Genomic DNA, 99808 nt, shown 5'->3' on the forward strand with positions numbered 1-99808 from the left:
AGTGAAAATGCCACGCGTTGCGAATCCCTCTTGAACAGTTTGTTAGGCGACATTTCTACGTTTAACTTCTTTCTCATACGAAGATTCGTTGTATAACCAGATAGCCCAAAATGTGAAAAACATCCCGATCGTGTAAATTGAGTAATTAAGAGCATTATCCGATAAGAAAATCGTAATGCTTGCCGCATTAGAAGATGGGTAAAGGAAAGTAACATTAAAAATCATGTACAAAATGGCTGTGACGAAAGTGGTTCTAAAAAGCCAATTTAAACATCCTTTCTTTCGAGATTTTTGCCAATTATCAAATGCTTTACCATTCATTAATCCACTCCTTTTCTGTTAACTGAAGCTAGATTCACGCCAAGATACTACCCACTAGTCTATCGTTTGTCTCATGTCGCCTAACGCCGCATTAAGGTGTGAGCAACGCTTGCCTATACTTTGAGCGAAGCGAAAACGGCAAGCGTTGCGAATCACTCTTAAATGCTTTGTTAGCTATTTTCACACACTCCGTCATTACTCCAAACAATTCCTCTTGTATGGGTCAAAATAAATGTCCGATACTTATCTCCAAGATTATAACTTCTAACCAAAACTGAAATTTGGTCAATAATTGCCTTTCCTTTGTTATATCTACGTGTATATTCATTATCACACCAATCTGGAGATTGTATATCAACACCCAAGTCAGAAAACTCGCTCATTAACGCAAAAACTCTATCTTCAATTTCTGATTTTCTCATTTCAAATGAGTATTGCTCCTCCAAGGCTTTCACATGAGCTAGCTGTTTCTGGTACTGTTCTATAAGTGCATCGAGCTTCTTTTCTTTAGAAACCAACTCTGTTTGATTACCTTTGCTTGCGTCAGATAAAGAAGCTTTCAACTGAGATATTTGATTTTCTAGATCTGTTCTAGCGTTCTCCATTCTAATTTCTTTATGGAGAAGTTGATTTTCTTTGTCTTTAAGATCTAACAAAGACTTAGATTTTTCCTTTTCAAATTTCAGTTCAGCATTTTTTAAATCTAGCTGACGTGCAGATATTTCTTGTTTTTCGGTTTGTATTGATTTGTACTCAGACCAAATAAAAAGACTTGCTGCCGAAAATAATACCAAATACGTAACAAATGCAACTAAATGAGATTTAATTGCCTGATAAATTTCCTGAAAATTCAAAACTCGTTCCTATGTTAATTGAAATAGCTAACGCCGTGTTAAGGGGTGAGACAACGCTACCGCCGAAGCCAATATGACCGCCTTAATCACTTAAACTGATTTGAAGTGAAAGCGCCACGCGTTGACGAATCCCTCTTAAACACTTTGTTATGTTTTACCACAACTGACTCGCTCACATGGCAAAGAACTAAATTGCATAAAGAATTGTTTAACTTGCGTCACACGACGTTGTGGAATAATCCGACAAAAGCGATAAACACAAAGCATGTAATTCTCAGGAATTTGATTGAGGCAACTTTGACGGCTTTTAGCGAGTGATTGCATCCCTTTCAAAACAACGAAAAACAAAACCCAAATTGCCGAAAGCCCCGCTGCCGATTTGCTAATTGAAAAATAAAACCAAAGAGACTTTAAGCCAAACCGATTATCAACGCGCAAATGCAATTTCAAATTGAAGCAACCCACGAACTTTGAAGCATGATTATGCTTGATGGATTCATGAATTTGGACGGACAATATTTAATTGCTGAAACAACTCGAACTACTTACCAAAGAGACCAAAGAAATAAGCGCCAAGAAACCCATTATTTCTTATAAATCAAAGTGAAACATAACGCCGCATTAAGGTGTGAGCAACGCTACCACGAAACTTAACCATACCACCTTAAACACAGAACCCAACGATGACACAAAAAATGCCAAGCGTTGGGAATCACTCTTAAATGCTTTGTTAGGCATCTAGCTCGTAAATACGCTCACATTCAAAACGAACATACAAACCTTCTCGTAAATTGTCTAAAACAAGTCGCTTAATTGACCAACCAGAAGCCCGAACCTCTCTTGCTTCTTTACGAATGGAAGAACTTATTTCGTCATCATTTAAGCACGCTTCAATCCAATTGCTTGAATAGGAGTCTCGATCCAAAGCTAGCAATTCCAGCTCTTTTAACAGTATAGGATTTGCCGTAAATCTGAAATCAAATGATTTAGTGACTATTGGATTATCTGATGTTTCGATTGAACTTTTTATCGACTGATACTGATTTACAACAGAATCTTTTAAATCCTGTATATCACCTTTCACTTCACCAATTATATCCCGTCCCGCTTGATTAATTTCGTTTCCTATCGCAGTTTGCATGCTTCTTTGAGAGTTATCTTCATGATATTTATTAGCTACTGATGATGCTGCTGCCCCCGTCAACACTCCGATTAACAACTTTAAAATATCGGCTGTCCACGCTTGCTCTTTAAAAAGGTGGACTATTAATATAATACAAAAAAGCCCTGCCCCCGTAGCCAGTAAAACCGATGAACCTTTTAGTTTATGTAGCTCACTTGAATTAATTTTCAGCCATATAGCTAGAAAAATCACCAAGATAAATACTGCTACAAAGATCGCTGGAATATACTCCATACATTTCTCCTTGATGCCTAACGCCCGCTTAAGTGGTGAGCAACGCAATGCGATGTTTCCGCATACCACCTAAATCACTAAATTTACCGCAAACCACAAATGCCACGCGTTGCGAATCCGTCTTAAAGCGTTTGTTAGCCGTTTGCTCCGGCCTCTCGCGGCTTGCCGCCACCCCGCTCTAGAACCAAGCCACCGCACCAGATTTCGAAACGTCTGCTTGATTAAACAACCAAGAAACAGCAACCTGGCGATGAATTCAATTGCTGCATTGAAGGTTTAAACACTGGACACAAACCGCCAATGCCGCAGTGTGCGTTACCTGAAAAACCATCGGATTCACAAAACCTGTTTGATGACCAAACCCGATAATAACCACCGGCTATGAAAAGCAGATTTGGCTGTCCAAACCTCAGACTGAGTACATTCAATGGGCAAAGGCGGCTAACGCCCAATTAAGGTGTGAGGCACGTAATACCGATGCTGCCGCATACCACCTTAATCACTAAAACCGACGCATAGTAAAAATGCCACGCGTGCCGAATCACTCTTAAATTGTTTGTTAGGGCAATACTTGACACAAGCAGTTGATCTAATTAACTTACTATCCACGTTTCGGAATCGTTTTGAAATAGAAAACCTGAATGAAACATTGAACAATCTGACGAGCATAACACCCTATGACAAAGGTAAATTGTCTCGTGCGATTGATAGTTAATCAATGTTGTATCAGGAATCCAATAATGACGATTTTAAACCTAACGACATGCCTATTTGTAGCTATCGCAACACTAACAGTGTTCTTTTGCTTATACCTATTATTTATCGAACATTCTAAGTCAATCGTAGCTACGATATTTTCTGCGAAACTACTCAAAATCGCAGTTGATTTAGTTAAGTTAAATATTGGCTAATACTATTCATATAACAGGTATCGCGCCCCATACATAGCGATACCTTTTGCTTTGTTAGCTTCATTGCCCTAACGCCCTGTTAAGGGGTGAGCAACGCAATACCGAAGCCGCCGCATACCACCTTAATCACTAAAACCAACGCATAGTAAAAATGCCACGCGTTGCGAATACCTCTTGAACAGTTTGTTAGGGCGCAGAGCCTATTGATACACGCTGACTTCTATTAAGTTTTTATCAAGATCCAAAAAATAGACCGATTGGATTGCACCAACAGCTCCTGATTTTTCGACTGGACCCTCTATGATTTTGACATTTTCTTTGACTAAATGGTTTACCACTGATGTCAACGGCCAATCTGAAATTAAGCAAACATCACCTGAACCAACATTAGCTACATTTCGCGGTTCTTGGCCAGAAGCTGGAAGTTAATCTTTTGATTTCCGAACGTTACAGCCTTACGGCCATTGGCAAAAGTCACCTCTTCCATGCACAAAACCCGTTTATAAAAATCCACTGATTTTTCTATGTCGGAGACTGTGAGAATAATATGATCTATGTGATGAATCATCATTTTACTCCTTGCGCCCTAACGCCCAATTAAGGTGTGAACCACGCTACCATGACACTCAAATTGGATGCCGTAAACACTGAACTTAACCCAAACCAAAAATGCCAAGCGTGGTGAATCACTCTTAAATTGTTTGTTATATGCTTATTTTACTCGGACTCTTTCATACCATTGATCGAATTGATCGATGACTCGATTATGGTAGAAGGTCTTACTAATACTTTTGGGATTATCAGGGTCTAGTCGACGAAGTTTACAGTATCGTTCGCCTTCAGCTTTCAAAGTCCTCATTTGGTCGTGAAACACTTTATTTTGTTTAAAATTAGTATAACGAGCTTTCAGTATCTCTAACAATTCATGATAGTCATGAGGGTAGTTTTTCAAGGCATCTTCTTCTGAGAGCACTATTTCTGGCGCATCAGGGTCGTTTGTAACACGGACTTGTAAAGCTTCTTCATTAGTGGTCTTAACCAACTTAGTATGCAATTTCAGAGAAATTGCGTAGTTAGCATCTTTGTCGTGTTCATGTTCTTTCTCTACACCTTTGAGGTATTTTAGTAAGTTTGACTTAACTTCACTGTCTACGCTAAAACTCGTTACATCAGATAGATGGAAAAAAGACACTGGCATTAAGTAAAAATTATATCGACTGAAGTCGTGATTGAACCAATTCATGGCGAGAGTCATGAAGTTCTTTAAAGATGCTGTGCCTATTTCTTGAATACTAGTGCTTAATTCTAAATCCCCACACACGAAATGAACTGAGTCATCGCGAATGTTCATTAACAAGCGAATATTGTCACCAACTACTGAGGGAATAGAGCCGTTACTTAGCAAACGATTAAGAGCCGCACCTAATGAAATTGTTTTGGGGTTTCCGCTAGGAGATATGACCACTTCACCTTTTTTCATAATGTGGATTGCTTGTGGTAGATCACCACCATCCTTCACTAGTTTAGACTTGAGAAGTAATTCCCACGCATTGGTCATTAGAATCGAGAAAGCCTCTTCACGGTGCTGGAAGTTTGGCTTGTTGTATATTTCAATTGCGGAAATACAAGCTGAAATAGACTTTTCGAGCATAATTTGATGCAAAAGCTTATCTACTTCATCTTTTTGACTCTGATGCTGCCGGAAAGTCGTAGAATTGAAAGTGGTTATGATTTCAGTAACCTTAAAACCAGAGCCACTACTTTCTAAAAGTGTTGCCCACTTTTTTCTTAAATACGTTCTGACTGTGGATACACTCCAACCTGTAGCCTCAGCTAGTTCTTCTAACGAGAATTCATTTCCAGCTTTGAAACTTTCAAGGAAAAATGTGTATGCCTTATCGACTTGTAACCATTTCTTATTTGACATAAACCTACCTACTGACTTGCATATAACGCTTTCTATACGGCAATTTGCCTCCTTTCTGGCAAGCTACCGCCCTCTTTCTGATCAAAAGCGCTATGAATCGTAGCACCTATATACATGAAACAAATAGAAAAACAGTATGAATATGTGTGGTCGCGCGCGCAATTAGACGGCGCAATGCACGCTAATTACAAAAGAGCTGATAGATTGAAGGGGCTGTATAAATAAACAGGTAAATTTTATCATGAAAAGTCAGTTTTTACTTAGTGTAAAAGAGCACATGCTTACTCGTCATTATGCGAATAAAACCATCGAAAGTTATCTATTTTGGATAAAACGCTTTATCACTTTCCACCAGCTTGCCCACCCTTCAACACTAGCAGAAGATGATGTCGTTCAGTTCCTGAGTTACTTAGCGGTAAAAGAAAAAGTTGCGGTAAAAACGCAAGCTTTGGCACTGAACTCAATATCATTTTTATATCGTGATTATTTCAAAACTCCACTATCACTTGATATGAGATTTCAGAAATCTCTGACCGAAAAGAAACTTCCCGTTGTGTTAACTAGGGAGGAGATCCGACGATTCGTTCAACATATCGACCCGAGGTATAAACTCCATATTCAGTTGCTTTATGGCTCAGGGCTTCGAGTCATGGAGTGTTTGCGCTTAAGAGTTCAGGACATCGATTATGATTATGGCGCAGTTCGTGTTTGGCAAGGAAAAGGAGGTAAAAATCGTACCGTAACGTTAGCAAAAGAGTTACATGAGCCGCTTAAAGCTCAGATTAATTTAGCAAGAGATTACTATTTTAAAGATAGGCACATGCCTGGTTATGCGGGTGTATACATCTCAGAAGGCTTACGACGTAAGTACCCAAAAGCGGAGCTAGATTTTAACTGGCATTTTTTGTTTCCATCAACAAAGTTAAGTACAGATCGGGACACCGGAGAGCTCAGAAGGCATCATATCAATGAAAGTGCAATACAAAGAGCGGTAAAGCGCGCTGCAACGGATGCGTGTATCGAGAAAACAGTAACATGCCATACACTCAGGCACAGCTTTGCTACGCATTTATTGGAGTCTGGTGCAGACATTAGAACAGTACAAGAGCAGCTTGGTCACACCGATGTAAAAACCACCCAGATTTATACTCACGTTATCGAGCGCGGGGCTGGCGGCGTGTTGAGTCCATTATCCAGCCTTTAGAAAAACAAAGCCACCTCGAAAAGGTGGCTTGCTGTATAACTCGCTATTGACGAACACCGAGTTTCACATTGCCTTTTGAATCAAACCAAAGCGCTTGTGAACGGCGACGTCCAATCAATATTGGACCATCATCATAAAAGAGAAAGTTCTTCCAATGCTTTTTAAAAATCGACCACTTAGTTTCGATGACATTGTACTTCTCGTAGCAAAAGTAAACAGTCACATCGTCTTGCCAATCGATATGTGCTTCTACTTCCGCTGGCATGTCCGGATCATCCAACTCCCACGCAGCCATCCAATCAACGACTTCAGACCAGTTCGCCTCATTCATTGGCCAATCTTGGGAGCTAAGTCGATCCATATCAGGGCTTTGAGCACTAATATTTTCTTTCCAAAATTGTGCTGAACGAGCTTGGCTCATCGGCTTAATAAAAGCCAAATCTTCTTTTGGCACAGGCATCGACTGATGCGTAAAAATCCATTTTCTTTGGTATTCATCCAAAGGCAAATAAGACATTCAGTCTCCTTTATTACGATTTCAGCCAACCTTTCTCTGTGGCTTCTTCTATCAACTCTTTCGCTTTGTCCCATAAGGTAACAGAGCCAAATTCAATTCGTTTATTAATGGTAAGTGCTTGTTCACGAGAGACGCCATGCTCCTTCCAACTCTGACCATTATTATGGTAGTTCAAGAGCATTGGAATTAACCGATCGAGTGCTTTTGCATACTTAGCATCATCGGTCTGCGCGGCTTCAAATTCATGCCAAAGCGCCAATAATTCTTGCTCCTGATCGCTGGGTAACATACCAAACAAGCGTTCTGCCGCTCTAATTTCTTTTTCTGCCTGCTCTTGAGACGCGGCAGTATCATAAACAAAGGTATCCCCCGCGTCGATCTCTACTACGTCATGTATCAATAACATTTTCATCACTCGGCAAATATCAACAGGTGCATTTGCATGCTCTTCCATCAATATTGCCATCAGTGCGACATGCCAACTATGCTCACCACTATTTTCGAGACGCCCTTCAGCACTTTTAACTCGAGTTCGGCGCAAAATACTTTTGAGTTTATCGAGCTCGATTACAAGTGCTAATTGCTTTTCCAATCGCTCCATACTATCGCCCTTCTGGTTGCCAATTCGGATTAATAAGTGACGTTAGAACGTGGTCTTGCCATTCACCATTAATCAAAAGGTAATCTTTTGCATACCCTTCTCGATTGAACCCTACATGCTCTAGCACAGATTCACTACGTTTGTTGTGAGGCATGTACCCGGCTTGAATACGATGCAGTTTCTGAACGTTAAACATGTAGTCGCAAGCCATAGTTAATCCACGACGCATATAACCATGCCCTTGTGCTTTTTCAGCGAGAGAGTATCCGACGTTACAAGAATAAAAAGGGAAACGACTCAAATTACTAAAGGATATCGTACCTAGCATTTCACCCGAAGAGGCTCTGACCAAGAGGCAATAATACCCCAACCCCATTCGATGCAGCTCATTGAGCTTGATAAGCTTTTGCAACCAACCGTTCACTGAGAAAAAAGCCTCTTCACGTTTCGGCTCAAACGGTTTCAGGTATTCTCGGTTCGCTTGAAAATACTCGGCAATCATATCTGCGTCACCGATTTCAGCGGTACGCAGAAGCAAGTCACCGTCCAACTTATGAACGGCGATAGATGAGCTGTTATCTTCCATTACAAATGATTAATTCCGTCTTTTCGTTCAATTCGATTAATTCTTGCGGATACCGTAATCACGCAGTTTATTAGCGATTGAGGTATGCGATACATTTAAGCGCTTAGCAAGCTTGCGGCTTGATGGGAATGACTGATACAAACGCTCCAGAACCTGAGATTCATAGTCACGCATGATCTCATCCAATGAACCGTCGATGTTAAGCGTTGCACTACCAGCGCCGACTGATTGAGGCTGAGGTAAATTGAAGTGTTCCGCGTTTAGTATACCACCATCCATTTCTGTGAGCGCTCGAAGAACCATGTTATCGAGTTGGCGCATGTTTCCTGGCCACTGATAATTTGCAAGGGCATCAACTAGACCATCATCAAACTCTGGCTTATCAATCCCAAGCTGTTGAGCATGTTTCGCCACAAATAACTCAAGCAATGGCGCAACGTCATTTGAGCGCTTACGTAACGGAGGAATGCTGAGCGTAAGTACGTTGAGACGATAATACAAATCTTCACGGAACATTCCTGCCTCAGAAAGTTCGGCAAGGTTATGTTTTGTTGAAGCGATGATACGAACATCGACATGCATCTCATCTTCTGCACCGACACGACGGAAATTACCATCTTGTAGAAAACGTAACAGCTTGATTTGAAGATGCGAACTCATTTCACCGATTTCATCAAGAAATACTGTCCCGCCATTTGCTTGCTCAAAGATGCCTTTGTGACCTTGTTCATGATTAAATGAACCCGGCGCATGACCAAAAAGTTCGGTTTCTGCTACATCGTCAGGCATCGAAGCACAACTCAAAACTAAGAATGGCTTGCTCGCACGGCTAGAACGGCTGTGGCAAGCTTTAGCAAGCATTTCTTTACCGGTCCCTGTTTCGCCCTCAATTAACAGTGGCTGGTCAAGCACAGACAGCTTCTTAGCTTGGTTCATTAGCGCTTTATGACGGTTCGATATACCAACAAAGTGCTCAAAACCCAGAGGATTATGCAGTGGTAGCGCTTCTTCTATTCTTGCGACTTGCTGACTAGAGCGAATCGTCATCAGTGTACTAGCTAAGGTCGAGTTTTGCGCTTCGTCTCGGATATAAACTGGCATCAACTCAAGAACATAGTCCAAGCCATCAATCACAAGGTTTTCCCGCGTTCTGCCATTCACACCTTCAGACCAGCGAGAAAAACGAACACTTGGCAGCAAAGCTCCGATCTGCGTACCAATTACTTCTTGCTTGTGAAGACCAAGCAGTGAAAGTGCAGACATGTTTGCCATGTCTACGGCACCTTTAAGGTCGATGGCAAAAACCGGATCGGGCAAGTTATCAACTAGCGAGAGCAACTCCGTATTGTGGCGCTCCATCGGCATAAACTGGATTTTACGTACGTCTTTCACCCCCGGAATACGGCGGATTTCAGCCATCAGCTCACTAAACGTATCAAAATCAATATCTGGGCAATTCAAATAGATAATACCGCTAATATCGATTTCGATACCACGCAAGTCGATACTTTTAGACGCTAAAATATCGAGCAGTTCTCGGGTCAAGCCGAGTCGATCTTCACATAAGACTTCAAGACGCACTGAAAATATCCCAATTCACGACTGTCAGGAAAAGTTGACAGTAGTTTCTATCATGCTTGGAATGGCGTCAAGCAATCCTATCTATCAAAGTTGATATTCGTTACGGTTTCATCGTAATTGATGCAACTTTCGCCGCCACAGCCTTGCGTATGGTGCCCAATTTAACCTGACGGTCAGGATACCATGGTAGTGGACGCAATAAGGTCATCGCTTTCAAGCCCAAACGTGCCGTTAGAATACCAACACCTAGCCCCTGCCCCGCACGAGCGGAGACTTTGCCCGCAAGGTCCATCGACATCAAGTCCATACTGGCATCAATAGCTAGCTCACTGGCACCAGCCGCCGCCATATTGACAAATACCGCTTTTAGTAGCTTGATGCGAGAGGCGTAACCTAGCTCTACCCCATATACCTTGGAGAGGTTGTCGATCATTTTGAAATTTCGCCACGCCACCAGCAACATATCAGCGGCAGCCAGAGGGCTCACCGCTACTAGGGCCGCACACTCGGTTGCGTGCTGCGATACGATTTTCGTTGCCAATTTGTCTTGTTGGCTCACGACCATCGAGTCATACATATCAAGGATTTCAGCATCACTATGAGCAGGGTTAATGCTGTTCTGCCAACGATCAAAGCCCGGGTTCTCAGCCATCACACCACTTTGTTCTGCCACTGTTTCGCAAAAGGCTTTCCCTTTCCCCACACTCTCACTATTAACAAGTGCTTCGGCTTCTTCTTGAACACTAAAATGATTTCGTAGTTTGCGCAGTTTCCAAAGCTCTTTACCCATCGCCCCTAAACCAAGCGAAGCGATCGCAGCAATAAACCCCGTCCAGCTTAAAGCCAGCCAATCAGAAGTTTGAATTGCGGTTATAACCGAGTCCACCGCTTGCCAGCCAACCAAACCAGCAAAGGTGGCAAATGCGCCAGTCGCAAGCCCTTTTCTGCCCGGTTTTGGACGAATGACATGCTCGAGTTGCAATTCCTGTTCGGTCTCCTGGCGCTCTTCTTTAACTTCAACAGGTACGAATGTTTCTTTTTCGCCGAATGTTTGCTGCGCCGTCAACTCCGGTTGATTCGATTGCTGCTCTTTTTCCATTGCCTTTTCAGAGAAAACTTGTTTTTGCTTCAACTCACTCATTTCAATTTATCTCCAATCAGGTAATCCAGTGCTTTGTCTAAGCGTATATGCTTCACTGGCTCATCATTCGGTGAGGGCATTGGACGGAATGACGTAAAATCAAACCCGTTGTTTTGCCAATAAGCCGCATTTGGTAGCTTTTTCGGCACTTCTCCCGGAAACATCGTCATCGGCTCACCATCCAACGTCGTACCCTGTAACGCCGGAATCGTCTTATCTCCAGAAGAAATAAATCCCGTCGTGGTTGATTGGATAGAAGCGATACTCATGCAACTCATCTCGATATTCTCGTAGGCTGCGGTTTGCCACGCTGGATGCACCATTTGTTGTAGCAAAGACACCAAATTTGGGTGCTGATCGGGCGTGATATGATCCGCTTTTGTGGCAGCAAACAGCACTTTGTCGATTTTTGGTGAGAATAAACGGCGCAAAAAGCTACTACGACCATAACGGAAGCTATGCATGATCTGCTCTAGCGCTTGGCGCATGTCGTAAAACGCTTCATCGCCGGCATTGAGAGGCTGCAAGCAATCCACAAGTACAATCTGGCGATCGAAGGTCGCAAAGTGATGCTTATAAAACGCTTTCACTACTTTCTGTTGGTATTCCTGAAAACGCGCTTCGAGCATCGCCAAGTTGCTGCCCTTAAGCGCCTTGCTTTCCGGATCAGCACGACACGGGAAAAACTGTAGCACTGGCGCGCCTCCGAGCTCACCAGGTAATACGAAGCGGCCAGGCTGTACCCAATGAAGACCTGCGTCTTTACAGGTATGAAGGTACTCGGTGTATGTATGCGCAACTTTCTCGAGTAGTTTCTCGTTCACTTCAGCAGAAAGATCCACCTTTTCTAATTCAGACAGCCAAGCTTTGGCTAGATCGCCACGCTGGCCTTTAAGTGCATCAAACTGAGTTTGCGACCACGTCGCAAAGTCCATGTCCAATAACGGCAGGTCGAGCAACCACTCTCCTGGATAGTCGATAATATCAACATTTAAAATTGCGGTTTTACTCAACAGCTTTTTCGTGGTTTTATTTGGTTTGTACTTAAGCGCTAAGCGAATCTCACTCACATCCCGTGTTGGTACTGGCCATTGAGGTGGGGTCGCATGGATCTGGCTCATCGCTTCGTCGTAAGCAAAACGTGGCACCATCATATTCGCTTGAGGTTCACGCTTCGCTCCAATAAGACGCTTATCTCTGGCTGCAGTCAAAAGAGGCAAATTATCATGGGTAGCGGTATGGAGGAGCTGATTCACTAATGACGTGATGAATGCCGTCTTACCTGCACGAGAAAGTCCGGTGACGGCAATTCGAACATTGGAATCCATACCTCTGTTGATAAAGTCATTGACTTCTTTCTTTATTCTTTTCATTGCGCTTCTTTATCTTGCTCCGCTCTAAAACAACGTTATCAGCAACTTCGGGTATTAATCTATGAATACTTACCTTTCCATACTGAACTCTATGAGTCTAACTTTATATACCTTAATAAAAGATGAACAAAACATTCGCTTAAAGCAGGATGAAAAAAGAAAAGCCCCTGAGTGGTTCAGAGGCTTACTTAATCAACACTAAAGCATTAGTGACCCTATTTATGCTGATTACTGTGTTGAACAGAAACCTGCTTTCTTTGAGTCTAGTCGTCTTCGATTAATTTATAGATAACAAATAGAGCGATTTCTAAAATCAGCCATAATACACACGTGATGGTCACGTACTTCTCATCAAAGATGCTGATGCCGTGAAGGATCAAGTCGTAGCCAACAAAGCCACCTACCACTACAGCAAGAATAATTTGTAGAATCTGAATAAAACGAGGCATGCCGTCTCCTAATTATTGTTCGCATAACGTTTGATTGCTATGCCCTAAGGTTTATATCTACATTATATAGACAAAAAGTGCAGTTTTCGCTGCACTTTTGTCAAATGTTTGCTAGGTAAATCAGCACCTTGTCACATTCTCTCTACTGAGACAATGTAAGATTGCCTTTTGCCTTATGCTTCCATCTCTTGAATTTTCACTTTCCAAGTGTCTGGACCGATTTGGTGCGCGTTAACACCATTTGAGTCTACAGCCACTGTTACTGGCATATCTTCAACTTCAAATTCGTAAATCGCTTCCATACCTAAATCTTCAAATGCGACAACGCGAGCTTTCTTGATCGCTTTCGCAACCAAGTACGCAGCACCGCCGACAGCCATTAGGTAAACCGCTTTGTGATTCTTGATAGATTCAACCGTTGCAGGGCCACGCTCAGCTTTACCGATCATGCCCATGATGCCTGTTTTTTCTAGCATCATATCGGTGAATTTATCCATACGCGTTGATGTTGTTGGGCCAGCAGGACCAACGACTTCATCACCAACTGCATCGACAGGGCCTACGTAGTAAATGAACTTACCGTTTAGATCTACGCCTTCTGGTAGACCTTCGCCATTATCTAGCATGCCTTGAATACGTTTATGCGCAGCATCACGGCCAGTCAGAATTTTACCTGATAGAAGAACGGTTTCGCCTGTCTTCCACTCTTGTACTTCTTCTTTAGTAATCGTGTCTAAGTTTACGCGACGCGTGTTTTCTCCCGCTTCCCAAGTAATGTCTGGCCAATCTTCTAGTTTAGGTGGCGTGAGCTCTGCTGGGCCGCTGCCATCAAGCGTGAAGTGTACGTGACGAGTCGCCGCACAGTTCGGGATCAAACAAACAGGCTTAGAAGCCGCGTGCGTTGGCGCCGTTTTGATCTTAACGTCGACAACAGTTGTCAAACCACCAAGGCCTTGCGCGCCGATACCAAGTTTGTTCACGCGATTGAAGATATCAAGACGAAGCTCTTCTTCTGCGTTTTGTGGGCCACGGTCAATAAGCTCTTGAATATCGATGTGTTCCATTAGAGATTCTTTTGCCAATACCGCTGCTTTTTCAGCCGTACCGCCAATACCAATGCCAAGCATGCCAGGAGGACACCAGCCCGCGCCCATTGTTGGTAGCGTTTTCTCTACCCACTCAGCAATATCGTCAGATGGGTTTAGCATCACCATCTTAGTCTTGTTTTCACTACCGCCGCCCTTCGCTGCGATCTGAATTTCAACTTTATCGCCCGGAACCATGTTGATGTGTACGACAGCAGGCGTGTTGTCTTTGGTATTAATACGTTTACCGGCAGGATCCATAAGTACTGACGCACGCAACGGGTTGTCTGGGTTCGTATACGCTTGTCGAACACCTTCATCTACCATCTGCTGAACCGTCATGTCGGTTGAGTCCCATTGCACGCCCATACCGATGTTGACGAAACACGTCACGATACCAGTATCCTGACAAATTGGTCGGTGACCTTCTGCGGACATTCGGGAGTTAATTAGGATTTGAGCAATCGCGTCTTTAGCGGCTTGGCTCTCTTCGCGGTGATAGGCTTTTTCAAGAGCTTGAACAAAGTCTAGCGGGTGGTAGTAAGAAATATACTGTAGCGCATCAGCGACACTGCTGATCACATCCTGCTTGCGTATTACCGTCATTACATGCCTCGTTATAGTTATGCTTCCATTATTGGCTTGGCTTCAATCGTGTTTGTTGAGCTTATTGCTCTTTTGAGCTTCGTTTTTTATAAACAATTGTCGAACGGCTGATATCGACACACGAAACGCTGAAGTCGCCTACTTGTAAACCATCTCAAAACCCTATGAATAGAGGGAGTTTGGCTATACAGAGGAATATGATACTCTTGCTGCCCATGACATGCCATGCAGTGAACGATCTCTTTGTCACAAATTACACAAATGAACAACATGGACAATCAATTCATTGATTTTAAAGCGCTGGAATACGCACCAGAGTTTGCTCTTCACCTCTTTTCTCGCATTCAACACCAGCCTTGGGCGATGTTGCTGCGTTCTGCATCAGAAACGCATATCGATAGTCGCTTCGATGTGTTGGTTGCCAACCCAATTGCAACGTTAGAAACCACTGCCGAAAGCACACAAGTTGAAACGCCATCGAATGCCTATTCAACTCAAGATGACCCATTCGCGCTGCTTCATCAGTTGCAAGAACAGTGGCTTCCTCACGTTGAGTTAAATAAAGAATTGGATTTGCCTTTTGTCGGCGGTGCGCTCGGTTACTTCAGTTACGATTTAGGTCGCCGCGTAGAAACGATGCCAGAACTGGCCGAAAAGGATCTCAACACGCCCGATATGGCGGTAGGTCTGTATGAATGGGCCGTCGTTGTTGATCACAAGCTTAAAAAAGCCTGCCTAGTCGGTCAGAATATCGAGCAAGCTTGGCAATGGTTAGACGAGCAAGAAGCAGAGCAAAGCGTAGACTTCGCTCTGTCTGGTGATTGGCAGTCAAACATGACGAAAGAGAGCTACGCTACTCGCTTTGACAAGGTGCAAGAATACTTGTTGAGCGGTGACTGCTATCAGATCAATTTGGCGCAACGCTTTAACGCACCGTATCAAGGCTGTGAGTGGCAAGCGTATCTGAAATTGGAGTCCGCCAACCAAGCGCCATTTTCCGCTTTTATCCGTATGCCAGAGTCTTCGATTTTGAGTATCTCTCCAGAGCGCTTTTTAGAACTCAAAGATCGCGTCATTGAAACGAAACCAATCAAAGGTACTCGACCACGCAGCGAAGATCCAAGGCAAGATAACGCTAATGCCCATGACTTGCAGACAGCGGAAAAAGATCAGGCAGAAAACCTAATGATTGTCGATTTGCTGCGTAATGACATTGGTCGAGTTGCGTCACCGGGTAGCGTTCACGTGCCAAAGCTGTTTGAGATTGAAAGCTTCCCCGCAGTGCATCATTTGGTGAGCACCATTCGTGCGAATTTGGATGAGCAATACTCTCCTGCAGATTTGCTGCGAGCGTGTTTTCCAGGCGGTTCAATTACGGGTGCACCTAAAGTTCGCGCAATGCAGATCATTGAAGAATTAGAGCCACATCGACGCAGCGCGTATTGCGGCAGTATTGGCTACATTTCTCGCCATGGTCGTATGGATACCAGCATCACCATCCGCACTCTCGTAGCGGAGAATCACAAACTGTACGCTTGGGCTGGCGGCGGCGTCGTTGCAGATAGCGATTGCGCTTCTGAATATCAAGAAACGTTGGATAAGCTCTCAAAGATTTTGCCAGCGCTGCAATCGTAGGTTTCGTCAAATGGCAACGGTCTATGAATCCTGCTAACGAAAACAAGCAAAAACGCCTCCAGTACGGATAATGCCGCTCGTTTAACAGCGAGTGGGCATATTTCTGTATCTCGTCATCCTGTACAGCGATGAAGGAGCGTGATGTAGGCTTTTCTATCCGAGCACTTTATGGTCAAATTTGTTTCATTAGCCGCTCAGCATGCGCTATTAGATTCCTAGTCTCGCCAAGGCTCGCTGGAATGACACAAGAAACATCGTTAAGCGATCGGCATTATCCAGTGTGGAGCGTTTTTTGTGTGTTTTATTTACAGGTACTTTGGCTTTTAGCCGTTGGCTAACAAGAATCCGTTTTTTAAGAGGCAGCGTCTACTGCTCAAGCCACTTACACATGATCTGTTCAATATCGGTTGCGGTGTACGGCTTAGTGAGGATGTCGTCCATGCCTGAATCAATGCACTTTTGACGCTCTTCGATGGTAGTGCCAGCGGTTAATGCGATAATAGGATGAGTAAAGCCACGCTCTCTCAGATACATCGTCGCCTCATAACCATCCATTTCTGGCATTCGGCAGTCCATAAATATCAGTTCGTAATCTTTGTTTTTCACCGCTTCTAAAGCTTCTTTCCCATTGGCTTTTAAATCAGGTGTAATGTCGAGTTTTTTCAGCATTTGAGTAACTATCACTTGGTTCATTCTGATGTCATCAACCACCAATATTGAGCGTCCTGCCAAATCACTTCGCTCTATGGTAGCTAATTCCCCCTCTGCTGCGCCTGGGGCTTGCCCCTCCTTTAGAGGAATAGAGACTTTGAAGGTGGTACCTTTGCGTTCTTCACTTTCAAAGCTAATCTCGCCCTGCATCAAATCCACTAGATTTTTACAAATCGCAAGGCCCAAACCTGAGCCTTCAAAACTGCGCTTCGCCGAGCGATCTACTTGCACAAATGGGTCAAATAATGAGGGCTGTGCTTCTATCGGGATGCCAATACCCGTGTCTTCAACCTCAAAATGCGCAATACCGTTTATCCACTCCACTCGCAGCACCACCCCACCCAAATGAGTAAACTTAATAGCATTTCCCACCAAGTTGACCAAGATCTGTGTAATTCGCTCTAAGTCACCAACTAAAAACTCGGGAATACCGAGCTTTTTATCGATGGAGAAATGAATTCGCTTTTCTGCTGCTTTAGCTGAAAATACGCCCATGATGGCTTTTTCAAGCTCTTCCCAAGCAAAGACCTTATCGATGATTTCCATCATACCGGCATTCATCTTGCTGAAGTCGAGAAGATCGTTAATGATGACCCTCAACAAGTCTCCCGATTGAGTCAGGTTGTTTAGGTAATGGCGTTGCTCTTCACCTAACTGTGTTCGACTTAGTAGTTCAGCACTACCTAATACGCCATTAAGAGGTGTACGCAACTCGTGGTTAATCATGGCGACAAACTCTTTCGTCGCTTTTTCCGATTCCTCTGCCCGCTTTCGCAGCTCCACTTCTCGCTCTAAACTCAAATGACGGCCAATGACCCCATGAACCAAATCCGATACCAGCTCCATCTGTTTGGAAATAAAAGACTGATCGATTTGATCCAACTTAACAGAGAAGATCAACTCCCCTACTGTTTGCTTGTCAATGATGATAGGCAAATGCAAGTTCTCCCCTTGCCAATTGGGGACAGTCTTAATCGTCTTCTCATGGCGAAGCTGTAAATGACCAAAATGATGTCGGCGCAAAGAAGAAAGTTTTGTGGAATCAAGATGTAAGTAAGCCGCAGAAATGACTGAGTTCGAAGTGAGCTGCTCAATAAAACTAGCAATCATGGCTTCATCAAACGTGCTCGACAAAAAAGTTCGACCAAACTTAATCAGCGTCGCGTCAACTTTCTCTTCAAACTCAAACTTGCGTAAATCCTTTTTTGATTTCAACTCAAGCTTTTTCAAAGCAACACTTAGCTGTTGAGTAGATTCATAAAGTTCGAAGCTCTTCTGCTCCAATAACCGCTCAGCTGCTTTTCTTGATTCGATTTCTCGTTTGAGTTTCCTTTCTAGCGAGGAACTTCCTGTCATATCGTTCTTATTGTGCCTCTAACCAAAAGCGGACCTGGCTACCATCTTCTGACTGGTTTTGGTGTTTGATATGAATAACTTCACCAAAGTGCGATGCGCAGCCTTTTATTAGACCTAAACATACGTGAGACATGCACCGCGCACTCCGATAATCAAACACCATGTTTGATTGAGTCTCGCTGATAAAATCAAACTGAGGAGGATTAGCATCTGGGTAGAGCTTTTTGACCTCGACATGAATAAAATCTTCAACATGGCGAACAAATTGAAATGTCGTTTCACACTGCTGCAAACTGGCATGACTAGGAATCGAGCGAAGTAAATTCAAAAAAACGCACTCTCCAAATACTTCTTGCAGTTGTTCAGGCGGAATGCCAGATACTTTGCTGAGATTCACAATCAATTTAACCAAGTCTTTATGATCGTAACTGCCAACTGCCGTATAAATCCCTTCGTCATTAGAAAGGTCGAGCACTTGGTCTAACACATCGAGGCCAAACTTCTCTTCCACTAACTCCATGAACTCGGTGAAAATAATCCCTTTCATTAGTCAATACTTGCCCCATAGTGACGTCTTAAAATAAAGAATGGTTTATAACCTTATAAGTTTCAAATTATTATACCCAAGCAGAGTGAGACACACGACACAAAGCAGGGAAAGAACCAATGGACGTGCTTTGGTATTGCCGCACTAATACTTTAATACCGTACCAACGGCGATAGCACCACGCCTCTTGCGGCCATTGAGTATAATAAATAATGGTTAGGCACAATAAATAAGGATTTGGTTTGGTTATCGACAAAACTCAATTACTGCAAAACTTTCAATTTCGGCTTCCAACGGGTTACCACAAAGAGTCCCTCGCGCGACTGAAATGGATGAAAGGAAAATCACTGCGAGACGCAGCGGTCTTAATTGGTTTTGTAGAACGCCCGGAGGGGCTACAGGTCATTTTGACAAAGCGAGCAGCGCACTTGCGTCATCATCCGGGACAAATCAGTTTCCCCGGCGGTAAGTTTGAGCAGGAAGATCATCATCTAATCAATACGGCATTAAGAGAAACCAAAGAAGAGATCGGTATAGAAGATGAACATATTCATGTATTTGGCCAGCTTCCAACATTGCCTACGATTAGTCAGTTTAATGTGACACCGTTTTTGGCCTTTATTTCTCCTGAGTATAAAACGCATATTGACCCAAATGAGGTGGAGTCCGTTTTTGAAGTTCCTGCTAACCACATTCTGAACCCGAAAAAGCTGTACAGCACCAAGTTTGACCTAAAAAACAGCAGTCATCGTGTATTTGCTATCCCATATAGACAGCATTTCATCTGGGGCATGACCGCACAAATCATCGAATCAATGCAAAAACATATCATTTCACATTAAAAACTTCTGATATCGGTATTTTTATGGATGCGATCATCATGCGCATCAATATTAATAAAACGTTGCTTCATAAACATTCATTCACATTAGATTAATTTGCCGTTTTCACCGCAAACGCTTGCGGTGAAATAAATTTATACAAACAGCCCTATCGATAAGTTTTTCTAATTTTACTCATTAGCAGAAATCACGAGTAGCACATCATTTTCGTGATAAAAAGCAGGTTTTTGACATATCATTCAATAAGCGTAAGCAATAAATGATTTAGATCTAATTTTCCTAGTGTAAAATCTTGCAAAATTACTCCCGACTTATTTCCTGTTCCCAAAATGAGTAACTAAAAAATGAATACAACTACTTCTGCGGTTTCTACCGCACAATCGTCTAGTAAGTTTTCTTACAAAGACTTTACCTGGTGTCTGTCCCTTTTTGGTACGGCAGTAGGTGCCGGTGTACTATTCCTTCCTATTAAAGCAGGTGCAGGTGGCTTTTGGCCATTAGTAATCCTAGCCCTAATCGCAGCACCAATGACTTGGTTCGCACACAAATCTTTAGCTCGCTTCGTTCTTTCTGCGAAAAACCCAGAAGCGGACATCACTGACACAGTAGAAGAGCACTTTGGTAAGACTGGCGCAAACCTTATTACGTTCGCTTACTTCTTCGCTATCTACCCAATCGTACTTATCTACGGTGTTGGTATCACAAACACGGTTGACTCTTTCCTAGTTAACCAAATGGGTATGGAATCTATTCCTCGCTGGCTACTTTCCGGTGCACTTATCGCTGCAATGACAGCGGGCGTAGTGTTCGGTAAAGAGCTTATGCTGAAAGCAACTTCAGCGATGGTTTACCCTCTAGTGTTCATCCTACTAGCGCTGTCTGTGTACCTAATTCCTGGTTGGAACACTTCAATGATGGAAGTATCACCTGACTGGGGTGCAATGCCAGCTATCGTATGGCTAGCAATCCCTGTTATCGTGTTCTCTTTCAACCACAGCCCAATCATTTCTCAGTTCTCTAAAGAACAACGTCGTGTATACGGTGATGACGCAGTTAAGAAAACTGACGCTATCACTGGTGGTGCAGCGATGATGCTAATGGGCTTTGTAATGTTCTTCGTATTCTCTGTTGTGCTTTCTCTGTCTCCAGAGCAACTAGCAACAGCACAAGAGCAAAACATCTCTGTTCTTTCTTACCTAGCAAACGTTCATGAGTCTCCACTGATCTCTTACTTAGGTCCACTGGTTGCTTTCGCGGCTATCACTTCTAGCTACTTCGGCCACTTCCTAGGTGCGCATGAAGGTCTAGTTGGTCTAGTGAAATCTCGTTCAAAATCGCCAGTAAGCAAGATCGAGAAGATGTCTCTTATCTTCATCGTAATCACAACTTGGATCGTTGCTATCGTTAACCCAAGCATCCTAGGTATGATCGAAACAATGGGCGCACCGATGATTGCGGCAATCCTATTCTTGATGCCTATCTTCGCAATGCAAAAAGTTCCAGCGATGGCTAAGTACAAAACTTCAGCACCTGTGCAAATTTTCACAGCAATCTGTGGTCTTGCTGCCATTAGTTCTGTAATCTACGGCGCTCTTTAATCATCCCTGCCCTAGCACGGTATGATTAATCCAAAAATATAACGATAAAATTAAGCCTCCCAACTCCCCTTGGGAGGCTTTCTTCTGAGGTAATCGATATGATTAGTGTTTTTGATATCTATAAAATCGGTGTTGGACCTTCAAGCTCACACACTGTAGGCCCAATGAAAGCGGGTAAAGAGTTTATTGATGATCTTCGCGCAATGGGAAAACTGCGCGACATCACTAAAATCACCGTTGACGTTTATGGATCACTATCACTGACAGGGAAAGGTCACCACACAGATATTGCTATCATCATGGGTCTTGCAGGCAACACTCCTGAGAAAGTTGATATCGATTCTATCCCGGGCTTTATCGCTCGCGTAGAAGAAACTGAACGCCTTCCTGTTGGCATGCACTGTCACACAGTATCGTTCCCACGTGAAGGTGGAATGAACTTCCACAAAACAAACCTTGAGTTACACGAAAACGGCATGCAAATCCACGCTTGGATTGATGACGAAAAAGCGTACTCAAAAACTTACTACTCTATCGGCGGTGGTTTCATCGTTGATGAAGAAAACTTCGGTAAAGAAGTTGAGAATCCAGTAAAAGTTCCTTACCCGTTTACAACGGCAGAAGAGCTTGTAAAGCAATGTCATGAAAGCGGCCTGTCTATCAGTGCGCTAACCATGAAAAATGAACATGCGCTTCATTCTGACGAAGAAACTCGTACTTACTTCGCAAACATCTGGCGCACAATGCGCGAATGTATGGATCGCGGTATGAACGAAGAAGGCATTCTGCCTGGTCCACTACGCGTGCCTCGTCGCGCGGCAGCACTTCGTCAGCAACTGCTTACTTCTGAAAAAACAACGAACGATCCAATGTCTGTTGTTGACTGGGTAAACATGTTTGCTTTTGCAGTAAACGAAGAGAACGCAGCAGGTGGTCGTGTTGTAACTGCGCCGACTAACGGTGCATGTGGCATCATCCCTGCGGTACTGGCTTACTATGACAAGTTTATTCAAACCGTAACTGAGAAAGACTACATCCGTTACTTCGCAGCTTCTGGTGCAATTGGCGGCCTTTACAAGCGTAACGCGTCTATCTCTGGTGCAGAAGTTGGCTGTCAGGGCGAAGTTGGCGTGGCATGTTCTATGGCAGCAGCGGGCCTTGCTGAGCTTATGGGTGGTAGCCCAGAGCAAGTATGTATGGCGGCTGAAATTGCGATGGAGCACAACCTAGGTCTAACTTGTGACCCGGTTGCAGGTCAGGTTCAGGTTCCATGTATCGAGCGTAATGGTATTGCAGCTGTAAAAGCAATCAACTCAACTCGTATGGCACTGCGTCGTTCTTCTGCTCCTACTGTTTCTCTAGATAAAGTTATCGAAACCATGCTAGAGACAGGTAAAGACATGAACGCGAAATACCGTGAGACTTCTCAAGGCGGCCTAGCAGTAAAAGTTATCTGTTAATAAGCCTTGCTGAATATCGACGAAACCCGAGCCGCCGCTCGGGTTTTTTATACCTCATTAACTATGAATAATGGGTTGCTACGCCCAGCATAAAAAAACCTAAAACCTTGAATATATCCAATTATTATGGATATCCCCGTAAAAAATCACATCCCTCTCCTAGCTTTATTGATAACGTAGCCAAAAATTAAACTTGGAGCACACCAACACATGATTAGGTTTGAAATTGGAAACCAAATCTGCGTTTGCTTGTCCGAAAACGAAATATCTTTAGAGCTCAATCAATCACTCCACCACTCCATTCCTGTCAACCCAAATGAGTACGCCATTCTGTCAACCATCGCCAAATACGGCAGCTTAAATACGCCAATTAGCCAGCGATTGATAGAAAGCAAAATCACTCAACAATACAAAATGACACTGCCTGAAAATGGCTTTAAAAACGCGGTGGCCGCTCTAAGAAAGAAATTTCGCAAGCTCACGGAAGAACACGTAACCACAAAAAAAAATATTATCGAAAATATTCACCGGACCGGATACTTCATCCCTTTTACTATGCAAAACAACCATCAGAATGGCATCGACCATCAACACAAGATCAATCAATACACAACAAACAGCCTTGGCAAAGCCCTTCGTATTTGTCTGCGTAATAAAAAGATCTATTCAGATACGCTGTGGGTCGTGTTGATCACAGCGATCATTTTCTTTGCCATCTGTTATTACGCGATAAACAGCATTGTGAAACATAATTATCTGGATAACGCCTTCGAAATTGCAGAGAACCTTTCCCAAAAGAGCTGCTTTGCTGATGAAAGTGAATTGAAGTCGCTCTTTGATAATGTAAAGCTGGTCGAATCGAGCATGATGCTGGACCGTTTCAATATCCGGTGTTTAGTCACCCCCGAAACCGTTGTCCCTGTCAGCAAAAAAGCATTTGAAGAGTGGAGTAATAATAGCAATTATACGACCCAATCATTTGACTTGAATAACGCGACCGTTTTGGTTCGTGTCAAAAACATTAACTTATCCGACAACGTTGAAAATCATATTTCGCGTTTTTTTCTTTCCGGCATGAAGCTATCAACCAATACAGGGACCTCTTTAGAAATTGGTAACACCAATGAACGCTTTTTCAACTATCACGTGAAGAACAGCGGCTATAAAGAGGTGTATTACATCTCTGGACCGTTTCAAAGCATCATTTTATTAAGCTTGCTGTTTCTAATAATACTGCGTCATCGCTCCCTACAAGCCTTTATGGCTTATTTGTGTGCAATTCGACAATTTAAAATCAAACTGGAGCCGATTTATGACACTTCAGCGCAAAAGATTGTGCATTACGAAGCGCTCTCGCGGTTTAAGGTAAAAAATACGCAACGGTTTATTGAGACACTGATCCGAAATGGGCTGCTCCTTACTCATACCTTACTGGTGATAGAGTCCATCTATACTAAGCACAAAGCGTTGCCTATTCCTATCAGCATCAATATTTGTCCTTCTTTGCTGCGAGGACGCAACTTTTCAATCCTACACAGAGAACTATCTAACCGAGATTGTCGTTTGCTGACGATTGAAATCACGGAAAATGCATCTATGTACTATACCTCCGAGATTTATGGCAATGTCGCGAAACTAAAAGCACTGGATTGTAAAATCAGTATCGATGACTTTGGCACTGGCAACAACAACGTGTCGCTCATCAGTAAAATCAATCCAGATTATTTGAAAATAGATCGGGAATTTGTGATTGGTTTAAAGTCGGACGATAAGAAAGTGGAAACGTTGCGTCAGTTAATCGCCATGGGAAATACGTATCGCTGCACGGTCATTGTTGAAGGCGTAGAAACCGCCGATAGCGCTCACTTACTCACAACATTAGGTGCCTATATTCACCAAGGTTATTATTATCCTCTGCATTTCTAGCTTTTCTTAACCTCGTGAGTTACTTAAACTAGAGGGAATACTCTATTAAAGTTCGTGGCGGCATGAGGATATGCCGCCAATTTGTGGTTGAACCATGATTGCTATTAAACCCACCAAACTGAAAGATTTTTCGAGTTTGATGCAATTGGATGTGCAGGAAGAGCAGAAAGGATTTTCTACGCCGTTTGAAGTGGCTTATCCAAAACGCAATAAGTCTGAAGCGTTCTTTACGATTTACTCTGACGATCTATTAGTTGGCTATCTTGTTATCGATAAAGGCTTCTCCCAACATGCGCCCTTTGCCAAAAGGCACGAACTGGGGCTCAAGTACTTGATGGTTGATCAACGTTTCCAACGCCAAGGGGTTGGGAGTGAAGCGTTACGCAAACTGTTCGTTTACGCGTATACCATTGACCCTGAAAGCAACTCTCTTTGCGTCACTGTGCCACAGAGTCAGCAATACGCTATCAGTTTTCTTGATGCGTGTGGATTCATCAATACAGAGAAAACAACGTTTGGTGAGAACGAAAAAGAGTGGATTTTACGTTATCCACTGAGCTAGCAAGAAAAGTATTAAAAATTAGGGAATATCCAGATACAACAAAGGCAAGCTCATGGCTTGCCTTTGTCTTCAATGCTCAATAAAAAGTGACTTATTCACCTTTGTAAATACAACCGGCTGTGCACGTCTCTTTGATTTCAACTTTACTTAGCAACGGTAAACTTGGCTTAAGCTGTTGCCAAATCCATTTTGCTAGCACTTCGCTCGTCGGATTCTCCAAACCTTCAATGTCGTTCAGGTAATAATGGTCTAAACGATTGTAAATTGGTTTGAATGCCGCTTTGATTTCAGCGAAATCCACTACCCAACCAGTATGCGGGTCTACCTCACCTTCTACATAAAGACGAACTAAGAAAGAGTGTCCATGCAAACGACCACACTTATGGCCTTCAGGTACATGTGGCAAGTGATGTGCCGCTTCGAACATAAACTCTTTGTATATTTCTGACAAATGGGATGACAACTTCATAAACCTCTGTTTTATATAGACTTTTACAGCGATCAAATAGTGTGTACATGAACTCATATACACGCCTATATACACACTGTATTTTTTCGTGCTCCCCGATATACACACAAATCGGCGTGATTTAAGAAAGGGATCGGGCAAACACGAAACGATAATGTGGTCATTATCGTCGGCTAAGAGGCAATGCGCAAGTGAGTTAAACTGATATACACAACATCCGGCCACCAGCTATACACACACCAAAAAGCACAAAAAAAGGGGGCACTTTCGCGTTCCCCTTTAATCAATAAATTAGAATCATATCTATCAGAGATAGTGGCCGGATTGCCACGCAAAGCATATCTGTTACGACTCTTCTTTATTGCTATTGTTGATAAACTTGGCTGCTTCAAGCAGCTTGGCCGCCTTCATCACTGTTCGCTGAATAAACTCCTTCGCAGCTTCATCCAAAGCTTCACATTCCATAAGCGTAGCGACCACTCTAAGGTCATTTGACGTATATTTCATTTTTTTCTCCTTAAAAGCCGAGTGGTTTACTGTCAAATAATTTACCAAAGAATTAGCAAGTTCTAAATAATGAAAAACAAAAATAGATTGGCTACCGATATAAGTGAAATTACTTAACGAAATATGCGTCTAATTTCGCGAATTTCATAACAAATCGGAAACGCGCATAAGCTACCAGACCACTGTTTATATATCCAGTTATTTATAGCTATTTAGAGGTATTTTTTTATACATATTTGATAAAAAGCAAAAAGCCGCAATTTAGCGGCTTTTTATGGCATTTAGATGTTTCTTAGCGCTCTGAAACGGCATATTCTTCGAATTTCGGCTATTGCTGCGCTGGTGGAATCACCCTTGATTTTCTCATAGATACAGTCATCGGTTTGGGCTGCAATTTTGGCTTGAGCCTCTTCTATTTGACGCTCAATTTTGTCGCGATCAAGGTTAGTAACCAAATCACCATGAACACCCAACTCAACCTCGTAGAACTTGCAAACCTTATATTTTTCGATTTGCTCTTTTAGCTCCACCTCACGCATTGCACTATTAAAGCTAAGTTCCGACTTACCAAAGCCATGTATTTCAGCAACTTTGGCTCTGCCATATTCAAGCGCTTCTTCATCCGACAAACCATTATCAACACCTTGCGCAACATTGATTTTAAAGTCACGCGAGTACAGTTTGCTCTCCATCAAACTTGCATAATGATAATCATACGGGTTTCGTTGTTCCGTTACCGTCGGGCAGCGTGGTAGTTGCGCTGCGGTGGCGAACGACGCGCCACCAGCTAAACCCAAAATCATTGCTGTTAAAATGCTTTTACTAGCGATCATTTTAGATCTCTCCATACTTCTTTTCTAAGCACTCCATTAATGCTACCAACTCTGTTGCTCTTGCAGCAACTTCATATATTTTTGATTATAGTGCGCACCATTCTGTGATTTACTCGCCATTTTGAAATGTTGCTTCACCGAACGGCTTAAAACTTCGTTGGTGATCGGGTTTTGTCGGCCCCATTCCGAGCGGTTGAACTCACGGATATTGTTAATCACGCTTTTACGTCCATCATTGTCCTTAGTGCGTACCGCCAGCCAGTAAGCATTCATTAAGCTTTGACGACGGCGAGTAACTTGACGTTCGTAACCTTTCAATGCGCTGTTTGAGTCGTACTGCTGAACAAGTCGAGCCGGAGTAAAACCAAGCGCTTGTTGAGCATGTTCAAACAATGTCACATCATCAATGATAATTTCACCATTTCGGTTTGTGACAGTGCCACCTTCTGAAGCGTATCGCGCAGTTCTAAACACGTCCTTAATCCATTTTGGAGTCATGTATTCTACGCCGCGCAAATACTGGCCTTCTGTCATGTAGTCCAAACCACGCGCCCAAGATACAGCAATACCAAATGATGCACCTGCCGCCTGTTGAAGAATGTTTTCAGCAACACCAACGCTATCTTGTGCGTCTGATTCTTGTACCCAAAGGCGAAGCAAATCAATGTTGATTCGGCTTGAAACGCTAGGCATTGAACCGTAGTACAAGCCTTTCGCAATATCTTCACCGAACGTCTTAGCAAGTAGCGATTTTAGCTCTGTCTCTGCATCCCAAGGCTCATTGTCATCACCTGCCACTGCATAGGCCATATTAGCAATTGCCGCGATTGTAGCGACTGGTAGAGCGTTTAGACCGCCAATGGCAAACGTAACGGCAAATGTGCCAAGCAACTGCTTACGCGCTTCCTTTCTCACCTCTGGCGTTTCGCCCTTAATTGAATCAAAGAAACGGCTAAACAAGTAGTAAGTCATGTTTTGGCTGTACTGCTTGAACTGCAATGCTACCGCCGCAACGTCACCCTGCATGAATCGAGCGCGGTTACGGCTCGAATAGTCAAAGTGACTATCCCAAGTCGCTTTAGTTGCGTAATCAAGTGACTCTTGTTTGCTTAGTCCGTTCTTCTTCGCCATACGGTAAGCAGTGATAAAACAAACCTCACGGTTCATTACTTCGGCCCAATGGAAAGGCGCACCGATTAGTTGCTGTGCTTTCGCCCATTTACCCGTATAGTTTGACGACTCTTGCTCTGCCATACCTGTTAAGTCGGCCATTTGAGTTACGTCGATAGCACCAATTTTGATCGCGTGGCGTAACGCCTCTCTCTCTTCTTGGTTAAGTACGTCGCCCAAAATACCGTTGGTCATGTCCATATCACCACGCAAGCCAGCTTTTGATTTTTTAGCAACGAACGTCTTAGCAAATAGGCCCGATAGACTTGCCATTTCCGCCGCTGTTTCCTTAAAGCCAAAACGTGAGCCAATGTAAGGCAAAGCAATCTGCCAGTTTTGGGATAAGTTGATCATCGCTGACGCTGGTGAAATACCGATTTGCCAGAAGAACCCAAAACCAGTTAGCGCTTGCGCCCATTGTGCGCGTTGTGGGTTCATCATCCATTCGTGACGCTTAACCATTTCGTTATACAAGCGTGACGCCGAAACGTTATTGCTCTTATCCGTGGCAATCTTCAACTCTTCCATTAGATCAGTGAAGCGCTTCTCTGTTTCTAGTCGCGCTTGTTGGTTCGCTTGGCGAACACCCTGATCTGCTAGAACACGAGCCGCATCTTCTGAATAACCAGCCACACCTTTACGGTGAATGAATGATTTACGAATTGAACGATCAGGCATGGTTTGCAAATACATTTGGTAGATTTCATCAGTTAACTGATCTTTCACCTTGTCGTTAGTTTGCGCACCTGAGATCGCCTTAATAATATCGCTCACGAATGACGCGCTAGCACCATTTAGGCCGCGACTCTCTTGGATTTTTAGACCAAAGCGCACTTGTCCAACTTCTAAGTTCGCATTCTTATCATCCTGAACCTTGTAGCCAGCCGCCTGAAGCTTTTTAACGTCTTTCATCATGGCGTTTTCAGTCTCATACATTTGGAATACACGCTCACCGCTTGGGTCAACGGCATCGATCCAGTAGTTACCAAAACGCGCCAACGGAACATAGAAACCAAGGCGTGATTTTTCCATCATGTAACGATGGTAAGTGTTCTCACCTGCTCGTTTGTTACCAGCCATGGCAAGATCAGTAATGCGCTCTTCTAGCGCCTTATCCATTTCCTCGCGTTGACTAATGTAGTGATCGCGCACATCGGTAAAGACTTTTTGAGCATCTGGCGAAAGCTGTAGGAACTTCTCGCGTAATGCCTTGTGTTTAAGTCTTAGTTTCGGCTCGTTCTTAATCTCTCGCTCTAGCGCTTGGCGTTCTTGCCAAATTTCGGAACCGCGCTTAGTTTGCGAACCGCCGTACTCTTGGTAAAGCTTCGCTAGTGTTTTGAGTAGCGCTTTCTTCTCATCAGTTTGGTCAACATACTCTTTTGACGGGTCAACATCGGCCAACGTCGCATCGTGCAACAAACTAAAGGTAGCTTCGGCGTCTTGTGGCTTATCCTTACGGAACTTATTCAAGGCATCAGCTTGTTTGTGAACTTTCTCAATCAAGTCTGTTTTGCGTGTAGTAAATAAATCTTTGTTGTTTACATACGACTCAAGAATGTTGCCAACCTCACGGCTTACTCGTTTTCTACCTACTTCAGCCATTTGGCGTAGGTTTAACAACGCCCAACCACCATTTTTAAGCGCATCAAACTGCTTGCTAATAAATGGAACGTTGATCTTGCCAAGCATTTGCTTGTAGAAACTCTCATTCTTCGCTGCCAACGCATCAGCAATGCTCACAATTGGATCGCCTTGCTGCGCCAAATCCTCATCCATGCTTGAGATTGTTTGGCTAAAGCGCACAACGTTAGAAAGCGTGGTCATTCCGTTAGGTTTTCGAAGGTCGCTATCCACGTTGTTGATCATGTTGCGCACTTCGGAAAGCGTCATTTTCTCTGCACTCAAAATGCCAGAACGACGCAATGCACCAAGCACCCAAGACAACACTTTGTCTAAGATTCGTTGAGAAACGCTAGACTCTGTTTCTGCAATCTTAGCGATCACCTCTTCCGCTTTTACGTATTCCGGTGCGGTTCGATATGATTTATCAACCTCGGCAAAGATGCCTTTCAAAGAGTTAACGTTTCGTAGGCTGTTGACCTTCTTGGTTAACTGCGCTTGTTGAGCAACGTCTAGGTTTGCGTATAGGCCATTGTGAGCAATAAACTCATGGCGCAAAGTGCGGCGAACGTCAGCAACGTTTTCCAAGTTTTCTGCCACCAGCACAACACGGTTATCACCGGACAACCATGCGCCTTTAACAATCGCATTGGATTCAGTTTCAACCAGTTCATGCAGATCGGCCATAGTTGGCACAACCATTACATTCGCACCTTTCAAACCGTCGTATTGGTTAATCCAATCTAGAGCGGCTTGAGTAACCTTTTCAGGCGATAGGCTGGTGGAAGGCTTTTTGTTGACTTCGCTGGCCTTGCTGAAACGAATATCGTCGTACTGATCGTTCGCTGGTTTTTCAATGACAATAATCTTTGTTGCTACGTTCGTAGGGTTCAAGCTGTCCTTGAATGCGCCAGCGTCTAGGTTGATCTCTTCTGCACCAACTTCATCTAGGTAACGACGGAAGTTTTTATTTGTTGTGTTACCACGATTACCAGCCATTGAGCTAGTGATAGCAACCAACTTACCGCCATCTTTTAGCATCGTTAGCGCATGGTTGATGTGGTGAATATCTGCATCGTTACTAAATGGAGGATTCATAACAATGCGGTCATAGATTTCACCAGCGTTATATTCCAAGAAATCACCAGCAACAACGTTGTGCCCCTTCTCTTCAAGTAATTCGCTTAGAGTGAAAGCAAGTTCACCAACATCAAGATCTACGCCATTTAGAGCTGCAATTTGATCGGCAATGTGACCCATACCAGCACTTGGCTCTAGCACTTTCATACCTGGTTTAATATCGGCTAAATCAATGAGCTTTTTCACTTCTGCTTCAGGAGTTGGGAAGAAGTCATTAAACGCATTACGGTTACCGCGTACAGTTTCCTCAATCTTCTCTGTGAGTTTTTGTAGGCGTGTTTTTTCTTTCTGCGTTGACATTTTTCCGTTGTTCGCTTGCTCATATTCACGCAAGGCTTGGCGCAACGTGATATCGCCTTTAATACCCATGCGAATTAAGCGATCTTGCGACTTGAATAACTCGTTGATGTGCTCGACACGGTAAACAGTGTTTGATTTGCTACGCGCTAGCTGGCGCAATTTAGGAATAACTTTATCCCAACGCGCACCATTCAAGTTAACGCTCTCGTGCTCCTTCAAGCCTTTAATGTTTGCTCGAATAGATTTAGCCGTCATCTTGTAACCGTCTAGGTTTTCGATTTCTCGCGCAATGTATTCAAGTGACGCTGGCGTACTCTTCGGCGCTGGAAAACGAACGTAACGAGCAACCTGATTAAACTTAGTTTCTGGTTTTAAATGCCAGTTGCCTTGCTGATCTCGATACGCTAGTTTTTCTCGAACATCTTCAGGCATATCCCATTTAACACGGTTCATAACGCTTGTTAGTTCTTCAAGCTGGCTGATATCAGTCAAGTTGCCTAGCAGTAGGAACTCGCCAGATTCAACGCCATCGGCAATCTTACGCAAGATATTAGCTTGCGCCTCTTGCTTATCTGCTCGTGCCGCTGCGCTTGCTGCCATGGCTGCGCGACGAGAAGTATTAGTCAAACGCTGTGCGTTGTTTGACTCATCAGCTTTCGCCTGTAGTGATGCCGCTTTTTCGCGTAGAGCTTCAACTTGCTTCTCTTTTTTCGACTTCGTTTTCTCTTGATCGCGTTGTTTAACTCGTTCGCTTTGATCAACGTTCAAGCCGCCCATTACAGATAGGAAATCATCACGCGCTTGTTCAGATTTAAAGTCAAAACGAGCTGGCAAGTTTTTAGGTTTGTAAGCTCGTGCGTACCAACCGCCTAGCTGTTTCGCCTTGGCTCTCATATCGTTGAAAGTATCGCTATCAACTTCGCTAAACGCAGCGCCATAGCGTTGTTCACCTTTAGCTTCGTTGAGAACATCGACCTTGCTCAACTCGATAGTCCCGTCAGTTTCAACGGCCTTAACTTCAGCTTTTCGCTCTAGTTCGCGCTTTTCTTGCTCTGCTAGTTTGCTTAACTGATTTTCAGTGTATAGACGGTCAAACTCGGCTAGCTGCTGGTCATTGAAAGCATCAATAGTGCCGCCGTTAGCTCGTGCGTAGGCTTGGAAATCATCAAGTGTTTGAGGATTATCAAGAGCCTTTTTCTTGCGCTCGGCTTCCTGCTCACGCTCGATTGCTTGTTTTTTTCGTTTCTCAGCAAGCTTGTTGTAGTCAGCATCACTCATTTCAGAAAGAATGTTGCGCATAGCTGAAGGTGATTTAACCACAAACATTCCACCATCAGACTGAATAGCAGCAAACTGGTTGCCGATATCTTTAACCGCTCGCTTAACTAGATCGTCTTTACGCAAGCTTGTATCAATCCATTGGCCCATTTGAGCAAAGAAATTGCCGATAGCTGGCTTCGTGAATTGGCTAAATTCTTCCTCTAAAGCCGGAACATCATCAATGTAGTTATCGATCAGCTCAATTGCCTCTTCCTTGGTGTACTCGCCACTTTGAAGCGCGTTGATAGCTTTTAGATATTCACGCGCTCCACTTGGGCGAGAACGGCCTTTTTTAGCTTTAGACGCATCAGTTTCGTTGCTGGTGGCCTTGCTAGATTTTAGTTTGCTTCCTTTTGGTGGCGTTGGCTCTGGCTTGTCGTCACTCAGATAGCTTTTTGCCAAGTCGATTGCTTTTTGGCGATCTGATTGATATTGGCTAGTGATCCAATTGCTGAATGAATACAAGTCGTGCGTATCCGCGCCAGCTTCTTCCATTGCTTTAGATACTGCTTTCCAAGCTGGTTCTAACTCGTAGCTCTTGACGCGATAAGTCGGGTTTTCTGCGTACTTATCTGATACAGCTTGAAGAGTATCAATGAGCGAAGGCTCTTGCTTATCTGCTTTTGTATTGGTTTTGCGCTCTTCTAATTTGGCAATATCACCTTCTAGTCTATTGATTAGTAGGCGCATGGCTTCGCCGTTCTCACCATTAGCAATACGAGCTTTGTAGTGAGCGATCTCAGCTTGTTTGTAGTTGATTAGCGCATCCAGCTCTTCAACGGTTGGATTAGACAAATCTTTAAATGGAGGAACCTTGGCCGGAATCTCTGGAATTTCCACATCGGAATTCGTATCTTCACCAAAATCTAGGTTCAAATCTTCCCAAGAGTTGGCGTCTAGGTGGCCTTGGTTTTCGTTGATAAACTTATCCCAAACCGCTTCGTTACCGCCTTTCGCTCGGTACTCTTTCCAGACTTCACCAAGCTCGTTGTAAGCATCTTGTTCGGCTTTTTCTGCTGTTCTTAGTCGGCTTTGTGCTGCTTTAACTCGTGGATGAGCCATATCAACACCACTACGATCCGTAGAATGTTGCATTTCAACTTCATCTAAGTTCTCTTGAGCTGCTTCAACTTTCTTTTGAGCTGTCGAGATTTTAGAGAGTTTGCCCTTAGCTTTACGGCTGATTGTGGCCGGAATCGCTTTTAATTGTGTAGGTTTGTTCTCAGCTTTTTTCGCCGTAGAGTCGCGCTCTGACTTCACTCGTTCAGATAAGTGGCGATCAGCATAATCACGCAGATACTTATCAAACTCTTTATGCTGTGAAGAAGTTAGATCGGCACCCTTTTTAATTCCGTTTTCGTCTCGGAACTCCGCAATACGATGAGTGATCCAAGACATATAGCCAGCATTGCTATTGATAGCTTCAAGCTCTTCCGCTTCCAAAGTATCTAAGTACGCTTGATAACGTGGGTTATCTGCCTTACCTGTTTTTGCTTTAGCAAAGCGTTCTTTTGCAATTGTCTGATTTACGTCTTTAGCTTTCTCTGGAGTGGTAATGCCTCGACGCTCAGACTCAAGCTCTGAACGTAACCATTTAAGATCCTCAGTAGTGCCTTTGCCGTCTTTAATTTTGTTTAGACGACCTAAACGAGCGGTAGCGCGTTGGCGAGAAAGGTCACTGTCACTTGCTTGGTATGCCTTCTTAGCGTCGGAAATCTCGCGATCCAAACCTTCCAGCTCTTCATCACTAAGTAGTGCGTCATATCTTGATAAGCGAGTTTTCAGAACGTCACCAAAGCGGAGCAAATCACCTAGCTTGCCAGTAAAGTAAATCTTGCCTGCTGAATTGATATATTCCGCAGCATCTTGCAAAACATTCATTTGTTCAGGCGTAGGCATTTGACCGCGATCAAGGCGTTGCTCAACACTAGGCCAAATATCAACGGCTTTCGCTGTCTTTTCGCGTTCTTCGACTAAAAGTGATTGGTCAACAACACCTTTGCTTTGGGCTTTTTCTGCTTCGCTCTGAAGGTAAGATTCATTGCTTTTTACAATAAGGCTTACATATTTATCCGCTGCTTGATTAGCTTTTCCAATAGCATCCATCAAGCGCATATCGCTACCTTTGCCATAGTCAAAAGTAGTAACCGGTTCCTCTTGTTCCGCTAGTCGGATTTGTACCTGTTTAAGCTCTTTATCTTGAGTGACGTAAACCGATCTCTCGCCAATAGTTGCGTTCCACTTTTCGACTTTAGGCGTCAACGTTGTGGTATTACCGCTGCGCTTAACGTCCACTCCATCAATACCTTGACCTATTTTAAGGGTAGGTTTCTTGGCTTTTTTTCTATCAGCTTGAGCGTTTACTTCTTTGTCCAACCAGTTCAGATCATCTTTTGTACCCTTGCCTTCCAAGATGTTCTTGATGCGTTGTTCACGGTTAACTTTCTGACGGCCTTTGATTGCGACTTTAGCTTGAGCTTTACCAAGTTGACGGCCAAGTTCTGAACGTTTTGCAGCTTCACCAGATTGGTAAACATACTCGTCGCCAGTCTGTGGCAACTCTTCACTGTATGACTCAGCCTCTTGAGACTCGCGCTTATCAAATTTCTTTTGAATACGAGCATTGCGATTAGGTTGGCGCTGTTCGACCTCTTGGATTGATGCGGAAATAGGCTCTTGAGCAACTGTATAAGGCGCACGATAACGCTCCTGCTCTGTTTCTACAGGATTTAGGTCATATTCATTCGCTAGCTTGGTGAATCGCTCATCACGATTAACGTCTTTAGGATTAACGTCAGACCATCGATCAAACTCAACTTGTGGTGCGTCATAAACTCGTTGATTCTCGATACCCGTTGCTAACGGAGTAACGTCACGCTCACCGTTTGGTTGATGTCCACCAGCAAACGAGTTGGTTTGAGCTTGTTGTCTCATACCTTGAAGAACACGCGCCTGATTGCGTTGAAACTCTGGCGTTTCCTCAACGTTTGGTTGATAGCCATTGGTGCGAATGCCGCGATTCTCTAGTTGCTGTTGAGCATTGCGCTCTTGAGCTTGCTGATCACGCAGAAAACTCTCTTCATCAGTTGGGCGTAACTGATCGACTTGTTTTAGCTCGTCGGAGTTAATGACACGCTGCAAAGCGCTGATCGCTTGCTCTTGGCTTATGCTTCCGTCACGACGCGCTTTTGCAATCTGAAGCACTGCTGCTGGCGAGATTTCCATGGCGCGTTGCAAGCCTTGTTTAAAGTTTTCGTCTTGCGCTGCAATTTCATCGACAAAACCAAGCTCACCACGTTGAATTGATTGGCTCAATTCAAACTTATCTCGTTGAGCATCTTGAGAATGGTATAGCTCTGAATCTGCCATTACTTCGCCAGTTTCAGGATCAAACATTTCTGCTTGAGCAACTTCATTATCAACTGGTGATTTTTGTTTCTGTCCAATAACACTCAAGAACTCATTGTAAATTGAATTCATTGAACGCTGCGCCGCTTGACGTTCTTCAATGGATAGATCTGTATTAAGAGTTGCCAAGTAACGGCTCATGTCTTGACGCAATTGCTTCGCATAATCATTGCCTCGGTCTTGTTTTTCCCAAGTTTTGATTGCGCTGACAGCTTGCTGGCCGTCACGGATTAGATCGGCATGATTGTCTGAAGAGAACAGATTAACAGGCGCTTGCTCTTGCTGTTTTGCAGCTTCAGAAATTGGTTGTTGTGGTTGCGCTTGCTGTGGCTGTACTGGTTCCGGCTGTTGTGGCTCAACACTTTGTTGTGCTTCCGCTTGATCTTCCGTTGCGTGACGCTCTGCTGCTGGTGGCACTTTACCCATTGCAGCACCTAACGCTTGATGTGCTAAAGCCGTAGATTCGTTAGCATCAAAGCCCATAGAAAGAGCGCGGTTCTCAATCTTCGGTCTTAGAAGAGCCTCAATCTCTTGATCTGTTTTACCAACCGAGCGCAATTGCGAAATCACTTCTGGATTGATCGCTTGTTCAATCTTGCTTTCAAAGTTACGACGACGGTAACGACCAGCCACACCACTAGGCGCACCAAAACCACCACCGATCAAACCACCGACTAAACCAGACTCAAGCGCAGCCGCGCCAACGCCTTCGGAGTTGTCGCCTTCAACGTCCATCTTTTCGTTGGTATGAACGTTAGAGCGGTATTGTTCAACGCCACCTTGTACGGCCTCGGTGCCACCTTCAGCAAGTACACCTTTACCAATAGCACCTTTGATTGTTTTGCCTAAACTACCTTTTAGCAGTTTAACCATTGCCTGATCACCTACCGTTTCACCGATCAGGTTGACCATGCCTAGAGTAATGTCGGTTTTAATCGAATCTCCAACCTCTTGGGCCAATCGAGTACGAGCGTTGTTTAGCGCCTCTTCATCAGAGATATTCTTATCCGCTTCTTCGGCCACATAACGCTTGAACTGTGGAGAATCCATTAATTCGTGATAAGGAATGTTCTCGATTTCTCGTTGAACATTTAAGGCTTGACCACCGTTACCAGCCGCCAAGTTTAGAAGTGCGTTAGTACCGACATTGGCACCTTGGGACACCGCAGCGCTTCGACCTGCCATTGACGCTGCTTTACCTGCTGCACCTGCTGGCAACATGGTTACAGCCATACCACCAAGCACATTAGATGCTGTGCCTAACCATGTACGCCAATCTTTAGCACCTTCGCCAAAGCTCATATCATCATTGATGATATTTTTCGCCATGGCTTCGCGCATTTCAGGCGATAAGGTTTCGTATTGCTCATTAGCCCAATTCTCTAATGAACTTGCTGCCTTTTCTGCACCAACGAAATTCGCAGCACCAGCCAAAGTTTGCAAAGCGCCTTGTTGAGCCATATCAACAACGTCACCAAACGTTGATGTGTTTTGATTGCGTTCCCTTTCCTCAACTAGACGCATCGCCTCTCTGAAATCCATCGGTATCCCCTCTTATTCTGCATAGGAAATAGACAGGGGAAGTATAACCCCAACCGCACCGATTGGGGATTTTTGTTTACGTTCGATGAATTAACGATTAGCCAAACCTAATGCCATGTAGCGTGCGGCTGGTGGCGCATTTTTACGCTGCTCTTCTACTCGTTGAGCCTGAGTTTTTAAGTTATCTCTGGCGTTACTTGTTAGCTTATCGGCTGCGCTATAAAAGCCACTATAGTTAAGCCAATCCATTGCCTGTTGTTGTTCTTCAGGACTCAAGTTCGCTGCCTTAATTGCTGCAAGCTTTTCTTGATAAGTTCCATCAGAGTTTAGGATTTCCTCTCGTAAAGCCTCTAACTCGCCTTGATTTGACGGTTCACCTTCTGTCTGTCCGGCGGCCTTCTTCTCGCCATTGGTGAACTCTTGAGACTCGCTTATCAGCGTTTCATTAGATGGCTTTTTCTTGATGATATCTTTACTTTTAATCATCTCTTGAATAGCCTTATTTACCTGATCAGGCGTCGCGGCTGGGTTTTCCATTAGATAAGACTGAAGTTGCGCTTTGCTGCCCGCTTGGAACTCATAATCAGGATATGACTCAACAAACGCTTGCGCTCGTTTTCTTGCCATACTTTGCGCTTGTTCCTTGGTTAAGTATTGAGGATCATAACCTGTTAGTGGCAAATACATCATCGTATGACGCTCTAGTGCCTTCTCCCTTTCTCGATTCAAGCGATCAATTTCGGCCTGATAATCTTGTTCCTTATCGAACATATTGCGGTCAAGTTTGGCAATCTGTTCATCATACTTGCTATTAATTCCGTTTTGTTCAGATAGCTGTTGCTTCGCCAATTGAGCCATTGAAGAAGATGAACCACTAGAGCCTGAGCGACTAGAACGGCCTGAACGACCACCATATACAACATTGCCATTTTCATCGAAGTTCAGAGATCGACCTGTTTGAAGTTGACGCCAGTTGTTCAACTCTTCACGGTTCAAATGCTGACGAGTATCAATCATGGTTTTCATTCGGTTACTAAACTCCGACAATGGCACAACTAAGATATTGTCATCTGGCTTGCTTGTTCGGTTTTGAGTAACCGGAACTGTGACAGTTTTGCCATTATCAAGAGTTAGATCTTGCTCAATAACTGCCCCACCGCCTAGAGTGATTCGAACTGCCGAAACTTTTCTCTCAACTATTTGATGTTGCTTACCATCCTTATCCGTGTAGATCGTAGGTAAACCTTTTGCCTTGGTGATTTCAGGCATCAATGTTTCCACTGCATTGATCAACATTGGGTCATTTTCTGCTGGCATTTCACCTTGTGCCATTTTGTTGAACAAAGTCGCCGCCTCACCTAAAGCCTTGCCAGCATCACTACCAAGAATGTTGTTCACATCAAATTGAGGGTTTTTAGCTACATAATCTGCAAACTCCGGCGTCTCCATTAAGGAAAAATCGCCGCTGGCAATCGCCTTATCAATCGCTGGAAGGAAGATTGTTTGAAAACCTTCTTGGCGTTCCATAAGTGTTTTCTTATGGTTATATTCTTCCTGTTGCTGCTTAAATGTAAGCTCTGCTTGCGCCCACTGCTTTTCTTGTTGTTTTCGGCTTTTGGCTTGCCAATCTAGATCATCTTTACGCTGTAACTTTTGTTGTTCTCGATCTTCAAGCCCTTGCTGCCAACGAATATCTTCTCGCTGTTGCAAGATTTTCTTTCGTTCTCGGTCTTCGTTGTGCTCCTGTCTCCACAACTCACGATCTTGCTGGCGGTTGTGTAGGTCAATTAATCCTGCACCAACTCGAACGCCTTCATTAAAACTACCAATAACGTTTGCCATGAAAAAAACCTCTAAAAAAACGACGCAGCTAGACCACCAAGAACGGCACCAATTGCACCACCAGCAACAGTACCAACGACAGGTACAACACTACCAATTGTTGCACCTAGAGTTGCACCAGTACCGATACCTGACGCAATACCTTGCTTGTATTGCTGTTTAAGCTGCTCGTTCACTTGTTTGCGCTGTTGCTCTTGGTTAGAAAGATTTCTATAAGTATCAAGCGAACTTCTCACGTTATTTCGACCAATATCAATTAGACCGTATCCCATATTAACCCCCTAAACTCCACCAACTGAGTTAATTAAGTTTCTGCTTCCTGACGAAACACCCGTCATCAATCCGACTTGTAAATCGTTTATGGCTTGGCGAGTGTTGTTATTAGTTGAAGCTAGGGCAAGCGCGTTATTCATTTCCAAGTTTCGTTTTTGCTGATCAGTTCGAAGATCACCTAAACCATACTTTCTAGTTGCATTTGCAGCATTGATATTGGCTTGTTCTAAGTTCTTCGTGGCATTTGCGTTATTTCTATCTAACTGCTTATTTAACAAATTATCGGTCATAGCAAGATCGATAAGTTGATTCTCATATTGTTGGAAGCGCTTTAGATAATCTTCGTACTGCTTTCTCGTAAGATTCGCGTATATGTATTCAGGATTACCATAAGCGTTAACCATCATGTTTGAAAGATTATCGCTTTTAACACTGGCGGTTGGAGAGGTTGTGGCTGGCGCGGCTGAACTGCCAGTATTTGGATTGTAATAACCTAATTCACCCTCTTGAGGCATGATTATTTTCTCCTAACGTTTAACTTAAACCGTATGAACTAGCGCCGCCCATTGGCGCAAAGCCATCGTCTGATTTCATACTTTTGTAAGTATCTGGTTTGAAGTAATTACTTAATCCCTGTCCAGCGCTTGATAGCACCTCTTTGCCTGTATCGGTGCCAGTAAGTAAAGAGGCACCAGCGCCAGCAACCGCCGCCGGAATAGATACGGCGTTAGCTTCATCAATTGCAGCTTGGTTGGCCTTACGCGCTGACGCCGCCGCAATATCGTTAAGCCCTGCCGTGGCTTGAGTCGCCTGACCTCGCCCCATTGCAACTACGTTTTGAAGATTGCCAGTAAAACGCTCGGTTACGTTGTGTTGGCCTTGCGCAGTAGTTTGTACCTCGTTGGCATTGGAGCCTGAGATTATGTCGTTTGAAGCGCTAGACGCCTTACCTGAACTTGGATTAAAGCCAGATGCCGACAATTGTTTTTGAGTCTGATTGACAGCCGAACTCGTTGCACTATTCGACGTTGTATTGGCCGCTCCTGCTATTTTCTCGTAGTTTGCCTCGTCCCCCATCTTTTCGGTGATACGCATATATTCGTTTTCAATTGGAACAAACACCTCTTGATATCTATTCCACTCTTTAGCCGCCACCTCTGCTGCTGCAATCTGATCGGCAGTTGGTTTTGCTTTTTCTGGCCCTTTACCCATTGTTTACCAGCCTTTTCTCAAACCTGATTAAACCTTGCTCATTGTACCCTACTTTTTTAAATCCGTGAGCGCGCCAAAGCCTGTACACACCTGCTCTTCGAGCCAATGAAACAATCTTTTCTGCTCCCACATCTTTAGCAAGTTGATAGTACGCATTGATGTAATCTGATATGCCATGCCCGTTATCAGACCATCCAAAAACCACATACATAACTATCTCGTTATCTTCGTGCGTCACCTCCAAAACTGCGCCACAACGCTCACCAACAAACAAGTGTGCATCACCACTATCCAACTTACTGATCACCTCTTTCGGCAAATCCGGCAAATCATCACGACCAGCCACGTAAACAAGCTTTCTCACAAGCATGTAGATATAATTGTTGTGATCAACTTTAGCGAACCGCACTTTTTACCCCTGAACGATCTAGAGCACCTTAACAAAATGGCGCAATTCCAAAAGCACTAAACCTAAGCTTTGTAGGTGAGCACTAATCCAGATGAGTTCCACACATGCCAAGAATTGTTTTCGTGGTTTCTTGCGCGCAAACTAACCTTATAAGCCTTACCAGCCGGAAGACTATGCCGCCAGATCGGTGAGTTTTGAGCGCTCATACCACCAACATCTTGACTATGAACAACCTCATCATTAATTAAAAAATCAAACCATGCACCGAACGTAGTCACATACACACTCCCCCAAACAACCTCACGATCCCAAGTAGCCATTGGAATATTTACTGAGTAGAGCGTCTGAATTAGTCCTGTAGTACTTTCTGTCTTCATAACCGTGTACGGATAAGGTTTTATTACATCACCAACGATCTGATTAACATTGAGACGACCTTGAATATCGCAAGAATCAGTAATCGTAACGTTCCTTAGCACACCAGAAGTCGCGGTAATTTTCCCCGAAACATCAGCATCAACCATTTTTGCCACACCAGCCGCGCTCACATAGAACTTGCTGTTCGGGTCATTAATCGTTGACGCTCGTAACGTTACGTTTGCGATCACTGTATTTGCTTGCACGCTTGTTGCCACTACATCGCCAGCAACCAGATCTCTAATGTCTGCAACCTTGATTGATGCAGTGTCGATTGCGAGTACATATTTTGGCGGAGCTGTACCAACTTGACCGCCGTTAACCCAATCCTGATAGGCTGGGTTTTTGATAGTGCCAAAAACCGGAACGATGCTGTTGCTACCTGTACCACCAGTATTCTTGTCGTAAGCGACCTTAAACCCTGCGTTCTTAACAACAAATTCTGCGTTTGCTGTGCTCGTATCAGTGGAAGACTTGGCTATAAGAGCAACACTAGCCGTCATTCCACCTATGCTTGTTTTAACGCCCCACAACGCAGAATAGCCATCATCAAGATCGGCCAATGCTTCACTAATCTGTGTGACTGAAGATGAAACGCCGTTAACCGTTGCATTAACTTTTCCAATCTCGGTACTAATCGCCTGATTGGTTTGCGTCTTTGTGTAGTAGTTCTTGGATAGATTCGAGCTAACACCGTCAATTGATGATTGCAGCGTCAAAGCAGATTTAGCAATGGCCTGATCGGTTTGCGCTTCAGTGTAATAGTTGTTGGCTAAGTTACTCTCAACCTCTCCAATTTTTGAAGACAATGAATTGGTTGCAATATTGATCGCCTTTTCAGTATCAACCCACGTTTTATAGTTGGTTGATAGATTGCTCTCAACTCCTTCAATTGACGCTGACAACGACGTATTTAATTGAGAAATTGCTGACGTTAGCTTGGCGTTCGTCGCGTAGTTTTGCTCAATGCTTGAAATCGAATCGCCTAACTGAGTTTCGAGATCTAACTTGGCAGTAGATATAGCCTTATCAAGCTCAACTTGAGTCGCAAACTCTTGGCCTACCTGCGCAAGAATTGACTCCCCATTAGACTGAATTTCTGACTTAACAGACTCTCTTAATGCCGATAACGCGCTATCAACTTCAACCTTCGTTGCGTACTCTCGTTTGATCTGAGCAAGAATTGATGTCTCGTTTTCCTCGATCTGAGAAGTAACCGACTCTCTTAAAACCGCCATTGCCTTATCGGTTTCAACTGCTGTGTAGTAGTTGGTTTCAATCTCGGCCCTTAATGTCCGGTTCTCTTCTCTGCGAAATGCGCTTTCCTTATCAACGGTTACAGCGTTTTGCATAGCTGCTTCCGCTAATAATACGTCGATATTCTCAATAGTTTCTGCGTCTGGAATGGATGAAAAATCAATGCCTTCTAATGCCTCCGGTAAAGGAATTAGTTCGGGATGTTCTTCCATCTCCTTAATGATCAGGTCAAGGTAATATTGAGGGTCAACAACGCTCTTTGCATGAGTACCATTAATTGAGTTAATCGCTGAACGTTCGCCTTTTAGGTTTACGAACTTGATCCAATAGTAATAATCACCCGTAGGCTCAATCGGCAATGAGGCAACGCTAGACGGAGTTGTTTGCACCACAATAGCATTTGCAAATACGTTATCTCTTGCTTGATAAATTTCGGTGTAAGCATGGCCTTTATATGGCGCGGTATCCCACGAAAGCAATGCGATACCAAAGCCAGATTTAACCACTAAGTTTTGTGGTGTAGTTGGCGTCTGAACTTCCTCACCAACAATCGGATCACCACTACCGCCGTCCGAACTTGGGATATTAATTGTGCTCTGTAATTTACCGTTTCTGTAGTCAGCAAAACCGAGCTTTTTCATATCTTCCCAAAGGACGGCTTTTTTGCCGCCCTCGCCACGCATACCGATCAACTGTTCCAAGTTGTCGGCAACTGCATCCATTACAGCGTCACTTCCTTTCTTGTGGGGAATAGATTGGAATTTACCCTTTAGCTTTTTGCCGCCTTGTAATGTACGAACTGCCATTTATCCGTAAACCTCTGCCATACTAGAAGCAATGATCACCTCTTCTAATATTCCAGTGCCATAAACTTCAAATTGCCATGAGTTGCCCCTTGCTGGTGGAATGCGTATAGGTCGATTAGTTAACGTACCTATCTCGTAATCTTTGATGACGACTCCATCAACGATAATTTTCATTCCAACCAATGCCGGATCTTCCGCTCGGATATACAGCGTACTAAGTGTTGGATACATGGCGTAATACTCTTTAGAACGCCAAACATACGCTTTAGGTTGGCCCTTGTTCCATTCAGCCAATTTTGTTCCATCTTCGCTTCGAACATAAAGCGTACCTGTCACTAAGTCAGTAAATCCAAGGTTTGAACCTAGAGAATGGAACGTAATGCCACCCGTTTTAGGGTCGAATATGAACGACTTATCAAGCGCCTTTCCGTAAAAAGCCAAATACTTTCCATCGTAGTAGTAAGCTTCAATGGTTTCTGGCTCCAATGCTTCCCACTGCTTAGAGTCAATAATATCTTTGGTAATTAGCTCAACGTCTTGACCAGTGAACGCACAAAGGCCATGAGGAGACGCATAGATAATTAGGTTGTCGATATTTCTCATAGAGCGCTTGGAAACACACGCTTGCATAGACTCAAGCTTTCGCCCACTGATCGCATCACTGGTGATACCTTGGAACACCCAAGGGTAACCTTTCGTGCCAACCAATAGCATATTGCTCACTGATTCCATTGCTACGATTTCGTGCTCTGTTGTGAGCTGATAATCTACAGGCCATGCGTGAAGCAAATACGGCTCACTAAAACAAACAGTTCGGTCATAGCCACCAGCCATAATTCCGTTAGGCATTAGGGTTAAAAACCGTAGCTTTTTGTTAGGCATTTCGTATTTTTCACTTTCCAGCGGGAACCCAAGATCATCGGCTGACTTATCATCCACAAACGTATTTTGTGAAATCGGAATTTCCCCAACCAGATAGAAGTCAGAAACACCACCCTCTGTTGACGTTCTATAGATTCGACGTTTAGTGATATTGCCGGATAAAACACCTTCACTTTGAAATGTCAGCGTAACCGTACTCTCTGGGAACTTAATTTCAGCTTGATTGCTGATCGGAGATTGCGCCCCTTCCTCTTCTTGTTCGCTAACAAGCGTGTAGACATAAAAACGAGTTTCGTCGTCGGTTGCCTCGTCTTCTTCTGGTAGAGGATCAGGAGCATTTACTTTTGCTGTCACGCCATGCTCTGGCGCTGGCACTCCTAATGGATAAGAGTCAACGGGAAGATCACCAACACCATTAAATATCTGGTTATTGGTAACGCGAACTCCGGTATCACTTGTAAAATAAACACGGTTCCAAGGGTCACCAACAATTGGCGACACAACCACATCAACATCAGTTTTCCACTTGAACCACCAATCTAAAAACTTATAAACCGTTTTATGGCTTTCCGTTAAGCCTTCATTAGTGTCCTTCAAGCCAAGGTAAGGCTGAAGGTTTCCAACCGGAAACTGACAATCTACCGCTTTTGTAGCATATTCATTTGGTAGGAGTCTCGGCGTCTGTTTTGGCCGTTCTCCAAAGAAAGTAGCGACGTTAATTCTAGGCATTATTTACCTGCTCTCTCTTTGTAATCAGCAACGGCTTTCAAGCCAGCAACATCGGCCTGTAGAGCGCTTATATCTTGGCGAATATCTTTTACATCAGTGCCAATGTTTTGTTGAGTCGTCTCGATACTGTTCAAGCGATAATTCATCACATAGCCAGTCCCAACTATCGAAGCACACAACATCACAACGCCTAGTGGATTGTTGTTTAGTAACTTCTCTAACATCTTTCGCCCCTTTCAATTCGGGGCACTTTCGCACCCCGTCATAAACTGCAATGCTTGACCAATAATAACTCGGAATAAAAACACTTTCTCGATTGAAAACAAAAATCACCAATCGAGAACTTTAGATTTCTAAAAATTCGAATGGAGTTTGCATATCCCCTTCTGTCCAAGTGGCATATTGATTAAATAGCTTTTCCAATCGAATCGCATAAGCATCTTTAATTTGTTGGATTTGATTGTACGTCAGTCTTACAGGTTCATTATTTGCTGCAATCCAGACCGTCTCTTTATCCAGCATATTATTTCGCTCTGCATACCATAGCGTTTCATCCATGTTGTTCCGGTCAACTTGGCGAACTTGGAACTCATATCCATGAATAAAGATGTTTGATAGTTTTATTTCATCTCGCAAAGCTTGCGCCTTGTTCCGATGAAACTCCGCGATCACATTGTCAGGCTTTCTCTCGACAACTGGCGTCTTGGTAACAGTAAACTCTTCATCATTGACCAAATAATCGTATTCACCATTATGAGTGTAATAATTAGCGTCGTATGACACTTCAATTACTTCATAAACGGCGCGGCGATTTTGCATATCGATCACTGGCCGCGCTGGTGGCAACGTGGCAACTTCTTCACCATCTTCGCCAATAGTGATTTCAGGAACAAAGTTCTCTACATCCACCAGCCATTGAAGATATTGATCGTGGTTTACTTGAAAATCTTCCCAAGCAATTGCTCGTTCAAGCTCTGGCTTAACAAGTTGCTCCCAAGACTTACCCTCCCAGCGTCTTTGGTTTGCATCCTGATAAGTAATTTCTTCAGGCTTATTAAGAACGATAACCGTGTATTGCTCAGTTATAGGGGAAGTTTCCTCCCCCTCTGCGTAGCCAATCACTCGTTCTCGAACATCTTCAGCATAATAATGCCGGATATTCTCATCAATATCGGTTAGAGCTGTGTAGTCGGTATCAATGATCATAAATCCACCCCACTAACTTGAGAACCAGAACGAGCTTTGTTCTTTGTGTAGCCGTATGGAATTGCCAGCTCATGCGTACCATATAGACATAAATCACCATTGAGATTCTTATATGTCCCAACCTCACTTACGATTCGCAGTTTTCCATCATCACCCCATAAGTCCGACTGTGAACCATATACGACCAAGAAAGGATCTCCCGTTGGAGCTGTGATATACACAAAGCCTTTTCCGTTCTCTAACCACACATCCCCCCAAGACGCAGTAAAAGACTTAACGCAGCGAAGCAACTTATTACCCAAAGCATTTGTAATACTTGGATCGGTTAAATAAAACTGACCAGCAACACCATCAGTCGCAGTGTTAGTGGACGTAATTTTGGTTACATTCAACGACGAATAGCTACCAACCCAAATCAACTCATTGAATGATAGATTTAAATTGGCCTGTTGGTTGTTTGAACTCTGACTCCACAACACTTTGATTGCTGAATCATCATAAGCTGGTTCACCTAGTGCAATACATTCATGCGTTGGCGAGAAATCAGGGTTACTAGCAAAATATCCATCAAGCAACGTACATTTGTTCAGCTTCACTGTTTGGCTGTGTGGATGCTTCTGCGAGTAGCCACTAACAACTTTGTTTATAAAACTTTCCCGTAATAATCCACCACGAGTACGATCATTAAACATCGTTGCGTAAACATCACCGACGCCATTAGCGCCATTTAATATAGGCTTGATGTTTGCTGATTTAGTAAGTTTTGCGCTAGCAGTATAAGAATGTAATGCAACGCGAGTTGATGGGATTGCAGAACTGTTATCACGCGCATTTAATGATGAAGCGAACGTATAAGTTCCGGTTTGCCAAGCTGCGTCACCGTCGCTCCAATACATTCGCAGATCCTTATCCACCGCAACGTGAGTCATCGGAAATTTATTTGCCACCAATGTATTGTTTGGAACAACCGGAATCCAGCCACCAAGCCAACCATTTGCTAGTTCAGTTTTAGCCAAAATGCGCTCTGGCGAACCAAGCACATCAATCATATTGAAATTGCCCGATATCTCAAAAGACGCATAGTCACCAATAACACCACAAATAACATCCCCAACAGCGTTACCTAACCTATCTTCCATTTCTAGGTAGTAATCAAGGTTAGTGTTTCTGTATATCTTCTTAACTTTCCTTACCACGCCATTGACGATCAAGCTACCAGAACACTCTACACCTTGTGCAATGCTGCTAGCTGTTGGGATCCAATCTGTATTTCCCAATAGTTTATTAGCCTCAATCCGCAAATAAGTACCATGAGCGGCGCTTACTGTGTATTGAGGAACAAACGAACGCATACGGGGAAGATGTTCTTTACCACGATAAGTACCTTCGATTAGCTTTTGGAAAACCTTAGCTGCTTCATCTTTGCTCCCCATATCCCAAGCAGATAAACGGTAGTCAATTACACCACCTTGACCTGAAGCATAGATAGCATCGTAACGTTTAGCATCAGGACGACCGTAATGACTTGATGCAATAGAACCACCATAAACGCCTGTGGTGTTCGAGAATGCAAAACACTTTTGTACGTTGATAAGATTCCTAGCACCTTCACCTTCATACCATTTAGAGTAACCGACACCGTCAGTTCTCCACGTTGCCGAACCCATAGGGTTAAAGCTTGGATGATAAGCACCTTTGTTTAATCGAGGAACTACACCGCAAACATAGAAATAACACTCACCGTTTACTGCGTAAGAACCATCTGAAGCATGAGAGAAACGAACTTTATACGCGCCCAAACTTTCATCTGGACGAATAGGTTCAACGTTGCCATCAAAAACGCCATACCCAAGAACATTATTAGGTTTACCAAATGAAGTGCCATTACCTCCGAGTACATCTTTAATGCCCTGTGGATTGACCACCGAACAGTTACCAAACACGCCGTAGAAATGTAAATAGTGTTGTGTTGCATCGACAGGACTAAAGCCTTCCCAATCCCCATTACCTGCACCTGCAATAGTTCTCTGACGGACACGCCATTGAACAAGGCGTCCATCATCAAGTAAATAAATGTTGTGTTCAGGATTAGAAACTAAAGCTCTCTTCTGCTCATCCGTTGCAGCCCAAAAGTCAACGCCTTTACCTTTTGAGCCTGTATCACCATCAAAAGCGGCATAATAAGTTACAGGTCGATTAGAGCCTGTAGTAGCAATACCTTCCATTGTGGAAGCAAGCGACTGAATACAACCATAAGGATAAACAAATGGATTGGACTTGCTGATTTCTTCTAAGAAGAACTCAAAACCAAACATATCAACACGCTCAATAACCACTTCTTCGGTTACTGGCCGCACATAATGCAACTTAAAGTGAGCAGTACCATTGGCGGCTGCACTATTCGCTATAAAGCGAATTGTTTTTGAGCTTGATTCTGTCGAAGTGAAAGTACATTTGTAAATGCCAGTCTTTCTAGGGTAATACCATGCTGTGGTACTATCCTCACCATCACTCGGTGACAAGCTAGTACAACCGCGCAGTGAAATACCTTGACCAATCTGACCGCCGCTATTAACTATTTCAAAACAGATTTCGTATTTCTGACCAGCCACAAGCTCAATCGGAAGATAAACACCAGACCACGCAGAAACATAGCTAACAGCTAGAACACCATTACCTGCATTATCAATAGTCGCATCGGCAGTAGATGGACGCCAATACTCTAAGCCGAGACGCAAATCAGCGTTTTTACAAGCTCCCTCAAATGCACGAGCAACTGCTTCATTACTATTAGCAGCAACATCCCCATACTTAGGATCAGCTTCCTTAGACAAATCTAGATTAACTTTACCAGAACCACGACAGTTACCAGTGGAGTCATAAACAACTGCGCCGTTCGGGGCTTCAGGAAACTTAATCGAAGCCCTTGGTTCAAACGCATCGTTGATATTAATCAGTTGCGAAATAAAGCCTGCGATATGCGTAACGGCATGGTTAGTTTTTGACGTTCCTGAAGCATTGGTGACCTTACCTATTCTTAGGCTATTTGGTGAATCTAACTGCGACCAAAGCCCCTCATTGACAGGAACATAATTACCAGAACTATAGTGACGACCAAAATCAACGAATCCACTAGCCGCAAACTGTTCACTAGCTAGCATTCGTGCTGCTTTCATGTTTGCTTCGCTTTGGCAATAGATTTGCCAACCAACATAACTACCGGATTTAATCTCTTCCGCTACTTGCTTTGTTTCATTCGCTAAGGCTTCAGTTTGCGTTTTCAGGGTTTGAGCATCGGTTTTACTTTGTGCTGCGCTTGTAGCTGAAGCAGCCGCTTGAGTAGCCTTTTGTGTTGCCGTTGATGCTGCTTGTTCGGCGCTCTGTTTTAGTGAAGTCATTTCACTAATTGCTGCGGTTGATTGCTGCGAAATGGCTGCTTTTTCTGTGGTAGCTAGATCCGTGATTTCGGTTTTGCTTGCACTAACTAAGGTGTTAATTGCACCCTTGCTCGTATCGGTAAGTGACGTAATGCTATTAGTGCCACCAGCCACTAGATCTGAAATTTCACCCTTACTCCTTGTCGTAAGAGTCGTAATATCTTTCTTGCTCTGAGTAGCAAGAGCCACAATGTCACTTTTGCTTTTGGTAGCTAGCGCCGTTATTTCACTTTGACTCGTAGAAGAAAGTGAAGAAATGCTGTCCGTTCCACCAGTAATAAGCTCGGCAATATCGCTCTTACCAGTAGTTACTTGCGCAGAAATCTGGCTCTTACTTGTCGTAACCAGTGTTGTGATTTCGCCCTTAACGGTAGTCGCTTGCGTAGCAATAGCCGTACTAATAGCAGTAGCCTTGGCATCAATTTCAGTTTTTGATGTACTTACAAACTGCTCAATATCTGTTTTGGTTTGCTGAACTTGAGAGGCTTTTAAATCCACATCGCTTTTTGCTTTGTTCACTAAAGCCAACGTATCCGCCGCATCAGCCGCATAGCTCTTCGCTGAATACTTGCCAGGTTCAACTTCGACACCTTGCGCCGCATTAGAGTATTGACGAACAAGATCTAGAGCTGCCTGTGTATTAGCTAGATCGTTTTTAATACTTTCAGACTGAGCGATCAGGTTTGTGATATCTGACACCAGTGTTTGAAGTGGCACAACCTCTATAGTTGAGCCGTCATCGGTGTGAATAAGAACCTTGTCAGCCGTTGATGTGTAATAACCTCGAAGGTCATCAAGCAACACTTGTTTTGAGTTGATAGCCGCCGCGACCATTGCGGCCACACGAGTTGCAATAGTTACTGAAGTATTTCGAATGATCGCATACTCACCATTTGCTGGTGGAACGCCAGTAAATGGTCTGAACAGTGACAAATGTTCGTTATCGGTGATCGATTCGACCTCATAAATACTGCCAGCTATGAACATGATATCGCCAGCTAGCGGTTTATTTCCGGCATCAACCCATAACGTACCAACGCCTACAACCTCTTTTGAGCCGTCGGTTACAGTTACCGTACCTCTTCGATACCAGCTACTACTCATTGTGCTCTACTCCAATTAATTAGCGTGGTTGGTTTTTGATATCAGCGCTCTTTTGTTGAACGATGCTATCTGCTTGGCTCTTGTCGCCTAGCATTGTTCTAAAGGCGTTTAATGCTGTGGTTGCACGAGCGGCGTTAGCGGTAAACTCCGCATCCTCACTAAATGCGCGGTAGACAAGCCACTCAATGATTACGTTGTCGTACATCGGGTTTAGTTCGCATTTGGTTTCAGAGTCGTAATCGCTTTCAGTTATTGGCGTAGGCACTTTTGCAAATACGCACTCAATGGTTGTTCCAGAAACTACCGGAGGATACATATAAAACGTGGTTGGATTTCGGTCATCGTAAAGCCACGCTTTGGCCGTGCTAGCAAGAGGCTCTGAACGCCATTCAGGGCGATAATCATCAAGCATCTTCAAATCCACATTGCCAGAAATGGCCGCGCCGCCTTTATTTCGCAGAACATCAACAACAAAACGAGCACCTACTGGAATTGTCTGAGTTGAACCCTCAACACAAACAAAGTCCTCATTGGCCGTTAGCGCATCAGATCGAATTGCTAGGATTGCTCGAACTGCCGAGTTGAACGCATCAACCCAAAACGCTTTATCCCAACGGATCATGTTTTTATCGACAACGAGACGAGCTGCCTCATCGATCAAGTGTTTGACCGGAGTGTTATTAGCAGACATACACACCTCTAGTAGAAATTGTGCTTGCGCACTTTGTTTTTGAATGAATTGAAGTTGTCTTTGCTTAGTCGGTAAGCGCAGCGATAACCCTCTATAAATTCACGCTCGTACATCAACGCGAGATCAGGGTTAAACCAATTTGTACCAACCTGTAGTCGGAGGCGGTAAGCAGCGCCAGCCGCTAGAGCTTCGCCGTAATTTTCAACTAGGTATGAATTAAGGTTGTTCTCATCGAAATTTAGCTTTGGTTTTAGTACCGCCGTAACGGTCACCACATCAAAGTGATTCGTGAATGTGAACTCGTTGGTTACAGGATCAAAAACGTAGTCGTCATTGACGTAAAGCGGAGAACCGCAATTACTCACTACGCTGTCAATTTTTAGAATTGCTGAATCGGTAGGAATGCCAGCAACCGGAATTTGCACACCAGACACAACGGCGGTCAATTTGACCTTTGTTTTTAGGAACTCTGATTTCTCGCAAAACTCGCGGTAAGAGTCGCGCAAGGCGTCATCCATCATGATATCGACAACGCCAGCGCAACGCTGACGCACTAACCGATATAAATCAGATAGTGCGCTCATCATTAAGCCTCTGGAATACCGTGTTTAGCGTGTAGCTTGTCACGCACTGCCATGCGTAGAGCTGACGCATGTGTTTCGCCTTCTGGAACTTCCAACGCTAACGGATCAATCGGAAGCTCTTCTGCTAGGATAACGGTTTCAAGTTTCGCCTTGGTGTATTTGGAAATGTTGACGACTTCACCATCAACCATAACGAGCCAAGTGTTTGCTTTCTCTTCTTCAGCTTTTAGTTGCGCCGCTCGTTCCGCTAGTTGCTGACGCTTTTGCTCTTCAGCTTGTAGGCTCTCGATAAGAGACTGAGCACTTTCAGGAGTAGCAAAACAAGATTTGATTTGCAGTAATCGGTGCGCCACTTGTTCCGGTACGCTGGTTGGTTCGCCACGGTTAAAGTAGTAGTCACGGCCAAGCGTGTTTACTTTTTTAATTGGCTTTTCACCGATCCAAACAATTTTCTTTTCTGCTGTCATAGTCAATACCCTTATGTGTATTCGATGTGTTGAGCTGCGGCCATTGCCACGGAGCATATAAAAAAGGCCAGCCAATTATCTGACTGGCCTGTTTTTCAACAGAGTGGACTATCTTAGATAGTGCCGACTGAAGTGGTGTAAATCGCTAGACGGATCTTGTCTGCTGGAACTGCGGCACCTGCGAAAGTAAGAACTAGACACTTATCTTTTTCAGCAACATCTTCTGACGGGAAGTAACCAGCCGCATCCGAAGACAATACGCCAGCCGGAACCGCCGTAGCCGTACCGATCACATCTTCTAACTTGGTGCCAACTTGAGGCTCGTGAATACCATCACATAACAAGGCTTCGTTCAGAGTAGCCTTAGCAGTTAAGCTTGCTACTGCTTCGCCGTTGGTAAGGATCTTCACTTCCACCAGCTTCACGCCAGCCTCTAGGCTTGCCGCGATAACTGAATCATTGATTTCTGCCGCCGGAACTTCAGCAAACATCACTGAAAGGTTACCGTGAGTACCGTTGTAGACGTTTTGCTTAACGGCTGGTGATACTTTAACTGCCATTGCAATTCTCCTTTGATTCCGATGAATAAAGGCTGGCTAGATAGCCAGCCAGTCACTTATTACTTAGATAAACCGCCAACGGCTGTATCTAGCACCATTACGCCGTAGTCATTGATTCGGCCATTCTTCTCTTGGAAGCGAACTTTCTTAACGCCGCTCATCCAAGCGATAGACGTTTCACGACCGTTGCCGTGGTCAACCTTCTCGGTGTGCATAGAGAACTGAGCACCGCTTGAAGATTTACCGTAAGCCACTGCTAGCGCTTGGCCGCCAAGTAGGATTGCGCGGTCAATTACGGTAGCTGCTGTAGCTTCAGTTTCAGTGCCGTTGCCGCTTGCTGCGCCAACTTTCACTTTAGAGCCAGCATTGAAACGTACTGGTTTGCGGTATTGACGAACCAAGATGTTGCGCCACATTAGGCGGTCACCTTGGAATAGTGGATGCTTAAAGCCTTGCGAACGGTTAACCGCATTCGCGATCAGCTCTTGCACTTTGCCAGCCCCTTGAACGTCAGCCCATAGGTCGGCCCATTGGCGCGGAGTAACAAATAGAACGTAGAAAGGTGATTCACCGTAAAGCTCATCAGCTTCGAAGCGGATAGGCTTGATTGGATGTGCCATTTCTTCTAGGTAAAGCGCAATTTCATCGATCTTCGCTAGGGTTAGCGTGTCGGCTGCCACGATATCTGCAATACCCGTTGCGTCACCACCGAAGAAGTGGCGATCCGCTGTAGGAGCGGTAACAGGGTTAACCATGATTTCACCAAACATTGGATGATCCGCAGTTGGAACAATCATGTCGGAAGGCATGAAGTCACCACGCGCACCAGCTAGGTGATACGTTGCGATTTCATCTTGCAGATCGTTGAAGTAGTTACCAAGCATTGTACGAGCTACTTGAAGTAGGTTTTGCTTGGTGCGTTGTTGAGCCATCTTACCGCCTGAATCGACGTTATGACGGCCTTGGTTAATGACTAATTCAAACTCAACTTTTGATAGAGACTCGCCACGACCTTCGATTTTTTTATCGCCCATCGTTGGCATACCGCCCAAGTTGTGGAACAAATCCATTTCAACTGTGTCACCAGCCTGTTTTGTAAGGTCGGTGATCATTACAACTGGCGCACCAGCTTCAGTTTGAGTTTTGTTTCGGTTGCGGTCTGCTGGCACTGCCTTTGGAGCTTTACCAGTTAGCATGTTTACAAAAGTGTTTTGGCGGCGCGTATGAGTAAACAGCGCGGCACCAAACGCTTTAGCAGCTTGAGCTTTAGTGATAGTAGTCATTATGAAATCCTCGACTAATCTAGAGCTATCACCGCTTGAGCTAGGAACTCTTCAACCTTCTCTGGCGACATATTGGCAAGTGATTGCTCAAGCGCTAGTGCGTCTTGATTCAACAATGCCTGATTAGCTGCCGCCGTAGTGTCCAGTGAAGAACCACCTAGACTAGACGGTGAATTAGGTACAACGGTTTGTTTTTCTGCCGTTTGTTGAGGTTGCTGCTGGCCTTGCTCGGCTTGTTTCTGTGCCTTTTCAGCATCAATTGACGCTTGAACCGGATCACCGAAAGCGGCCTTCACTCGGCGTTGCACTTCTGCAAAGCGTTCTTTTAGTGGCATGGCTTGGAACGCTGGATCATTCTTGAGCTTGTTGTCGATAACTAGGGCCATATCCCAACGGTCACAGTCACTCGATTCCCAAGTGCGAAGTTCTGTTAGTTCGTCAGCGTTTAGCGCGTTAGTAACTTCGTTAACTCCGTCATTGGCTTCTTGTTGAGTGGTCGCAGCCTTACTTTGAAAACGCTTAACTAGCGCCGTTAGTAAATTTGCCGCCGTTTCTGGTAACTCATCACGCAGCGCATTGATCGCATTTTCATCGTTCAGCAATTCTTCAGGTAGCTTTTCAGGCGTAATGCCAGCTTCTTCTAATTGCTTGGTGTATAGCTGTAGTTTTTCCTTGGCGGTTGTAGCTTCACTTAACTGTTGCTCTAGCTCCTGCATACGGCTTGACGCTTCGCTCGCCTGATTGCGAGCCTTTTCTAGAACTGCATAAGGAATCGTATGTTTACCGTCCTTACTTGCTACCGCTGCATTGTCTGGATCAACTTCAATGTAGAGCTTGCCGTCAATCTCTCGAACCCCAATGCTATCTTTGGCCGCATTCGTTTTAGGCTCTTGGCCCTGTTCTGATTTATCTAGGTTGGCGTCACCTTTTGGCTGAGTAGTGTCAATAACACTTGGTAGTGCCTCATCTTCCTCGCCTACGCCCATTTCGTTATCAGTCGAATGGTTGTCTTGGTCATTTTCACCGCTGAGAACGCCCAAATCGTCATCTAGGTCAATTTCATCTAGCAGTGCGTCAATGTCTTCGACGTTGCCAGTTAATAGTGCTTGGTCAAGTTCTATAGTCATAATCCCCTCATGTGCGCTTATCGCTGCGCTTGCGTTTGGTTTGTGCTTATCGCCGCACTTGCGAACAAGAAAGCCAGCTAACGCAATCGCGCTAACTGGCTTTTTTATGTTCTCGTGTTGCGTTAGTTTTTCGCCGCACACTCAATTTGCTGATAAATGTACCACAAATTTACGAATGCAAACTAAAAATTAACGTTCGATAATTACCTAGACGTAACGAGTCTCACCTGATTTAGTAAACAACAGGATTACATTCTCTGATGCATCTTCTGGTAAGTTGAACACATCCAAGTGCAACCAGCTCACACCTTCTTCCATTCTCGTTAGATAAGGGAATCGGTCTTTGTGTTTGATAATCAAATCACGCAACTCTTGAGCCGTGTAATGATTACTAATCAAATCAACAGCTTGCCCTCTGCCATGCGCAGAGAATGGAGTGAAATGTTTGTCACTCGCAAGTCGCAGACCTGAGTAACCACGAGATCCACCAGCTTTCCAGTTGTTACAGATAAGCGCCGCTTTCTTCGGATCGATTTCACTAAGCAGCGTTCGCAGCTCATCAATGGTGATCAGCAATCGAGCATCCATACCAAGCATGGCCTTTTCACCACGCGCCTGATAAGCAGCTTTGCTCACAAGTTCCCAAGTCTTAAACCATTTAGGTCGATAGCTTCTTAGTCGTTTGTCATACATGGCTTTTCTCTCCAAACAATTACGTCTTATGCACTCATCTTTCTGTAAGCTTCTAGCTTGTAGATCTCTTCGAATGTGTTGTTAAAACTCACTTGTCGGCCAATCTGGTCACGCCAGTTTTCAGGGTCGATACAAGTTGCTGGTTTACCAACAACAACAAAGCCGCCTTTCATCTTGATGCCGCAATACATGAATTTATTACCTGCAAGCGTGACGGTTTGAAAATCAATCTCTTCAATTCGATCAACAATGTCTTGAGGCTTTACACGTTTGCCAGTGCAACCTAGCTCTTCCATCATTTCTTGAATTTCAGTATTCGGCTTAAACTCGGCTGGTAATTTCATTTACTTACTTCCCCCACTTCATAAACTTCATTGGTTGCTTTGTTCGACCTAAGCCCTGCATCATCGTTGAGCCTAGCCAAAACACGATAGCCGTTGAGAACGCGCCCATTACCTGACCTGCGATCATGATAATTAGTTGCTCGTATGATTTTGGAACCGTCCACCAAAACAATGAGCAAAACATACCTGACACCATGACACACAAGATCAGAGTTAACGCTGAAGGCATCCAGTGATCGCCGTGTGCGTCTCTCGCGTCTTGTGTGTCTGTTAGCTGCATAGATAACTGGTTAAGCGCCATTTCTTGCAACTTAACTGCGTGTTGATTCTGAAACTCAATAATCTTTGTTAGAGCTTCAGGGTTTTCTATCAGCTCTTTGATAACGGCGTCCGGTGTATCTTTGACACCAAGAACGCCAGCGATCAGAGTACCTATTGTTTTACCAGTGGCACCGCCAAGTAATGAACCAACCAAAGGGGCGGATTCGCCCACAATGTTTTTAACTTGTTCCCACACTTCTAGTTACCTCTTACATTTAGATTTGAAGGTTTAGCAATTGCTGGTCGATGTTCGCTAATATTGCATTAACTGTGCTATCTGCTTGTGCTTTGACTTCTGCGACCTCCTGTAAAACTTTCGCAGTTTCGGCCTCAACCTTGTTGTCTTTAACGTCTTGGCTTTCTGCATCACGTTGTAGTTTGGCAATCTTGGCCTGTAGTTCTTCAACCTTGGCCGCTCCTAAAGCAACCTCGTTTTGTAGCTGCTGCATTTGAATTTCAGCCATTTCTTGCTGCTTGCGTTGTTCTTCCTGCATAGCTGCTTGTTCTTCTGGCGTCATATCTTCCGGCGCTTTTGGAATGTTTAGAGTTTGTCTGATACGGTTCAGGATCTCTTGCTTGTTAGGTACATCCATTAACTCGACAACCATATCTAGCGTTGCCATTTGAATTTGTGGTGGCAACTGAGCAACTAGCGCGGTTAGTTGTTGAGCCATTTGAGCGCGGAATGTGGCAGTTTGCTGGATTGGAGCTTGAGCAATATGACCTTTCCAACGCTTAACGTCGTTGGTCACTGTGCCGTCGTCATTGGTCACGTTTAGGTGAATGACTTTTCGCTTATGAGCGTCTTGCTTGTTGATAGTTACAGCGATATTGCTTTGCTTCGCTAGGTCTTCGATTAGATAGGCCATTAACAGATCAGCTACTCGTGTTCTCGAATAGTGATAGTTGTCATTGATCTCTGCTAGCGTAGTCGCGCCTTGTTCCACTAGCGAGTTAATAGCCACTCCGCTGGTGGCTGAAGAGTCTTGGCCCAACATTGCATTGTAGATACCAGCAACGTCTTGGATTTGCTTCATTGAGTCCTGCATAACAGTAAACTGCTGACTCGCAATATTGAAATCTTGCTGAATCTGGATAGCTTCACTGATTGATTTCTTGTTCTTGCGATCAGGGTTTAACTCAATGTAACCATCTGCACGTTCGACCTCTTCGAGCAAGTCTTCGCGGCTCATATTGGTTGCGTCTTGGTCTGCAATGACACGTTTAGCTTGTAGCAGCCACGTAAGCTTCATACGACGATAGTTGATCTCATCTTGAGCACTAATCATTCGGCTTACAACACCATAAGGTTGGCCGGATTTATCCATTCGATAACCGAAGAACGGAACAATTGGAAAGTATCCGATCGGTGCAACTGATTTACGATCAATGATTCTATGAATACCAACAAACCACGCTTCGCGTACTGCTGACCATGTAGCAATTCGTGGTTTAAATGTACCCATTTTTACGCCAACGGCTTGAGCGATATTATTTGGATTGTATTCAACTGTTCGGCCATTCTTTAGGTCGATGACATAACCGCGTCTAAATGTACGGTAGTAGATAACCTGTAAGCAGATACGGCCACGCGCCTGATCTAACCATTCAGACGTATTTCGATCCCAACTCTCAAATTCATGGTAAGCAGCAAGCAAATCTTGGTCTTGCTCTTCGTAGCTTTCAAGGTTTGCAAAGTCTTCCCAATTATTCATTGCTTGGCGAATGATTTCGGCGTGTTCAGGGAAATGAGCAATAGCCTCGTCAACGTCTACCCAACGTTTACGCAGCAACCATCGAGCATCAGACAAGTCGGCCTCTTGAGCGTTCCAGTCCCACCACATTTCCTGACGGCGAACTGGCTTGATGTTGTAGCCACCACCATAGAAAGGATCGTCATTTCTGGTAACTTCTACCCAACCAATACCAGCTTTAATTTGTGAAGCGTAAGCGTCGGCATTAGCGCGATCAGCTCGTGCAAGTCGCCACGCATCTTTAAACTTCTCCTGAAGTGCATCGCGTAGCTCTTCGCCGTCATCGTCATCGGCTGTAAGTACAAGATCAGTTCGTGTTCTTGCTTCCATACCTAAAACGGCGTCAATAGCTGGCGCTATTAGGTTATTGATAATGATCGGTTGTCCACGTTCTTCGTAGACTTGTTTTACTTCCGGCGCTAGTTGGTTGCCGTCGTAGTAATCACAACACTTTTGCGCTGGGTCGCGCCAGTTTGGTTGTGCTTCCACGTTTGAGACTAATCGGCGTAATTGAGCAAGGTTAAAGCCCTTGCCGTCATGCTCCGCATGGTCTTCATTCCAAGCCATAAATTCTCCCCTCACTTAGTACGCCAATCGCTTGAGCGCTTGGTGCGTGGCTGTAACTTGGTCATGGTTCTAGGCATTCGAACAACCATTTCTAGCGCAATCGCATAGCTCATCACTTGGTCATCAAATGCGCCTTCAATTGCGTTCATGCTTCCTTTGGAGTCATAAACGTAGGTATTCAGCTCTGTAACTGTCCCGATCCATCGAATGCCCGACGTATTATTGCGCAATTGCTCATTTAAGTTTGAAATAATTATCGGCTTGGATTTACGAGTGGTAAGCCAGCCTAATCGTCCTGTTTCTTCGTCCTCGTCTTCCTTGTCGTGGTGTTCTTCTTGGTAGATTCTGGATATTGGATAGATATCGCGTAGAACGTTTAAAACGGCGTGGCCGTGGTTGTTTCGTTCTGGCGCAGCGTAGGCCGCTCTGCCGTTTTTACCTGCGTACATCTTTCCAATGATTGCGATAATCTTTGCAAACTGGTCTGTGTCGATATGACCAAACCAATGAGCAACTTGATTGCCAGTTTCGTCCAGCACATCAATTGAACCTCTGTCCCCATGCTCCAGACCTTCCGCAACGTCAGCGCCAAGGGCGTAATCCTTTTCTGGATCAGGCAATTCCCAAATAAGCAAATAGCCCTGTAATCCGTTCTGCATGTTCTCGCTTTTACCTTCACGGTTTACGCTATCTCGAACATCAAACATTGCACCTGTCTCTGGATTAACGTCATAGACAAGCAACGGTTTGGTACAAGCTGACTCCGCAGCCATACAGGAAGGAGCGCTAAATACACGACGGCCTGACGTTAAGAACGCCTCTTGTGGTGTACTTGGATACTCTTGTTTTGTGTACTCTTCGTAGTGGTTATAGGTTTCGACATACCACTGCTTTTGCTCATCCGTTAACGGTCTACCCAAGTGACGGATCACGAATGGCTCAATCGACTTAAAGTATTCAATAAAGTATTTGGATAGCTTCAATCCGCCTAATGGCAATGGTGAGTAATATCTAGGATGAGTGAACCAAGGAATGAATCTAAAGTGGAAATCTTTAGCACCTAACTTCACTCCGCTATGTGCTCGTTCCTCGGCTTTCTTACACAACTCAAAAAAGAGTCCTGCCGCGCCTTCTGCCGTCGATTCAATAAAGAGTTTGCAACCTTCGTGAACAGTAGGCATCGAACCTGTTTGGATCTCTTTGGCCTTTTGTGGGTAACCTGCACAAATACGGCCCAACTCTGAAATATGTAGAAACTGCAACGTACCGGAACGGAATGACGTTGCAACACGGATTCGTGAACCATTAGAAAAACTGAGTCGGCCACCGTTAGCGCCACCAGCTCGTTGAACTACACGAATGCGAGAGCGCAAGTAATTAGGCAAATTGTTATATGGAAAGACAACCTTTGTCTGGAAGATAGCGCCAGCACTCTCCAAATCTTGCGCGATAATACCTGCGGCATAGTTCTTATTGAATAAACACGAGTCCAGCGCGTACAAGTCGATAAAGGTACTAAAGCCCAACTGACGCGCTTTAAGAATCAATTCAAAGGTATGGGCTGTTTCAAATAGATCTCTCTGAGCGTCACGCATTCGAAACGTGACAACGCGACCTTTATCATTCTCTATCTTGTAAAGGTTGTTTAAGCGCCATTCCTTACAGGTCATATAGTTCCTGAAGTAACGGCGCTTCTCTGGCCGTGAAAGCGCTTTGAATTGCTGATCGGTAAGCGCTGGCATAACTAGGTTTATGCCACGGCCATTAATAGAATCCTTATACGGCTGAATACCATCATTCATCATCGTTCAACACTCCACCTTTATCTTTGAAGCGCTGAATGATTTCATCGTCATCCAAATCTTGAACTTCATCTAGCAACATACCTAGATCATCATCGTCGCCTAGACCTTCACGTTGTTTCTGGTCGAGATCATGACGAGCAAGCGCAGCTTGAGCCTTAGCCTTGTCAGTATTCGCTTCGGCCAACGCAATGCCTTTGCGTTTAAGGTTGGTATCAACTTCGACTTGTGTGGTTTGAGCGATAACCTTGCTTATTGCTCGATTGGTTAATCGACGGTTCGCCATTTGGCCCTCTAAATACTCAAGCTTTCCGGTGTGGTGGCAAACCATGCCAAAACTCGACTCGATTCGTTTCTCAAGTCGGTCAATAAACTCCTGCTCTAGTTCTGTAGGTTTATCGCCACGTTCTTCCAGCTCTTTGAGGAAGTCAGCTAATTCATCTTTGTATTGCGTGTAGCACTCAAGCGCCTGAAGAGCGGCAAGCTTATGCACTTCTAACTTAAATTCGTCATCGACTTGATGAGAGTATTTAACTAGGTTGCCAAATGCTTTAGTCATCAAGCCATGCACGAAAGCGTTGCTATTTCCCTTTGGAGCGCCAGCGCCAGTTCGACGGCCACCGTGTCCATTTTTGGCACTTGATTGATTCGCGGTTTTCTTGCGTTTGATTTTGGTTTTGGGCGGTGTGATCCCTTTGGGTTGTAATTTTTCGCCCTGAACTTCTTCGTTGTTCGCGTTCTGTTCGCTTGGTTTGTTCTCTTTTCTCTGTAACAGTTTGTTATTTAAGTATTTTATTGCTGTGGAGTAGACTAAACCATTGCGAACACAAAACGTCTTAACGTCAACGCCAGTTTCTTCGTATTCGCTAAGGTATTGTTTTTTAATGCGTTCCCAATTAATTCTCGCCACTTCTCTAACTCCGAGTGTTCAATTGCGCCAACATATTATCACTGTTCAGTGTTCATTGTTTTCGTTCGATGATAAAAGGCACGTTCTAACCAGCCTCTAAGCTGGCCTAAGTTGTCCGATGCAATCTCAATAACAATCCAGCCTAAAAGCTGCGCTTCGTTCATCTTCTCTCTGTCGTTTGCAAAGCCAACGCCGCGAGTATGACGCCCATTTGAATGAGTACCGCCGTGAACCTCCAAGGCAATCTTTAAGTCGGGCCAAGCGTAATCCATTCGCCATTTGCGAGTTGGATGAAATAGAACTTCAGTTTGATATGGTGGCAAGCCGATAAGGTTGCGCTGAACACGCGCATGTAGCTTCTGGTAAGCCTTGCTAATGTCCCTTTGCTGTTTGGTCGGTGTTTTGGCTTGGCTTTCGATAAAAGCCTTTCCTAAGTGTCTGACGGGGATATAAACGGCCATACCTGTTCTCACCTGTGAACTTTATGACACAAATGATAACAAAAAAGCCAGCTTTAAAGCTGGCTTGTTTAGTTTAAATATGCGTTCGAGGATTATTTTTTATCTTTAAATACGCCGCGTTTACGAGCGATGAATACACCCATAAAAAGAATGGCAAAGTATTCCACGATTATTAAGATGCAATTGAACATTTCTTGAGTTATTACTTCAGCGTTCATGCTAACAACCTCCCGAACAAACAATTACTCTACATCTACATGGTTCATGTGGAACTCAATCAGATATTCCTCATCTTCTTGGTAGAACTGCAAAGAGTAGTCTGAGCGTTCGATACATTTGAATTTGCTGTTCTCTTCCATATCCGGCGCGTAAAAGTCGTATTTCTTGTTTAGGAATGCTTTGACTCTTTCTTTACTAGAGAAGTAATTAGTATGCGTTGATAGCGGCTCACCTCGCTTAGTAGAAACGCGCACCACTTCATAGATAGTAATGCCTTGGCGGTATTCTGGACGCTCACACTCAAACACTTCTAGGCGGTTTTGCTTCCAAGCAAGGGCTTTGATTGCGTTACCCTTAACGGCTTCCAATGCTTCACGCGCTTCGTTCTCTGAATCCCAAGAACCACACCAGCAGTAAGCAATGTCTAAGCAATCTTGTTGGATTGGTGACGCTTCGTTGTAGAAGTTACAAACGGCCTTTGCAGTTGCCTCAACGCCAGATTTAGAAAGATTCATTAGTAGATTGCCTGTTTGCGCCACCAGCTCTTTAAGATCAGCAATAGCAGCAGTAGCAAGTTTGATTTGTTTTTCTTTTAAGTTGGTCATTTTGGTCATCCTCGTGTCGAAAGGTGCAATTTTGTTTGCATGTAAAATATAGCTCCGTTGTTTTCGTTTGTAAACAAAAAGACACGAACGAAAATAAAATATTTTTTGAGGATGATCAAAAAAGGCCGCTATTGCGACCTTTAGGCATAAAAAAACCGCCTCGAAAGGCGGCTTTTAATCATCAGTTTTATAAGAACCGGATGCAGTAGTCCACTAGGGTTTTCTGCAAATCTTGCTTATCACTAATCAAAACCATGGCGTAAACCGTATCTGTCGCATCGTCGTATTGATAGATAAGTTTGAACCCATCAAAACTAAACTGACGAAAGTGATACACTCCAAGCTGAGTTAGCTCATAACAAGCCGGATATATGGCCGGATTGCTCTCAACGTTCTGCTCGAACGTCTCAATCAAAGTTTCAATTCTCTCTACTACGCTAGTGGAATCATTCCATTGTGAGTAGTAGTCAATACGTTCTTCTGCTGTGTTAGCGAACGTTTCCGTATAAACAACATTGGCCATCTTATGGTCACCTTATGATTTCTTGGCGGCCAACCTCTCCTTAAACGAACTCGATGACATTGTGCGACCTTGGGCTACGTCCTTGCTACTGATAGTAACAAGCTTCATCAAGGCTACTGCTTGATCGCGCTTTAGTCGTTCTTCGTATGATTCCACCACATAAATCGGCTTGCCGTTTTGTGTGATCGTCATCGCTTCATCCAGTGGGAGATCGGCTGCATTTTTCTTTAAGTAGCTTACCGTCTCAGTGCGCATGGTTCTTCCTTCGGTATAAGGGCGAGTAAACCAGCTAAATTTAAAAATTAGTCTGGGGTCATTTGTTTGCGTTACTAACTATACACCAAAACCGAGATTAGTCCAAATTTAAACTAAATTTAGTTTACGCCCAACTCAAATTGTTCGATTAAGCGCTCTTTATGCTTATTAACCATAAAAATGACTACTTGAAAGTGTGTTGTAGGCAAAAAAAACACCGCCACAATGGACGGTGCTTTCAGTCATTTAACGTTTCGCTGGATTAGCTAATCTTCAAGGCTGCTCTTAGCTTGGAGAATGCTCGATCTCGCTGACCACTAAAATCAGCATATCCGACGGTCACTCTTGGAGTGTCGAAGTCTAGGGTGTTAATGTGAATTACGCACTTTTTAGTTCTACCAAATGGAATATCCTCTAGCTCAATGCTAGAAACGTCATCGTAATTAAAAACCTTTCCATGCTTTTTCGTTCCAGCAAATATTTTTTTGCTGGTGTTATCGATCACTAGACCATTATCAGCATACAGCGACACATATTCTGGATTAACACCTAAGCTAGCAGCGCGCTTTTTAAGGCGTGAATCCTCGTACTTTCCCAAATACCAGAGTGTTCCAATTGTGGTAATGATTGACGTAATGATAGCGCCCCAATAATTGAAATCGCCATCACTAGGGATGATATGACCTCCAGCCTGAAATGAATAATAAGCCACCACTGGCGCTATAACGAATAACGTTATGATGAATTTTATGAAAAACATTCGATTCTTACTCTTTGTTATTTAGAATTTTTATTGGCAATTGCCGCCCGAAATAGTATGCATTTATTTGCCGTCAATCAAGAAACTAATGTTACCTATCAATGCTCTTTCAAATAATTTGAGCCATATATGAAAGCACCGTCATGATTGACGGTGTTCTCTTATATGTTTACCCAAGTAACTGCCCCGTTCTTATGCTGGTACGGAACTGGCTCGATTCTATGTGCATTCTCAAGTACCCATGGATTGCACCACTTGAGTAGTTCCGGCATGGCGGCATAATCTACCTTGTGCTTATCGTAGGCCGCAATCAATTTGTCTTTTGACAATGGCCTTAGTGAGTCAGTTAAGTTCGCTAGGCCAACTATCAAGCCAGTGCCCTGTTCTATCAGGGCAATGGTGCCTCGAATGTTGGTACGTCGTGAACGCATTTCCCAAACCTTCAAGCCATCGAGAATCAAATTGATCCAAGGCCGTTTTATGATGAGTCCTTTACTCACCTCAACGCCGTTAATCAGCATGTTTCTCGCCTTCTTTCACAATCGAAGTGACAGCCGCACGAATACCTGTCTCTAGTGTTGCGTGATAAGTTTCTGCCAGCTTGTGAGCAACTAAAGAGGCCATGATTTCGTCGGAGCTTCCATCCACTTCAATACTTGCCATAACTGGCACACAAATAGAGTCAGTTGAGCAAACAACGCCTGTTTGGTTTGGCACCTGTTTAATTTCGATAATGATTTTAGCCATTGCCGTTACTCCTTTATTGCTCGTCGTCACCGATAAGTTTGAATCGTTTTAGTTCTGGATAAAAAGCTTCTGGTTCGTTGGTGATTGCACATAGCTCAACATGTTTCGCTTCTAGTCCCGTTTTACGTTCGAACGCCTCACGAATTAAAGTTAGCAAATCCATTTCATCCAATTGGACAACGCCGTGAACCTCATTGTTTGCAACTGTTGCGTCTTTCCAAACAATGAAAAGAAGATCGTTAAGTGTCATGGAGAACTCCTTTATTTAGATTCTGTTCAATAATGAAATACATGGCCGGAGCCGGTATGTGATATTTAGATTTAGTTGCAAGTGTCTGTAGTTAACTGCCAAAGGCCGTCATATTTAACCAATCCCTGCTTTCTTAACCGCTGCAATGACGAACTGATTTGCTTAACAGTAAACTCAAGTTCGCTTTGCTTTAGGAACGCCACAATGTGGGCCGATTGGGATTTGCCGCTTTCCAGTGCGTACATGGTGTAGTAATCAATGCACTGTCTTGGGTCTAAAATTAATCGTCTTGCCATGGATTACTGCCTGTTGTGGCTTACTCAAGCCGCCAGTGGCGGCGGCTTGTCTTAGGGTTTCAATGCGTTGTGAAGCGCTTCGCGGCTCTTGTGGAAACACGCACCGCCTATCAGCTTCATTGCTTTGCTTGTGTTCGTTGAGAAAAACACATCTATCTGATCGAGTTGGCTACTAGGTAAGTACGCTTGCCGTTGAGTCCACTCTTTGAAAGCATCCACCAGCGCATTTAACTCGTCTGGTGTCAGCGTTCTCATTTCTTTTTGCCCTTTTTGCGTTTCTTCTGTTGGTTCAACTTAACCATTTGCTGCACTTCAGGGCTGTCTACCGTGTACCACTGGCGGCGGCCATTAACGATCTTCGGTTTCAAAGGCGTTTTTGGTGGCTCCGGCTTGCGTTCCGGTTTTTGATCCGGTTCGCTTGGCTGGCGACTTTCCGCTTTCGGCGTCTTGTCTCGAAATAAAGCGCCACCAATTGCGGCGAATACTTTGCCGAAAAAACCTTTTTTCATGCTGTCTCCTTGAATGGTTTTTTAATTAGTGAATCTCTAAACAATTTGATTAAGTTGATTAACTCGTTTGGCGTTTGAGGCTTCTCAACACCAATTAGATTGAGTAGTTGCTGGTAATACTTACTTTGGCCCCGTTTTAGGTGAACAAGCGCCGCTTCCATCGTCACTTTGATATTGTTCGACTCGATCACCGATAAGCGAGAAACAACGTGGTCACAGTCAGAAATGAATCGAGTTATTTCATCAACAATTTGAGCCTTTAGCTTTTCTGCGTCGTCGTTCTTTGGCTGTACTTCATTACGAAATAGGCTAAAAACTTGCTTCTCATCAGTAGACTGGCGGCGTTGGTGCGATTCAACCATTGATAGAAGTTGCTCTGTCACGTTGTACGCTTCAGTTATCCGGTCTATTTCGTGCTGTAGAACTTGGATTACTGCGTTAACCTCGTTCTGCTTTAGCGGATCAATCGAGTGACGAATAGTGTTGCAAGTCTTAACCCATGCAGCAGATGAAACGTGTAGCTGAGATAGCTCGATAGTTCTTGCGAACACCGATGACTTTGACCTACCGCGCATAGCTTCAAATGTGCGGATCATTTCCATAAAGTCTTGCTTATCTCGTGTTAGGTTTTTAATGAGCTTGTTGTACTGACACTTAACTAAATCATTCATAGAACACACAACCTTATTGCTTGTTACCTTTGTGAAAGATGATTTCTTTAATGAAACTTATCGCTTGCTCTGGCGAGTCAAACAGGAACGGGCCGCTGTTATCTCCTAGCCATATCCATTTGTTTTCGGTCAATTCGCCCTTACACATCACTCGATGGGTTTTTGTCGGCTTTCCTTTGCTAAAAACGAAGTCCCAAAATAATGAATATTTAAAAGTGAGTCCTTCAATATCTGCGGCAATCTTCGCGTTTTCGCGCATCTTGGCACTTAACATCATGCCCTCCTTAGTGAATGCGAGTTTCTTGTTTCGCTTTCTCTAGATGGCGCAATGCTTCGCTCCAAGTGGCTGAGTTGCGTGCCTTAATAACCGCAACCTTAGCGCGTTGGGCGTTTGGAAGTTCAGAAATCAGATCGGTTATCTGATCACATGCCAGGTTAAACTCGTGAGTTTTGTATAACGAAAAGCTCAATAGCTCCGCATCTTCAAAATCACTAATTAGGTCGGTGATCCGCTTGTTCGCGGCTTGAATGGTTTGTTGGTTCATGGTCTGGTTCCCTTGTGTTACTTAAACAAATGGCCGCACATGATTGCTGTCAGAATCATTCGACGCGATGCAGCGTTAACGCCGTGGTCTATCATCACTTTCGAATGGTTTGTGAGTACGTGGTCTAAAACGTTCTTCACAAATAGCTCTTGCATTTGCAGCCTTTGCCGAGTTGCTTTTTTGGCTTTCTCTTTTGCTTTGGTTTCGTAGTGATTGACGTAAACACTCAACACTACGTAAAGAACAACTGTTTGCGGCACAGATAGGTATCCGTTGCAATTAAGTATCCACTCGATGATACTTGTTGCCGTCATTGTTCAAAATTCGCCTCGTTCGCTTTCTCCCATTCGTTAACGATGAAATTAAGAGTCTGATTAAGCTCATCGTCACCGTTAACTTGCCATGCACTAACTTGCGTCGTTAATGCCGCTAACCCTTTTTGAGAGAGTCGAGTACCTTCTGGCAAATCCAAGTCGTTAAACTTAACCAACTTAATGATCTTTTGTGGTTGAGCACCTTCACTAACCCACACGCCATAAGGCTTAGTAGTGATTGCCTCTAAGCGTTTTAGCATCTTGAAAGTGAGCATTGTTAGCCCTCAATAGTCCGTCTTGTTTGAGATAAAAATATAAACTCGTAATTCTCGTTTGTAAACAAAAATTATCGCTCGAAAACACAATTTCTACTAAAGCATAAAAAAGCCCCCATATTTGGAGGCTGATATCACTATCGTTCCAACATGGAAAGTTTGTTTTCGATATCTTTGGCAATGACTTGCAGCTTGCTAGAAAGCCGTGATCGAATGATGCACATAAGAATCTGCTTATCTTTTTTGTACCAAGTGTAAAGCGTATTACGGCCTCGCCCCGACTCGTCCTCAAGGTCGGCAACTGTTAAACCAAACTGCTTTAAATACTCTGCTAGATCGTATCCCATAGGCTCACACCGTCTTTAGATGCTCATTACACTCTTTAATAACGTCCACCAGCTTATCTATCGTTAAAGAGCTGGCCGAACGCCCCTCAAATTCAGCAAATAACTCATGCAATACCATGCACTTTGTTTGCTGCTTTAGAAACTTTGCTTCGTCTAGCATTCGGGTAAGGCGCTTGATTGCCTCTGCTTTGCGAATAACTAACTGAACCGCGCTTAACTTAGGCGCACTCAAATAACCGATCACGGCACCTAAATCGCGCTCTAATTGCTTAATCTCGCTCACGCTCATCGGTTTTTGCCTCTTCTTCGATATATTCCGAAACAGTCTCGTTAAAGAACACCGTGAAATCCGCACGAAAATCACTAGGAACGTCGCAACCAAGCTCCATAACGTATTCGCAAGCTTCCGAGAACTTAGGACAATCTGGATACATCAGAATGATTTTAGCCAGTTCAAAACACGTAATTTCTGCGTTTTTTTGACTGACGGCATGATTAACAAGCGATTGCCAAGCAATGTGATTCATCACTGAGTAATTGCAAAACTGCGGCTTAGTTTGAATGGCCGCTTTAACTAGAGTCGGCAACGTTCCGGTGCGCTCTGCAATTACATTCGCCAGAATGGTTTTCATTGATTCGCAATTTAAGTCAAACCATAGAGCATCAAGTTCCGCTTGGTCGCTGTAGGCTAGTTGGACGTAAGCGCTTGCAAATTCTGGATTATCAAAACCAAGTACGTCTTGGAAAACAATGGTCGCTGCGTCAATGGTATTCACTACTTTCTCCTTAGCTGTCTTGCTTACTAACTTCGCCTAGTTCGGCCTCTTCCGGTGTAACTGCGTCGATAACAGTTATCTGGCCGGACTCTTCAAGCAACTTGCTTAGTCGGGCCACTTCTTCTTGTAGTTCTTTGATTTGGCTTTCTTGTTGCTTGGTTCTGAGTAGGTAGTAATTCGAGTTAGCAATACCAAAAGAAATGTTTTCCATAACGATGTTCGATACATCCTCATGGTCATGTAGAAGAGCCAAGGCTTTAGCCGCTGCTAAGGAACAAAGCTCACTAACGCTAACAGGTTGCAGCGTGTTGGCTTCCATCTGTTTCAGTAGTGATCTTGATTTCGAAAGAATCCCCTCGGCTAGTAGCTGTTCTTGCGTTGACAGTACAATCTCGCGTGTCATAGCTGGATATTTCCTCGTTGTTCTCGTAGATAGTGACAGACTTGTACGAACCGACTAGCTTGGCTAGCCGGATCATAAACTCATCAAGGTTTAAGCGTTTCGCATCAGTGAATACGATTTGACGGGCTTGAAGTAATTCGGATCTTTTCTGCTCCGTCGTCTTTTGATTCGTCGCTTTCATTGTGGTGTTCAGAATCCTTGCATTGGCAATCTTCACAATCGCACTCTGTAAGTTTCACGCTGCTCAAATCCACACCTGCCATCTTTGCAAGAGCAATAGCTGTTACCTTTGGAAGAAGTTGAGGCATAAGCTCTTTGATCACCTCGTTCAAAGCACAACCGATGTGATCAGCGAGATTATTGTTAACCGTAGGAAACTGTTCGTGTTTAATGCCTAGACCTACTCTTTCATCATCCTGAATCTCTGGATTAATGGTTAAGGCGATTTTAAAACCGTCCCTTTGCACAAACTCTTCAAGAAAGTTCATTAGTTCTGGTCGTGTTTTGCTGTTTAGCACTTTTTGGTCGGTCATTTGTTCATACCTATTTGTTGAATTAGCCACAAAGGGCTTAGAAGAAAGCCGCTCGTCATAAGCAGCGTTCCAATCAAAAAAATTATGGTCGATGTCTTATTTGTTAGCTTTCGATTCATATAATCATAGAACGACAACACCGAAATCATAAAAAGAGCGTGACCAACAGAGAAGATCACGAATCCAAACAAAACAACAATCAAGCCTATTTTCCCCTGTGTTTTGTCTGGCAATACCTTGCGTCACTTTGTGTTGCGCCATTGTGCCATAGCAACAATTTCTTTTGTTGGCGCTAGCTGGTGGCGGCCAAATGGGATTTTGTTTTGTCGCATTATCTCGATGACTTTAGGAACTAAGTGGATACTTAGCCCTACTACTCGGTAATGCTCAATCTGTGGAATTGCTCGGCCTAGCTCGAACGCTAGGTACTCAACTGCATCTTGTTCTGAGCAATGTCTATGGATAGAAAGGAGACGAATAGCTGCGTTAAATCCTATTGCCGCGATTTCATCTCTCGGTGAAATTTTGTTTTTGGTCATGTCAGTCATACCTTGCAATATTCATTGAACAAAAATAATTGTATCCGTTCGATGATTATACAAACAAACCTAAATATTGGAATTTATGTTTTCAAAAATGTTGCGTTGCTTCGCGTCCTCTCGCACCAACTCTTCAAAGCTCCATATTCCGGTAAGCTCTCCAATCTGATCGAGCGCTTCTAGTGGCAATTTAGACCACGCATATTCCACCAGCTCTAAATCTGTACCAACCTTGTTGAAGAATAATTGCTTGCGACTACCTAGCGGATCGTGTCGTACTGGTTCGCCTTCTGGTATTGAGTTGCCGCCAGTTGCGCCTCGATGGTGAACGGGACAAAGGCCATAACCAAAAAAGTGAGCTAGTGGCTTAACCGCACCTTTCTCACTCGAATGATGAAACTCAACGTATTCCAACGGTTCAGGCCAATCATTCGGGTGACCAAGCTTATCGCAAGCTATACAGCCACAACGTTGAATCACGGCCTGTCCATAGATCTGTTCTGCCTTTGTCGGTTTGCGACCTTTCATTGCTCTTCTCCTGTTTTCTAGGCACAAAAAAAGCGCTGCATTCACTGAATGCAACGCTCTAACTCAAAAGCGATACTCTAAAGCGTCACTGTTAACGCCTCGGCTTGTTCTTTTAGATCTTCAATCATGGCTCTTGGATAGGAACCAAGCTCCTGAATGTTGATAGGTAGTAACGTATCTGCGTCAACTCCTAAGTGATCGGCTATAGCGGCCATTATTTTCTTAGTTGAGTAAGGCTTCATTCTCTGGCTCAAAGCCACTTGCTGATAGCCAGCTTGCGCAAACACGCCTTTTTTGTAGTAGTGATAAGTGATCAGGTAGTAGGTTAATACTTGGTTCGGATTACTCATCTAGTGCGTTCCCCTAAATAACTGCTAATGTCTCTTGGTATTTTTTGAATAGTTCTAACACTCGCCCTTTGGCCGCAAATCGCCCTAACTGTCCACCAGCAAACCATAATCCGGTATCTGATAGTGAGAGAAGTTGAATTTCTTTCTTGAGCGCGGCTTTAAAGTCCTCAATGAGCACCATCTTAGTGAGAACGGGGAACGTCCCACAATTCACTGTGATTGGTCTAGTTGGAACGTCATAAGCTTCCACTAGCTCTTTAGCCTTTTGATTGGATAGCCCGTAGTGAATACCCAAACCGGAAACAATCGCATATCCAGCCGGAATAAAATTGCGCTCTAACTCGTCAATTCGTCGATGAGCGTCGTTGGCCGTTTCTATGGCCTGTTTGGTCTGCTTCTCCTGTTCAACTAGAGCCTTTGCTTGCTCAAGTAACCATTCCGCGCTTGTTCGCGGCTGTTCGGTCAATGAATAGGAGCCATGCTTTCGAATGTTTGGTAACACTTCGTGAGTGATCCAACGCTGAAACGGCTTACCCTTTGGCGCTTGGCTGGAAAGAATCAAGTCATACATACCAGCCTCGTTTATTACCGTAAGCCGTTGATTTAACTCTAACGTCGAGCAGCTCGACGTTGGAAATTCGGCCATTAATTGCTTTAGCGGCTTCTTATCTTGTTCTGAAACATACCGATTAACCGCATCACGAGCGTTCACAAGGCCAAGCATTGCGCCGACCTCGTTCCCGATAAACCAAGGATCGTTATCCATATCAATGATGACGGTCAGATCCCCAAAAATAGGTTTGTTGAATTTGGTTATGTTCATCAACGTAATTCCTTAAAACATGGTTCTTTTGGTCATACCCTGCTTACACGCGAACACGCACTATTGGCTTAACTTCAGTCATGCAATGAATATCAATAGAGTCGCCTTGCGGCGGCTCATAACACACGACTTTGAAATCATTCGGATCTACTGGCTTTTTAGGTCTAATGAATTGGCTATATCTCTTTCCGTTAAGCTTGAAATCGTACTGATAAGGCAAGTCTCGTAATTTCATGCCTACCTCACCAACTTGAGTGATTTCAATCTCGCAACGATTACGCTAGCCAGAAAGTAAATCATCACCGTAAATTCGATGCCGAACTTAGCCAGCATGTAGATCGCTAGTGCGCCGTGTATCGCTACTAGAACGGTTTCACTAAAACGCATAACTCACCTAGAAACGAAAACGATGCTTGATTTGTTGAATGTTGTGGAACACTGGCAAGTGGAGCTTCTTTGCGTAAGCAACTTCAGCGAATGCGCCAACGCTAGTTTTCCAGTTCGGCAAGCAATAAATCGCGTCAACTTCACGAATCATTGCCATTGCTATATCCATGTACCCTTGTTCGCTTAATCCTTCTGGCAACATCAGTGTGTGAACGGGAACGTGACCGATGCACTGAATCTTTAGGGCTGCGCGTTTAAATTGCGCTTCGCTATCAGGCACATCGGTAACGCCACCAGCGATATAAATCTTCATCCCTTAATGCTCTCCATTTCGCGTCTAAGGGCGTTGATTTTTAGCTCAATACGCTCAATTTCTTCGGTACTGGACTCTTTAGTGATTTGATGTTGCAGCTCCGAGATCTCGCGTGGGATCTCTCCTACTCGCCATAGATAAAAATCAAGCTTTTCGATTTTCTTATGTCGGATAGCTTCTAGCTGGTCTTTGTCTACGAGCTGGTAGATCTGCGCTAGCATGATTTCAACGTCAGCAATTTCTTCCATCACTTCAGTGATCGAGCCTTTGCCTTGTCGAAAGTGGTGGTACAGGGCAACGGCCAATTCATTTAGCTCTGAAATGGCTTGTTCAACTTGGCGTCTGCGCCCCATTGTTAACAATACTTGGCAAGCTTTTTGGTCTGGCAATTTGGTCATTGATTGTTACCTTGTGTTTTGTTTCGAAAACAAATATATGATCGAAATTTACGTTTGTAAATTTAACAGGCCGAAAATTTAGATTCTTCTTTTGCGCGGTGAAGAGCCTCTAAAGCAACATCAAACGCTTCAATTTCCATTCGCCCGTATGAGCTACACGTATTGCCGATCATGCTAGCCATGCCAGCTAGTGTTTTTAAGTCCTGTTCTAAGTTCTCACTCAATACTTTGAAGTCTCTTTGCTTCGCTAGCTTGTGAAGGCGAGATACGCTCAAGAATGCGTTGCTGGTGGCTTCTAGGTAATTCACTAGCGCTTTAGCAAACTCCTGATCCATTGCTGGCACATCGTTGTTGATTGCGATTTCTTCAAAGCCGTACTCGTGCATTTTGGCGATCAAAATCTTCATTTGCTGCTTGATATCGTTCATCGTTTCATGGCCCTTAGTTGGTCAATTCGATCAGAAAACTCGTGTCGTTCTCCTGAACGTCGATACTCTTCTCGAACCTTGTCACTTACCGAAACTCGACTGTGTACTGGTAGCGCTTTTAGCTCATCCTCTGCAAGTCTCAAGCGGCCAGCTCGTTCTTTAGCGTCTGCATCCCGTAGATACTTGATGAAAAGTTCTAACTCTTCACCAGCTCTAGCTCGTTTTAAATCCCAATCACAATTTTGTGCTACCCATTTCTCGGCTCTCCCCATTGGCGCACGATTCAAAAATCGGTCATAGGCTTCGCGGTATTCCGCTTCGGTTCGCTGGTTAATCTGAGTCATCAACTCACCAAGCGATGGAGGGAAGCGGTTGCCGTTGGATAGTCGGTCAAAGCAGATCGCTAGTATCCGGTTAAGTTGCAAATCATTCAGGGTCGAAAGGAAGTTTCCCCATGCCGTAGTAATCACTGCGCCATTCATCGTTACCCATGTTTTGCCGTACATTTCCGTTAGCGTGTCCCATAGGGCTGTTAGCTTGGGATTCAATCCATTGGCGCTGTTGTTGTACTCGTGCAAATTTGATGGCTGGCGATTGGTTTGGGTAAATCCGCAACCATTCAGGGAAGATTGACTGATCGGCATTCTCGCCATAACCGATTCCATTGATTTCAAATTTCTGTCCATTGTCGATACCTCTTAGATTCGTGTCGTTAAGCAATTCATCTGTCCAGCGTTCGTACTTGATGTAACGTTCTGGATGTAAGCGATCAAAACCTTGTTGCTGTGCTGCATTGCGTCGCTTTACGTCTTCAGCGAGCATTCGTGCAAACTCGTAAGGCTCGGCCTTTAGGCGCTTGATAGCTCGCTTAAACTCATTGAATGCTTGAATCTTCCCAACCTTTCTCATTCCGGCAGTCCAGAAAATTGCAAACGCATCAGAAAGCAATTGGTCTGAATCGTCAGATTCGGACGAAGTCTTTAGATCAGTATTTAGTTTAAGATCAGTATTTAGTAGTGTCGTATTAGCCGGATCTGGCTTTTCCGTAATACGGCTTTCACGGATTAGGCTTTTTGGATAGTCACTCACTTCATACCAGGTTGAACCGTCAGCCTCTTTGTGGCGAAGGCAAAAGCCACGCTCAATAAGCTCTTTTAGTATTACGTAAACACCATCACGCCCCGTTTTCTTCATGGTTCCGGTGGTTACTTTCTCTAAGTGGGACACTTTAACTTCCCAATCATCAGGTTTTGACAACAAGTAACTAAGCAATCCCATAGCTTGAAAACTCAAACAATGGTCTGCATAAACCTCGTTGCAAATCATGGTGAAGTTGCGACTTGCACGTTTACGCTTGATCGTTGCGTTCTTATTTGGTTGTGCCATATAATTACCTCGTCACAGCACTAACATTTGGTGCAAACTTAAAGACCGCCGCCTCACACGGCGGTTTTTTTTACTTAAAATTCACTATTTGTTCGAATGTCTTTGTAGATAGAACTTGCGCGTTCAGCCTGTTCTTCTTCGTTGTATTCGTCTTTAGGTTCAGTCAAACCACACTTTTCAACTAACGCTTGTCTGAGTGATTCAAGTTTCTCGACTGGCACTCCCAATGCGTTGCTGAGTTCATCGACATCTTTCCACCAGTTGAAACTTGTCGCGCTCAAAACGCAGTAAGCTCCTAACTCTTCAAGCGTCAAACCACGCTTAAAAATCATCGTTGGAACGACAGCCATGTTGTTTAGAACGAAAAAGCGATTTTCAGGAATGTTCATGGTTACCTCTCAATGTGCTTTGGTTGAGCGTGGCGACACTGAGCTATTAGCGCCACAAGTGGGTGGCTGATAGGAAATAGCTCCCACGCTCACCAAAACACACTTTTAGGTTATCTACTGTTGAGTGCCGTCAACATTCGATGACTTCAATCATTGATCGCAAACAAAAGGGTTGTCAAATAAAAAATTTTCGACCAATAATCGACCAAAAAAAAGAATTGGTTTATACTTGGTGTGTGAATTTCACATACATATACAAGCGTAATATTTAAACATCAAACAGGGGGCATTATGTCTATGTCTGTGCTTGCTCGGAACATTGAGCAGAGGAAACGGGATTTAAACATAACCAAAAGCATCGACTTGGCAAAGAGATCTGGTGTAAGTCGAGCGGTGTTAACCAACATCAAATTGAATCCAGAAAAAAGTATCATGCTTGATTCGGCTATCAGGCTAGCAGATGCCCTCGATTGCCGTCTTGAGTGGTTAGCTACTGGTGAAGGTTCGCCAACGGCTGATGAATACAAAGAGCTTTCTCGCATTGAACTAGGTGCTCCCCTAGTATCATTAAACTCGTTCGTTGACGTTGACCCAGATGAGTTTTTAAAAACAGGCGTTTCAGAGCGCACTCAACGATTCCCTTGCCCTAGTGGAAACTCAAAGAGTCAATTCGTTGTAAAGGTGAATGACCAAATCAAAAACTATCCTGCTGGTGGCTACTTGTACTTTGACATTGATAAATCACCTGTGTCTGGTCAATTGGTTGTAGCAAACACTGGTAACAACGTGGAGATCATGGAATACCAATCCGCACACGGTAGGCAGTTTTTGAAATCCATGAATGAAGAGTTACCTCTTGAATTGCGTCTTGTAGAAATCACTGGTCAGAAATTAATTGGCACTTTCGCTGCGTATGCGATATTCTAATTTTTGGTGATAGATATCACTCACAATCAGCTTTTAAAAGGATTTCCCTCGCTATGCGAGGGTTTTTTTGTCTAAAATCCCAAATCAATCAAAAGCGAAAACAATAATTTCATTTCTTACCGTTTTCGATCACTTCCAACATTTTCATCGTTAAGCTAATCTTTGCATCGTTCGGAAACAAACGAGCAAAAATAAAACCGCCCATTTCTGAGCGGCTTTATTCACAAGGTATGACCAGACCATTTAATGGTATGACCGTGTTGAAGCGGCGACCAAACCGCTGCAACGCCGTCATAGTATCACAAAAGATAAGTGAGTAAACATGACTATTGACGAAGCAAAAATGACTGGCGAAGGAACTGCCAAAAAAGACCCTCAAATGGAACGTGTGACTAACTTCCCTGAGTTTATCGAGCGTGTAGAGGCTGGCTCGATTGCTAACGTTCTTGGTTTAGCCACATCCAACGTGGCGCTAGCCGTATCTAACTCCGGTAAAGCTGGCGAGATCATCTTAAAGCTAAAACTTTCACCAGCATCTAAAACCGACCCGTCGATTATGAATGTAACCACGGCGATCACGGTTAAAGAACCGAAAGTAAATTACGGCTCGAAAGTCGAAGACTTCAAATATGAAACCGTGGCGTTTGCTGGCTTCGGTGGCAAGTTGAGTTATGACCGCCCAGCCGTTGGCGTCCACAACCAGCTAGAAATTCCGGCTGGCATTAGCAAACTAAGCGTTGGTAAATACTAAGGAGTAAAGAAGAATGTCATTTACTAAAGAATCAATTCAAGAACTTGTAAATAAGGGTAGCGTTCCTGAGTTTATTAAAGCTATTGAAGCTAAAAATACGCTTTCCCAACTGATTCTAGTGCCTGACAACTGTTCCCTAAAAGATTTGGAACAGTACCAAGAACACCGCAATAACTTGCGTGGCGAGTTTAATACAATCTCGATCACTGAGTTTGCGAAGTATGCAAAAGACCACCAGCTAGAAGGCTCAAAGACTTTTATTGATGCTGATTCAATGAAAGCTAAAACAATCTTTGACGTTGGTACTAACGACAAAGCTGGTCATCAACTTCACAAGGCTTCAGTATCACTAAAACGCACTGCACCATTTAAAGCGCTGCTAAACATCGACGGCGAACGCATGGAACAACGCGATATGGCTGAGTTCTTGGAAGATTGGAAAGACTACATTTCTGCGTTTGACTCAAACGGCGAACAAATTGAAATGTTCAAAGCGATTGCGGCTGTTCGTGAACTTGATTTTGAACACACTCGCGGCTCAAACCGACAAGTTAGTGATTTCTCTCAATCACAAAGCGAATACGAACGTATTGCGACTAAAACTCGTGAAGATCTTGTGCTACCTACGGCATTTGTATTCACTTGCGAACCATACTCTGGTTTAGGTGATTTCCACTTTGATTTGCGCCTATCAATAATTCGAAATGAACTTTTAATCCTACGCATTAAACGCATGGAAGAGATTCAAGAGAAAATGGCTGAGAAGTTCCTTGAAGTCGTTAAAGAAGAGTTCGCAAACCAATCGGTAGCAATGCCGACTTACATCGGTACTTACTAATGAGTAATGGTTCCCTCGTGAGTGAGGGAACCAAATCAGATAAGTTGTATTCACAAGGTAGACCAATGACCAACCAAACCCAACCTGTAGACGTTGCTGTTAATCACCTTCTAAACATGGTTCAAAACCAACTTGGTAACGTCCTTTCTCTTGTTGAAACCCAAGCACAATTAGTTTCTGAATCTCTAAACTACGAAACCGATCAGTACAACGAACTAATTGATCGAATTGAAAAGGCCGAGTCTGAACGCGACACGCTTGAACTGAAAGTTATTGAGCTGACCAGAGAGAACGAAGCAATTGAACTAGACCACCTAGACAAGCTCAACAAACTACGCAGCGAATTTAACTTACTAAAAGCAAGAACGGCTGATCTTCCTGCACTAAGAGAAGAAGTTAAGCGTTACCGTGAAATGAATCCAGACGCCTTAAAGCAACGCCTAGCTAAATCACGCGCAACTGCTGACGAGCGCTTAAACACAATCAACCGTTTAAAGAAAGAGTCAAGCGACTACCGCAAAGAAAATATTCGTTTGAGAAAGGAAGTAACCCAACTAAGTGAAGCGGCTTTAGAAGCAACGCACCTATGCGAAGAGTACAAAGCTCGATTGCATTTCATTGATGGTGACGTAGAAAAACCATACGTTGGCAAAGACGGTTTAGAGCTATTTATATATCGCTATGGCTACCCTCTGGCATTTAAGCCATTAGTTAAAAACATTAATGTCATTCGCGACTTAAATTTTCATATTGAATTGCGTTCAAATTGGGCGGTTTGTTGTATCGTGAGCGTGTCTGATTGGCTGATCCCCCTTATCCCTACAGTACACGAGTTTGAAGGCCGTATTCCTTCAGAGCTGTATGTGGATCTTCAAGAGATATATACAAACGCTGCTGAAGTTAACCACCAGCATCTAATTGATCGAGTGGAACACTTCAAAGAAGTCACACTTGAATCTGTTTACGACGGTGTAATCACCGAACGAGAATTAAAGCTTCTGAACGATGCAAATTACTTCTCCGTTTACAGCGTAATGCACCCAACTGATGAGCAACTAGCAAAATCAGTTAAGGGCGTTAGCGAAACAAGTGCGTCAAAAATCCGAGCAGCAATTGACGAAAAGATCGTTCAACCTTGGGAACGCGAGAACTGGACGAAAGAACAAGTAAACGAGGTTCGTCGCAAGTGAAATACGATGTGATTTATGCCGATCCGCCTTGGCAATTCAGCTCAAAAAGAACTGGCGGTTCAATGAAAAGCGGCGCTTCACAAAAGTATCCAACAATGACGATAGACGACTTAAAGAAAATGCCAGTTGGTGAACTGGCATCTGATAACTGTTATCTGATCATGTGGTACGTGAACGCCATGCCTAAAGAGGCCTGTGATCTTGCTGAAGCGTGGGGATTTACCGTTAAAAACATAAATGGATTGGTTTGGGGAAAAGAGACTGTTAACGGCTTACCTTTCTTTGGTCTTGGTTACCACACAAGAGCTGGAACAGAATCGGCACTAATCGCGGTTAAAGGTAAACCAAAACCAGCAAGTCGCTCCGTTCGCTCGTTCTTTACGGCACCCGTTGGCGAACATAGTGCCAAGCCACAAGAAGGCCGCGACAAAGTAGAAAAAATCGCAGGACGGTTCGCTAGAAAGCTTGAGCTTTTCCATCGAGGCGAACCAAGAAATGGTTGGGATGTATTCGGCAACCAATCGGCACCAAGTTTAATTTTAGATGAGGTTGGATTCAGAAAACCATACTTAGCGGAAATTCAGCTTCAATATGAGGAATTAGAAAAGTGGAAGAAAAACTAATTAGTATTGAACAATTGCTTGTTAGATATCGCCCTTTTGCAATGCGCGATGGTGAAAACTTCACAAAACGTGGCCTATACAACTGGCGTAAAACAAAGGGATTTCCTGAACCTGTAATCTCTTCACCGAGACTCATTTGGAAAACGGAAGATGTCTTAAGGTGGGAGAAAAATCAAGGTTACGACTTTTTATAACATCTTCTAACTTGCTGTTATATAAGGAGAGCGACAAAGCTATAGCGAATGATATTGTATTGTACTTAATTTGGATTAAGCTTTTACAGCATTCACCCAGATTCCGCCCTCTTTGTGGGCTAACAATGTACCAATAAGGTCTCGAAGCTCAATTCTATTTGTACAAAATGGAGCGCAGGAGGATGCTGATATTTTTGCACCTTTTAATCCACGCATGAAAACAGTTTCCATGCGTAAAGTACTATTACTTTCGTTTATATATTTTATATTGAATGTAGGCATATTTTTCTTAGTCTTAGTTATAATTTATTTTAATACTTTAATTTAAATGGAGATATTTTATGTTCTTTGAGTAATAAATAAATTGTATGGGTTTAGAGGAGATGAGAGTAGTAGAGGTGTGAATACACCTCTACAAATAATTTTATGCAACAACTACATTTGCAGCTTGCAAACCTTTCTGGCCTTGCTCTACTTTAAAGTTAACCTTTTGGCCCTCGGCTAGAGTTTTAAAGCCTTCTGAAACAATAGAGTTAAAGTGAACGAATACATCAGCACTACCATCATCTGGTGTCAAAAATCCGAAACCTTTACTATCGTTAAACCATTTTACAGAACCAGTTTTATTATTAGACATATGTTGTCCCTTATTTTAAATATAATTTACGCGTAACTTGCGAGAGAAGCACTGAAATCTTGAATTATTTAATGTTTATAATGAAGCTAGAGAGGGAAACTCTGAGGATAACAATGAAGGAATTCTGAGGGCTTAACTTAAAAACTTTATTTTTCATTTAATAACTCTGAACTACAACAGAGCAAATTCAGTATCACTAGTTCCGTGTTAAATGTAAAGCTTTATTTTTCACCATAGAGAAAAATAAACATAAAATTACAAAAAACCATTAAGCATCAATCACTTCATGCAACTAGCACTCGCAATCTTACATTCATAGGTTCTAGGTTCAGTGCTAACACCCGTATTTTTACGTGTAGAATCTGTAGACTAATACGCTCAAAAGAGCTCTAAATTAATTACTCTCTTTATAGTTAACTACAGCGTCGTGATAGACTCTCATAGCGTCTAACTGTTGACTTAAATACTGACCTTTGTTGTAGGTTTTCATTTCACCAGCCATTTCATGTCCTAGCATCTTCTCAGCGATATAAGGCTCAATTTTCAAATCACCAAAGTGTGTGGCTAAGGTGTGTCTAAATACGTGTGGCGACCAGCTTGGCAACGCTAACGCCGCTTGCAGCGGTCTAAAACGGCTTTGAAAGCCTTGCACTCCTAACTCCCTACCCCTGTTCGAGATAATCAAGTTCTCAGAGCTTGGATGAAGGTTGTATAAAAACTCAAAGTAACGAAACAAGAAATCTGGAATTGGACGAACGATTAAACGCCCGTTCTTGCTGTTTTCTGGTGGCACTTTCCAAGTTCTACCTTTCAGGTCGATGTTAACTTTCTTGGCCGTTCTCAGCTCTCCGCTACGCGCTCCCGTAAACATGAGAATTAAACAAGCCGCCGCAAACTCAAGAGGATATTCACCAGAACGGCAATAGTCGTAAATTTGCTTGAGCTCTTTGAATGATAAAACCCTATCCCTTGGCTTTGACGGCGCACCAACAAAGCGGCTTTGAATATTGATCAGTTTGTTCTCTTCAATAATGTCTACAGCCATTAGGTATTTGGCACACTGCTTTAATTCTGTCAGCAAGCGAACTGGAACAGTTTTACCTTCAATAGTCTTAATTACGTTGATCCAATCAACGGTTTTCATCTGCTCCCATTCATGAGAGCCAATCTTGCTAATTATGTGTGTATATAGCGCGTTGATAATTAGCTTTGGATATTTGCGTCTTGGGATCAATTCTTCATTAATCCAAAACTCAATACATTCTTGAACGGTTGAGATTTTCTTTTTGGCTTTGTTGTTTCGCGGATCTAAACCTTGCTCAAGCATCTTTTTGGCTTCTCGGTGAATATCCCTAGCCTCTTTTAAAGAAACTTGAGGATAAGTACCGATTGTTAAGATTGCTTGTTTCCCCTTCCAGCGGAAGCGATAGCAAAAGCTAATTTTCCCGCTCTTATAGAAGCGCGCAAGTAGGCCGCCGCCGTCGGCTAAATCTTGGTGTGGTTTGTCTGTTGGAAAGTTATTTTTGGACTTTAAAGCCCGTTCGGTGATGGTCATAGTCTACCCTGTCATATACACAATATATACACACATTGCATTTCTTCAGGCATTTTCCCCATGTTACACGAGGAAACACCATGAAGCTTGCAAGCCCCGTATTTATTGGCCTTACATGATAAACGATGTAAATTTTGGAAGCTATTGGAAAGCCAATGAAACTAAAACATATTCCCTTTGTACAATTCTGTTTTCATCTTGATTCTCAGGCTTTAAAAAGACACGCAATACTAAGGAATTCACTGCCAACAGACAAGTGCTACTCAATACAAGCGTAGCAAAACGCCGTTTGTTCTCAGCGAAAATAATTAAACCTTTGTCCTGATCGTCGTATTTCTGTCATGCGCCAAACATTTGATTACACAGCACTCACATCACAATTACATATCCCCAACATGAGTGGGGTCACAATCATTCATTTCGTTGATCGCAGTGTGCATTTGTGCACATTAAGATTGTGCAGTTCGTTCCAATTACACTTATAAATTTATGCGCTCAACTATCACTTTTAAGCTCTTGCTCGCGTTAATTGCCGTCTTCAGCTGTGTTCTGGCTGCCTCTACGGCTTATCAATACCATCAACAAAAAACCTTAATCAATGATGTTCTCAGTGAACAGCTTCATGATAAGGCTAGTAATTACTTCGATAGCCTAAACATGATGATGCTAACAGGCACCATGTCGCAAAAAGAAACTTTGCGAAAAAAAGCACTCGCTCAAGAAGGGATTGAAGAAGTTCGCGTGTTGCGAGCTGATACCGTCACCAAGCTTTACGGACCAGGACAAGCAAACCAACAACCGGTCGATGATATTGACCAACGAGCTTTAAATGGCGAACTGGTCATTGAGCCAATTTCAGCCAATTGGGGGAACGGACTGGTTGTCGCGCTACCAATGAAATCAAGCGAAAATTATCGTGGCACCAACTGCGTTTCTTGCCATGTAGCACCAGAAGGCGAAGTATTGGGCGCGATTCGTTTGGAATACAACATGAACCACGTCAATTCAATGATCAATAAACAGGCAATGTTTGCGATGGGAATAATGGCCGTTATCGCGTTTGTTGGTTTTATTATAACGATGAGTTTGATTCGTAAGATCATTGTTCGCCCAATACAAAAAACGTCGCAATTCATGGCGAATGTGAGCCATAGTAAAGATCTATCTCAACGACTTATTCATCACCAAAAAGATGAGGTAGGCCAACTTTCTACCGCGATTAATTCGTTTATGGATACGGTATCCGAGAGTTTAGAGCGTGTACAAGACACCTCCCACTCTCTTGCCAATTCAGCCAGTCAGTTAACGGATGTTGCACAATCAACAGACAAAGCGGCCAATAATCAACAATTGGAAACCAGTGACGTACAAAGCAACATCACCGACATGCTGCAACAACAAACCGCCGTTGAAGACTCGACCAATAACGCTACAGCTCTAGTCAACCACACCGTTGATGTTGCTACTCACAGCGCAAGCCAAGCACACAGCGTGAGCGAAGACATCAAACACTTGGTGAGCAATATTGACGGCGTACGGGAAAAAATCAGTTCGTTAAACCAAAGAACCGAAGAAGTGTCGTCCATTCTTGGGGTCATTAAAGGCATTGCAGAACAAACCAACCTACTCGCGTTGAATGCTGCAATTGAAGCCGCCCGAGCCGGAGAGCAAGGACGCGGTTTTGCCGTCGTCGCGGAGGAAGTGCGTAACCTAGCTTCTCGGACCGCCGAAGCCACAGGCAACATTGAGCATATCATTTCTCAATTCCAGCAAGGGAGTGAAGAGTCCTTAGCCTCTGTGGATACTGTCTGCCAGTTTGCTCACCAACGCTCTGTCGATGTCGAGACACTTTCAGTCACGATGCATAACGTTGTCGATGAAATGCATCAAGTTCTGAAACATGCGGAAAACATTCAAAGCCAGACGCAAACCACATCCGACGTCAGTCAGCGTATTCAATCCAAAATTGATGTGATCACACTGCATGCTGACGACACATCGCAATCAGCATCGCACACGCGTGATATTAGTGTTGATTTAGAGCATCTATCCGAACGTTTAGAGCAATTACTTAACCAATTCACACTTTCAGAGCATCAAAGAGTGAATAAATAGAGAGATTCTCCCCATCAAAATGAATATAAAGGTTGATGCGAGCGAATTGACAGGTAATATGTCTCGTTGAATCTGTAAAATGCTACCCAACTCAGCACTTAGCTTGTTTTTTGAACAAAAATGTTATTAGACAAGTACTTTAATAAGTGTTGGGTTGAATTTTTACCTCAATGGAGAATATTGAAAACATGACTTACGCGCCTGTATCAGACGTATTGAAAGGTCAGCTAGCAGTAGACAGCGAAGTGACTGTTCGTGGCTGGATCCGTTCACGTCGTGATTCCAAAGCTGGAATCTCTTTCCTTGCCATATATGACGGCTCTTGTTTCGACCCGATTCAGGCCGTGGTCCCAAATAATCTTAATAATTACGAAGACGAAGTACTAAAGCTAACGACTGGCTGCTCTGTTGAAGTAACTGGTAAGATTGTTGAATCTCCTGCAAAGGGCCAAGACTTCGAACTTGCTGCCACTGGCGTTAAAGTGGTTGGTTGGGTTGAAGACGCAGAAACTTACCCGATGGCAAAAACTCGTCACTCTATTGAGTACCTACGTGAAGTAGCGCACCTACGTCCGCGCACAAACGTAATCGGTGCGGTAGCACGTGTACGTAACTGCCTATCTCAAGCGATCCACCGCTTCTACCACGAGCAAGGTTACTTCTGGGTATCTGCGCCGTTGATCACTGCCTCAGATGCTGAAGGCGCTGGTGAAATGTTCCGCGTTTCTACGCTAGACATGGAAAACCTACCTCGTACAGACGCTGGCAAAGTAGACTACAACGAAGACTTCTTCGGTAAAGAAACTTTCCTTACGGTATCTGGTCAGCTAAACGCGGAAGCTTACGCTTGTGCACTAAGTAAGGTTTACACTTTCGGCCCTACTTTCCGTGCTGAAAACTCAAACACAAGCCGCCACCTAGCAGAGTTCTGGATGGTTGAGCCTGAAGTTGCGTTTGCAGAACTGGACGACGTTGCGAAACTGGCTGAAGACATGCTTAAGTACGTATTCAAAGCAGTACTTGAAGAGCGTCGCGATGACCTTGAGTTCTTTGCTCAGCGCATCGACAAAGAAGCCGTTAGCCGTCTAGAGAACTTTGTTTCTTCTGACTTCGCACAAGTTGACTACACTGACGCGATCCAAATCCTGTTGGATTCTGGCCGTGAGTTCGAATTCCCAGTTGAGTGGGGTATCGATATGTCATCTGAGCACGAGCGTTTCCTAGCGGAAGAGCACTTCAAAGCGCCGGTAATCGTTAAGAACTACCCGAAAGACATCAAAGCATTCTACATGCGTATGAACGATGATGGTAAGACGGTAGCGGCAATGGACGTTCTAGCACCTGGCATCGGTGAAATCATCGGTGGTTCTCAGCGTGAAGAGCGTCTAGACGTACTGGATGCACGTATGCGCGAAATGGGTATCGACCCTGAGCACATGAGCTGGTACCGCGACTTGCGTCGTTACGGCACAGTGCCACACGCAGGCTTTGGTCTAGGCTTTGAGCGTCTAGTATCTTACGTAACAGGCATGGGCAACGTTCGTGACGTGATTCCATTCCCACGTACGCCTCGCTCTGCGAACTTCTAATCACTTTTTAGTGAGACAGAATTAGAAAAGACCTCCCTAGTGGAGGTCTTTTATTTTGTGCTCAACCGTCAATACCATCTGCTAAGTAACTCAAGCTTGAGTTAGTCTTCTTCCTTATCTCTGTCCGCTTTTTCAGCGTACTTTACGCCCACAATACATAAGCCAAACATTACGAAAGGGATCACGGCCGCGGTGTACTCTGTCCATGCCATATGAGAGAAAGACTTCGCCAAAATGAGATGCGCAAATACCAGTAAAAACGCACTAAAAATAGCAACGGCGATTAACCTTAACTCATGTTTAACCAACTGCTTTTTCATCTTAAATCCTGCTTAATCGTCCAAGGCCTGTCGACCTGAATAATGATTGAAGCACAATTTGCAAAAATGGCGCTGATACAGTTGGAGCAAAAAAACACTAAGCAGTTTAATGAGTATCAATTCAGAGTAATTCGCGAAGCAAATCACCTAATCTTTTGATAGCGCGCTCTAAACTCGTTTCTAAAGGAAGCGATGTATTCAGTCTTAAATAGTTTTCGTATTGATCACTTATCGAAAAGAGTTTGCCATAAGCGACAGTAACCTGCTCAGACAATAGTGCTTGATATACCGCTTTACTTGATATTCCATCTGGCAATTTCAGCCAAAGAAAGTAGCCACCATCAGGACGTTGATAGGTAACCTCTTTAGGTAGGTGCTTTGCGAGTAAATGCACGAAGTCAGCTTGACGGTGTTGCAGTGTCTTACGCAGCTTTCTCAGGTGGTTGTCGTAACTGTCGTTTTGTAAGTAATGTGCAACCCCCTGCTGAATAGGGGCACTCCCAGACAATGTCGATATTAACTGGAGCTTTTGAATAGTCTCGTTAAAACGCTTATTCACCACCCAACCCAAGCGATATCCAGGGCATAAACTCTTAGAAAAAGAACCACAATGAAGGACACGCTCTTGCTCATCAAAGGTCTTCAATGAGTTCGGCCTTTTGTCAGAAAAATACAGCTCAGAGTACACATCGTCTTCGATGAGATACACATCATATCGATTGGCTAACTCAACAATGTATCGTTTGTGTTCATCAGACAAAGAAGCTCCGGTTGGATTATGAAAGTTCGTCATTAACCAACAAGCCCGAACGTCTTCATTGGCAAAGGCTGCTTCGATTTGCTCAAGCGAATGCCCACTCTCATCATCGACACTGATTTCTATAGCCTTGAGCCCCAACCGTTCTACTGCTTGAAGTGCGCCATAAAACGTTGGGGATTCGACAACGACGGTATCACCTGGTCGGGTGACCGCTTGCAAACTCAAGTTTAATGCTTCTAGCGCACCGGAAGTAATAACCACATCATCATGGGTTAGTGATATCCCATGATGAATATACCTCTGAGCGACGAGTCGCCTTAACGACTCAGCACCAGGAGGTAGGTTGTCTAGCAACTTATCCGGTCCCATTTTTCGTCCCGAGCTGGCCAAATTACGGTTAAGCGACTCTAAAGGAAACAAACACGGATCCGGAAACGCCGAGCCTAAATGAACAACATCCGATGTTGCTTGGTGCTTCAAAAACGAATACAACTCATCATTCAACTTAGTGCATGGCGTATTGTTGCTTTTAATTCCATTAGTATTGGTGAGACGTTCAAGCTCGGCAGTCACATAGTAACCAGATTGAGGCTTTGCTATCACCCAGCCTTGCGCCTCTAGCAATTGATAGGCTTGTAATACCGTACCTGCACTTACGGAATGATTGCGGCTGGTGACGCGTATTGAAGGCAGCTTCTCCCCTGCTCTCCAAGTATCTTGCTGAATTTGTGCCTTAAACAATTCGGCCAATTGACGGTATCGATTCATGTATCCCTCATTTCACTTGCAGCTGCACCATAGCATACTTCGCGCCAGCATTCTGATATGGCAGTGGTCAATTTAGCAACGTAATTTATCAAGCTTGTTAATAGCAATTTCGACGACGAAGTGAGAATTTATGTTCCATACTTTTACTGATACGTCCGAGTGGTCTTAAATCTTTGCCTTGTCCGAAAAGCAAGGCATTCCACGGAGCTGAGAGTGTTAAATCCACTTAGACATCTATCTTTTAAGCCGGGAGGAAGCGATGAAAGTATTTACAATGGACGATCTCTCTTATCGCGGGAAACATAAAGGTGTACATAGCTGGGACCATCCTGGCGGCACAACCCCTTATTACTGGCATCCTGATTGGTTGCATATCGCTGAAGATGCTTTGGGTGAACACAAAAAGGCTGACCTTGAAGTCCCTGACGGAGAGGCCGCAACAGAAGAGCATGCAAAAGCGGCGATTCTCAAACACTTGAATGACGAGTAGTTTAGGCTCTATCACCGTTCAAGAATAGCGTTAGGCAGGCGAATCCATCGTCGTATGCTTTAAACGCAGATAAAGCCAAAACCTGCCAAATAATAAATTCTTCTGAATGAGAAGTACGCATCGTCTGTAGCTATCGAATGACAAAATAAGTCGATAGTTATCACATTAATTTTCATTACATCTGTTACATTTAGATAGTAATGGTGATGCACACCTCAACTCATGGATTATGAGAGAAAACAATAATGGCGAAATACAACGAAGAAGACATTAAATACAAAGGTGAATCCAACGGCGTACATTCTTGGAGTTCACCTTCCGGCCAACCTTATTATTGGCACCCAGATTGGCTACACGTAGCGGAAGATGCGACGGGCACACACCCGAAACAAAAGCTTGACGTCGAAAAAGCGGAAGTACCAACAGAGAAGCACGCATTAAAAGCAATCTTAAAACATATGAACGACTGGGCGACTGAGAAGTTTTCTTCTAACCCAGACATCGAAACCAATGCGGTTGAGTCTGAAATCCACCTGAAGAAATAACATCAGCCGACATCTATACTTCTTACAAGCAAACGCTCCACCTTTAGTGGGGCGTTTTTGTCTCAACTAGTAACCGCCACTCCACGTAAATCACTAATACAAAGCACTGAAGTCAAACGATTGGTACGTGAACAAAACTTCATCAATCATGGTATAAATCCCCTTCAAACTCTGTGCCTACCAAACGTTTTCATGGCAAAAACTTTAGTTATGTTAGAATTCTGTTTCAAATCGCAACTTTTTTAGGTTTTCTTTTCAGTAACGGTTGTAACCAATATTGCTGAAAGGTATAAATGTTAGCACACCCCTTCGATTAACATGGATGAAGATTATGTTTGAAAAAGTAGTTGCCGCTCCGGCTGACCCTATTCTTGGCCTTACTGAAGAGTTTAAAAAAGATACTCGCGCAGACAAAATTAACCTTGGCGTAGGTATTTACAAAAACGAGCAAGGCGAAACCCCCGTTCTTGCAACAGTAAAGAAAGCTGAAGCAGCACTTGTTGAAACTGAAAAAACCAAATCTTACCTAACTATCGAAGGCACAGCTGAGTACGGCATTGCAGTACAAAAACTGCTTTTCGGCTCTGATGCAGAAATTGTAAACGAAAAACGCGCTAAAACAGCTCAAGCTCCAGGTGGTACTGGTGCATTACGTGTTGCTGGTGAGTTCATTAAACGCCAACTTGGCGATGTAAAAATCTGGATCAGCAACCCTACTTGGGCAAACCACAACGGCGTATTTACTGCCGCTGGTATCGAAACGGCACAATACAGCTACTACAACGCTGAAACAAAAGACAAAGACTTCGATGCGATGCTAAACGATCTGCAATCTGCATCTGAAGGTGACATCGTGCTTCTACACGGCTGCTGCCACAACCCTACTGGTATCGATCCAACTGCTGAAGAATGGGAAACATTGGCGAAACTAGTCGCAGAGAAGAAATTGCTTCCTCTATTTGACTTCGCATACCAAGGCTTTGCTAAAGGTGTGGAAGAGGATGCGGCGGGTCTTCGTACTTTTGCTAAGTACAACAAAGAAATCCTAGTCGCGAGCTCGTTCTCGAAAAACTTTGGCCTTTACAACGAACGCGTTGGTGCCTTCACGTTAGTAGCGGAATCAGAAGAAGTCGCAACAACCGCATTTTCGCAAGTTAAAGCCATTATTCGCTCTATCTACTCTAACCCACCTGCGCACGGCAGCGCGGTCGTGACTCACATTCTTGGCAACGCCGAAATGCGTGCGGAATGGGAAGCTGAAGTAGCAGAAATGCGTGACCGTATCCAAGAGATGCGTGAACTATTTGTAGCGACACTAAAATCAGAAGGTGTGGACGCAGACTTTAGCTTCATCGAACGTCAAAATGGTATGTTCTCTTTCTCTGGCCTATCTAAAGAGCAAGTAAACCGTCTGAAAGAAGAGTTCGGTATTTACATCGTCGGTTCAGGCCGAATCAGTGTTGCTGGTATGACGAAGTCAAATATGGGTCCTCTATGTAAAGGCATTGCAGCGGTTTTATAATCGATAGTCGCATACTTTATTAAAAGGAAAGGTCAGCATAAGCTGACCTTTTTTATTTATTGCCAATAAATGAACCTGTCCGCTAGTAGACAAACTTCAAACTCAGCCCCACTTCATTGACATAATCAGAGCTCTCACCGCTGTAATCGGTATCTCTAAACTGATAAAAAAGACCGGTACCAACAACATCATGCCATTGGTAGTTAAAACCTATCTTAAAATTGTTCTCATCGACGATATCACTGCGGTTAACTTCCACCTCGGCCGTCGCAATAAGTTTTTCACTGAATAAGTAATTCACCCCAACGGTGATGGCTTGATGCAGTTCACTATCTGAAGATAACGTATTATCCGTTTTGTCGTCCGTCGCTTTCGCTTTGATTGCACCTATTCCATATTTACCGTAGATATCGAATTGATCCGTAATCCCATAACGATAACCACCACCAAACAACAAACGGTCAATGCGAAGAGTAAAGTCGTCCGGATGGAAAAACTGCGCCGAGTAATCGACATTAAACAACCAGTTCTCAGTAAATAAGTAATTACCACCGAGTCCAATTGTGGTCGCGTTCGAATTATCTAACCACTCTTCATTTGTGGTTCCGGCACCCACATCCAAGTGAATGTGTTCATACCCAAATTTTTCTGCTTGGTCCATGACCGCCGCGCTAGTTACTGCTGGCAAAGCAGCTAAAGACGCAAGCAATAAACTTCTCACCATTCGACTTCCTTTCATGAGAATTATTTAAACACTGCCCCCAAATCACCTTGAGTGGCTTAGTTCAACAAAAATAACTTAGTTTACAGACGCGGTAACGATTTGAAATCTGCTATGCCTCTAAATCAAGCATTGGCCCAAAATATATCGACCACGTCCGCTCACCTTTTAAGTGACTATATAGTAGTAGAAATGCCGATTCCTTATCGTGCGATATGTCAGAATCTTATGACTGAGTACGAAAATCACGGTTCAGATAAGACTCTGTTTTAAAACTAAGTTAAGATTACTTTATTATTTGCGAACTAAAAGGCACCTTCGATGGATGCAGAACTTCTCGAGATTTATAACTTTCTCGCCAAGTACCCCCCGTTCAATGAACTCCCTGAAGAAACACTAAACAAGGTGACAGAGAGCGTCGAGATCTCGTACTACCGAGAAGATACCCCAATCATCCATTTTGGAGACTATATCCAAGATCTCTACGTGGTGCGAAGCGGTGTCGTAGAAGTTTATCGACGTAAAGGAGAGCTTTATAACCGTCTTGATGAAGGTGACCTCTTTGGTCAAATGGGAATGCTAACCAACAACAAAGTACGCTTTCCAGTAAAAGCCATTGAAGATACTCTGCTCTATTGTATTCCTGGTGACGTTTTCCAAGAAATATACGACAACTTTGATTCCTTTGCAGACTTTGTCGAAGTGGAAAATAGTGCTCGTTTACGCCAAGCCATTTCAGAAAACAAAGATGCCAATGACCTGACGACATCGAAAGTGAAAACCTTGCTGACAGGCGATGCTCATACAATTGATCGTGGACAGACAATCCAGCAAGCCGCGCAGCAGATGGCGAATGACAACGTATCTGCTCTACTTATCGTCGATCCAGATTTCGTTCGTGACGAAGATGACCCACAGTCTCCGGTACTTGGTATTATTACTGACCGTGACTTGTGTACCCGTGTGTTAGCCGAAGGCTTGTCTCCACAGGACGATGTATCAAGTGTGATGACCACTGAAGTCATGTCTCTTGATCACAATGCCTACATCTATGAAGCAATGTTAACCATGCTGCGTTACAACGTGCACCACCTGCCTGTGGTTAAAAACCAATTGCCTATTGGTATTATCGAAACAACCGACATTGTTCGCTATGAATCACAAAACTCGCTCTTATTGGTGAGTAGCATTTTCCAACAACAGACTATCGAAGATTTGGCAGTTGTTGCTGAAGAAGTAAAAAGCAGCTTTGTACGCCTGGTCAACGAAGATGCCAACTCACACATGGTGGGCAGTGCGATGTCCGTGATTGGTCGAAGCTTCAAACAGCGTCTGTTAGAAATGGCTGAAGAAGAGCTTGGCCCACCACCAATTCCTTATTGTTTCCTTGCACTTGGCTCAATGGGACGTGATGAGCAACTGTTGGTGACTGACCAAGATAACGCCATCATTCTAGATGAGACCTACCAAGAAGAGAAACATGGTAAGTACTTCGAAGCTTTAGCAAAATACGTCAGTGATGGATTAGATGCCTGTGGCTACAAGTATTGTACGGGCGATATTATGGCAACCAACCCATTATGGCGCATGACTCGTTCAGAGTGGGAAGAGTGCTTCGCTGACTGGATTGATAACCCGAACCCGAAAGCGCTACTCAACGCGTCCATCTTTTTCGATTTGGATGGCGTTTACGGTCGCTTAAAATGGGCAGAACAATTAACCAGCTTTATTGTTCGTCGTGCGCGTAAAAACAATCGCTTCTTAGCCTGTCTGGCTCGCAACGCACTTAACCGAACGCCGCCACTTGGCTTCTTTAAAGACTTTGTGATGGAGAAAGATGGCAGACACAACAACTCCATCAACCTCAAACGTCGTGGTACGGCTCCTCTGGTCGACTTAATTCGCGTTCACTCTCTGGCGGTTGGCTCACGCGCACAGAATTCGTTTGAGCGTCTCGACGACATCATTGATGCTGGCATTTTGCCAAAAGGTCGTGCACAAGACTTAAAAGACGCACTAGAGTTTATTTCCATGGTGCGTATTCGTCACCAAGCGACGGACGTGGAATTAGGCATTGACCCAGATAACAATATCGAACCAGAAAATCTCTCTGAATTTGAACGTCGCAACCTAAAAGATGCTTTCCAAATCCTAAGCAATGGGCAGAACTTCCTTAAGTTCCGCTACCAAGCGAATAAGAGCTTTAAGTGAGGTTGAACATGATCAAAAAGCTCTTTCAGAAGCCAACCATTCAGTGGCCAACGAAATTTGAACAAAAGTTGGAGATGGCTAAAGATGAGAATTTAATTGCGTTTTATAGCAATAAACCACCTGCACCAGAGACCCCCCTGTCTGAGGTGGAGTTCGTCGCGCTAGATTTCGAAACGACGGGGTTGAACCCCGAAAAACATGACATCATTACCATTGGTTTAGTGCCGTTTAACTTGAAGCGGATTTTTTTGCGCAATTCGCGTCATTGGAAAGTTCGCCCGCAGCGAGCACTCGATGAAGACTCAGTAATCATACATGGTATTACTCACAGTGAATTGATTGATGCACCTGACTTGGGTGACATCCTAAGCGAGCTACTACCATGCTTAAGCGGAAAAATCATTGTTGTGCATTATCGTCGTATCGAGAGAGAATTTCTGGATAAAGCACTCAAAAACCGTTTAGGTGAAGGAATTGAGTTTCCAGTGATAGATACGCTGCATCTTGAAGAAACCATTCAACAGAAACGCTCTGGCTCACTCTGGGAGCGTTTAAAAGGGAAAAAGCCAGAATCGGTTCGGCTAGCGCAATCTCGACGCCGTTATGGTCTGCCAGACTATACCCCTCACCATGCATTAACCGATGCAATTGCTACGGCAGAACTGCTACAAGCGCAAATCGCCCATCATTATAGCGAAGACCAACCGATCAGTGAGTTCTGGCTATAACGTCTTGCTAGCTTAATAAGCGATCAAAAAAGGAGCCAAATGGCTCCTTTTTATTTAGGTCGGTATCCGATTACAGCTTAAAGCGTTGAATCTCTTGCTCTAATTCGTGTGAAAGCTCAGATAGGTGGGCAGCTTGTTCTGCTGCTTGATGAGCTTCTACCGACAGCTCGTTAGAAACGTCACGAATGCCTTCAGTATTACGCGTGATCTCGGTTGTTACCGATGCTTGCTCTTCTGCCGCCGATGCAATCTGCGTTGCCATGTCACTGATACGCTCAACAGCAGTATGGATTTGCGTCAAGCTCGCTGCAGCCGCGTTCGCATCATCAACACTGGTGTCAGCCAGACGACGGCTATCACCCATGATGCCAACCGCTTTCGCTGTTGTGCCCTGTAGCATCTCGATAGTTTCTTGAATCTCTTGCGTTGAAGCATGAGTGCGTTGGCTCAATACGCGAACTTCATCCGCAACCACAGCAAAGCCACGGCCTTGTTCACCTGCACGTGCTGCTTCAATTGCCGCGTTAAGTGCAAGTAGGTTTGTTTGCTCAGCAATACCTTGAATCGTTGATAGAATCGTATTGATGCTATTTCCGTGTGCTTCTAGCTCTTGAATCACATCAGTGGCGACTTGAACTTCTTGCGCCAAGTTCTGGATAGAACCTTGCGTCTGAGTCACTTGGCTAGAACCGTGTGAACAAGCTTGAACCGCTTCCTCTGAGTTACTTGCCGTGCTATCTGCATTACCTGCAATTTCTTGTGTCGCTGCAGCCATTTCGTTCACAGCCGTCGCCACCATGTTGATTTCATCTTGCTGGTAAGAGATACGCTGACTGCGCTCTTCAGCTTGCTGTGCCGTCGTGCGTGCTTGCTCTGAAAGCGCAGATGATACGTGGCTAAGCTTGGTCACCATCGTGTGCATGTTACCAACAAAGCGGTTGAAGTTTTCAGCCAATTTACCGACTTCATCATCACTGCGTGGTTCTAGTCGTTGCGTTAAGTCACCTTCACCAGATGCAATTTCCTCAAGTGCATTTGATACACGGCTCAAGTCACGGAACAAGAAACCAACCAACCAAGATACCGCAAGAATAACCACAATGGTGATCATCACTGCAGTGATCAATAGGTCACGTAGCAATACCGCATGCCCTGCTTCTTCCGTTGCGCGATCCATTTCAATCGCGAACATCCAATGCGTGCCAGGTACTTTATTAAAGTAGTAAAGCTTCTCTTTGCCTTTGATTACCGTATCTTCGATACGACCTTCATCTGCAGCGCGCTCGATTGCCTCTTCTGAAAAGTCTTTTAGAACACTGGTGATAGGCTTAAGCGTTAAGCTTTTATCAGGATGCGCTAGGAACGTACCTTCGTTCATATCGATTAACATCGCATGCGCGTTTTCACCTGCATCTAGGTTAATCACGTCGCTGATGAGCTGATCGATCAGTACATCTGCACCAACAACACCAACAAACTGACCATTTTTCATTACTGGCTCAGCAATGGTTACAAGCAGCGCGTTAGTGATTGCATCTTGATATGCAGCTGTGATGATCTGCTTACCTGCGGCGTTAGCATCTTTGTACCAAGGACGAGTACGAGGGTCGTAATCAGCACGGTTACGCTCAGGGTGAGAGCGATACATATCACCGTTTGGTGTACCAAGGAAGATGTCATCAAAGCCACCAGCCTTGCGAGCTTGTTGTAGGAAAGGGACAACGTCTTGCTCTGTCGAGTAGTCGTTGAATGCGGTAGCAATATCTTTGCGGATATTGACCCAATCAGAAATTCCTTCTGACGCAGTAGTACTTAGACTTTGCGCACGTGAATAGACACCTGAACGAGTCTGATCAAATAATTGACCAGCCGACAACCAAGTAAGTGCTGTTGCCATCACAACAACAGCAGAAAGGCTTGCGCCAATAAGCTTTTGTTTTAATGATAATTTCATATTTATAGTTTTTGAGTTGGGAGAACAGTTAAGGTGTGTGAATATTACACACTTTTTCACGACTATTCACTAATTTTTAAAAAACAAAATAGCACATTAACTCTTTGTAAAATATGAACTTTCATGTGTCATTTTTTTGTCTCACCGTCATAAAAACCGCACAAAAAAAGCCAGCAAAAATGCTGGCCTTTTGATTACTTGTTACTCAGACAGATTTATAAAATGCCTGAGTTATTGACGTTCTGTTCTCATACCCATCAATAAGCTCACACACATTGCAAGCAGAATGAAGGTAAACGGTAGTGCTGTAGAAATTGCACCTGCCTGAAGCGCTTGAACCGCTTCTGAGCCACCAATCCACAGTAGAGCAACCGCAATTGCACCTTCCATAAATGCCCAGAAAACACGTTGAAGTACAGGAGCGTCGACTTTACCGCCCGCTGTGATGCTGTCGATAACAAGTGAACCAGAGTCAGAAGACGTGATGAAGAACACAAGTACCAACACAACAGCAATGATTGAAAGCATGCTACCAAATGGAAGAACATCGAACATTTGGAACATAGCAAGTGAAACGTCAGTCAAACCATTCGTGCCCAACTCACCTACTTTATCAACAACTTGCTCGATCGCTAGACCACCAAATACTGACATCCAAACAACAGTAACAGCGGTTGGAACCAATAGAACGGCTGTAATGAATTCGCGAACGGTACGACCGCGAGAAACACGCGCAATGAACATACCTACGAATGGTGACCATGAAATCCACCAAGCCCAGTAGAATACTGTCCAGCCTTGGAACCATGCTTCATCTGTACGACCAAACGGGTTACTTAGCGGAATAATATTCTCTACGTATGCCATAAGTGTGGTTGGAATCGAACCTAGACTCGCCGCCCAACCGATAAGACCAACAAGAATCAGTAGCAAGAACGCCACAACCATGTTGATGTTACTAATGACCTTAACGCCACCATCAATACCACGTACGACTGAAACAACAGCAAGCAAAGTTACAACGGTAATGACGACGATTTGTAGGCCCAGGCCTGGCTCAACACCAAATACGTGATGAATACCACTTGCCGCTTGTTGTGCACCTAAGCCCAGTGACGTTGCAAGACCAAACAAGGTCGCAAGAACGGCCAAGATATCCACGATATGACCAGCCCAGCCCCACGCGCGATCACCCAGAAGCGGGTAGAAGATCGAGCGCATAGAAAGCGGTAAACCTTTGTTGTAGGCAAAGAATGCTAAAGAAAGTGCTACAACACCGTAAATTGCCCATGGGTGAAGACCCCAGTGGAACATCGTCGCACCCAGTGCCAATCTCGCTGCTTCTGGTGTGTTTGCTTCAACACCGAGTGGCGTTTCATACCAACCAGTGAAGTAAGCGACAGGTTCTGCGACACTCCAGAACATTAAACCGATACCCATACCAGCCGCAAATAGCATTGCAAGCCATGACATGAACGAGTAATCGGCAACAGCGTCTTTACCACCTAGGCGGATTTTACCCATTGGCGAAACGATAAGTGCCAAACAGAAAATAACGAAAATATTACCTGCAATAATGAACAACCAATCGAATGAACCAATGATCTTCCATTTCAGCCCATCAAGTGCCGTCTTTGCGGTATGTGCATCTAGAACTAATGCAGCGACAAGAAACAGCGCAATTAAACCTGCACTAATACCAAAAACTGGGTTATGAACATCAAAACCCCATTTTTGAACGTTGTCTTGACCTACCGTATAGTCGGTACTATCGATACTGTACTTATCTATACCCTTTGTCATCGTTCCTCTCTATTTTTGTACTGTTTTTACGTACCAAACAAAAAAATCTTTCGAACACGATACGTTTTACATTCCGTGAAGGCGCAAGATCCTATCATTTGACACGTTTTTGTCTATCTTTTTGCTATGAAAAAATCCAATAACTTACTTTTCACTCAGCAATTTCCGCCTTTAAAAGGATAAACCACTAGCGCAATAGTTAGACCACAAACATTTATTGCTATAATAATTTTAGGTCTTCTTATTTTGTCTACACGACGCAACAAAATGAAATTGGAGACACTACTTAAAATTGTAGTGGTAATTTTTGATTCCACCCCTTTAAATAAGGGCGCATTTAAGTTAGTGTCGCCTCGATAAATGTTCCCTACAGACTGGATGAATAAATTGGAAAAGTACGAAGAAGTATTGGTCTCGATTCGTCAGATCATCCGCGCTATTGATTTACATTCTAAAAAGCTGAGCAAAGAGTCTGGATTGACCGCTCCACAGTTGATTTTGATGCGTGCTATCAATGAGTTAGATAACGTAACGATTAAACAGTTGTCTAGCCACACTAACATGAGCCAAGCGACCGCAACGACCATTCTAGATAGACTAGAACGAGGCCAGTTTGTTGAGCGTCAACGCAGTGTTCAAGACAAGCGTAAAGTGCATGCTGTACTTACGAGCAAAGGCCAAGAAGCCCTAAAGCAAGCACCAACGCCATTGCAGGAACACTTCATTAATCGATTCCAAAAACTGGAAGAATGGGAGCAGTCTCTGCTGCTATCTTCCGTTCAACGCATCTCAACAATGATGAATGCAGAGGATATCGATGTCGCTCCAATGCTAGAGCTTGGCAGCATTACAAAAGTCGATTAATTTCGCTCTCACGTGCTCGCTTTTTGCGGGCACTACTCTCCTACTCAGTTAACCCTGTTTCAAACGCATATTTCGCTAGCTCTGCCGTCGAATGTAAATCCAACTTGTGCTTAATGTTATGGCGATGCGTTTCTACCGTTCGGTAGCTAATGTTAAGTAGTGTGGCTATTTTCTTACTGCTGTTTCCTTGAGCGACTAATTTAAGCACCGCTTCTTCCCTGCGGCTGAGTGGATTCGTTTTTTGAGTGGCTGGCACCACCTCTTGGGTAAAAAGCGTTTGTGTGACAGACTCACAGAAATACGTTGAACCTTGATTCACCGTTTTTATCGCTTGCACCATTTTCTCGGCCGAGATTTCCTTGAGCATGTACCCTACTGCGCCCACCTCAGAAGGTTTTAAATATAGTCATCGCACCAGAATGTTATAAAAAATGGACAAATACGTATTCTTGGCTAAGTTTGAGATACCAGTTAAGG

At 43.8% G+C, this 99808-nt stretch carries 102 protein-coding genes and 1 pseudogene; 21 read left to right on the top strand and 82 right to left on the bottom strand.

Annotated elements, in window-relative coordinates; all coding sequences use genetic code 11:
* Window positions 1-42: 42 nt before the first annotated feature.
* The 5 genes from B7360_RS16210 to B7360_RS16245 all read right to left on the bottom strand — a co-directional run bounded on the left by B7360_RS16210 (window position 43) and on the right by B7360_RS16245 (window position 5430).
* Entirely contained in the window at window positions 43-321 is a 279-nt protein-coding gene (locus B7360_RS16210) for a hypothetical protein (RefSeq protein WP_017633714.1), read from the bottom strand.
* Window positions 322-491: 170 nt separating this feature from the next.
* Entirely contained in the window at window positions 492-1175 is a 684-nt protein-coding gene (locus B7360_RS16215; RefSeq protein ID WP_085343997.1) for a hypothetical protein, read from the bottom strand.
* Between the two features lie 730 nt (window positions 1176-1905).
* Window positions 1906-2592: a hypothetical protein gene (locus B7360_RS16220; RefSeq protein ID WP_085343998.1), complete on the bottom strand. Its 687-nt coding sequence runs from the start codon at window positions 2590-2592 to the stop codon at window positions 1906-1908.
* A 1302-nt stretch (window positions 2593-3894) separates the two neighbouring features.
* Complete coding sequence (locus tag B7360_RS25385; RefSeq protein WP_371343689.1) at window positions 3895-4074, bottom strand: VOC family protein; 180 nt, start codon at window positions 4072-4074, stop codon at window positions 3895-3897.
* 141 nt (window positions 4075-4215) lie between these two features.
* Window positions 4216-5430 carry a DUF3644 domain-containing protein gene (locus tag B7360_RS16245; protein ID WP_085344001.1) on the bottom strand — a complete coding sequence of 405 codons (1215 nt, stop codon included), beginning with the start codon at window positions 5428-5430 and terminating at the stop codon, window positions 4216-4218.
* Window positions 5431-5671: 241 nt separating this feature from the next.
* Between B7360_RS16245 and B7360_RS16250 the strand changes: the two genes are divergently transcribed.
* Window positions 5672-6634: an integron integrase gene (locus B7360_RS16250; protein ID WP_046876176.1), complete on the top strand. Its 963-nt coding sequence runs from the start codon at window positions 5672-5674 to the stop codon at window positions 6632-6634.
* 43 nt (window positions 6635-6677) lie between these two features.
* On the opposite strand, the gene B7360_RS16255 is transcribed toward B7360_RS16250, so the two are convergent.
* The 8 genes from B7360_RS16255 to B7360_RS16290 all read right to left on the bottom strand — a co-directional run bounded on the left by B7360_RS16255 (window position 6678) and on the right by B7360_RS16290 (window position 14573).
* Window positions 6678-7151 carry a DUF2947 domain-containing protein gene (locus tag B7360_RS16255; RefSeq protein WP_046876177.1) on the bottom strand — a complete coding sequence of 158 codons (474 nt, stop codon included), beginning with the start codon at window positions 7149-7151 and terminating at the stop codon, window positions 6678-6680.
* Window positions 7152-7164: 13 nt separating this feature from the next.
* Window positions 7165-7752, bottom strand: coding sequence for an HD domain-containing protein (locus B7360_RS16260; protein WP_005376917.1), 588 nt, complete (start codon window positions 7750-7752; stop codon window positions 7165-7167).
* A 1-nt stretch (window position 7753) separates the two neighbouring features.
* On the bottom strand, window positions 7754-8338 hold the full coding sequence (gene rimJ / locus B7360_RS16265) for a ribosomal protein S5-alanine N-acetyltransferase (RefSeq protein WP_046876178.1): 585 nt from the start codon (window positions 8336-8338) through the stop codon (window positions 7754-7756).
* A 36-nt stretch (window positions 8339-8374) separates the two neighbouring features.
* Window positions 8375-9919 carry a transcriptional regulator TyrR gene (gene tyrR / locus B7360_RS16270; RefSeq protein ID WP_005396927.1) on the bottom strand — a complete coding sequence of 515 codons (1545 nt, stop codon included), beginning with the start codon at window positions 9917-9919 and terminating at the stop codon, window positions 8375-8377.
* Window positions 9920-10019: 100 nt separating this feature from the next.
* Window positions 10020-11060, bottom strand: coding sequence for a YcjF family protein (locus tag B7360_RS16275; RefSeq protein ID WP_085344002.1), 1041 nt, complete (start codon window positions 11058-11060; stop codon window positions 10020-10022).
* Window positions 11057-12433: a YcjX family protein gene (locus B7360_RS16280; protein ID WP_085344003.1), complete on the bottom strand. Its 1377-nt coding sequence runs from the start codon at window positions 12431-12433 to the stop codon at window positions 11057-11059. The genes B7360_RS16275 and B7360_RS16280 overlap by 4 nt, the downstream gene beginning before the upstream one ends.
* Before the next feature lie 263 nt (window positions 12434-12696).
* The gene (locus tag B7360_RS16285; RefSeq protein WP_012841654.1) at window positions 12697-12882 is read right to left on the bottom strand and encodes a hypothetical protein; all 186 of its coding nucleotides are present in this window, start codon (window positions 12880-12882) and stop codon (window positions 12697-12699) included.
* Between the two features lie 173 nt (window positions 12883-13055).
* Window positions 13056-14573, bottom strand: a complete 1518-nt coding sequence (locus B7360_RS16290) for a fumarate hydratase (RefSeq protein ID WP_005376905.1) — start codon at window positions 14571-14573, stop codon at window positions 13056-13058.
* A 270-nt stretch (window positions 14574-14843) separates the two neighbouring features.
* Here B7360_RS16290 and pabB point away from each other — a divergent pair, with 270 nt between their 5' ends.
* Complete coding sequence (gene pabB, locus B7360_RS16295; RefSeq protein ID WP_085344004.1) at window positions 14844-16208, top strand: aminodeoxychorismate synthase component I; 1365 nt, start codon at window positions 14844-14846, stop codon at window positions 16206-16208.
* 366 nt (window positions 16209-16574) lie between these two features.
* Here pabB and B7360_RS16300 read toward each other — a convergent pair whose 3' ends face one another.
* Window positions 16575-18275: an ATP-binding protein gene (locus B7360_RS16300; RefSeq protein ID WP_085344005.1), complete on the bottom strand. Its 1701-nt coding sequence runs from the start codon at window positions 18273-18275 to the stop codon at window positions 16575-16577.
* A 7-nt stretch (window positions 18276-18282) separates the two neighbouring features.
* Complete coding sequence (locus B7360_RS16305; protein WP_085344006.1) at window positions 18283-18822, bottom strand: heme NO-binding domain-containing protein; 540 nt, start codon at window positions 18820-18822, stop codon at window positions 18283-18285.
* A gap of 242 nt (window positions 18823-19064) precedes the next feature.
* Between B7360_RS16305 and B7360_RS16310 the strand changes: the two genes are divergently transcribed.
* The 5 genes from B7360_RS16310 to B7360_RS16330 all read left to right on the top strand — a co-directional run bounded on the left by B7360_RS16310 (window position 19065) and on the right by B7360_RS16330 (window position 25210).
* The gene (locus B7360_RS16310) at window positions 19065-19664 is read left to right on the top strand and encodes a CoA pyrophosphatase (RefSeq protein WP_005396902.1); all 600 of its coding nucleotides are present in this window, start codon (window positions 19065-19067) and stop codon (window positions 19662-19664) included.
* 344 nt (window positions 19665-20008) lie between these two features.
* Complete coding sequence (locus B7360_RS16315) at window positions 20009-21262, top strand: aromatic amino acid transport family protein (RefSeq protein WP_005396901.1); 1254 nt, start codon at window positions 20009-20011, stop codon at window positions 21260-21262.
* 98 nt (window positions 21263-21360) lie between these two features.
* A complete protein-coding gene (locus tag B7360_RS16320) occupies window positions 21361-22722 on the top strand; it encodes an L-serine ammonia-lyase (RefSeq protein WP_005396900.1) in 1362 nt (453 codons plus the stop codon).
* 210 nt (window positions 22723-22932) lie between these two features.
* Window positions 22933-24648: an EAL domain-containing protein gene (locus B7360_RS16325; protein WP_085344007.1), complete on the top strand. Its 1716-nt coding sequence runs from the start codon at window positions 22933-22935 to the stop codon at window positions 24646-24648.
* Window positions 24649-24742: 94 nt separating this feature from the next.
* Window positions 24743-25210, top strand: a complete 468-nt coding sequence (locus tag B7360_RS16330) for a GNAT family N-acetyltransferase (RefSeq protein WP_085344008.1) — start codon at window positions 24743-24745, stop codon at window positions 25208-25210.
* A gap of 91 nt (window positions 25211-25301) precedes the next feature.
* Here the strand turns inward: B7360_RS16330 and queD are convergent, their stop codons facing one another.
* The 59 genes from queD to B7360_RS16615 form a co-directional block, all read right to left on the bottom strand.
* Window positions 25302-25679, bottom strand: a complete 378-nt coding sequence (queD, locus tag B7360_RS16335) for a 6-carboxytetrahydropterin synthase QueD (protein ID WP_085344009.1) — start codon at window positions 25677-25679, stop codon at window positions 25302-25304.
* Between the two features lie 345 nt (window positions 25680-26024).
* On the bottom strand, window positions 26025-26186 hold the full coding sequence (locus B7360_RS25005) for a hypothetical protein (protein WP_153904392.1): 162 nt from the start codon (window positions 26184-26186) through the stop codon (window positions 26025-26027).
* Between the two features lie 281 nt (window positions 26187-26467).
* The gene (locus tag B7360_RS16340) at window positions 26468-27019 is read right to left on the bottom strand and encodes a hypothetical protein (protein ID WP_031856807.1); all 552 of its coding nucleotides are present in this window, start codon (window positions 27017-27019) and stop codon (window positions 26468-26470) included.
* A 42-nt stretch (window positions 27020-27061) separates the two neighbouring features.
* On the bottom strand, window positions 27062-37519 hold the full coding sequence (locus B7360_RS16345; RefSeq protein WP_085344010.1) for a PLxRFG domain-containing protein: 10458 nt from the start codon (window positions 37517-37519) through the stop codon (window positions 27062-27064).
* Window positions 37520-37609: 90 nt separating this feature from the next.
* Window positions 37610-39361, bottom strand: a complete 1752-nt coding sequence (locus tag B7360_RS16350; RefSeq protein ID WP_085344011.1) for a hypothetical protein — start codon at window positions 39359-39361, stop codon at window positions 37610-37612.
* A gap of 11 nt (window positions 39362-39372) precedes the next feature.
* Window positions 39373-39633 (bottom strand): hypothetical protein, encoded by a 261-nt coding sequence (locus B7360_RS16355; protein ID WP_085344012.1) that lies wholly within the window; start codon window positions 39631-39633, stop codon window positions 39373-39375.
* A gap of 9 nt (window positions 39634-39642) precedes the next feature.
* Entirely contained in the window at window positions 39643-40149 is a 507-nt protein-coding gene (locus B7360_RS16360) for a hypothetical protein (protein WP_085344013.1), read from the bottom strand.
* 19 nt (window positions 40150-40168) lie between these two features.
* Window positions 40169-40846, bottom strand: a complete 678-nt coding sequence (locus tag B7360_RS16365) for a hypothetical protein (protein ID WP_065969340.1) — start codon at window positions 40844-40846, stop codon at window positions 40169-40171.
* Window positions 40839-41192, bottom strand: a complete 354-nt coding sequence (locus B7360_RS16370) for a hypothetical protein (RefSeq protein WP_127891400.1) — start codon at window positions 41190-41192, stop codon at window positions 40839-40841. The genes B7360_RS16365 and B7360_RS16370 overlap by 8 nt, the downstream gene beginning before the upstream one ends.
* Before the next feature lie 125 nt (window positions 41193-41317).
* Window positions 41318-43735, bottom strand: coding sequence for a hypothetical protein (locus B7360_RS16375; protein WP_079879343.1), 2418 nt, complete (start codon window positions 43733-43735; stop codon window positions 41318-41320).
* Entirely contained in the window at window positions 43736-45346 is a 1611-nt protein-coding gene (locus B7360_RS16380; protein ID WP_031856811.1) for a hypothetical protein, read from the bottom strand.
* Window positions 45346-45570, bottom strand: a complete 225-nt coding sequence (locus B7360_RS16385) for a hypothetical protein (protein WP_020840883.1) — start codon at window positions 45568-45570, stop codon at window positions 45346-45348. Before B7360_RS16385 ends, B7360_RS16380 begins: the two co-directional genes overlap by 1 nt.
* A 121-nt stretch (window positions 45571-45691) precedes the next feature.
* Window positions 45692-46552: a DUF4376 domain-containing protein gene (locus B7360_RS16390; RefSeq protein ID WP_085344014.1), complete on the bottom strand. Its 861-nt coding sequence runs from the start codon at window positions 46550-46552 to the stop codon at window positions 45692-45694.
* The gene (locus B7360_RS16395) at window positions 46549-51093 is read right to left on the bottom strand and encodes a hypothetical protein (protein ID WP_085344015.1); all 4545 of its coding nucleotides are present in this window, start codon (window positions 51091-51093) and stop codon (window positions 46549-46551) included. The genes B7360_RS16390 and B7360_RS16395 overlap by 4 nt, the downstream gene beginning before the upstream one ends.
* Window positions 51094-51112: 19 nt before the next feature.
* Window positions 51113-51784, bottom strand: coding sequence for a DUF6682 family protein (locus B7360_RS16400; protein ID WP_085344016.1), 672 nt, complete (start codon window positions 51782-51784; stop codon window positions 51113-51115).
* Between the two features lie 8 nt (window positions 51785-51792).
* Window positions 51793-52371 (bottom strand): hypothetical protein, encoded by a 579-nt coding sequence (locus tag B7360_RS16405; RefSeq protein ID WP_064490279.1) that lies wholly within the window; start codon window positions 52369-52371, stop codon window positions 51793-51795.
* Window positions 52371-52835, bottom strand: a complete 465-nt coding sequence (locus B7360_RS16410) for a hypothetical protein (protein WP_020840888.1) — start codon at window positions 52833-52835, stop codon at window positions 52371-52373. The genes B7360_RS16405 and B7360_RS16410 overlap by 1 nt, the downstream gene beginning before the upstream one ends.
* 113 nt (window positions 52836-52948) lie before the next feature.
* Window positions 52949-53395 carry a hypothetical protein gene (locus tag B7360_RS16415; protein ID WP_085344017.1) on the bottom strand — a complete coding sequence of 149 codons (447 nt, stop codon included), beginning with the start codon at window positions 53393-53395 and terminating at the stop codon, window positions 52949-52951.
* A 59-nt stretch (window positions 53396-53454) separates the two neighbouring features.
* Entirely contained in the window at window positions 53455-54678 is a 1224-nt protein-coding gene (locus B7360_RS16420; RefSeq protein ID WP_021453721.1) for a N4-gp56 family major capsid protein, read from the bottom strand.
* Window positions 54679-54692: 14 nt separating this feature from the next.
* The gene (locus tag B7360_RS16425; RefSeq protein WP_164673225.1) at window positions 54693-55805 is read right to left on the bottom strand and encodes a hypothetical protein; all 1113 of its coding nucleotides are present in this window, start codon (window positions 55803-55805) and stop codon (window positions 54693-54695) included.
* Window positions 55806-56012: 207 nt separating this feature from the next.
* The gene (locus B7360_RS16430) at window positions 56013-56498 is read right to left on the bottom strand and encodes a hypothetical protein (RefSeq protein WP_085344019.1); all 486 of its coding nucleotides are present in this window, start codon (window positions 56496-56498) and stop codon (window positions 56013-56015) included.
* Between the two features lie 26 nt (window positions 56499-56524).
* A complete protein-coding gene (locus B7360_RS16435) occupies window positions 56525-56842 on the bottom strand; it encodes a Gp49 family protein (protein WP_021485000.1) in 318 nt (105 codons plus the stop codon).
* A gap of 4 nt (window positions 56843-56846) precedes the next feature.
* On the bottom strand, window positions 56847-57359 hold the full coding sequence (locus B7360_RS16440) for a hypothetical protein (RefSeq protein WP_020840894.1): 513 nt from the start codon (window positions 57357-57359) through the stop codon (window positions 56847-56849).
* Between the two features lie 19 nt (window positions 57360-57378).
* Window positions 57379-59484 carry a portal protein gene (locus B7360_RS16445; RefSeq protein WP_085344020.1) on the bottom strand — a complete coding sequence of 702 codons (2106 nt, stop codon included), beginning with the start codon at window positions 59482-59484 and terminating at the stop codon, window positions 57379-57381.
* An 11-nt stretch (window positions 59485-59495) separates the two neighbouring features.
* Window positions 59496-61289, bottom strand: coding sequence for a terminase (locus B7360_RS16450; protein WP_020840896.1), 1794 nt, complete (start codon window positions 61287-61289; stop codon window positions 59496-59498).
* Entirely contained in the window at window positions 61279-62196 is a 918-nt protein-coding gene (locus tag B7360_RS16455) for a hypothetical protein (RefSeq protein ID WP_085344021.1), read from the bottom strand. Before B7360_RS16455 ends, B7360_RS16450 begins: the two co-directional genes overlap by 11 nt.
* Before the next feature lie 38 nt (window positions 62197-62234).
* Window positions 62235-62657, bottom strand: a complete 423-nt coding sequence (locus B7360_RS16460) for a hypothetical protein (RefSeq protein ID WP_062851462.1) — start codon at window positions 62655-62657, stop codon at window positions 62235-62237.
* A gap of 242 nt (window positions 62658-62899) precedes the next feature.
* Window positions 62900-63481, bottom strand: coding sequence for a hypothetical protein (locus B7360_RS16465; protein WP_020840900.1), 582 nt, complete (start codon window positions 63479-63481; stop codon window positions 62900-62902).
* A 187-nt stretch (window positions 63482-63668) separates the two neighbouring features.
* Window positions 63669-64004: a type II toxin-antitoxin system RelE/ParE family toxin gene (locus B7360_RS16470; protein ID WP_020840901.1), complete on the bottom strand. Its 336-nt coding sequence runs from the start codon at window positions 64002-64004 to the stop codon at window positions 63669-63671.
* Window positions 64005-64016: 12 nt separating this feature from the next.
* The gene (locus B7360_RS16475) at window positions 64017-64259 is read right to left on the bottom strand and encodes a type II toxin-antitoxin system Phd/YefM family antitoxin (protein ID WP_020840902.1); all 243 of its coding nucleotides are present in this window, start codon (window positions 64257-64259) and stop codon (window positions 64017-64019) included.
* A gap of 262 nt (window positions 64260-64521) precedes the next feature.
* Window positions 64522-65019 (bottom strand): hypothetical protein, encoded by a 498-nt coding sequence (locus B7360_RS16480; protein ID WP_085344022.1) that lies wholly within the window; start codon window positions 65017-65019, stop codon window positions 64522-64524.
* A gap of 161 nt (window positions 65020-65180) precedes the next feature.
* Entirely contained in the window at window positions 65181-65540 is a 360-nt protein-coding gene (locus tag B7360_RS16485) for an ASCH domain-containing protein (protein WP_085344023.1), read from the bottom strand.
* Entirely contained in the window at window positions 65530-65766 is a 237-nt protein-coding gene (locus B7360_RS16490) for a hypothetical protein (protein ID WP_020840905.1), read from the bottom strand. Before B7360_RS16490 ends, B7360_RS16485 begins: the two co-directional genes overlap by 11 nt.
* 13 nt (window positions 65767-65779) lie before the next feature.
* Window positions 65780-66016, bottom strand: a complete 237-nt coding sequence (locus tag B7360_RS16495; RefSeq protein WP_043043187.1) for a hypothetical protein — start codon at window positions 66014-66016, stop codon at window positions 65780-65782.
* Between the two features lie 71 nt (window positions 66017-66087).
* Entirely contained in the window at window positions 66088-66312 is a 225-nt protein-coding gene (locus B7360_RS25010; protein ID WP_031820032.1) for a hypothetical protein, read from the bottom strand.
* Window positions 66313-66363: 51 nt separating this feature from the next.
* Window positions 66364-66567: a hypothetical protein gene (locus tag B7360_RS16500; RefSeq protein WP_020840908.1), complete on the bottom strand. Its 204-nt coding sequence runs from the start codon at window positions 66565-66567 to the stop codon at window positions 66364-66366.
* Window positions 66564-66821: a hypothetical protein gene (locus B7360_RS16505; RefSeq protein WP_031843983.1), complete on the bottom strand. Its 258-nt coding sequence runs from the start codon at window positions 66819-66821 to the stop codon at window positions 66564-66566. The genes B7360_RS16500 and B7360_RS16505 overlap by 4 nt, the downstream gene beginning before the upstream one ends.
* Window positions 66818-67492: a hypothetical protein gene (locus B7360_RS16510; RefSeq protein WP_021454705.1), complete on the bottom strand. Its 675-nt coding sequence runs from the start codon at window positions 67490-67492 to the stop codon at window positions 66818-66820. The genes B7360_RS16505 and B7360_RS16510 overlap by 4 nt, the downstream gene beginning before the upstream one ends.
* Before the next feature lie 13 nt (window positions 67493-67505).
* On the bottom strand, window positions 67506-67766 hold the full coding sequence (locus tag B7360_RS16515; protein WP_020840911.1) for a hypothetical protein: 261 nt from the start codon (window positions 67764-67766) through the stop codon (window positions 67506-67508).
* Window positions 67767-67776: 10 nt separating this feature from the next.
* Window positions 67777-68037: a hypothetical protein gene (locus B7360_RS16520; RefSeq protein WP_020840912.1), complete on the bottom strand. Its 261-nt coding sequence runs from the start codon at window positions 68035-68037 to the stop codon at window positions 67777-67779.
* Between the two features lie 17 nt (window positions 68038-68054).
* Complete coding sequence (locus B7360_RS16525) at window positions 68055-68351, bottom strand: hypothetical protein (RefSeq protein WP_053312767.1); 297 nt, start codon at window positions 68349-68351, stop codon at window positions 68055-68057.
* Window positions 68348-68626, bottom strand: a complete 279-nt coding sequence (locus B7360_RS16530; RefSeq protein ID WP_020840914.1) for a hypothetical protein — start codon at window positions 68624-68626, stop codon at window positions 68348-68350. Before B7360_RS16530 ends, B7360_RS16525 begins: the two co-directional genes overlap by 4 nt.
* A gap of 137 nt (window positions 68627-68763) precedes the next feature.
* Window positions 68764-68973, bottom strand: a complete 210-nt coding sequence (locus B7360_RS16535; RefSeq protein ID WP_020840915.1) for a hypothetical protein — start codon at window positions 68971-68973, stop codon at window positions 68764-68766.
* Window positions 68974-68977: 4 nt separating this feature from the next.
* The gene (locus B7360_RS16540; protein WP_020840916.1) at window positions 68978-69262 is read right to left on the bottom strand and encodes a hypothetical protein; all 285 of its coding nucleotides are present in this window, start codon (window positions 69260-69262) and stop codon (window positions 68978-68980) included.
* Entirely contained in the window at window positions 69243-69749 is a 507-nt protein-coding gene (locus tag B7360_RS16545) for a hypothetical protein (RefSeq protein WP_020840917.1), read from the bottom strand. The genes B7360_RS16540 and B7360_RS16545 overlap by 20 nt, the downstream gene beginning before the upstream one ends.
* Before the next feature lie 10 nt (window positions 69750-69759).
* Window positions 69760-70152 carry a hypothetical protein gene (locus tag B7360_RS16550; RefSeq protein WP_020840918.1) on the bottom strand — a complete coding sequence of 131 codons (393 nt, stop codon included), beginning with the start codon at window positions 70150-70152 and terminating at the stop codon, window positions 69760-69762.
* A gap of 104 nt (window positions 70153-70256) precedes the next feature.
* Window positions 70257-70685, bottom strand: coding sequence for a hypothetical protein (locus B7360_RS16555; protein WP_021822773.1), 429 nt, complete (start codon window positions 70683-70685; stop codon window positions 70257-70259).
* Between the two features lie 242 nt (window positions 70686-70927).
* Window positions 70928-71224, bottom strand: coding sequence for a hypothetical protein (locus tag B7360_RS16565; protein WP_020840921.1), 297 nt, complete (start codon window positions 71222-71224; stop codon window positions 70928-70930).
* A 69-nt stretch (window positions 71225-71293) separates the two neighbouring features.
* Entirely contained in the window at window positions 71294-71752 is a 459-nt protein-coding gene (locus tag B7360_RS16570) for a Ref family recombination enhancement nuclease (protein WP_085344025.1), read from the bottom strand.
* A gap of 77 nt (window positions 71753-71829) precedes the next feature.
* The gene (locus B7360_RS16575) at window positions 71830-72102 is read right to left on the bottom strand and encodes a hypothetical protein (protein ID WP_020840923.1); all 273 of its coding nucleotides are present in this window, start codon (window positions 72100-72102) and stop codon (window positions 71830-71832) included.
* Window positions 72103-72115: 13 nt separating this feature from the next.
* Window positions 72116-72925 (bottom strand): BRO family protein, encoded by an 810-nt coding sequence (locus B7360_RS16580; protein ID WP_085344026.1) that lies wholly within the window; start codon window positions 72923-72925, stop codon window positions 72116-72118.
* A 43-nt stretch (window positions 72926-72968) separates the two neighbouring features.
* On the bottom strand, window positions 72969-73160 hold the full coding sequence (locus tag B7360_RS16585) for a hypothetical protein (RefSeq protein ID WP_020840925.1): 192 nt from the start codon (window positions 73158-73160) through the stop codon (window positions 72969-72971).
* A 2-nt stretch (window positions 73161-73162) separates the two neighbouring features.
* Window positions 73163-73312 carry a hypothetical protein gene (locus tag B7360_RS25015; protein WP_020840926.1) on the bottom strand — a complete coding sequence of 50 codons (150 nt, stop codon included), beginning with the start codon at window positions 73310-73312 and terminating at the stop codon, window positions 73163-73165.
* Window positions 73313-73319: 7 nt separating this feature from the next.
* A complete protein-coding gene (locus B7360_RS16590) occupies window positions 73320-73625 on the bottom strand; it encodes a DUF4406 domain-containing protein (RefSeq protein ID WP_020840927.1) in 306 nt (101 codons plus the stop codon).
* Window positions 73622-74023 carry a hypothetical protein gene (locus tag B7360_RS16595; RefSeq protein WP_021453894.1) on the bottom strand — a complete coding sequence of 134 codons (402 nt, stop codon included), beginning with the start codon at window positions 74021-74023 and terminating at the stop codon, window positions 73622-73624. Before B7360_RS16595 ends, B7360_RS16590 begins: the two co-directional genes overlap by 4 nt.
* A 62-nt stretch (window positions 74024-74085) precedes the next feature.
* A complete protein-coding gene (locus B7360_RS16600; protein ID WP_020840929.1) occupies window positions 74086-74451 on the bottom strand; it encodes a hypothetical protein in 366 nt (121 codons plus the stop codon).
* The gene (locus B7360_RS16605; RefSeq protein ID WP_139329159.1) at window positions 74448-74921 is read right to left on the bottom strand and encodes a hypothetical protein; all 474 of its coding nucleotides are present in this window, start codon (window positions 74919-74921) and stop codon (window positions 74448-74450) included. Before B7360_RS16605 ends, B7360_RS16600 begins: the two co-directional genes overlap by 4 nt.
* Window positions 74878-75837 carry a hypothetical protein gene (locus B7360_RS16610; protein WP_085344027.1) on the bottom strand — a complete coding sequence of 320 codons (960 nt, stop codon included), beginning with the start codon at window positions 75835-75837 and terminating at the stop codon, window positions 74878-74880. Before B7360_RS16610 ends, B7360_RS16605 begins: the two co-directional genes overlap by 44 nt.
* 74 nt (window positions 75838-75911) lie before the next feature.
* The gene (locus B7360_RS16615) at window positions 75912-76226 is read right to left on the bottom strand and encodes a hypothetical protein (RefSeq protein ID WP_020840932.1); all 315 of its coding nucleotides are present in this window, start codon (window positions 76224-76226) and stop codon (window positions 75912-75914) included.
* 297 nt (window positions 76227-76523) lie between these two features.
* Here B7360_RS16615 and B7360_RS16620 point away from each other — a divergent pair, with 297 nt between their 5' ends.
* From B7360_RS16620 to B7360_RS16640, 6 genes are all read left to right on the top strand, one after another.
* A complete protein-coding gene (locus B7360_RS16620; protein ID WP_229616101.1) occupies window positions 76524-77153 on the top strand; it encodes a helix-turn-helix domain-containing protein in 630 nt (209 codons plus the stop codon).
* Window positions 77154-77475: 322 nt separating this feature from the next.
* Entirely contained in the window at window positions 77476-77904 is a 429-nt protein-coding gene (locus B7360_RS16625) for a hypothetical protein (RefSeq protein ID WP_020840934.1), read from the top strand.
* Between the two features lie 13 nt (window positions 77905-77917).
* Complete coding sequence (locus tag B7360_RS16630; RefSeq protein ID WP_085344028.1) at window positions 77918-78742, top strand: DUF2303 family protein; 825 nt, start codon at window positions 77918-77920, stop codon at window positions 78740-78742.
* 65 nt (window positions 78743-78807) lie between these two features.
* A complete protein-coding gene (locus B7360_RS24650) occupies window positions 78808-79932 on the top strand; it encodes a hypothetical protein (protein WP_101911910.1) in 1125 nt (374 codons plus the stop codon).
* Window positions 79929-80555, top strand: coding sequence for an MT-A70 family methyltransferase (locus B7360_RS16635; RefSeq protein WP_052712551.1), 627 nt, complete (start codon window positions 79929-79931; stop codon window positions 80553-80555). Before B7360_RS24650 ends, B7360_RS16635 begins: the two co-directional genes overlap by 4 nt.
* On the top strand, window positions 80540-80749 hold the full coding sequence (locus B7360_RS16640; protein WP_025630572.1) for a hypothetical protein: 210 nt from the start codon (window positions 80540-80542) through the stop codon (window positions 80747-80749). Before B7360_RS16635 ends, B7360_RS16640 begins: the two co-directional genes overlap by 16 nt.
* A 424-nt stretch (window positions 80750-81173) precedes the next feature.
* Here the strand turns inward: B7360_RS16640 and B7360_RS16650 are convergent, their stop codons facing one another.
* Both B7360_RS16650 and B7360_RS16655 read right to left on the bottom strand, forming a co-directional pair.
* Window positions 81174-81386, bottom strand: a complete 213-nt coding sequence (locus B7360_RS16650; protein ID WP_021822123.1) for a cold-shock protein — start codon at window positions 81384-81386, stop codon at window positions 81174-81176.
* Window positions 81387-81780: 394 nt separating this feature from the next.
* On the bottom strand, window positions 81781-82941 hold the full coding sequence (locus B7360_RS16655; protein WP_085344029.1) for a site-specific integrase: 1161 nt from the start codon (window positions 82939-82941) through the stop codon (window positions 81781-81783).
* A 489-nt stretch (window positions 82942-83430) separates the two neighbouring features.
* Between B7360_RS16655 and B7360_RS16660 the strand changes: the two genes are divergently transcribed.
* Window positions 83431-85056, top strand: coding sequence for a methyl-accepting chemotaxis protein (locus tag B7360_RS16660; RefSeq protein WP_085344030.1), 1626 nt, complete (start codon window positions 83431-83433; stop codon window positions 85054-85056).
* 188 nt (window positions 85057-85244) lie between these two features.
* Window positions 85245-86645, top strand: coding sequence for an asparagine--tRNA ligase (gene asnS, locus B7360_RS16665; protein WP_046876186.1), 1401 nt, complete (start codon window positions 85245-85247; stop codon window positions 86643-86645).
* Window positions 86646-86746: 101 nt separating this feature from the next.
* Here the strand turns inward: asnS and B7360_RS16670 are convergent, their stop codons facing one another.
* Both B7360_RS16670 and B7360_RS16675 read right to left on the bottom strand, forming a co-directional pair.
* A complete protein-coding gene (locus B7360_RS16670; RefSeq protein WP_012841649.1) occupies window positions 86747-86965 on the bottom strand; it encodes a hypothetical protein in 219 nt (72 codons plus the stop codon).
* A gap of 121 nt (window positions 86966-87086) precedes the next feature.
* Window positions 87087-88493, bottom strand: a complete 1407-nt coding sequence (locus B7360_RS16675; protein ID WP_085344031.1) for a PLP-dependent aminotransferase family protein — start codon at window positions 88491-88493, stop codon at window positions 87087-87089.
* A gap of 259 nt (window positions 88494-88752) precedes the next feature.
* On the opposite strand from B7360_RS16675, the gene B7360_RS16680 reads away from it, so the two are divergent.
* From B7360_RS16680 to B7360_RS16690, 3 genes are all read left to right on the top strand, one after another.
* A complete protein-coding gene (locus tag B7360_RS16680) occupies window positions 88753-88983 on the top strand; it encodes a hypothetical protein (protein ID WP_005396877.1) in 231 nt (76 codons plus the stop codon).
* A gap of 245 nt (window positions 88984-89228) precedes the next feature.
* Window positions 89229-89528, top strand: a complete 300-nt coding sequence (locus B7360_RS16685; protein ID WP_085344032.1) for a hypothetical protein — start codon at window positions 89229-89231, stop codon at window positions 89526-89528.
* A 331-nt stretch (window positions 89529-89859) separates the two neighbouring features.
* A complete protein-coding gene (locus tag B7360_RS16690; protein ID WP_012841647.1) occupies window positions 89860-91050 on the top strand; it encodes an amino acid aminotransferase in 1191 nt (396 codons plus the stop codon).
* A gap of 82 nt (window positions 91051-91132) precedes the next feature.
* On the opposite strand, the gene B7360_RS16695 is transcribed toward B7360_RS16690, so the two are convergent.
* Window positions 91133-91774: an outer membrane beta-barrel protein gene (locus tag B7360_RS16695; protein ID WP_085344033.1), complete on the bottom strand. Its 642-nt coding sequence runs from the start codon at window positions 91772-91774 to the stop codon at window positions 91133-91135.
* 318 nt (window positions 91775-92092) lie between these two features.
* Between B7360_RS16695 and B7360_RS16700 the strand changes: the two genes are divergently transcribed.
* Window positions 92093-93982 carry a DUF294 nucleotidyltransferase-like domain-containing protein gene (locus B7360_RS16700; RefSeq protein WP_005396868.1) on the top strand — a complete coding sequence of 630 codons (1890 nt, stop codon included), beginning with the start codon at window positions 92093-92095 and terminating at the stop codon, window positions 93980-93982.
* An 8-nt stretch (window positions 93983-93990) separates the two neighbouring features.
* Window positions 93991-94710, top strand: a complete 720-nt coding sequence (locus tag B7360_RS16705) for a 3'-5' exonuclease (protein ID WP_085344034.1) — start codon at window positions 93991-93993, stop codon at window positions 94708-94710.
* A gap of 70 nt (window positions 94711-94780) precedes the next feature.
* Here B7360_RS16705 and B7360_RS16710 read toward each other — a convergent pair whose 3' ends face one another.
* Both B7360_RS16710 and B7360_RS16715 read right to left on the bottom strand, forming a co-directional pair.
* Window positions 94781-96664, bottom strand: a complete 1884-nt coding sequence (locus tag B7360_RS16710) for a methyl-accepting chemotaxis protein (protein ID WP_012841645.1) — start codon at window positions 96662-96664, stop codon at window positions 94781-94783.
* 231 nt (window positions 96665-96895) lie between these two features.
* Window positions 96896-98467 carry a BCCT family transporter gene (locus B7360_RS16715; protein ID WP_005394723.1) on the bottom strand — a complete coding sequence of 524 codons (1572 nt, stop codon included), beginning with the start codon at window positions 98465-98467 and terminating at the stop codon, window positions 96896-96898.
* A gap of 387 nt (window positions 98468-98854) precedes the next feature.
* On the opposite strand from B7360_RS16715, the gene B7360_RS16720 reads away from it, so the two are divergent.
* Complete coding sequence (locus B7360_RS16720) at window positions 98855-99331, top strand: MarR family winged helix-turn-helix transcriptional regulator (RefSeq protein WP_031780419.1); 477 nt, start codon at window positions 98855-98857, stop codon at window positions 99329-99331.
* 40 nt (window positions 99332-99371) lie between these two features.
* Here B7360_RS16720 and B7360_RS16725 read toward each other — a convergent pair.
* Window positions 99372-99719: pseudogene (locus B7360_RS16725) on the bottom strand (LuxR C-terminal-related transcriptional regulator); the annotation flags it as partial.
* Window positions 99720-99808 lie beyond the last annotated feature (89 nt).

The sequence above is a fragment of the Vibrio sp. ArtGut-C1 genome, from assembly GCF_002105475.1.
Lineage (GTDB): Bacteria > Pseudomonadota > Gammaproteobacteria > Enterobacterales > Vibrionaceae > Vibrio > Vibrio diabolicus.

Bases quoted from the DNA above. Each gene is read 5' to 3' on its own strand.
- B7360_RS16405 (WP_064490279.1), bottom strand. From the start codon at position 52,371: ATGATGAGCGCACTATCTGATTTATATCGGTTAGTGCGTCAGCGTTGC.
- B7360_RS16425 (WP_164673225.1), bottom strand. From the start codon at position 55,805: ATGACTATAGAACTTGACCAAGCACTATTAACTGGCAACGTCGAAGAC.
- B7360_RS16685 (WP_085344032.1), top strand. From the start codon at position 89,229: ATGGCGAAATACAACGAAGAAGACATTAAATACAAAGGTGAATCCAAC.
- B7360_RS16475 (WP_020840902.1), bottom strand. From the start codon at position 64,259: ATGCGCACTGAGACGGTAAGCTACTTAAAGAAAAATGCAGCCGATCTC.
- B7360_RS16420 (WP_021453721.1), bottom strand. From the start codon at position 54,678: ATGACTACTATCACTAAAGCTCAAGCTGCTAAAGCGTTTGGTGCCGCG.
- B7360_RS16600 (WP_020840929.1), bottom strand. From the start codon at position 74,451: ATGAACGATATCAAGCAGCAAATGAAGATTTTGATCGCCAAAATGCAC.
- B7360_RS16520 (WP_020840912.1), bottom strand. From the start codon at position 68,037: ATGAACCAACAAACCATTCAAGCCGCGAACAAGCGGATCACCGACCTA.
- B7360_RS16400 (WP_085344016.1), bottom strand. From the start codon at position 51,784: ATGTCTGCTAATAACACTCCGGTCAAACACTTGATCGATGAGGCAGCT.
- B7360_RS16290 (WP_005376905.1), bottom strand. From the start codon at position 14,573: ATGACGGTAATACGCAAGCAGGATGTGATCAGCAGTGTCGCTGATGCG.
- B7360_RS16355 (WP_085344012.1), bottom strand. From the start codon at position 39,633: ATGGGATACGGTCTAATTGATATTGGTCGAAATAACGTGAGAAGTTCG.
- B7360_RS16540 (WP_020840916.1), bottom strand. From the start codon at position 69,262: ATGAGCGTGAGCGAGATTAAGCAATTAGAGCGCGATTTAGGTGCCGTG.
- B7360_RS16570 (WP_085344025.1), bottom strand. From the start codon at position 71,752: ATGAAAGGTCGCAAACCGACAAAGGCAGAACAGATCTATGGACAGGCC.
- B7360_RS25010 (WP_031820032.1), bottom strand. From the start codon at position 66,312: ATGGCAAGACGATTAATTTTAGACCCAAGACAGTGCATTGATTACTAC.
- B7360_RS16430 (WP_085344019.1), bottom strand. From the start codon at position 56,498: ATGTATGACAAACGACTAAGAAGCTATCGACCTAAATGGTTTAAGACT.
- B7360_RS16580 (WP_085344026.1), bottom strand. From the start codon at position 72,925: ATGAACATAACCAAATTCAACAAACCTATTTTTGGGGATCTGACCGTC.
- B7360_RS16450 (WP_020840896.1), bottom strand. From the start codon at position 61,289: ATGATGAATGATGGTATTCAGCCGTATAAGGATTCTATTAATGGCCGT.
- B7360_RS16385 (WP_020840883.1), bottom strand. From the start codon at position 45,570: ATGTTAGAGAAGTTACTAAACAACAATCCACTAGGCGTTGTGATGTTG.
- B7360_RS16625 (WP_020840934.1), top strand. From the start codon at position 77,476: ATGACTATTGACGAAGCAAAAATGACTGGCGAAGGAACTGCCAAAAAA.
- B7360_RS16350 (WP_085344011.1), bottom strand. From the start codon at position 39,361: ATGGCAAACGTTATTGGTAGTTTTAATGAAGGCGTTCGAGTTGGTGCA.
- B7360_RS16220 (WP_085343998.1), bottom strand. From the start codon at position 2,592: ATGGAGTATATTCCAGCGATCTTTGTAGCAGTATTTATCTTGGTGATT.
- B7360_RS16325 (WP_085344007.1), top strand. From the start codon at position 22,933: ATGATTAGGTTTGAAATTGGAAACCAAATCTGCGTTTGCTTGTCCGAA.
- B7360_RS16510 (WP_021454705.1), bottom strand. From the start codon at position 67,492: ATGAATGATTTAGTTAAGTGTCAGTACAACAAGCTCATTAAAAACCTA.
- B7360_RS16530 (WP_020840914.1), bottom strand. From the start codon at position 68,626: ATGCTCACTTTCAAGATGCTAAAACGCTTAGAGGCAATCACTACTAAG.
- B7360_RS16495 (WP_043043187.1), bottom strand. From the start codon at position 66,016: ATGACACTTAACGATCTTCTTTTCATTGTTTGGAAAGACGCAACAGTT.
- B7360_RS16525 (WP_053312767.1), bottom strand. From the start codon at position 68,351: ATGACGGCAACAAGTATCATCGAGTGGATACTTAATTGCAACGGATAC.
- B7360_RS16490 (WP_020840905.1), bottom strand. From the start codon at position 65,766: ATGGCTAAAATCATTATCGAAATTAAACAGGTGCCAAACCAAACAGGC.
- B7360_RS16650 (WP_021822123.1), bottom strand. From the start codon at position 81,386: ATGTCTAATAATAAAACTGGTTCTGTAAAATGGTTTAACGATAGTAAA.
- B7360_RS16585 (WP_020840925.1), bottom strand. From the start codon at position 73,160: ATGAAATTACGAGACTTGCCTTATCAGTACGATTTCAAGCTTAACGGA.
- B7360_RS16345 (WP_085344010.1), bottom strand. From the start codon at position 37,519: ATGGATTTCAGAGAGGCGATGCGTCTAGTTGAGGAAAGGGAACGCAAT.
- B7360_RS16410 (WP_020840888.1), bottom strand. From the start codon at position 52,835: ATGACAGCAGAAAAGAAAATTGTTTGGATCGGTGAAAAGCCAATTAAA.
- pabB (WP_085344004.1), top strand. From the start codon at position 14,844: ATGGACAATCAATTCATTGATTTTAAAGCGCTGGAATACGCACCAGAG.
- B7360_RS16710 (WP_012841645.1), bottom strand. From the start codon at position 96,664: ATGAAATTATCATTAAAACAAAAGCTTATTGGCGCAAGCCTTTCTGCT.
- B7360_RS16485 (WP_085344023.1), bottom strand. From the start codon at position 65,540: ATGCTGATTAACGGCGTTGAGGTGAGTAAAGGACTCATCATAAAACGG.
- B7360_RS16460 (WP_062851462.1), bottom strand. From the start codon at position 62,657: ATGGCCGTTTATATCCCCGTCAGACACTTAGGAAAGGCTTTTATCGAA.
- B7360_RS16660 (WP_085344030.1), top strand. From the start codon at position 83,431: ATGCGCTCAACTATCACTTTTAAGCTCTTGCTCGCGTTAATTGCCGTC.
- B7360_RS16675 (WP_085344031.1), bottom strand. From the start codon at position 88,493: ATGAATCGATACCGTCAATTGGCCGAATTGTTTAAGGCACAAATTCAG.
- B7360_RS16535 (WP_020840915.1), bottom strand. From the start codon at position 68,973: ATGGGATACGATCTAGCAGAGTATTTAAAGCAGTTTGGTTTAACAGTT.
- rimJ (WP_046876178.1), bottom strand. From the start codon at position 8,338: ATGGAAGATAACAGCTCATCTATCGCCGTTCATAAGTTGGACGGTGAC.
- B7360_RS16285 (WP_012841654.1), bottom strand. From the start codon at position 12,882: ATGCCTCGTTTTATTCAGATTCTACAAATTATTCTTGCTGTAGTGGTA.
- B7360_RS16330 (WP_085344008.1), top strand. From the start codon at position 24,743: ATGATTGCTATTAAACCCACCAAACTGAAAGATTTTTCGAGTTTGATG.
- B7360_RS16435 (WP_021485000.1), bottom strand. From the start codon at position 56,842: ATGAAATTACCAGCCGAGTTTAAGCCGAATACTGAAATTCAAGAAATG.
- B7360_RS16590 (WP_020840927.1), bottom strand. From the start codon at position 73,625: ATGAAGATTTATATCGCTGGTGGCGTTACCGATGTGCCTGATAGCGAA.
- B7360_RS16565 (WP_020840921.1), bottom strand. From the start codon at position 71,224: ATGACCAAAAACAAAATTTCACCGAGAGATGAAATCGCGGCAATAGGA.
- B7360_RS16275 (WP_085344002.1), bottom strand. From the start codon at position 11,060: ATGAGTGAGTTGAAGCAAAAACAAGTTTTCTCTGAAAAGGCAATGGAA.
- B7360_RS16255 (WP_046876177.1), bottom strand. From the start codon at position 7,151: ATGTCTTATTTGCCTTTGGATGAATACCAAAGAAAATGGATTTTTACG.
- B7360_RS16670 (WP_012841649.1), bottom strand. From the start codon at position 86,965: ATGAAAAAGCAGTTGGTTAAACATGAGTTAAGGTTAATCGCCGTTGCT.
- B7360_RS25385 (WP_371343689.1), bottom strand. From the start codon at position 4,074: ATGATGATTCATCACATAGATCATATTATTCTCACAGTCTCCGACATA.
- B7360_RS16700 (WP_005396868.1), top strand. From the start codon at position 92,093: ATGGATGCAGAACTTCTCGAGATTTATAACTTTCTCGCCAAGTACCCC.
- B7360_RS16415 (WP_085344017.1), bottom strand. From the start codon at position 53,395: ATGGCAGTTAAAGTATCACCAGCCGTTAAGCAAAACGTCTACAACGGT.
- B7360_RS16695 (WP_085344033.1), bottom strand. From the start codon at position 91,774: ATGGTGAGAAGTTTATTGCTTGCGTCTTTAGCTGCTTTGCCAGCAGTA.
- B7360_RS16575 (WP_020840923.1), bottom strand. From the start codon at position 72,102: ATGAGTAATCCGAACCAAGTATTAACCTACTACCTGATCACTTATCAC.
- B7360_RS24650 (WP_101911910.1), top strand. From the start codon at position 78,808: ATGACCAACCAAACCCAACCTGTAGACGTTGCTGTTAATCACCTTCTA.
- B7360_RS25015 (WP_020840926.1), bottom strand. From the start codon at position 73,312: ATGCGTTTTAGTGAAACCGTTCTAGTAGCGATACACGGCGCACTAGCG.
- B7360_RS16680 (WP_005396877.1), top strand. From the start codon at position 88,753: ATGAAAGTATTTACAATGGACGATCTCTCTTATCGCGGGAAACATAAA.
- B7360_RS16210 (WP_017633714.1), bottom strand. From the start codon at position 321: ATGAATGGTAAAGCATTTGATAATTGGCAAAAATCTCGAAAGAAAGGA.
- B7360_RS16250 (WP_046876176.1), top strand. From the start codon at position 5,672: ATGAAAAGTCAGTTTTTACTTAGTGTAAAAGAGCACATGCTTACTCGT.
- B7360_RS16470 (WP_020840901.1), bottom strand. From the start codon at position 64,004: ATGGCCAATGTTGTTTATACGGAAACGTTCGCTAACACAGCAGAAGAA.
- B7360_RS16630 (WP_085344028.1), top strand. From the start codon at position 77,918: ATGTCATTTACTAAAGAATCAATTCAAGAACTTGTAAATAAGGGTAGC.
- B7360_RS16320 (WP_005396900.1), top strand. From the start codon at position 21,361: ATGATTAGTGTTTTTGATATCTATAAAATCGGTGTTGGACCTTCAAGC.
- B7360_RS16380 (WP_031856811.1), bottom strand. From the start codon at position 45,346: ATGCCTAGAATTAACGTCGCTACTTTCTTTGGAGAACGGCCAAAACAG.
- B7360_RS25005 (WP_153904392.1), bottom strand. From the start codon at position 26,186: ATGAAATATACGTCAAATGACCTTAGAGTGGTCGCTACGCTTATGGAA.
- B7360_RS16245 (WP_085344001.1), bottom strand. From the start codon at position 5,430: ATGTCAAATAAGAAATGGTTACAAGTCGATAAGGCATACACATTTTTC.
- B7360_RS16620 (WP_229616101.1), top strand. From the start codon at position 76,524: ATGTCTGTGCTTGCTCGGAACATTGAGCAGAGGAAACGGGATTTAAAC.
- B7360_RS16340 (WP_031856807.1), bottom strand. From the start codon at position 27,019: ATGATCGCTAGTAAAAGCATTTTAACAGCAATGATTTTGGGTTTAGCT.
- B7360_RS16360 (WP_085344013.1), bottom strand. From the start codon at position 40,149: ATGCCTCAAGAGGGTGAATTAGGTTATTACAATCCAAATACTGGCAGT.
- B7360_RS16395 (WP_085344015.1), bottom strand. From the start codon at position 51,093: ATGAGTAGTAGCTGGTATCGAAGAGGTACGGTAACTGTAACCGACGGC.
- B7360_RS16615 (WP_020840932.1), bottom strand. From the start codon at position 76,226: ATGAACATTCCTGAAAATCGCTTTTTCGTTCTAAACAACATGGCTGTC.
- B7360_RS16280 (WP_085344003.1), bottom strand. From the start codon at position 12,433: ATGAAAAGAATAAAGAAAGAAGTCAATGACTTTATCAACAGAGGTATG.
- B7360_RS16705 (WP_085344034.1), top strand. From the start codon at position 93,991: ATGATCAAAAAGCTCTTTCAGAAGCCAACCATTCAGTGGCCAACGAAA.
- B7360_RS16300 (WP_085344005.1), bottom strand. From the start codon at position 18,275: ATGACAGGAAGTTCCTCGCTAGAAAGGAAACTCAAACGAGAAATCGAA.
- B7360_RS16550 (WP_020840918.1), bottom strand. From the start codon at position 70,152: ATGACACGCGAGATTGTACTGTCAACGCAAGAACAGCTACTAGCCGAG.
- B7360_RS16690 (WP_012841647.1), top strand. From the start codon at position 89,860: ATGTTTGAAAAAGTAGTTGCCGCTCCGGCTGACCCTATTCTTGGCCTT.
- B7360_RS16375 (WP_079879343.1), bottom strand. From the start codon at position 43,735: ATGGCAGTTCGTACATTACAAGGCGGCAAAAAGCTAAAGGGTAAATTC.
- asnS (WP_046876186.1), top strand. From the start codon at position 85,245: ATGACTTACGCGCCTGTATCAGACGTATTGAAAGGTCAGCTAGCAGTA.
- B7360_RS16515 (WP_020840911.1), bottom strand. From the start codon at position 67,766: ATGTTAAGTGCCAAGATGCGCGAAAACGCGAAGATTGCCGCAGATATT.
- B7360_RS16260 (WP_005376917.1), bottom strand. From the start codon at position 7,752: ATGGAGCGATTGGAAAAGCAATTAGCACTTGTAATCGAGCTCGATAAA.
- B7360_RS16595 (WP_021453894.1), bottom strand. From the start codon at position 74,023: ATGACCAAATTGCCAGACCAAAAAGCTTGCCAAGTATTGTTAACAATG.
- B7360_RS16505 (WP_031843983.1), bottom strand. From the start codon at position 66,821: ATGAAAAAAGGTTTTTTCGGCAAAGTATTCGCCGCAATTGGTGGCGCT.
- B7360_RS16365 (WP_065969340.1), bottom strand. From the start codon at position 40,846: ATGGGTAAAGGGCCAGAAAAAGCAAAACCAACTGCCGATCAGATTGCA.
- B7360_RS16305 (WP_085344006.1), bottom strand. From the start codon at position 18,822: ATGAAAGGGATTATTTTCACCGAGTTCATGGAGTTAGTGGAAGAGAAG.
- B7360_RS16445 (WP_085344020.1), bottom strand. From the start codon at position 59,484: ATGGCTTGGAATGAAGACCATGCGGAGCATGACGGCAAGGGCTTTAAC.
- B7360_RS16610 (WP_085344027.1), bottom strand. From the start codon at position 75,837: ATGGCACAACCAAATAAGAACGCAACGATCAAGCGTAAACGTGCAAGT.
- B7360_RS16555 (WP_021822773.1), bottom strand. From the start codon at position 70,685: ATGACCGACCAAAAAGTGCTAAACAGCAAAACACGACCAGAACTAATG.
- B7360_RS16500 (WP_020840908.1), bottom strand. From the start codon at position 66,567: ATGAGAACGCTGACACCAGACGAGTTAAATGCGCTGGTGGATGCTTTC.
- B7360_RS16480 (WP_085344022.1), bottom strand. From the start codon at position 65,019: ATGTTTTTCATAAAATTCATCATAACGTTATTCGTTATAGCGCCAGTG.
- B7360_RS16315 (WP_005396901.1), top strand. From the start codon at position 20,009: ATGAATACAACTACTTCTGCGGTTTCTACCGCACAATCGTCTAGTAAG.
- B7360_RS16390 (WP_085344014.1), bottom strand. From the start codon at position 46,552: ATGATCATTGATACCGACTACACAGCTCTAACCGATATTGATGAGAAT.
- B7360_RS16465 (WP_020840900.1), bottom strand. From the start codon at position 63,481: ATGACCAACTTAAAAGAAAAACAAATCAAACTTGCTACTGCTGCTATT.
- queD (WP_085344009.1), bottom strand. From the start codon at position 25,679: ATGAAGTTGTCATCCCATTTGTCAGAAATATACAAAGAGTTTATGTTC.
- B7360_RS16655 (WP_085344029.1), bottom strand. From the start codon at position 82,941: ATGACCATCACCGAACGGGCTTTAAAGTCCAAAAATAACTTTCCAACA.
- B7360_RS16715 (WP_005394723.1), bottom strand. From the start codon at position 98,467: ATGACAAAGGGTATAGATAAGTACAGTATCGATAGTACCGACTATACG.